Source organism: Limosilactobacillus sp. (genome assembly GCF_040772465.1).
Taxonomy (GTDB): domain Bacteria; phylum Bacillota; class Bacilli; order Lactobacillales; family Lactobacillaceae; genus Limosilactobacillus.
Window position 1 is genome coordinate 345,706 of record NZ_JAXGYB010000001.1, and the last position, 115,343, is coordinate 461,048.

The 115,343-nt window shown below is 47.6% G+C and carries 94 protein-coding genes, 1 rRNA gene, 4 pseudogenes and 1 other annotated feature (1 of these 100 running past the window's edge); of the genes and pseudogenes, 69 read left to right on the forward strand and 30 right to left on the reverse strand.

What is annotated here, in order from left to right; genetic code table 11:
- Positions 1–585, forward strand: partial view of a KxYKxGKxW signal peptide domain-containing protein gene (locus AB3114_RS01450; RefSeq protein ID WP_367341483.1) — the final stretch only. Its footprint begins 2,547 nt before the window's first position; only the last 585 of its 3,132 coding nucleotides appear in the window; its start codon lies off the left edge, out of view; the stop codon is at positions 583–585.
- A 659-nt stretch (positions 586–1,244) separates the two neighbouring features.
- Here the strand turns inward: AB3114_RS01450 and AB3114_RS01455 are convergent.
- The 5 genes from AB3114_RS01455 to AB3114_RS01475 form a co-directional block, all read right to left on the reverse strand.
- Positions 1,245–2,576 (reverse strand): MFS transporter, encoded by a 1,332-nt coding sequence (locus AB3114_RS01455; protein WP_367341484.1) that lies wholly within the window; start codon positions 2,574–2,576, stop codon positions 1,245–1,247.
- Between the two features lie 406 nt (positions 2,577–2,982).
- Positions 2,983–3,723, reverse strand: coding sequence for an SDR family oxidoreductase (locus tag AB3114_RS01460; RefSeq protein ID WP_367341485.1), 741 nt, complete (start codon positions 3,721–3,723; stop codon positions 2,983–2,985).
- Complete coding sequence (locus AB3114_RS01465) at positions 3,723–4,451, reverse strand: dihydrofolate reductase family protein (protein WP_367341486.1); 729 nt, start codon at positions 4,449–4,451, stop codon at positions 3,723–3,725. The genes AB3114_RS01460 and AB3114_RS01465 overlap by 1 nt, the downstream gene beginning before the upstream one ends.
- A 12-nt stretch (positions 4,452–4,463) precedes the next feature.
- Positions 4,464–4,811, reverse strand: a complete 348-nt coding sequence (locus tag AB3114_RS01470; RefSeq protein WP_367341487.1) for a cyclophilin-like fold protein — start codon at positions 4,809–4,811, stop codon at positions 4,464–4,466.
- A gap of 4 nt (positions 4,812–4,815) precedes the next feature.
- Positions 4,816–5,199: a DUF2255 family protein gene (locus AB3114_RS01475; protein ID WP_367341488.1), complete on the reverse strand. Its 384-nt coding sequence runs from the start codon at positions 5,197–5,199 to the stop codon at positions 4,816–4,818.
- A gap of 254 nt (positions 5,200–5,453) precedes the next feature.
- Between AB3114_RS01475 and AB3114_RS01480 the strand changes: the two genes are divergently transcribed.
- On the forward strand, positions 5,454–6,383 hold the full coding sequence (locus AB3114_RS01480; RefSeq protein WP_367341489.1) for a LysR family transcriptional regulator: 930 nt from the start codon (positions 5,454–5,456) through the stop codon (positions 6,381–6,383).
- 46 nt (positions 6,384–6,429) lie between these two features.
- Here AB3114_RS01480 and AB3114_RS01485 read toward each other — a convergent pair whose 3' ends face one another.
- Complete coding sequence (locus AB3114_RS01485) at positions 6,430–7,530, reverse strand: acyltransferase (protein WP_367341490.1); 1,101 nt, start codon at positions 7,528–7,530, stop codon at positions 6,430–6,432.
- Between the two features lie 12 nt (positions 7,531–7,542).
- The gene (locus AB3114_RS01490; protein ID WP_367341491.1) at positions 7,543–7,677 is read right to left on the reverse strand and encodes a hypothetical protein; all 135 of its coding nucleotides are present in this window, start codon (positions 7,675–7,677) and stop codon (positions 7,543–7,545) included.
- A 124-nt stretch (positions 7,678–7,801) separates the two neighbouring features.
- Here AB3114_RS01490 and cls point away from each other — a divergent pair, with 124 nt between their 5' ends.
- The 6 genes from cls (at position 7,802) to AB3114_RS01520 (ending at position 13,308) form a co-directional block, all read left to right on the forward strand.
- On the forward strand, positions 7,802–9,274 hold the full coding sequence (gene cls / locus AB3114_RS01495) for a cardiolipin synthase (protein WP_367341492.1): 1,473 nt from the start codon (positions 7,802–7,804) through the stop codon (positions 9,272–9,274).
- Between the two features lie 364 nt (positions 9,275–9,638).
- The gene (locus AB3114_RS01500; RefSeq protein WP_367341493.1) at positions 9,639–10,298 is read left to right on the forward strand and encodes an amino acid ABC transporter permease; all 660 of its coding nucleotides are present in this window, start codon (positions 9,639–9,641) and stop codon (positions 10,296–10,298) included.
- The gene (locus tag AB3114_RS01505; RefSeq protein WP_367341494.1) at positions 10,279–10,956 is read left to right on the forward strand and encodes an amino acid ABC transporter permease; all 678 of its coding nucleotides are present in this window, start codon (positions 10,279–10,281) and stop codon (positions 10,954–10,956) included. The genes AB3114_RS01500 and AB3114_RS01505 overlap by 20 nt, the downstream gene beginning before the upstream one ends.
- 14 nt (positions 10,957–10,970) lie before the next feature.
- Complete coding sequence (locus AB3114_RS01510) at positions 10,971–11,711, forward strand: amino acid ABC transporter ATP-binding protein (RefSeq protein WP_367341495.1); 741 nt, start codon at positions 10,971–10,973, stop codon at positions 11,709–11,711.
- 17 nt (positions 11,712–11,728) lie between these two features.
- Entirely contained in the window at positions 11,729–12,592 is an 864-nt protein-coding gene (locus tag AB3114_RS01515) for a transporter substrate-binding domain-containing protein (RefSeq protein WP_367341496.1), read from the forward strand.
- A gap of 152 nt (positions 12,593–12,744) precedes the next feature.
- Positions 12,745–13,308: a TMEM175 family protein gene (locus tag AB3114_RS01520; RefSeq protein WP_367341497.1), complete on the forward strand. Its 564-nt coding sequence runs from the start codon at positions 12,745–12,747 to the stop codon at positions 13,306–13,308.
- Between the two features lie 109 nt (positions 13,309–13,417).
- On the opposite strand, the gene AB3114_RS01525 is transcribed toward AB3114_RS01520, so the two are convergent.
- Positions 13,418–13,774, reverse strand: coding sequence for a carboxymuconolactone decarboxylase family protein (locus tag AB3114_RS01525; RefSeq protein WP_367341498.1), 357 nt, complete (start codon positions 13,772–13,774; stop codon positions 13,418–13,420).
- 208 nt (positions 13,775–13,982) lie between these two features.
- Between AB3114_RS01525 and AB3114_RS01530 the strand changes: the two genes are divergently transcribed.
- The 3 genes from AB3114_RS01530 to AB3114_RS01540 are packed head-to-tail and all read left to right on the forward strand — an operon-like array spanning position 13,983 to position 22,175.
- A complete protein-coding gene (locus AB3114_RS01530) occupies positions 13,983–17,732 on the forward strand; it encodes a PD-(D/E)XK nuclease family protein (protein ID WP_367341499.1) in 3,750 nt (1,249 codons plus the stop codon).
- Positions 17,719–21,705: a helicase-exonuclease AddAB subunit AddA gene (gene addA, locus AB3114_RS01535; protein ID WP_367341500.1), complete on the forward strand. Its 3,987-nt coding sequence runs from the start codon at positions 17,719–17,721 to the stop codon at positions 21,703–21,705. The genes AB3114_RS01530 and addA overlap by 14 nt, the downstream gene beginning before the upstream one ends.
- Before the next feature lie 11 nt (positions 21,706–21,716).
- Complete coding sequence (locus tag AB3114_RS01540; protein WP_367341501.1) at positions 21,717–22,175, forward strand: DUF441 domain-containing protein; 459 nt, start codon at positions 21,717–21,719, stop codon at positions 22,173–22,175.
- A gap of 98 nt (positions 22,176–22,273) precedes the next feature.
- On the opposite strand, the pseudogene AB3114_RS01545 reads toward AB3114_RS01540, so the two are convergent.
- A pseudogene (locus AB3114_RS01545) lies at positions 22,274–23,244 on the reverse strand (GMP reductase).
- Between the two features lie 205 nt (positions 23,245–23,449).
- Here AB3114_RS01545 and AB3114_RS01550 point away from each other — a divergent pair.
- The 7 genes and pseudogenes from AB3114_RS01550 to adhE all read left to right on the forward strand — a co-directional run bounded on the left by AB3114_RS01550 (position 23,450) and on the right by adhE (position 32,062).
- Complete coding sequence (locus AB3114_RS01550; protein ID WP_367341502.1) at positions 23,450–24,745, forward strand: adenylosuccinate synthase; 1,296 nt, start codon at positions 23,450–23,452, stop codon at positions 24,743–24,745.
- A gap of 121 nt (positions 24,746–24,866) precedes the next feature.
- Positions 24,867–25,814 carry a LacI family DNA-binding transcriptional regulator gene (locus AB3114_RS01555; protein ID WP_367341503.1) on the forward strand — a complete coding sequence of 316 codons (948 nt, stop codon included), beginning with the start codon at positions 24,867–24,869 and terminating at the stop codon, positions 25,812–25,814.
- Positions 25,815–26,000: 186 nt separating this feature from the next.
- The gene (gene pyrR / locus AB3114_RS01560; RefSeq protein ID WP_367341504.1) at positions 26,001–26,531 is read left to right on the forward strand and encodes a bifunctional pyr operon transcriptional regulator/uracil phosphoribosyltransferase PyrR; all 531 of its coding nucleotides are present in this window, start codon (positions 26,001–26,003) and stop codon (positions 26,529–26,531) included.
- 124 nt (positions 26,532–26,655) lie between these two features.
- On the forward strand, positions 26,656–27,579 hold the full coding sequence (locus tag AB3114_RS01565; protein ID WP_367341591.1) for a dihydroorotate dehydrogenase: 924 nt from the start codon (positions 26,656–26,658) through the stop codon (positions 27,577–27,579).
- A pseudogene (gene pyrF / locus AB3114_RS01570) lies at positions 27,561–28,313 on the forward strand (orotidine-5'-phosphate decarboxylase); the annotation flags it as partial. The gene AB3114_RS01565 and the pseudogene pyrF, both read left to right, overlap by 19 nt.
- Positions 28,314–28,340: 27 nt before the next feature.
- Positions 28,341–28,952, forward strand: coding sequence for an orotate phosphoribosyltransferase (gene pyrE / locus AB3114_RS01575; protein WP_367341592.1), 612 nt, complete (start codon positions 28,341–28,343; stop codon positions 28,950–28,952).
- A gap of 416 nt (positions 28,953–29,368) precedes the next feature.
- Positions 29,369–32,062, forward strand: a complete 2,694-nt coding sequence (gene adhE, locus AB3114_RS01580) for a bifunctional acetaldehyde-CoA/alcohol dehydrogenase (protein WP_367341505.1) — start codon at positions 29,369–29,371, stop codon at positions 32,060–32,062.
- A 163-nt stretch (positions 32,063–32,225) separates the two neighbouring features.
- Here the strand turns inward: adhE and AB3114_RS01585 are convergent, their stop codons facing one another.
- Positions 32,226–32,702, reverse strand: coding sequence for a hypothetical protein (locus AB3114_RS01585; protein ID WP_367341506.1), 477 nt, complete (start codon positions 32,700–32,702; stop codon positions 32,226–32,228).
- 196 nt (positions 32,703–32,898) lie between these two features.
- Positions 32,899–33,906 carry a D-2-hydroxyacid dehydrogenase gene (locus AB3114_RS01590; RefSeq protein ID WP_367341507.1) on the reverse strand — a complete coding sequence of 336 codons (1,008 nt, stop codon included), beginning with the start codon at positions 33,904–33,906 and terminating at the stop codon, positions 32,899–32,901.
- Between the two features lie 429 nt (positions 33,907–34,335).
- Here AB3114_RS01590 and pflB point away from each other — a divergent pair, with 429 nt between their 5' ends.
- Positions 34,336–36,618 (forward strand): formate C-acetyltransferase, encoded by a 2,283-nt coding sequence (gene pflB / locus AB3114_RS01595; RefSeq protein WP_367341508.1) that lies wholly within the window; start codon positions 34,336–34,338, stop codon positions 36,616–36,618.
- Between the two features lie 54 nt (positions 36,619–36,672).
- Entirely contained in the window at positions 36,673–37,506 is an 834-nt protein-coding gene (pflA, locus tag AB3114_RS01600) for a pyruvate formate-lyase-activating protein (RefSeq protein ID WP_367341509.1), read from the forward strand.
- 121 nt (positions 37,507–37,627) lie between these two features.
- Here pflA and AB3114_RS01605 read toward each other — a convergent pair whose 3' ends face one another.
- Both AB3114_RS01605 and rlmD read right to left on the reverse strand, forming a co-directional pair.
- Positions 37,628–38,092: a hypothetical protein gene (locus tag AB3114_RS01605; protein ID WP_367341510.1), complete on the reverse strand. Its 465-nt coding sequence runs from the start codon at positions 38,090–38,092 to the stop codon at positions 37,628–37,630.
- A 69-nt stretch (positions 38,093–38,161) separates the two neighbouring features.
- Positions 38,162–39,607, reverse strand: a complete 1,446-nt coding sequence (gene rlmD, locus AB3114_RS01610) for a 23S rRNA (uracil(1939)-C(5))-methyltransferase RlmD (protein WP_367341511.1) — start codon at positions 39,605–39,607, stop codon at positions 38,162–38,164.
- Positions 39,608–39,683: 76 nt separating this feature from the next.
- On the opposite strand from rlmD, the gene AB3114_RS01615 reads away from it, so the two are divergent.
- Positions 39,684–40,244 carry an NADPH-dependent FMN reductase gene (locus AB3114_RS01615; protein ID WP_367341512.1) on the forward strand — a complete coding sequence of 187 codons (561 nt, stop codon included), beginning with the start codon at positions 39,684–39,686 and terminating at the stop codon, positions 40,242–40,244.
- Entirely contained in the window at positions 40,237–41,601 is a 1,365-nt protein-coding gene (locus AB3114_RS01620; RefSeq protein ID WP_367341513.1) for an NAD(P)H-dependent oxidoreductase, read from the forward strand. The genes AB3114_RS01615 and AB3114_RS01620 overlap by 8 nt, the downstream gene beginning before the upstream one ends.
- Positions 41,602–41,717: 116 nt before the next feature.
- Here the strand turns inward: AB3114_RS01620 and dltD are convergent, their stop codons facing one another.
- The 5 genes from dltD to AB3114_RS01645 are packed head-to-tail and all read right to left on the reverse strand — an operon-like array spanning position 41,718 to position 46,200.
- Positions 41,718–43,010, reverse strand: a complete 1,293-nt coding sequence (dltD, locus tag AB3114_RS01625; protein WP_367341514.1) for a D-alanyl-lipoteichoic acid biosynthesis protein DltD — start codon at positions 43,008–43,010, stop codon at positions 41,718–41,720.
- A complete protein-coding gene (gene dltC, locus AB3114_RS01630; protein WP_367341515.1) occupies positions 43,003–43,242 on the reverse strand; it encodes a D-alanine--poly(phosphoribitol) ligase subunit DltC in 240 nt (79 codons plus the stop codon). The genes dltD and dltC overlap by 8 nt, the downstream gene beginning before the upstream one ends.
- A gap of 28 nt (positions 43,243–43,270) precedes the next feature.
- A complete protein-coding gene (gene dltB, locus AB3114_RS01635; protein ID WP_367341516.1) occupies positions 43,271–44,494 on the reverse strand; it encodes a D-alanyl-lipoteichoic acid biosynthesis protein DltB in 1,224 nt (407 codons plus the stop codon).
- The gene (dltA, locus tag AB3114_RS01640) at positions 44,494–46,029 is read right to left on the reverse strand and encodes a D-alanine--poly(phosphoribitol) ligase subunit DltA (protein WP_367341517.1); all 1,536 of its coding nucleotides are present in this window, start codon (positions 46,027–46,029) and stop codon (positions 44,494–44,496) included. The genes dltB and dltA overlap by 1 nt, the downstream gene beginning before the upstream one ends.
- Before the next feature lie 30 nt (positions 46,030–46,059).
- Positions 46,060–46,200, reverse strand: a complete 141-nt coding sequence (locus AB3114_RS01645; protein ID WP_367341518.1) for a teichoic acid D-Ala incorporation-associated protein DltX — start codon at positions 46,198–46,200, stop codon at positions 46,060–46,062.
- A gap of 272 nt (positions 46,201–46,472) precedes the next feature.
- Here AB3114_RS01645 and AB3114_RS01650 point away from each other — a divergent pair, with 272 nt between their 5' ends.
- From AB3114_RS01650 to trpS, 3 genes are all read left to right on the forward strand, one after another.
- Positions 46,473–47,609: an ArgE/DapE family deacylase gene (locus AB3114_RS01650; protein ID WP_367341519.1), complete on the forward strand. Its 1,137-nt coding sequence runs from the start codon at positions 46,473–46,475 to the stop codon at positions 47,607–47,609.
- 279 nt (positions 47,610–47,888) lie between these two features.
- Positions 47,889–49,199 (forward strand): serine--tRNA ligase, encoded by a 1,311-nt coding sequence (serS, locus tag AB3114_RS01655; RefSeq protein ID WP_367341520.1) that lies wholly within the window; start codon positions 47,889–47,891, stop codon positions 49,197–49,199.
- Positions 49,200–49,443: 244 nt separating this feature from the next.
- Positions 49,444–50,469, forward strand: coding sequence for a tryptophan--tRNA ligase (gene trpS / locus AB3114_RS01660; RefSeq protein ID WP_367341521.1), 1,026 nt, complete (start codon positions 49,444–49,446; stop codon positions 50,467–50,469).
- 75 nt (positions 50,470–50,544) lie between these two features.
- Here trpS and AB3114_RS01665 read toward each other — a convergent pair whose 3' ends face one another.
- Positions 50,545–51,501 carry a ketopantoate reductase family protein gene (locus tag AB3114_RS01665; RefSeq protein WP_367341522.1) on the reverse strand — a complete coding sequence of 319 codons (957 nt, stop codon included), beginning with the start codon at positions 51,499–51,501 and terminating at the stop codon, positions 50,545–50,547.
- Positions 51,502–51,574: 73 nt separating this feature from the next.
- Positions 51,575–51,813: a binding site (T-box leader), on the reverse strand.
- 215 nt (positions 51,814–52,028) lie between these two features.
- Between AB3114_RS01665 and AB3114_RS01670 the strand changes: the two genes are divergently transcribed.
- The 5 genes from AB3114_RS01670 to rpsN all read left to right on the forward strand — a co-directional run bounded on the left by AB3114_RS01670 (position 52,029) and on the right by rpsN (position 57,804).
- The gene (locus AB3114_RS01670) at positions 52,029–53,225 is read left to right on the forward strand and encodes a PLP-dependent aminotransferase family protein (RefSeq protein ID WP_367341593.1); all 1,197 of its coding nucleotides are present in this window, start codon (positions 52,029–52,031) and stop codon (positions 53,223–53,225) included.
- 226 nt (positions 53,226–53,451) lie between these two features.
- Positions 53,452–54,039 (forward strand): TetR/AcrR family transcriptional regulator, encoded by a 588-nt coding sequence (locus AB3114_RS01675; RefSeq protein ID WP_367341523.1) that lies wholly within the window; start codon positions 53,452–53,454, stop codon positions 54,037–54,039.
- 58 nt (positions 54,040–54,097) lie between these two features.
- Entirely contained in the window at positions 54,098–56,569 is a 2,472-nt protein-coding gene (locus tag AB3114_RS01680; RefSeq protein WP_367341524.1) for a YhgE/Pip family protein, read from the forward strand.
- A gap of 224 nt (positions 56,570–56,793) precedes the next feature.
- Positions 56,794–57,336, forward strand: coding sequence for an NAD(P)H-binding protein (locus AB3114_RS01685; RefSeq protein WP_367341525.1), 543 nt, complete (start codon positions 56,794–56,796; stop codon positions 57,334–57,336).
- Positions 57,337–57,534: 198 nt separating this feature from the next.
- On the forward strand, positions 57,535–57,804 hold the full coding sequence (gene rpsN, locus AB3114_RS01690) for a 30S ribosomal protein S14 (protein WP_367341526.1): 270 nt from the start codon (positions 57,535–57,537) through the stop codon (positions 57,802–57,804).
- Positions 57,805–57,878: 74 nt separating this feature from the next.
- Here rpsN and tyrS read toward each other — a convergent pair whose 3' ends face one another.
- Positions 57,879–59,135, reverse strand: a complete 1,257-nt coding sequence (gene tyrS / locus AB3114_RS01695) for a tyrosine--tRNA ligase (RefSeq protein WP_367341527.1) — start codon at positions 59,133–59,135, stop codon at positions 57,879–57,881.
- Positions 59,136–59,694: 559 nt separating this feature from the next.
- Here tyrS and AB3114_RS01700 point away from each other — a divergent pair.
- From AB3114_RS01700 to AB3114_RS01785, 18 genes are all read left to right on the forward strand, one after another.
- A complete protein-coding gene (locus tag AB3114_RS01700) occupies positions 59,695–61,050 on the forward strand; it encodes an amino acid permease (RefSeq protein ID WP_367341528.1) in 1,356 nt (451 codons plus the stop codon).
- A gap of 349 nt (positions 61,051–61,399) precedes the next feature.
- Positions 61,400–62,605, forward strand: coding sequence for a NupC/NupG family nucleoside CNT transporter (locus tag AB3114_RS01705; RefSeq protein ID WP_367341529.1), 1,206 nt, complete (start codon positions 61,400–61,402; stop codon positions 62,603–62,605).
- A gap of 92 nt (positions 62,606–62,697) precedes the next feature.
- The gene (rihC, locus tag AB3114_RS01710) at positions 62,698–63,615 is read left to right on the forward strand and encodes a ribonucleoside hydrolase RihC (protein ID WP_367341530.1); all 918 of its coding nucleotides are present in this window, start codon (positions 62,698–62,700) and stop codon (positions 63,613–63,615) included.
- A 445-nt stretch (positions 63,616–64,060) separates the two neighbouring features.
- Entirely contained in the window at positions 64,061–64,843 is a 783-nt protein-coding gene (locus tag AB3114_RS01715) for a response regulator transcription factor (protein WP_367341531.1), read from the forward strand.
- Positions 64,844–65,018: 175 nt separating this feature from the next.
- Positions 65,019–65,744, forward strand: coding sequence for a 16S rRNA (guanine(527)-N(7))-methyltransferase RsmG (rsmG, locus tag AB3114_RS01720; RefSeq protein ID WP_367341532.1), 726 nt, complete (start codon positions 65,019–65,021; stop codon positions 65,742–65,744).
- 20 nt (positions 65,745–65,764) lie between these two features.
- Entirely contained in the window at positions 65,765–66,724 is a 960-nt protein-coding gene (locus AB3114_RS01725) for a nucleoid occlusion protein (protein WP_367341533.1), read from the forward strand.
- Positions 66,725–66,728: 4 nt separating this feature from the next.
- The gene (locus tag AB3114_RS01730; protein ID WP_367341534.1) at positions 66,729–67,499 is read left to right on the forward strand and encodes a ParA family protein; all 771 of its coding nucleotides are present in this window, start codon (positions 66,729–66,731) and stop codon (positions 67,497–67,499) included.
- Complete coding sequence (locus AB3114_RS01735) at positions 67,486–68,373, forward strand: ParB/RepB/Spo0J family partition protein (protein WP_367341535.1); 888 nt, start codon at positions 67,486–67,488, stop codon at positions 68,371–68,373. Before AB3114_RS01730 ends, AB3114_RS01735 begins: the two co-directional genes overlap by 14 nt.
- A 12-nt stretch (positions 68,374–68,385) precedes the next feature.
- Entirely contained in the window at positions 68,386–68,586 is a 201-nt protein-coding gene (locus AB3114_RS01740) for a DUF951 domain-containing protein (RefSeq protein WP_367341536.1), read from the forward strand.
- 6 nt (positions 68,587–68,592) lie between these two features.
- Complete coding sequence (ychF, locus tag AB3114_RS01745) at positions 68,593–69,690, forward strand: redox-regulated ATPase YchF (protein WP_367341537.1); 1,098 nt, start codon at positions 68,593–68,595, stop codon at positions 69,688–69,690.
- A 31-nt stretch (positions 69,691–69,721) separates the two neighbouring features.
- Positions 69,722–70,516, forward strand: coding sequence for a DUF1129 family protein (locus AB3114_RS01750; protein WP_367341538.1), 795 nt, complete (start codon positions 69,722–69,724; stop codon positions 70,514–70,516).
- Positions 70,517–70,594: 78 nt separating this feature from the next.
- Positions 70,595–71,746, forward strand: coding sequence for an IMP dehydrogenase (locus AB3114_RS01755; protein WP_367341539.1), 1,152 nt, complete (start codon positions 70,595–70,597; stop codon positions 71,744–71,746).
- Between the two features lie 295 nt (positions 71,747–72,041).
- Positions 72,042–72,899: a hypothetical protein gene (locus AB3114_RS01760; protein ID WP_367341540.1), complete on the forward strand. Its 858-nt coding sequence runs from the start codon at positions 72,042–72,044 to the stop codon at positions 72,897–72,899.
- A gap of 101 nt (positions 72,900–73,000) precedes the next feature.
- Positions 73,001–73,690, forward strand: coding sequence for a response regulator transcription factor (locus AB3114_RS01765; RefSeq protein ID WP_367341541.1), 690 nt, complete (start codon positions 73,001–73,003; stop codon positions 73,688–73,690).
- Positions 73,691–73,783: 93 nt separating this feature from the next.
- Entirely contained in the window at positions 73,784–74,929 is a 1,146-nt protein-coding gene (locus AB3114_RS01770; protein WP_367341542.1) for a sensor histidine kinase, read from the forward strand.
- Positions 74,926–76,224, forward strand: coding sequence for a serine hydrolase (locus AB3114_RS01775; protein ID WP_367341543.1), 1,299 nt, complete (start codon positions 74,926–74,928; stop codon positions 76,222–76,224). Before AB3114_RS01770 ends, AB3114_RS01775 begins: the two co-directional genes overlap by 4 nt.
- A 174-nt stretch (positions 76,225–76,398) precedes the next feature.
- Positions 76,399–77,274 carry an AzlC family ABC transporter permease gene (locus AB3114_RS01780; RefSeq protein ID WP_367341594.1) on the forward strand — a complete coding sequence of 292 codons (876 nt, stop codon included), beginning with the start codon at positions 76,399–76,401 and terminating at the stop codon, positions 77,272–77,274.
- Positions 77,275–77,288: 14 nt separating this feature from the next.
- Positions 77,289–77,669 (forward strand): AzlD domain-containing protein, encoded by a 381-nt coding sequence (locus AB3114_RS01785; protein ID WP_367341544.1) that lies wholly within the window; start codon positions 77,289–77,291, stop codon positions 77,667–77,669.
- An 89-nt stretch (positions 77,670–77,758) separates the two neighbouring features.
- Here AB3114_RS01785 and AB3114_RS01790 read toward each other — a convergent pair whose 3' ends face one another.
- On the reverse strand, positions 77,759–78,934 hold the full coding sequence (locus AB3114_RS01790; RefSeq protein ID WP_367341545.1) for a class I SAM-dependent methyltransferase: 1,176 nt from the start codon (positions 78,932–78,934) through the stop codon (positions 77,759–77,761).
- A 113-nt stretch (positions 78,935–79,047) separates the two neighbouring features.
- On the opposite strand from AB3114_RS01790, the gene AB3114_RS01795 reads away from it, so the two are divergent.
- The gene (locus AB3114_RS01795; protein ID WP_367341546.1) at positions 79,048–80,097 is read left to right on the forward strand and encodes an AI-2E family transporter; all 1,050 of its coding nucleotides are present in this window, start codon (positions 79,048–79,050) and stop codon (positions 80,095–80,097) included.
- Positions 80,098–80,216: 119 nt separating this feature from the next.
- On the forward strand, positions 80,217–81,881 hold the full coding sequence (locus AB3114_RS01800) for a formate--tetrahydrofolate ligase (protein ID WP_367341547.1): 1,665 nt from the start codon (positions 80,217–80,219) through the stop codon (positions 81,879–81,881).
- Positions 81,882–82,086: 205 nt separating this feature from the next.
- Here the strand turns inward: AB3114_RS01800 and AB3114_RS01805 are convergent, their stop codons facing one another.
- From AB3114_RS01805 to hdcC, 3 genes are all read right to left on the reverse strand, one after another.
- A complete protein-coding gene (locus AB3114_RS01805) occupies positions 82,087–83,436 on the reverse strand; it encodes a transposase (protein WP_222257956.1) in 1,350 nt (449 codons plus the stop codon).
- Positions 83,437–83,621: 185 nt separating this feature from the next.
- Entirely contained in the window at positions 83,622–83,804 is a 183-nt protein-coding gene (locus AB3114_RS01810) for a hypothetical protein (protein WP_367341548.1), read from the reverse strand.
- A 72-nt stretch (positions 83,805–83,876) separates the two neighbouring features.
- Positions 83,877–85,349 carry a histidine-histamine antiporter gene (gene hdcC, locus AB3114_RS01815; protein WP_367341549.1) on the reverse strand — a complete coding sequence of 491 codons (1,473 nt, stop codon included), beginning with the start codon at positions 85,347–85,349 and terminating at the stop codon, positions 83,877–83,879.
- Positions 85,350–85,597: 248 nt separating this feature from the next.
- On the opposite strand from hdcC, the gene purE reads away from it, so the two are divergent.
- From purE to AB3114_RS01890, 15 genes are all read left to right on the forward strand, one after another.
- Entirely contained in the window at positions 85,598–86,086 is a 489-nt protein-coding gene (gene purE / locus AB3114_RS01820; protein ID WP_367341550.1) for a 5-(carboxyamino)imidazole ribonucleotide mutase, read from the forward strand.
- Positions 86,079–87,221, forward strand: a complete 1,143-nt coding sequence (purK, locus tag AB3114_RS01825) for a 5-(carboxyamino)imidazole ribonucleotide synthase (protein WP_367341551.1) — start codon at positions 86,079–86,081, stop codon at positions 87,219–87,221. The genes purE and purK overlap by 8 nt, the downstream gene beginning before the upstream one ends.
- Positions 87,218–88,513, forward strand: coding sequence for an adenylosuccinate lyase (purB, locus tag AB3114_RS01830; protein ID WP_367341552.1), 1,296 nt, complete (start codon positions 87,218–87,220; stop codon positions 88,511–88,513). The genes purK and purB overlap by 4 nt, the downstream gene beginning before the upstream one ends.
- A gap of 252 nt (positions 88,514–88,765) precedes the next feature.
- Complete coding sequence (locus AB3114_RS01835; protein ID WP_367341553.1) at positions 88,766–90,217, forward strand: 6-phospho-beta-glucosidase; 1,452 nt, start codon at positions 88,766–88,768, stop codon at positions 90,215–90,217.
- Positions 90,218–90,319: 102 nt separating this feature from the next.
- The gene (locus tag AB3114_RS01840) at positions 90,320–91,579 is read left to right on the forward strand and encodes a chloride channel protein (protein WP_367341554.1); all 1,260 of its coding nucleotides are present in this window, start codon (positions 90,320–90,322) and stop codon (positions 91,577–91,579) included.
- Positions 91,580–91,846: 267 nt separating this feature from the next.
- A complete protein-coding gene (gene purC, locus AB3114_RS01845; protein WP_367341555.1) occupies positions 91,847–92,566 on the forward strand; it encodes a phosphoribosylaminoimidazolesuccinocarboxamide synthase in 720 nt (239 codons plus the stop codon).
- Positions 92,567–92,568: 2 nt separating this feature from the next.
- Complete coding sequence (gene purS, locus AB3114_RS01850) at positions 92,569–92,820, forward strand: phosphoribosylformylglycinamidine synthase subunit PurS (protein WP_367341556.1); 252 nt, start codon at positions 92,569–92,571, stop codon at positions 92,818–92,820.
- A complete protein-coding gene (purQ, locus tag AB3114_RS01855; protein ID WP_367341557.1) occupies positions 92,820–93,500 on the forward strand; it encodes a phosphoribosylformylglycinamidine synthase subunit PurQ in 681 nt (226 codons plus the stop codon). The genes purS and purQ overlap by 1 nt, the downstream gene beginning before the upstream one ends.
- A 2-nt stretch (positions 93,501–93,502) precedes the next feature.
- Complete coding sequence (gene purL / locus AB3114_RS01860) at positions 93,503–95,734, forward strand: phosphoribosylformylglycinamidine synthase subunit PurL (protein WP_367341558.1); 2,232 nt, start codon at positions 93,503–93,505, stop codon at positions 95,732–95,734.
- Positions 95,710–97,179, forward strand: a complete 1,470-nt coding sequence (gene purF / locus AB3114_RS01865) for an amidophosphoribosyltransferase (RefSeq protein WP_367341559.1) — start codon at positions 95,710–95,712, stop codon at positions 97,177–97,179. The genes purL and purF overlap by 25 nt, the downstream gene beginning before the upstream one ends.
- Positions 97,176–98,213, forward strand: coding sequence for a phosphoribosylformylglycinamidine cyclo-ligase (gene purM, locus AB3114_RS01870; protein ID WP_367341560.1), 1,038 nt, complete (start codon positions 97,176–97,178; stop codon positions 98,211–98,213). The genes purF and purM overlap by 4 nt, the downstream gene beginning before the upstream one ends.
- A 10-nt stretch (positions 98,214–98,223) precedes the next feature.
- Positions 98,224–98,814 (forward strand): phosphoribosylglycinamide formyltransferase, encoded by a 591-nt coding sequence (gene purN / locus AB3114_RS01875; RefSeq protein WP_367341561.1) that lies wholly within the window; start codon positions 98,224–98,226, stop codon positions 98,812–98,814.
- 11 nt (positions 98,815–98,825) lie between these two features.
- Entirely contained in the window at positions 98,826–100,370 is a 1,545-nt protein-coding gene (gene purH / locus AB3114_RS01880; RefSeq protein ID WP_367341562.1) for a bifunctional phosphoribosylaminoimidazolecarboxamide formyltransferase/IMP cyclohydrolase, read from the forward strand.
- 21 nt (positions 100,371–100,391) lie between these two features.
- The gene (gene purD / locus AB3114_RS01885; RefSeq protein WP_367341563.1) at positions 100,392–101,648 is read left to right on the forward strand and encodes a phosphoribosylamine--glycine ligase; all 1,257 of its coding nucleotides are present in this window, start codon (positions 100,392–100,394) and stop codon (positions 101,646–101,648) included.
- 365 nt (positions 101,649–102,013) lie between these two features.
- Complete coding sequence (locus AB3114_RS01890) at positions 102,014–104,455, forward strand: glycoside hydrolase family 68 protein (protein WP_367341564.1); 2,442 nt, start codon at positions 102,014–102,016, stop codon at positions 104,453–104,455.
- Between the two features lie 216 nt (positions 104,456–104,671).
- Here the strand turns inward: AB3114_RS01890 and AB3114_RS01895 are convergent.
- Positions 104,672–104,953, reverse strand: a pseudogene (locus tag AB3114_RS01895) (cupin domain-containing protein); the annotation flags it as partial.
- A 300-nt stretch (positions 104,954–105,253) separates the two neighbouring features.
- Positions 105,254–106,075, reverse strand: a pseudogene (locus tag AB3114_RS01900) (SDR family NAD(P)-dependent oxidoreductase); the annotation flags it as partial.
- A 75-nt stretch (positions 106,076–106,150) separates the two neighbouring features.
- Between AB3114_RS01900 and AB3114_RS01905 the strand changes: the two are divergent.
- Both AB3114_RS01905 and AB3114_RS01910 read left to right on the forward strand, forming a co-directional pair.
- Positions 106,151–106,870, forward strand: coding sequence for a helix-turn-helix transcriptional regulator (locus AB3114_RS01905; protein WP_367341565.1), 720 nt, complete (start codon positions 106,151–106,153; stop codon positions 106,868–106,870).
- 95 nt (positions 106,871–106,965) lie between these two features.
- Complete coding sequence (locus tag AB3114_RS01910; RefSeq protein ID WP_367341566.1) at positions 106,966–107,661, forward strand: 2,3-diphosphoglycerate-dependent phosphoglycerate mutase; 696 nt, start codon at positions 106,966–106,968, stop codon at positions 107,659–107,661.
- A 411-nt stretch (positions 107,662–108,072) separates the two neighbouring features.
- Here AB3114_RS01910 and AB3114_RS01915 read toward each other — a convergent pair whose 3' ends face one another.
- The 4 genes from AB3114_RS01915 to wecB form a co-directional block, all read right to left on the reverse strand.
- On the reverse strand, positions 108,073–108,873 hold the full coding sequence (locus AB3114_RS01915) for a hypothetical protein (RefSeq protein ID WP_367341567.1): 801 nt from the start codon (positions 108,871–108,873) through the stop codon (positions 108,073–108,075).
- 26 nt (positions 108,874–108,899) lie between these two features.
- Positions 108,900–110,117 carry a glycosyltransferase family 2 protein gene (locus tag AB3114_RS01920; RefSeq protein WP_367341568.1) on the reverse strand — a complete coding sequence of 406 codons (1,218 nt, stop codon included), beginning with the start codon at positions 110,115–110,117 and terminating at the stop codon, positions 108,900–108,902.
- A gap of 86 nt (positions 110,118–110,203) precedes the next feature.
- Entirely contained in the window at positions 110,204–110,392 is a 189-nt protein-coding gene (locus tag AB3114_RS01925) for a hypothetical protein (protein ID WP_367341569.1), read from the reverse strand.
- Positions 110,392–111,507: a non-hydrolyzing UDP-N-acetylglucosamine 2-epimerase gene (gene wecB, locus AB3114_RS01930; protein ID WP_367341570.1), complete on the reverse strand. Its 1,116-nt coding sequence runs from the start codon at positions 111,505–111,507 to the stop codon at positions 110,392–110,394. Before wecB ends, AB3114_RS01925 begins: the two co-directional genes overlap by 1 nt.
- Positions 111,508–112,057: 550 nt before the next feature.
- On the opposite strand from wecB, the gene AB3114_RS01935 reads away from it, so the two are divergent.
- Both AB3114_RS01935 and AB3114_RS01940 read left to right on the forward strand, forming a co-directional pair.
- Positions 112,058–113,053 (forward strand): hypothetical protein, encoded by a 996-nt coding sequence (locus AB3114_RS01935; RefSeq protein ID WP_367341571.1) that lies wholly within the window; start codon positions 112,058–112,060, stop codon positions 113,051–113,053.
- A 579-nt stretch (positions 113,054–113,632) separates the two neighbouring features.
- A 16S ribosomal RNA gene (locus AB3114_RS01940) occupies positions 113,633–115,208 on the forward strand.
- The last annotated feature ends 135 nt before the right edge of the window (positions 115,209–115,343 follow it).

Below are 115,343 nucleotides of genomic sequence, written 5' to 3' on the forward strand. Positions count from 1 at the left end.
TGGTACTTCTTTGATACCAACAATACTTGGGCATTGACAGGCTGGCAGCGTTTGAATAACCGCTGGTATTACTTTGGCCAGAATGGTGCTGCTGAAACTGGTTGGCAGTACATTAATGGACAATGGTACTACATGGACCCAACGAACGCCTGGATGCAAACTGGCTGGCAATTAGTCGGCAACACTTGGTACTACCTGAATGGTTCCGGTGCCATGACCACTGGTTGGCAATACATTAACAACCGTTGGTATTATATGAATGGCTCTGGCGCAATGCTGACAGGTTGGCAATGGATTAATGGTCGCTGGTACTACCTGAACGGTTCCGGTGCCATGACCACTGGTTGGCAATACATCAACAACCGTTGGTATTACATGAATGGTTCTGGTGCAATGCTGACAGGCTGGCAATGGATCAACGGTTCTTGGTACTATCTCACCGGTTCTGGTGCAATGGCTACTGGCTGGATTTATCTTAATGGCCAGTGGTACTACTTAAGTGGTTCCGGTGCTATGGTGACCGGCTCACAGAATATTAATGGTCGCAACTACAACTTCGATGGTAGTGGCCATTGGATTGCTTAATGTATTGAAATGAAGAATAACTTAGAAGTTTTAAGATAGAATTTTCTATCTAGAATAACTGAGCACAACAATGGGCTCCAACATTCGGTTAATCCGAACGCTGGGGCCCTTTGAAATCTATAGAAATAATCAATTATTATCTTGAGGATGAGCATTAAACAGTTCCTTCATGGCATCATCAGTGTTATCAAACGTCTTGGCAGTGTTTGGAATGACACCCTCTTCCTCTGCGTAAGCCCGGATGATTTTTATTGAAGGTTACATGTTTTGCTTGAAAGATGTGCATATTGTCCTCCTTGTGGGTCGAGAAAAACTGTATAGCTGATACTAACACTAGCTATTTATATTTAAAATAAGGGTGGTCAATAATTATTCGATTGCGAGGTGCTTTCTTACACATGATTTCTCTAAAAGCTAAATTGGGTGATGAGTCACTAATCAATAATGACATACTTGATATATTAAGAAGATAAACTAGACTACTTAGATTCAAAAACATCCGTGACAATCACGGCAAAACCGTTTCAAAGAAAGATATTAAGAAGCAATTGAATCTAAATTAATTATAGTATAGACACCAAAAAAACGAGCCCCCATCCCTGAGGACCCGCTTTTAGATTGGTATTAATTTGAATCCGCTTACAATTATTGGCTAAAAATTAGTGGTTAATGTTAGCGTGTTCCTGAGCAGGAATCCGAGTAGCAACTGACTTGTTAGCCGTGATCGTGTTAATTGAGTTGCGAGCAGATTGGCTTACGCTTTTGAGTGCGTATAAGTGCTTGCCAAGAAAGATCAAACCAGCGATGACCAGCATCATAACACCGTAGATACGGAATGGTGCTGCCAGACCCAGACCGCTTAACTTCTGGCCTAAGATGCGGTTGAACAATTCATCAGCAGTTGGTGAGAAGAATGCACCGAAGTTGAAACCGATCAGAATGAATGAAGTTAACTTCGTTTGCAACTTCATTGGTGCCATGAATGGCAGGATGTTGAAGATCAATGGGGTCAGAACTTGCATTGGGTAACCAACGAGCAGGATACCAGCGGCGATGACTACGAAGTTGTTGCCACCGAAACCAAACAGGAAGTTAGCGATTGCCAGCAGAACCAAACCGATGTACATCGTACCAATGTAGCCGAAGTGCTTTTGCAGAATACCGTAAGTAGCACCACCGAGGGTAGCACCGATCAGCATCAGTGACAGGTAAGTACCAGTGCCGTCGAACTTAGCACCCTTGATTGCGACAGCCAGGCCAGGGAACCGGTTTTCCATACCGATGAAGTCCATCTTGATCAGCAGAACGAAGAAGAGGATACCGATAACCAGTGGACTGATCTTCGTTACAGGCTTATTAGTAATTGGTGAAATCGTTTGACTGTTAGTGTCATTGTCAGAGCTTTCTGAGTCATCATCAGAAGTACTGTGGGTGTCGTTTGGAACTCTCCATGCGAAGAATGCCATGACAGCGAATGCCAAGCCGTAAACCAGGAAGGCTGCGTGCCAGCCGGCGTAGATCAGCAGCAAACTGGAAATTGTCAACGTGCAGGCATTCCCAATTTGTTCGAAGGCTGAACGCCAACCTTGCATGCTAGTCCGCTCATGACCCTTGTACCAAACAGAAATCAGTGAAATGGCTTGTGAGTTATATAGACCATAACCGGCACCAAGGACTAACCGGGAAACTAAGATTGCCCAGTAGTTAGTGACAAATGCTGGAACCAAACCGGCAATCCCGACCAGGCAAATACCAGCCATGATGATGTGCTTGTCTGAAATGTGGAACCAGTCTTGCAACAGTGGTGATAAGACAACGAAGAACATAACGGCAAATGATGGAGTCGTTACCAGGTACTCAACTTGTGGTTGGGTAACGTTCAAAGCATTTTTGATTTGTGGTAAAGCACTTTGAATTGCGTAGGCACTCGTAACCATGAATGAGGCGGAGAGGAACGCAAGTTTAGTTGCTAATGTATTACTTTTTTCCATATGAATTGCCTCCAACTGTAAGTGGAATAATTGCTTTTCAAATATTTATTATCTCTTTACGGTGCTTATGATAACCGGTTGTCATATACTTGTAAAGCGCTTCCATTATTGATAGATCAACGCCTCACAAGCTTGTAAACCCTTGACGCGCCTGGGATTGAGCCCTTTATCAGATGGTAGCGTTTCCAAATATACCAAAAATAAATTCTTAGATTTGATTTATCTCAATCCCTTATACAAGTAAGAGTATCAACACTGACATCAAAATAGACCAATATTTTTTGCAAAAAAAAATATGTCCCTGGCGGGGAACCAGGAACATACCATGTAAATGAATTTTGAATTGGAATATAGGGGTTTGGGGATGGTGACTAAATAAAGGGAGAATTTTAGTCACTAAATATCATTAAGCTTCTTGTTCAATTGGGCGAATGTTAACTTCGCTGATGGAAACGTTAGCGGGAGTATCAATTGCCCGAACCACTTGAAGAGCGACGTCATCCGCACGCAGTGAGCGGTTTGGATTGTCATGCAGACTAGCTTCAGCAGCTTGTGCTTCCTTACCAGGAATTGTCTTGTACAGGTTAGTAGTGACAGTTCCTGGTGTGATAACCGTTGACTTGATGTGGTTAGCGGCTTCTTCTTGACGCAAGCCGTCCATAATTGCCCGGACAGCAAACTTGGTGCCACTGTAAACGGCAAAAGTTGGGAAGACCTTGTGGCCAGCAGTTGAGCTGGTAGCCAGAATATGGCCAGAGCCTTGCTGGTGCATGTAAGGCAGAACGGCGTCGATTCCGTTAAGAACGCCCATGATGTTGACGTTAACGGTCCGTTGCCAGTCGTCACGCTTGCCAGCACTCAGTGGACTCAAAGGCATGATCCCGGCGTTGTTGAATAAGACGTCGATGCGGCCAAATTGGTCGTTAGCTTGTTTGATGGCATCTTTCAGACCATCGAAGTCGGTGACGTCAACAGCTGCGGTCATAATCTGACCGTCAGCGAAGTCTGATTGAATTTGTTTTAATACTTCTTCGTGGCGTGCGATCAGCAGTAACTTAGCACCATCTTTAGCTAATTGACGGGCAGTTGCTTCGCCAATCCCACTTGAAGCACCGGTAATAACAACAACTTTATCTTTTACACTCATTATTTTTCCTCCTTTGGGGTTGGGTGAATAGGCTTGTAGCGAACCCACAGTGTGTCACCAGACATGACTTTTACATCCAATAGCTTAAAGTCGATCTGGTGGGGGTTATTACTGAATTGACTGTTGAAGAGACGGGCTGTGTCAGGGTTGCCGTCAGTGCCTGGAGCAATGACCAGGTTGATCTCGTCAATCAATCCTTGGTCGAGAAAAGTCCAGTTGAGGATTCCACCACCACCGAGCATTAAGTTCTTAAGATGGTAATTCTTACTTAATTTATCGAGCATCAGCTTAAAATCGATATTTTCTTTGCCACAGATTAGGTAAGGAATGTTTCGCCGCCGCAAGAAATCGCGGTAAGCCGGCGTTACTTGTTCGGTGATAATTTCGATGATGGAAGCAGTCTGTTTCCCGTATTTGGCTGTGTTAGTCGGCCAGCCGACATTGCCATGACGGTCGATGGAGATGTAGTAGCGCTCCTTTCCCTGGTTGATAACGTAGTCACCATCAGGAACAGTTGCGGCCTGATTGAGGTCAGGCTTTTTATTTTTAGAAAACCATGTGGCCGTATTACGTCCGTAAATCCACCCGTCAAAGTTAAAACCAACATTGGGGTCGTCACTAAATCCTAGGCTTTTGAACACTTTTTTCGACTGCTTTGTACCATATTTACCAGTGATTTGTCCGTTTGGTGAAGTGGAAATATATAAGTTAATATGTGGCCTTGACATGGCAACACGCTCCTATTCGAAGAATTCTAACTGAGTAGTACCGCTGAGAAGACTGATTTGTTCCTTGCCTTCGGTTGCCATTCCTAAGTCATACAAACCACCAGCAGGGCCAAAGTCACGATAGAAGAGGCAAACGTCGCCCCAAGGAGCGAAGTAGCCCAGCGTACCAACAACAGCGTTAGCCCGTGGGGTGTTGCCCAAATCGAGCTTCTTATCTGGGTAAAAAGTCTTTTCGTCGTTACTGTAATTTTCAATCCGCACTTGACTCGGTTTTTGCTGAACCAAATCCTTGGCTGCATTGCTGTCATTCAGTGCAATCGTTACTTGGTGTCCTGCTTGATCGGTCATTCGTAAGTTCATTTTCTTACCTCCTAGTTGATTCGCTTTTAACTAATTCCAAGGTGGCGTCAGCTGCCTTGTTGGAAACCATTAATTCCACCGGCAATTGCCAGTGATATTTGTGCAAGTACTGCTTGCTGACTTGTTCAATGGTTTCAGAATTGGTTACCGGAATGTATTTCACAGGATAATTGTGGCTATGCAATTCAATTACGCCGCCATTCTTAATCCCTTTTTGATACCACTTAGCTCCTTTTCCTTGAGCAGCGCGGATAAAGATTTTATCTGCAACTGCCACCACCCAAGTGGGTGAGTCTTCCAGAAAAGTGCTGCAATCGTTATCTAAAGGTCTGTTTTGAATGGCCTGAGCTAAATTGAATTGATCAATTTCACTATTAGTCCATGCCATTGATGTTGTCCTCCAATGAAGTACTGAGTTGTTCTTCAGATAAAATGGCTATTCATAGAAAAGTCTTAGCTTGATAATGCTGAGTTTCATGGAATAGGGATTAAGCTATGTGACTCTTCACTTTGATATAAGCCATCTCATTTGTCGATGTTTTTAGTATATGGCTGGTTCATAGCGATGTAAAATATCTATATTTAATTAAAAACGATACTCAAAATACATTAAGCGTGTATAATTAAAGTGAGGTGAAAAAGATGGAAACACGTGTCCTAAATTACTTCCTAAAAATCGCTCAACTCAACAACATGTCCAAGGCAGCGGAGCAATTGCACATTACCCAGCCGACCCTGAGCCGACAGATCAAGACACTTGAAGATTCCTTAGGGACGAAACTTTTTAACCGTGATAATAAAAAAATGACCCTGACAAACTCAGGAATCATTTTTCAGAAGAGGGCTCAGCAAATCGTCCAGCTGATCGCCAAGGCGGAGCAGGACGTCAGTGATCAGCAAGGCTTAAGCGGGGTGGTATCGATTGGCTGTGTTGAATCGACCGTCACCAACTTTCTCGGGACGATGATTGCTAGTTTCCATAGTAAGTACCCCCACGTCCGCTTTTCAATGTATGATGCCGATGGAGATGACATTCGCGAAAAGCTGGACCGGGGTACTGTTGACCTGGGGTTCTTGCTGACGCCGGTGGAATTAGCCAAGTATAATTCCGTTGATCTGCCAGTAGAGGATCGCTGGTGTCTATTAGTACCTAAAGACGATCCGATTGCCAAGCAGACCAAAATTTCGTTGGAAGCTCTTCGTAAGTTGCCACTAATCATTCCATCACGTAATATTATCCAAAGCGAGATCTTGGCTTGGGCCAAAACACCGGATTCTGAATTGCATATCGTCAGCTCACAAAACCTGCTGAGCAATTCACTGTTCCTGGTTAAGGCAGGAATTGGCTATGCCATCTGTGCGAGCGGAGCCTTCTCCAACCGACCGGATGATGATATTGTTTCAATTCCGATTGATACGACAACCGTGATCAAACACGCCATGGCATGGCGAAAGAATTACACTTTGTCACAGTCAACACAAACCTTCATTGAATTCATTAAGGATGAAATTAACAACCCCGATTCGCTGTGGCAACTTTACATCAAGGAAAAACGGGAAAAAGAAAATTAGCGAAACAAAAAGCCGTCGAGCAAAAAAGTTCGACAGCTTTGCTGTATTATCTCTTAATTAATTGAACAAGTTTTGGCCTAATGGTATGCCAGACGGCGTGGTTGCCAAAGGCAGATGCAAAGGACATCAACCAGGTTAAGAGGTAGACAATCAGAATGCCCCAGACGTGGTGTTCAGCGGTAAAGGTCTTACCGAAGGACCACCAAACGATCGCCATCCAGAAACTGCTGCTGAGAAAGGCCCGGTGAGCAAAGGTGGCGAAGAGATGAAAGAAGTGCGTCGCCGAGCTGTGACGATCGATTTGCCAGCGTGCGAAAACGAAGATCAGGCCGATGACGACCAGGTCATAGAACAGCATCATCGGTTTGTAGTAAGGCGCATTGGCAAGGACGAGGGGATGACCATAGCTGAATAGCTGGCGGTTGTTCCAGGCAAAAGTGATGATGAAGAGGATGATCAGTACCCACCAGTATTTCTTGAGGGCGCGGAAGACGTTTTCGTGATATTGCCAAGCGAGTGTCCCCAAAACACCATAGATAAGAAAACTCAGGAAAACCCGGTCCAACAAGTACCATTGTTTGGAATAGGGACCGTGAAAAACCAGGGTGTCGTACATCAATAGCCAGAGCAATTCAAACGCCAGTGTAATGGCGATGATAAACCAGGCTCGCCGGGGATGGTGATCACACCAGTGACCGATCATCCAGAAAATGGGTGTTAAGATGATGAATTGCAGCATCATGACGTTGTACCACAGGTGGGGTGCTGCGTTACCGTTGATGAATTGCCAACAAAATGTCAACGCGTTGTGATAGTGTTGAACCTGTTGCAGATTGGGCATGATGGTTAGGTAGATCAGCGCCCACCAGATACTGGGTACGAAGAGCAGCCCCCAGCAATTATGCATGTAACGGCGGTAGCCGATATTGGTGTTAATGGTCGTCCGGATCGTCGAGTAAAGAATACCAAAGATGAAGGCGGGCGCCGAAAATTTGATGGCATCGTAGGCAAAACCGATGCCGTTTTGGTAGTTGATCGATGGGGTGACGCTGATGCCCAACACCAGGACGTTTTGGAGAATCACCGTTGAAAGGGCAAAGACCTTCAGATAGTCGCCGACGTCAGCGTCTGGGTCGTAAGATTGCATAGCTGCGCCCCCTTAGCGCCGGTTTTGGTAGAGGTAGGCGGCCAGAACAATCAGAACCAGCAGGATGATGGCGGCAACGGGATTGCGGTTAAAGAGCATGTGGAAAAGACGAACTTGACCGATGCCGAGCGGTAAGAAATTGAGCATGTGAAATCATTCCTTTGCGATAATTATAGTTACATTATAACGATTTTCTGATTATCACGCTTAGTGAAAGTTAGTCACTTGCGTTAGAATTAAAGAATAATAAGTAAACATGGGGGAGGAGCAGATGGAGCTTACCTGGGAAGTAATTGAATATACTCTCTTGACAGTGATTATCGTCAATGAATTAATTGCGTTTTTCACCGTCTTCCGGGAAAAGCGGGACATTGCTGCGACGTGGGCTTGGCTGTTAGTCCTCACTTTTTTGCCCGTAATTGGTTTCATCATCTACGCCTTTCTTGGACGAAAACTGTCGCACCACAAGATGGAACGAATCCAAACCGAAACGCAGGTCGAGATGAGCGAGGCCCTGAAGGCGCAAAAGCGACGTTTCCTAGCAATGAAGCGTCCAGAAGAAGACACGATGCGGGTTTACCGGCGCACCATCATGCTCTTTCAAAATGTCGCCGACTCCTTCGTCAGTCAGCATAACCGCGTCAAGATTTATACGGATGGACATCAGCTCTTTGATCAGATGTTTGACGACATTGCTGCGGCTAAGGACAGCATTCATATCGAGTTTTACAGTATCTACAACGACCGGATTGGCAACAAACTGCGGACCTTGTTGGAACAAAAGGCAGCTGAAGGAGTCGAGGTTCGGGTGTTGTACGATTCCTGGGGTTCGATGGGCGTTAAGCCGAGCTTTTACGACCACTTGCGCGAACTGGGCGGTCAGGCGGCGCCTTTCCTGATGACGCGGAGCAACCTCTTCGACTTCCGGCTGAACTACCGTGACCACCGAAAAATCGTGACGATCGATGGGCAACAGGGTTATATCGGTGGTTTCAACATCGGTGACCAGTATCTCGGGCGAAAAGAAAAATTTGGCCCATGGCGTGACACCCATCTGAAAATCATCGGTGGAGCGGTTTATTCCCTCCAGCAGCAATTTATTCGTGATTGGAACGCATCAGCGGCCAACCGTAAGAACCGGATTGATCATTACCGGCCATACTTCCCGGAGATCACTGTACCCGATACGGAAGGGGATGCGGCTTTGCAGATCGTGGCCAGCGGGCCAGATTCTCAGCTTCAGCAGATCAAACTTGGTTACCTGCGGTTGATCAACGCGGCCCAGGATCATATTTGGATTCAGACCCCATACCTGATTCCTGACGATTCCGTGTTAGATGCGCTGCGAATTGCGGCCAAGTCCGGTATTGACGTGCGAATCATGGTACCGCACATGCCGGATCACCCCTTTGTTTACCGGGCTACCCAGTACTATGCCCACCAGCTGGCGGATGATGGAGTCACCATTTACTTCTATCAGGCTGGCTTTATGCACGCCAAGACGATTGTAGTCGACGGCAAAATGGGTTCGGTTGGTTCGGCCAACATGGACGTGCGAAGCTACAAACTGAATTTCGAGGCTAACACCTTCATCTACGATCGGGACGTCATCGACCGCTTGGAGCGGATCTTTGTCAATGACATCCGCAGCAGCCACGTCATTACCCCGGAGATGTTTGCCAATATGAACCCTTGGCTGCGCTTCAAACAGAGCGCAAGCCGCCTGCTATCACCAATTTTGTAGTCGAGATGTTCAGGAGAAGTTCCTACTATGACTGCCATACATAATGGGCAATGCAATTAATTCAGTTTAACTAACAAAAAGTTAGCAAATTTCTATTGACAAGGGATTAAAGGAATATTAGAATACAATTAATCAATCAAGGAGGGAGTACGAATAATGCTGAGTTTCACCATGGTAGCAGAACAATGTGTTACTTGTTGCAGCGACTGTAACATGTTTTTTGCTATGGCGAAAATTCAGTAATTCGTACTGGTAAATTTTTCTTGGAGGGAATCTACTTCTGAGAGGACAGGACCTGCGATTTCTGGATGAAGTCGCAGGTTTTTTGTGTTCTTTAGACCCGAAAAATAAGGAGGTTTGATCAATGAGCTGGGCCATTATCCAACAGAGTTTGCCTGAGTTTGCCAAGGGTTTCCAGTTAACACTCTGGCTCTCCCTTGTGGGTATCATCGGGGCAATTATCGTTGGCTTGATTAGCAGTTTACTGCAGTATTTCCGTGTACCAGTGATTAGTCGCATTTTTGACATTTACGTTGAAGTTGCTCGTAACACTCCATTACTAATTCAGCTATTCTTTTTATATTATGCTTTCCCGGTGATGGGAATGAAGATGTCGGCGCGAACCTGTGGGATCATCGGATTGATCTTTCTTGGTGGTGCCTACATGGCGGAAGGCTTTACTGGCGGATTCAAAGGCGTCAGCAAAAGCCAAATCGATAATGGCCAGGCGCTGGGGATGAACAATTGGCAGTTAGCACGCTACGTGATTCTGCCACAGGGATTCTCCTTGAGCATGCCGGCTCTCGCGGCTAACATCATTTTCCTGATTAAGGAAACGTCGATTTTTACCGTGATTGCAATTCCTGAATTGACCAACACCGCTCTTGATCTGATCGGGATGTACTACCGGTCCAATGAATACCTGTTTGTGTTGGTCATCGCTTACGCAATCATCTTGATTCCGTTGATTTTGATTCTGAACTGGCTAGAAAGGAAGGTGCGCTATGGGACATTCGGGGATTAACGTTCTAATCGAAGGAACTAACTTCACCCGCTTGCTGGGCGGCCTCTGGACGTCAGTTTGGATCGCCGGTTTGTCATTGATCTTCGGCCTGGCACTGGGGACGATCTTTGGGATGTTGCGAACGCTGCGTAACCGCGTAGTTCGTTTTATCCTGATGCTGTATTTGCAATTCTTCCGGATCGTCCCAACGGTCGTGCTGTTGTTCCTGTTCTACTACATCTTGCCGCGACAGTTTCACATTAACTGGCCGGCATCGTGGATGGCTGTTCTCGCCTTCACTCTCTGGGTAGCAGCGGAATTCAGCGACATCGTCCGTGGGGCACTGCAATCCGTTCCGAAACACCAGCGTGAAACCGGTGAGGCCTTGGGATTGAACAATTGGCAGTTGTTCCGCTACGTCCTGTTACCACAGGCGTTGCAGCTGGAACTGCCCGCAACCATCAACCTGGCAACCCGTGTGATTAAGACGACTTCACTGCTGCTGATGATCAGTGTCATGGATGTGATTAACATCGGTCAGCAGATTATCGAAGCAAATAACCAGAGCTACCCAACCGGCGTGTTCTGGGTTTACGGTTTGATCTTCATTCTGTACTTCATCATCGACTACCCGCTTTCGCGGTGGGCTAAACACTTGGAAGCAAGGCAGAAACAATAATTGGGAGGTGTACCATGGCGGAAGATATTTTAAAAGTTGAACATTTAAATAAGTTTTATGGCGATTGGCAAGCCCTTCACGACATTAACTTCAGCGTCAAGAAGGGTGAAGTTGTTGCTCTGCTGGGCCCATCTGGTTCCGGGAAAAGTACGCTGATCCGGACTCTCAACGGTCTGGAGCCTTACAAGAGCGGCACCATTTATTTCCATGGCAAGGCCATTGAACCGAGCCATAAATCATGGTTAGCGATTCGCCAAAAGATCGGGATGGTTTTCCAGAGTTATGATCTTTTCCCGAACTTAACGGTTCTGCAAAACATCATGTTGGCACCGACCAAGGTTCAGAAACGTAACCCGGACGATGTGAAAAAAGAAGCATTGGCATTGCTGAAGCGAGTGGAACTGGCCGACCATGCTGATTCCTACCCACGGGAATTGTCCGGTGGGCAGAAACAGCGGATTGCGATTGTTCGCTCATTGGCGATGCACCCTGAACTGATGTTATTTGACGAAGTGACGGCTTCTTTGGACCCTGAAATGGTCCGGGGAGTTCTGGAGATCATCAAGCGGCTGTCTGATGAAGAAGATATGACGATGATCATCGTTAGCCACGAAATGAACTTCGTTGAACAGATTGCTGATCGAGTTCTCTTCTTGGAGAACGGGAAGATTCTTGAGCAAACGCCAGGCAAGCAGTTCTTTAAGCAACCGCAAACCCAACGTGCTGCAGACTTTTTGAACAGTATGGATTTTTAATAAAGGAGATTGAGAATATGAAGTTTAAGATCAATTGGAAGAAGATTGTCGCTGGTGCTTTGACGGTTGCGAGTGTTGCTGCTCTGGCTGCTGGTACTAATTTCGTGAAGCCAAGTCAAGCTAACGCCGCAAGTAACACTAGTTCAGTCAGTGCCATCAAGAAGCGTGGCCAACTGCGTGTCGCTGTCTTTGGTGACCTGCCGCCATACGGCTGGGTTAACAAGAATGGTAAGCGGGTTGGTTATGACGTTACTCTGGCTCGTCGGATGGCCAAGGACCTCGGCGTTAAGCCAAAGTTCGTTCAAGTTAATGCCAACAACCGTGTTGACACTTTGAACTCTAATAAGGCTGACATCGTGCTGGCTAACTTCACGGTGACCCCACAACGGAAGCAGGTTATCAGCTTTGCTAAGCCTTACATGAAGGTTTCTGTTGGTGTTGTTTCACCAAAGAACAAGAAGGTTTCCAGTGTTGACCAACTGCGTGGTAAGAAGCTGATCGTCAACAAGGGGACCACTGCTGAAAACTACTTCACTAGCCACAGCCATGGTGCTTCCCTGATGAAGTTCGACTCCAAGACTCAACAGTTTAACGCTCTGAAGAACGGTCGTGCCGCTGCCTTGGCTGACGACAACTCTTACCTGTACGCTTGGACTAAGAAGAACCCGAAGTACACGGTTGCCATCAAGAGTGTTGGCCCTCACCAATACATCGCTCCAGCTGTTAAGAAGGGCAACTCTTCACTGCTGAACTGGTCTAACAAGGAAATCACGAAGCTGAACAAGCAGAGTTTCTTCACCAAGGACTACAACAGTCAACTGAAGCCATACTTCGGTAAGGAAGTTAAGCCGAGTGACATTGTGTTGAAGCAGGGGAATTAAATAGGAAGTGCAACACCACTCAAGTAAGAGCCCGGTGATCTAAATAAAAGCGAGAGCTGGCATGGAAATGTCGGCTCCCGCTTTTTTAGTATTTCTTTCAAAGACACGATATAATGATATAAATTATCAGCAATTATAGAAGTGAGGCCATCATGAATAAAGAAAGATTAGCAGCATTCACAGATGCAATTGTAGCTATTGCCGCTACAATCATGGTATTGGAGCTACATGTACCTAAATTCAGTACTTTTGCCAGTTTTTGGGACGAAAGAAGCACCTTTATTGCTTACATCATTAGTTTCTTCCTAATTTATACTGTTTGGTATAATCACCATAATTTATTTGAGAAAGCTAAACATATTACCCCACGAATTTTCTTGGTCAATGGTTTTTGGCTATTTATTGTCACTCTGATTCCATTTACGACTGCTTGGGTTGGTAGTGATCCTAATAGTTTTGCGCCAGAGTTTTTGTATTCCTTTGTTTTGCTGCTATGGAGTATCACGTTTCACCTGCTAGATGTCCAAATTATTCATGATAATCCGCATGCTCAGCCTGATGAATCGACAAGACTCGTTTACAGAAGCGTATTGTACGGTCTGTACATTGTCTCCATTATCTTGTCATTTATAAAACCAGTTCTCGCAATTAGTTTAATTGGTATTGGTACTGTGGTATTAACCATAGTGACGTTTACGTCGGCGGTAAAAGAATAGCTTTGACTAGATCATTAAAATAAACGCAGTGAGCGTATGATTCAATTGCTTTAGATGACAAAATCCTCGAACTTCCCGATTCGGCATGTTCGAGGATTATTTTTTGCGGCTATTTCTTAGCTTCTTCTTCCTTCAAATACTGATCTGCACAAGCCAGTGCCCGGCCACCGTAGACAGTTGAAGGGCCGCCACCCATCATGATGGCGACATCGATGGTTTCGATGATCTCTTGGCGGGTAGCGCCGGCCTTAATGGCACCCTTAGTGTGTTGAACAATGCAGCCATCACAGCGAATCGCAATGGCAATGGCCAAGGCTTCCAGCAACTTTGTCTTAGTGTCGAGGGCGCCGGCTTCGGTGGCGTGCTTGTGGACTTCGGAGAATCCCTTGCCAACGTCACCGATGCTGTGGAAAAGATTACGGTTGTTTTGGATAACTTCGCTCAGCTTTTCATCATAATCTGTCATATTGAGGAGTCCTTTCCAAATTTAAAGCAACATCCACCTCAATGATAAGCTATTGTAATCGCTTTCACAAGTAGTGATTGATATTGCTAAATGCAAAGTCCCTGAGATGTTTCACGTGAAACACAAATACTAACGTGCAGTCAGGTGGGTGCATCTCACCCCGCAAACGTATAAAATAGAATAGTATTAATTTTCCGGAGGGATCGTCATGGGAAGCCTTAATTTTATCCTTGGTGAGGCCAGCAAGGACCACCAGCGAGAGCTAGTTCGTCAGCTAGCAGAGCAGTTGCGTGCCCACCCTCACGACCGCTTTTTTTATTTAGTGCCGAACCACATTAAATTTGCCAGTGAAATCAGTGTCCTCAAACATCTGCAGGCCCAATTAGGCGGGTCAGGAATCTATGCCCAATCTCGCGTTCAAGTCTTATCTTTGACCCGGCTTGCCTGGTACTTATTGCGTGATACAGCAGCTTATCAGGCACCACGATTGAGCAATGTCGGTGCAACGATGATGATGACTAAGTTGGTGCAGTCTCGTCAGGCTCAAATGGGTATTTACGCTGGTGAAGTTAAACGCCCGGGATTCGTTGCTAATTTAACTCAGCAGGTTCAGCAGTTACAGATGGCCAACATCAATCCTGATGATTTGCGGCAAGTGGCAGATCAGTTACTCCATGGATCTGCTGATCAAAATTCGGGCGTGCACATAAATCAGGCGGCTAAACTCCAGGTGATTGCTGATGTTTATGAGCACTTCAACCAGGTGACAGGGGGTTATCTAGCTGCCAGCAACACCTACCAGCAGTTAGCGACTTACCTGGATCAACATGATTTTTCCCATACCCATTTTTACTTCGATCGTTTTGCCCAGTTCACAGCGAACGAATACTTAGTGGTTAGAAAGATGATTGTCAATGCCGCTAGTACGAGCATTGCCATGGTGTTGGACCGGCCCTACCGCAATGGTAAGCTGCCGGCAAATCATGACCTCTACTATGAAGCGGGAAACCAGTATGCACAGTTAGTTAACTTTGCTAAAGCCCAATCCGATGTCCAATTGAAGGCCGACGTTGCAGCAGTCCATCCGCGAGTAAGCCAAGATCTGCAAGATGTAGAGGCTGTGATGAAGGCTGCTGCTCACTTTGGTCGACCTGTTCAACCAATGCAGCTGCCAGCACACGTCAAGTTCTTTACTGCACCGACGCGGCTTGCTGAAGTGCAGCGGGTGGCCAACCAAATTCGTCAGCTGGTGGCGAGTGGTCAGTACCGTTTTCGTGATTTCCTGGTACTGACCCGCCATTTGGACAAATACGCTAACGTGATCGAGCCAATTTTTGCGGCAGCCGGGATTCCGGCCTTTAACGACCACGAAAAGCGGATGAACAAGTACCCGCTAGTAACGCTGATTCAGGAATTATTTGAACTTAAAGAAGCAGGCTTTCAAACCAATAATGTGATGGGCCTGCTGAAAACGGGCTTGCTCTTTCCTTATGGTCGGCAAGACTTAGATGGTAATGAACTGACGCGCACTCGCTTCATGAACATGGTTTACCAAACCGAGAACTGGTGCCTGGCTAACGGGATTGTTGCTAGTGACTGGACGAGCAACTATAACTGGTCTTATGAAGATGGCCGACCGGTCAAGGGCGTTGATTACCAGGTACCGGTGACAGAAGATGACGATCAGCTTACCCGGTTGACCAAAGAAAACAACTTTGCCATCAATACCGTCAAACGCTTTGTGACGTCCCTGTTGCGACCACTGTTTAAGGCGATGGATCAAGCTAAAGATGGCCGGTCGTTGGCACTGGTTTTGTACAATTTTTTGAATGACAAAGCCCAGGTAACGCGACAGCTCAGTCGGTGGGCCCAATTGGATCGCCAAAATGGTGACCAGGCCGCCGCTGAACAACCGCACCAGGTATGGGAAGAGCTGTGTAAGCTGCTGGATGAATACGTCGACATCATGGGCCAGGATCAGGACGTAACGGCTACTGACTTTGGTCAAATTCTGACCAACGGCCTGGCAGTGGCGGATTACTCACAGATTCCTTCGACGCTGGACCAAGTGATGGTTTCCGAAATGGGAATTACGCAAACTAATGAGCGCAAGATCACCATTATTATCGGAGCCACTGAAGATGTGATGCCGGAGGCCAAGAAGGCTACTGGTTTACTCAATGATGCAGAACGGCAACTCATCAATAAGGGCGTTGCGGAAGGCAAATACCTGCCGACCACGGGAATTTTGCGTCTGCGCAACGAACCCTTTATCGCCTACATCGCCATGCTTTCGGGAACGGAAGGGTTGATGATGACCGCACCGACAACCGATAACGCCGATGATAAGACGGGACTGGCCATATCACCTTACATGGTCGCACTGGCGCGAGCCTTCGGTTGTTGGGACGAAGAGAATCAGTCGCTAAAGAACGACCAGCCATTCGCTCCGCAACCAGCGGACGAGTCGGCAGAAGTAATGCCATTTATCGGCAGTCCGACGATGACGGCCGGGGTTGTGATGCGCGTACTGAGAACGGCCAAAGAAAATCAGCAAAGCGTGCACCAACAACGCCATTCTTCATTGGCGCAGGATCGGTTGTTACTCAGCCCGGCTTGGCAGGCAGTGGATCGGGCCTTGGCAACGACGCAGACAGCAGGCTATCAGAAAGGCGCGGCAGGCCTCTATTACCATAATGACCCGCAGTCTTTGCCGGCAGCACTGGCCCAGAAATTATACGGACGCCGTGACCGGGATGGTGTACTGCGTTTGCGGGGCTCCATTTCACAGTTAGAAACCTTCTATCGCAACCCTTACCAATACTTCCTGCAATATGGGCTGGGATTGAAGAAACGCCAGGAGATGGAAATTGCTAGCGATAATGCCGGAACCTTCTTCCACGATGGCCTGGCCCAGTTCATTCACCTGGTTCCGCAAAACCAACTAGCCAAGTTGTCTGCCGACGACGTGCACCACTACGCCCACCAAGCTAGTCGTTTCGCCATTCAACAACAGCCAGGGCTGGATAACTACCGCCAAAAACACCAGCGTGTCAACTTCCAGGTGCAGCAACTCGACGCAATGATTCAGACAATGGCCCGGGTATTGTGGCGTCAGTCACTGGGAACCAACGCCGTACCGCTGGTGACGGAACAATCATTTGGGCCGAATGCTAGCCGTGACGAAGACGAGAACCAGTCGCTGCGGCCGCTGCGAATTGATTTGGGACAGCGCGCGGAACTCTACCTCCGTGGACGGATCGACCGAATCGACCTGCTGCGTAAAGATCCAGCCAAGCAACTGACGGATGATTACCTGACCGTGGTTGACTACAAGTCTGGCAACCGTAAATTTGAATTGGCAGATGCCCTCGGCGGGATCGAGCTGCAACTGTTGGCCTACCTCAACGTGTTGAACGATCCTCGCAACGAAGCTATTTTGCTGGATGGACAAAGAGCAAAAGTTGGGGGAGCCAATTTCTTGCACTTGAGCAAGCCACGTTTTAAGTATCCCCAGCTTAAGCTCAGCAGTTTCCTAACCAAAAATTATGCCTATCACGGCATTCTCCAAGAAGCCCAACCGTTCCTGGACGAATTGAGCAGTGGCCAGGACGCCAGCGTGCCCAATCTGTTCTTTAACAGCTATAAGACAAAGAAGACACTCAAAGCCAAGAGCGGGTCAGTATTGCTGGAACCAGCACTCTTTGACCAGCTACTGAAAGAAAACGTTGCTCTAATGCGGAAAGCGGGACAGCGGATTTTGAATGGTGATGACCGCTTGGAACCATTCCGGAAGATTAGCGGCAATCAGCGGCAAACCGGCCTAGATTATTCGGACTACGGTGACGTCTTCCATTTCGATGACGTCCTGGACCAAGATTGCTACCACGACCTGCCAACGGACGAAGAAACACTGATGAATCAACTAAGGGAGGATCAGGAAAATGGCAAAGACTAACTACACGCCACGTCAGCAGAAAGTTATCGATAGCCGTGGAAAGGATATACTGGTTTCCGCCTCTGCTGGTTCAGGGAAAACGACGGTACTGGTGGAACGGGTTCTGCAATTGTTGCGTGATGATCCCGACCTCAACATCGACGATTTTTTGCTGGTGACCTTTACTCGCGATGCTGCCCAGCATATGCGCGACAAGATTCGTGACCAGCTGCAGGCCAGCTCGGAACAACGCTTGCAGCGTCAAGCAGACCGGGTTTCTTTGGCAGATATCAGCACGATCGATGCCTTTTGCCAGCAGGTCATTCGCCGTTATTACTACGTGATCAACCTCGACCCGCAATACCGTTTGGTCAACGATGACACCGAGACGACGCTCTTGCAGAACCAGGCCTGGGATGATCTTTCAGAAGAGGAGTACACCAGTGACGCCGCCCAAAAGGACCCTGCCAAGCGGCTCTTCGAACGGTTGGTGATCAATTTTGCTGGTGACCGCAATGATGATCAGCTCTACGAAGTGGTGCAAAAACTCGATCAAGAAGCTAGTGCCAAGGCTGATCCTAAAAGCTGGCTGGTTGGTCTAGCAGACAGTTACCAGCTGACGAGTCAGGAATTTACCGAGAGTGACTTCTACCAACAGCAATTGCGTCCCTATCTGCAGGAACGCCTGCAGGACATTATCCATCGCTACGACCTATTAGAAGACCAGAGTGCCGATAGTTGGCCGGCATACCATAGCTTGATTGCCCATGATGCAGCACAGGTTCAAGCGATTGCGGATCAGTTGAAGGATGATTCTTGGGATGAACTGACGGCTGCTTTTGGCAATTTGAAGTGGAAGACCTTCACTAAGAAAATTAAAGAAGATTTTGGTGACGACAAAGCCCTGCTCAAACAGATGCAGGGAGCACGTGACGAGGGCAAAAAGGCGGTCAAATCGCTGGCTAGCCACTACTTTACTTTGAATAACCAGCAGCTCGTTCACCTCTCCGGGATCGCAGCAACGTTGGTGAAGAAGTTAGCGGACGTGACATGGGAATACCGGCAGCGTTACCAGCAGATCAAAGAAAAGCGCCACCTGCTCGACTTTGGTGACCTGGAACACCTGACCTACCAGATTATGACGACTGATACGGAAGCGGGGCACCAAGCCCAGGATGAGCTGCACCACCGTTACCGGGAGATTATGGTCGATGAGTACCAGGATACTAACCAGTTGCAGGACACGATCATCGGCGGCCTGAAAACTAAGGACTACAACCACCTCTTCATGGTGGGGGATGTCAAACAATCGATCTACCGTTTCCGTCAAGCGGACCCGTCACTTTTCCTGAAGCGGGCTGACCGCTACCAACGTCAGCCTCAGGACGGGGAGTTACTGACATTGAAGGAAAATTTCCGTTCGATGAAGAACGTCACTAGTCTGACCAACGCCATCTTTGAGCAGTTGATGGACCAAGGCTTTGGCGAGATGGACTACGATGATGAAGCCCACCTGCAGTTTGCGGCCAGTTGGTACCCTGACCATGCCGCACCGACAGAGCTGATGCTCTACGATGCCAATGATGTTTCTGATTCGGATGGAGCGACCGAGCAAGCATCAGCCAACAGGCAGTCCGCCCAGCAGACAACAGAAGAAGATTCATCTGCGGATCGGTTGGCCAAGGACGCGGCCCCCGAACCCGATAAGATGACCGGTGAAGTCCGCATGGTGGGAGCCCGCATCCTCCAGATGGTCGGGCACGACAAGATTTATGATGGTCAGCTGGGCGCCGAACGTCCCGTTGGTTTTGGTGACATTGCCATCCTGTCACGCACCAAGGCGGTTAATAATGAAATCGTCAACCAATTTGGCCAGCTGGGGATTCCCGTGACCGTCAGCGACGTCCGCAATTACTTCCAGTCCAATGAAGTAAGACTGATGCTGGATTTGTTGCGGTTAATTGATAATCCATACCAGGACATTCCGTTGGCCGCCGTGCTGCGTTCACCAATCGTCAACATGACCGAGCCGGAGATGGCCTACGTACGGATCAGTCAGCGCCACGTCGACTACTATTCGGCTTTGAAGAATTTTGTTGCCACTGATGCTGATGATTTCGTCTTGTTAGCTGATGGGACGGGCTTTGATAACGTGAGTGCCGTCGCTAGTCTGCAGGATAAGGCCAAGCACTTTCTAGATCAATTGCGGCAATGGCGCGGGGTAGCGCAGCGACGGTCGATTGGCGACTTAATCTGGCAGATCTATAAGGATACGGCCCTGCTGGATTACTTCGGTGCGATGCCTGGTGGGGAGCAGCGTCTAGCAAACCTGCATGCGCTCTACCAGCGTGCCAATCAATACGAAGAGAATGGCTACCAAGGGTTGTACCAATTCATCCGTTTCATCACACAGCTACAGAAGCGCGACGAAGACATCGGCCAAGCTGTCACTAAGACGGCCCCGAACATGGTGAACGTAATGACGATCCACGGTAGTAAGGGTTTGGAATTTCCGGTAGTCTTTCTGGTCGATACTAACCATGGTTTCCGGAAAGAGACGAGTGCAACGAAGATCGATGCCTATGCCGGGATTGGCATTTCCGTGGTGGACCGCCTGCCGGGAAAGGATGATCAGGGAAATGATGATTCGGCGCCCCTCCAACTCAGCGATCCGCAAGTGCAGTACAGTCTACCTCAGCAGGAACTGATTGGTACCGAAACCTTGCGCCGTGAACGGGCTGAAGACATGCGAATCCTCTACGTTGCCTTGACGCGGGCTGAGCAACGCTTGATCATTACGGGATCAATCAACGAGACCCAGCAGCGGCCCATCAAGACTTTGTGGAGCCATTGGGCGGCAGCGGCGAGTGATAACCAGCGTGTTCTACCGGCGAGCTTGCGGTTGCAGGCTAGTTCTTTCCTCGATTGGCTGGGGATGTGCTTGGCACGTTATCAGGACTTTGATCCGCAGGCTTGGGACGGTGAACTGACAGATCGTGAGCCAGCTAGTGATCTCCAGCTCAGCCCGACCCACTTTAAGATGGTTAAGATGAACCAGGCGGACGTCGACGCTCGACTGGATGCCATGGCCAAACAAGGGGATGAGCAAGTCCAGACTAAACCGACTCCCGTAGATGCGGCCTTCCAGTCGCGCCTGCAGCAGACGATTGCCTTTCGCAACGATCCGGCTGACCAGAGCGTCAATAACTATTTGCATTCCATTGCGACGGTAACCAATGCCTACCAAGCCGTTTCTGGGATTCGGCAGATGGTTAACATTGCCGATAACGATACCGGTGAGATGGCTCCGCTGCGTTTCCAGAAACGAGAAGCACTGACTGCTGATGCGGGAACAGATCAAAAGCAGGATCTGCCCACCAACTTTGCGACACCGCAATTTGCCAAAGCCGCCACGGCAGCGCCGAGTGCAACCTTGGTCGGTACGGCGACGCACCTGGTCTTTCAGAAGTTGCCGCTGAACCGGGGCAAAATGGACAAGCAGTTAGTGCAAGAGACGATTAATCGGCTGCGAGCCCAACAGCTGATCGCGAGTGATCAGATTGCGTCGCGGATCAACGTGGACGGGATCGTTGAATTTTACCAGACGCCGGTTGGCCAGCTGGTCCTGCAGAACGCGGGTGATGTTCACCGTGAAGCGCCATTTTCCATGTTGATCAATGCCGACCAATTATTTCAGGGACTGAGTCAGGATGACGGCAACGTCCTAATTCACGGGATCATTGACGGTTACCTGACAGTGGCGGGACAGACGTACCTCTTTGATTACAAGACGGACCGGATGCACCGCGGGGAGTCTGATGAGGAATTCCAGCAACGGATGATCGACGCCTATGGTGGTCAACTGAGGCTCTATGAAGAAGCGCTGCACCAGATTACGGCTGGATCTCAGATCGGGTCCGACAAGGTCCAGGCCCAACCAATTCATAAGTTCTTGTACCTGGTTCAAACAAAGCAGCAAGTAGAAATTCAATAGTGAGGTTAATTATGCAAAGTTGGCTTTTTTTAGCTCTCGTGTTAGTGGTTGCCGCAATCGGTAAGAATATGTCACTGGTGATTGCCAGTGTCGTTGTGATGGCCCTCAAACTGATTCCTTACACCCGCCAGTGGTTTCCAGTCATTCAGGCCAAGGGAATTAACTGGGGCGTGACGATCATTTCCATCGCCATTCTGATCCCAATCGCGACTGGTCAGATCACCTTTAAGGACCTCTGGCAGGCCTTCCGGATGCCGGCGGGTTGGATCGCAGTGGCTTGTGGGATCCTGGTTGCCGTGCTGTCTAAGTATGGCGTTAACCAGCTGGCCGCGGTTCCTCAGGTGACGGTGGCCCTCGTCTTCGGAACGATTCTGGGTGTTGTCTTCCTGAAAGGGGTGGCAGCTGGCCCCGTGATCGCGTCGGGGATGACCTACGTGATTATTTCGTTGTTGGGATTGAGTTTTCATTAAAATAGCAAAAGACTTCCCGCGGCATTACTCCGTGAGAAGTCTTTTTAGTTGATTAAGTATAAATAACCGAGATCCTGAAGACTTTATTAGCTCAAATCTTAGTCGTCCCCATCCATAATGGAGTTCTTGACGATCACGTAATCAACCTTACGGATGGACATCAGGTCGCGGCCACCGGCATAGGAAATCGATGACTGGAGGTCCTGCTGCATTTCATCCAGGGTATCTTTGATCGAGCCGCGATACGGCACAAGCATTTGCTTGCCTTCGACGTTGCGGTAGGCACCCTTCTGGATTTCTGAAGCGGAGCCCCAGTATTGCTTGTAGCGCTTGCCATCAAGGGTGATGACGTTGCCTGGTGATTCCAGGTGACCAGCCAACATGGAACCGATCATGACCATTGAAGCGCCGAAGCGGACGCATTTAGCGATATCGCCATTGTGACGGACACCGCCGTCAGCGATGATCGGTTTGGAAGCAGCCTTGCTGCACAGACGAACCGCTGACAGTTGCCAGCCACCAGTCCCAAAGCCTGTCTTCAGTTTAGTGATGCAGGCCTTACCAGGACCAACCCCAACTTTGGTAGCATCTGCACCGGCGTTTTCCAGGTCACGAACAGCTTCGGGAGTAGCCACGTTACCAGCTGTCAGGAAAGCATTAGGCAGCTGCTTTTTGATATATTTGATCATCTTGATGACGTAAATGGAGTGGCCATGTGCGACATCGATGGTGATGTATTCTGGGTTTAATTGTTCGGCTTTTAGTTGATCAATGAAGTCGTATTCACTGTCTTTAATACCGACCGAAATTTAAGCAAAGAGGCCGTGCTTATGCATGTCTTTGATGAAATCTTTCCGGGTTTCGGGTTCGAAGCGATGCATCACGTAATAGTAGCCGTTCTTGGCAAGCCACATAGCTAAATCCTCGTTAATCACACTAGCCATGTTGGCCGGACGGGGATCTTGAAACGCCGTGGTCCAAACTGGACACTGGTGTCCGCTTCTTTCCGGCTCTTGATGATACATTCGTTTGGCACGAGTTGCACGTCATCGAAATCAAATGTTTGCATATTGTCCTCCTTTTCATGCTTGAACAACACCCAACATATTATGGTCAAAGATCTCTCTTTCGTCAACAAAAAATATTCGGTGGTAAAACCGTACAATAGAAAATAACACCCTAAAATTTGTTCGCCATGTATTGATTATTGTTCGTTTATTGAGTAAACTGTGAAGGTAAGTATGTGCTGCAGATAATTTAATGAGGTGAATCTAATGACAGCAGTCGTGATTGTTGGCAGTCAGTGGGGCGATGAAGGGAAAGGTAAGATGACCGATTACCTGAGTCAGAAAGCTGATGTTGTTGTCCGTTCTCAGGGTGGCAACAACGCTGGCCACTCAATCGTTTTTGAAGGTAAGAAGTATGCTTTGCGCCTGGTTCCGTCTGGGATCTTCGGTGCTCATAAGCAAGCCGTAATTGGTAACGGGGTTGTTATTAACCCGAAGGCCTTACTGCAAGAAATTCACTACTTAAGTGGCAACGGTATTGATACCACCGGATTGCGGATTTCTAACCGGGCTCACATCACGATGCCATACCACATCGCCTTGGACCAATACGAAGAAGAAGCCAAGGGTGCTAACGCCGTTGGTACCACGAAGCGGGGCATTGGTCCTACTTATATGGATAAGGCGGCGCGGATCGGTATTCGGATGTGCGATCTGCTCGAACACGATACCTTCGCTGCTAAGCTGAAGCACAACCTGGCTTTGAAGAACAAGATCATCACCAAGGTTTATGGAAAAGAACCACTTCAGTTTGACGAAATCTTCAACGAATACATCGGCTACGCCAACGAATTACGGAAATACGTTACCGACACTTCACTGTTAGTTAACAACGCACTGGACGCTGACAAGAAGGTCCTCTTTGAAGGCGCTCAAGGGACGATGCTCGACCTGGATGAAGGGACTTACCCATACGTCACTTCATCTAACCCAGCTGCCGGTGGTGCCGCTACCGGTGCCGGGGTGGGTCCTAACAAGCTGCAGACGATCGTCGGTATTTGCAAGGCCTACTGCACCCGTGTTGGTTCCGGTCCATTCCCGACTGAACTCCACGATGAAATCGGCGATAGCATTCGTGAAAAGGGTAATGAATACGGTGTTGTTACCCACCGGCCACGGCGCATCGGCTGGTTCGACTCCGTGGCAATGCGTCACGCACGCCGGGCAGACGGAATGACTTGGCTGAGTCTGAACCTGCTGGATGTCCTGTCTGGCTTCAAGACCGTCAAGATCTGCAAGGCCTACGAACTCGATGGCAAAAAGATCGACTACTACCCAGCTAGCCTGAGCGAACTGGACCGTTGCAAGCCGATCTACGAAGAGATGCCTGGTTGGGACGAAGACATCACCAAGGTTAAGAAGTTCGAAGACTTACCAAAGAACGCTCAGAACTACCTTCACCGGATTGAAGAGCTGGCCCAAACGAAGCTGGCAACTGTATCTGTTGGTCCTGACCGTGATCAGACCATCATTCTCCATGACCCATGGAAGGATGCAGAATAAGGAAATAGAAATTGAGCCCGTGATTTAGGTCACGGACTTTTTTGTTGTGCTTTTATGCAAGCGGTTGCAAAAGCCCAAATAGCTATGATAAACTGTTTTAATAGAAAGGAAGGTGGCAATTGTGACAACGATCAAAGACATTGCGAGGGAAGCGGGAGTATCGGTATCTACGGCTTCGCGAGCGATGAATGATAATCCGCGGATCTCCGTCGCTACGCGGCAACGGATTCATAAGATTGCTGCCGAATTAAAATACGTTCCTAATGATAGTGCGCGTAACCTCACGCGCGGGGAAGCCAACATGGTGGGGCTCGTGATGCCGGTAACGGGTGAAGATGCGCCGGCGGATCCCTTCCATCTCGACCTGATGCGGGGAATCAGCAAGGCACTGCGGCCACATCATTACACGATGGCGATCACGATTGCGTCACAGATGGATCAACTGCTGGTTCAGGTCAAGTCGTTGGCGGAGCAATCACGAGTGAAAAACTTCCTGATCTTCTACGCAATTGAAAATGGCCCGGTGACTGACTACCTGCGTCAGCAGGGCCTGAACTACGTTGTCATCGGCCACCCGCGTGCAGAAGGCCGTGACCGCTTTGTCGATAGTGACAACGTTGCGGCGGGGATGGCGGCTACTGAACGCCTGCTAAAAACGGGGATTCAGCACCCCCTGTTCATTCGCTCCGACAATGATTATCCATTTGAACAGCGGCGTGAAGCCGGTTATCGCCAGGTGATGAAAGAGCATGGACTGACACCCCAGGTCTTTAGCCAGTGGGGGAATAGTGATAAAGTGCAAAGTATGATGACAGCTGATCCAGCCATTGACGGTCTGATCGGGGCGGATGATGTTTTGCTGGTCCGCTTCATCAGTGCTAGCCAGCGCCTCCACTGTTTCCGGCCAATGCCGATGCTGTGCTTTAATAATTCGCGGCTAATTGGGATGGTTTTGCCGGATGTGATCAAGGTGGACCTGCTACCACGTCAGATGGGTGCCCAGGCAGTTGACCTGCTCTTTGATCGGCAAAAACAAAAGGACTTGGTTGATTACCGAATTATCGGATAAGTTGGAAAAGTTCGGCTATTGCCGTTATCCCAGTATTGACTTAGCAATTCGAGACGTTTAAACTAAGTCTAAAGACCTTTAAGTTAGTCCAGTGAGGCTGAGAAGGAAACGGATACAAGTAGTAACACACCTTCGACCGCCAGGGCTTGAGGTGTGTTTTGTTTTACAAACTAAGGAGTGAATGGCATGGCTCATGAAATTGTAGACGGATCTAGTATGCAGCGGGCGTTGACACGGATTACCTACGAAATTATTGAACAAAATAAGGGTGTTGAAAACCTGGTGTTCGTTGGCATCAAGACGCGTGGTGTTTACTTAGCTAAACGTCTTGCTAAGCGGATGAAGCAGTTGGAAAACGTCGATGTGCCGGTTGCTTCGCTGGACATCACCCTTTACCGTGATGACCGCCACGTTCCTGACCGCCAACGCGATCCCGAAGTTAAGACGACGGACCTGGGCGTCGACATTTCCGACAAGCACGTCATCCTGGTCGATGATGTTCTCTTTACCGGTCGGACCGTCCGGGCTGCCCTCGATGCATTGATGGATCTCGGCCGTCCAAAGCGGATCTCACTGGCTGTCCTGGTTGACCGGGGCCACCGTGAGCTGCCAATTCGTCCAGACTTTGTTGGTAAAAACATTCCAACCTCTACTAATGAAACGGTTCATGTTGCCGTCGAAGAATACGATGGCCACGAAGGCATTTCAATCGATTAATCTTGTCGCCATTTAAATCGCTCCTGTGAGGGCATAACGGTGCACATTGCAATTTGATATTTGCAATCAAAAGCATTAGTTTGCCCAAATGAGCGAACTAGTGCTTTTTTTAGAAGGGAAGTTCATCATGGAAAACAATCGTTTGGCAGTGGAATTGCCAGGATTGAAGCTGAAAAACCCAGTGATCCCGTCGAGTGGGTGCTGCTGGTACGGTCAGGAAATTGCCAAAAACTACAATCTCAATCTTTTAGGTTCACTGGTCATCAAATCGACGACGCTACATGCCCGCGCTGGCAACCCGAAGCCACGGACCTGCAACACGACCGCTGGGTGGCTGAACGCTAACGGGCTCAACAACACCGGGGTTGACGACGTGGTTGCTACTAAGTTGCCTTGGTTGGGCAAGCATTACCCGAATCTGCCGGTCATCGGTAGTGCCGCTGGTTTCTCCGAAGAAGAATACGTTGAAGTCGTCAAGCGGATGTCTGCTTCCCCTTACGTCAGCGCAATTGAATTGAACGTGTCGTGCCCGAACGTCAAACACGGTGGTCTGGCAATGGGGACTGATCCTGAAGTCGTCGAACGCTTGACTAAGGAATGTGTTGCTGTCTCCAAGGTGCCGCTTTACGTCAAGCTGACGCCAAATATCACTAACATTGTGCCGATCGCCCAGGCTGCTGAACGCGGTGGTGCTAGCGGTTTGACGATGATCAACACGCTGACGGGATTGGCCATTAACCTGCGGACCCGCAAGCCAATGCTGAGTAACGTCACTGGTGGTCTTTCTGGTCACGCCATTAAGCCAATCGCTCTGCGGATGATCCACCAGGTACGCTCGGTATCACACATTCCAATTATCGGTGTCGGTGGTGTTGAGTCTGCCGAAGACGTGCTTGAAATGATGATGGCTGGTGCTAATGCCGTGGAAGTCGGCTCCGCTAGCTTCCACGATCCGCTGGCTATTCCGAAGATCATCGCTAACTTGCCGGCAGTAATGGATTATTATGGTGTGAAGAAGCTCACAGACTTATGGGAGGTACGATTCTAATGCGTTTTGAACCGATTGTTGCGATTGATGTCGCTACGAAAGACGAGGCTTTGCAACTGTTTGACGAACTGGCTGCTGATAAATCAACTCAGCCGATCGTTAAGATTGGGATGGAGCTTTACTACAGTTTTGGCCCATCAATTGTTGAAGAAGCAAAGAAACGCGGCTTCAAGATCTTCCTCGATCTGAAGGCACACGATATTCCGAACACGGTGATGCGGGCAATGCACGCCATTGGTAAGATGGGTGTTGAATTTACTACTATTCAGGCAGCTGGTGGCAGTGCCATGTTGAAGGCCGGCCTCAAAGGATTGACTGAGGGTGCTAAAGAAGCTGGCCAGCCAACCCCTAAGTTGCTGGCAATTACCCAGTTGACATCAATCGACGAAAACGTCCTGCACAATGAACAGCACGTTGACCTTCCATTGATTAAATCTGTGCAGAACTACGCCCACTTGGCTGAAATCTGTGGGCTGCCTGGCGTCATTTGCTCGGCCCAGGAAGTTCGGGCAATTCGCCAAGTGACCGGCCCTGATTTCCTTTGCATCACGCCGGGAATTCGTCCCAACCCGGCACAGACTAATGATGACCAAAAGCGGGTTGTGACACCAGCTCAGGCCCATGACCTCGGCAGCAACGGTATTGTCGTTGGCCGGCCGATTACCCGGGCAGATAATCCGGTTGCCGCTTACCAGGAAATCCGCGACGCCTTTCTCAACGGTGATCATGGCAAAGCAGCTGCCAAGCAGGTTGCTCATGACTTGTTAAACATCAAGGCGGTTTCGTTGCAACCAAGCAAGCCTTTTACCTGGGCTAGTGGCCTGCATTCACCAATCTATACTGACAACCGGTTGACCATCTCTTATCCAGATGTGCGGGGACACATCCATCAGGGGATGAGTGCTTTAATCAAGCATTTCTACCCCGAAGCCGAAGCAGTTGCGGGGGTGGCAACCGCCGGAATTCCACACGCAGCTTGGGTTGCTGAAGACCTGCATCTGCCGATGCTTTACGTTCGTTCGAAACCGAAGGACCACGGCCGTGGCAAGCAAATCGAAGGTGTCTTCAAGAAAGGTCAGAAAGTTGTTGTTATCGACGACTTGCTCTCCACTGGTGGCAGTGTGCTGAAGGCTGTCAAGGCTGTCCGCAAAGAGGGCGGCGATGTCATCGGCGTGATTTCCGTCTTCACTTACCAGTTGCCGATCGCTGACCAGAACTTCAAAGATGCTGGTCTGACATACCACTCAGTTACTAACTACACTACTTTGATTGAAACGGCTGAAGACCACAACCTGGTCAACCATGATGAATTGCAGTCGCTTCACGAATGGCGCAAGGATCCGCAAGCATGGTCTGACGCTCATGCCAACTAAGTAACACAATTCAATTAATCCCGTTCCTGACTTGAATGCTCAGGAGCGGGATTTTCTATATTCTTCACATAATGTGCATATGTTCGCTTATTGATTAAGACATTCAGAGTATTTTGTCCCATTGTGGCATGTTATCCAGTTAACAAAGTGGCTGATTGCTATAATTTTACACAATATTATTTATAAAATGACTGTGAACGAGTGCATTATATTAGCCTAAATGGGTAATTGACAGATAAACAATTTTCTTATGGAAACCGCTTACTTACGCTTAAATAAAAGATTTTCAAATGGACATAAAACGCAAATAATTTTGTGAAAAAGTTCATTTATCTATTGTAATTATCGAGATACGGTCTATAATGAGAATTGGTTCACGAAGTAAAGGTCGTTTGTTGATAGGAGGACATTAGCAGATGGATAAGAATAGTAAGACCGCTAAAGCACGGCCAACACAAGCAGAAAAGGATGCAGAAGAAAAAGCTGCTCGCGAATATATTGACGGATTAGTTAAGCGTTCACTTGCAGCTGAAGCTAAATTTGCTACTTATTCACAAGCTCAGGTTGACAAGATCGTTCAAGCTGTTGCTACTGCTGGGTGTGAAGCTTCACTTCGTCTGGCACACGCAGCTGTTGACGAAACCCAACGTGGGGTTGTTGAAGATAAGGATACGAAGAACCGGTTCGCTAGTGAAAACTGTTACCATTCCATTAAGGATGACAAGACGGTTGGCGTTATCGGCGAAGACCCTGTTTTAGGTCAAATTAAGATTGCCGCTCCACTGGGTGTATTAGCTGGTGTTGTTCCAGTTACTAACCCAACCTCAACGACGATGTTCAAGATTCTGATTTCTTTGAAGACTCGGAACACGATTATCTTCGGGTTCCACCCGCAAGCACAGAAATGTTCTGTTGAAGCTGCTCAGATTTGCTACGATGCAGCTATTAAGGCTGGTGCCCCAAAGGACTGTGTTCTTTGGATTGAAAAGCCATCACTGGCTAAGACCACTGCTCTGATGCGCAACCCTAAGATTGCCGCTATCCTGGCTACTGGTGGTCCAAGCATGGTTCACGCCGCATTGACTTCAGGTAACCCATCAATGGGTGTTGGTCCTGGTAACGGTGCTGAATTCGTTGACCACACGGCTAAGATCGACCGTGCCGTTGAAGATATGCTTCTGTCCAAGCGTTTCGACAACAGTTTGATTTGTGCTACTGAAAACTCAGCCGTTGTTGAAGCTCCGGTTTACGATGAATGGATGAAGAAGATGCAGGAACACGGTGCCTACCTTGTTCCAAAGAGTGAATACAAGAAGTACGAAGACTTCGTATTCAATGACAAGCACGGTGTTAACGGCCCAGTTGCCGGGAAGCCTGCTCGTTGGATTGCTGAACACGCTGGCGCAAAGCTGCCAGAAGGAAAGGACGTTCTGCTGTTCGAACTTGATCCAAAGAACATTGGTGAAAAACTTTCATCCGAAAAGCTTTCTCCACTGCTTTCTGTTTACAAGGCTTCAGACCGTGAAGACGGTTGCCGTATCATTGAAAAACTGTTGCACTACCAAGGTGCCGGCCACAACGCCGCTATCCAAATTGGCTCTATGAATGACCCATTCGTTAAGGAATACGCCGAGAAGGTTGACGCAGCACGTGTACTGGTCAACCAGCCTGACAGTATTGGTGGCATTGGTGACGTTTACACCGACGCTCTTCGCTCTAGTTTGACGCTTGGAACCGGATCATGGGGGAAGAATTCATTGTCACACAACTTATCAACTCAGGACTTACTGAATGTCAAGACCGTTGCAAAGCGGCGTAACCGGCCTCAATGGATCCGGCTGCCACAACGGATTTACTACGAAAAGAATGCTATTTCATACCTGCGGGACAGCTACGAAGAAATGCACCGTGTATTCATTGTTGCTGACCCAGGGATGGTTGAATTTGGCTTTGTTAAGAAGCTGGAGGATCAACTGGACGCACGTACTACACCGGTTAACTACCGGGTATACGGTGACATCAAGCCTAACCCGCCTCTGAGTCAAGGTATGGAAATCGCCCAGAAGATTGCCGCATTCAAGCCTGACACCATTATCGCTATCGGTGGTGGTTCTGCCCTTGATGCTGCTAAGATTTCTCGTTACATGTACGAATACTCACTTAACCAAGAACCAGGCTTCTTGGAAGACCACGACAAGATCAGTGACCTCTTCCTTCGTCTGCAACAGAAGTTCTTGGATATCCGTAAGCGTACCGTTAAGTTCCAGAAGCCAAAGGCAACTAAGCTGATTTGTATCCCATCAACTTCTGGTACTGGTTCAGAAGTAACGCCTTACTCAGTTATCACTGATGACAAGACTGACGTTAAGTACCCACTTACTGACTACGAACTGACTCCAGATGTAGCTATTGTTGACCCAGAATTCGTTATGACTGTTCCAAAGCGGACGCTGTCATGGACTGGTCTGGACGTTCTGAGTCACGCCATGGAATCATACGTATCAGTTATGGCTTCCGAATTCACTCGTCCATGGTCACTGCAGGCTGCTAAGTTAGTCTTCAAGTACCTGAAGGATTCATATGACTACGATCCAAAGCACCCAACTGAAAAGGGTGAAAAGGCTCGTGAGAAGATGCACTACGCTGCTACCCTGGCTGGGATGGCATTCGCTAACGCCTTCTTAGGTATGAACCACTCACTGGCCCACAAGACTGGTGGTGCCTTCGGTCTGCCACACGGTTTGGCAATTTCTATCGCTATGACTCACGTTGTACGCTTCAACGCTAAGACGGGTGCCGTAAAGCGTAACCCATTCCCACGTTACGAAGTATACCGTGGCCAACACGACTACGCACAGATCGCTAAGGCTGTTGGTTGCAAGGGCAACACTGATGCTGAACTGGTTGAAGCCCTTTGTGACAAGATCGATCAGCTGATGGCTTCTGTCAATGTTGTACCGAAGCTTTCTGCTAACGGTGTTACTAAGAAGGAATTCGATGCAGCACTGCCAACTATGATTGACAACGTCTACAACGACCAATGCACGCCTGTCAACCCACGGCAACCATCACTGGCTGAAATTCGTCAGCTGTTGATTGATGAATTCTAAGCTGTAGAACCAGCAGTTTAGGATTAAACATTCCTGTTCTTCCTAGTAAGGAAACGACTAAAACCGGACTGGATTCGTCCAGCCCGGTTTTAGTGTGTCTATATATGACAAAAAGCGGATAGGGAATCATGATTCCCTATCCGCTTTTTAGTTTGATTTAAGTTTAGATTTCCGGCAGCAGCTCCAGGTCGATCTTTTCCTTGTTCATGATGACCTTGTAGGCGTTGTCGATCGCATCAGTCATGTTATTCAGTTGCTTGAATGTTTCATCGATGATTTGGTCAGCCATGTCATCGTATGATTCGACGAAGTCACCGGTGATGTTCAGCAATTCGTAATCGTAAATTTCTTCAACACGACGCTTAGTATTCTTCAGATAAGTACTGTTTGCCTTGTAGACGTAGTTGATAAAACGGCTTTCTTGGCGAATGTAAGTTAAGTCCATGTCGCCAAATACTTGATCTTTCATAAGCTTATCAATTTCGGTAATCCGATCGTGATAGTGTTTGTTGAAAAGGTCGAAGACTTCTTTGATTTGGCGTTCACTGATATTTGACTTAATGGAATCGTGCTTTTCACTAAGGTGTTCTAACTGGTGGCGCATGTGGTCAACTGAATAGTAATCTAGATCATATCTCATCATAAAGCCCTCCCTTTTTGATTATGACAAAGAATATACAACCAAAAGAGCTTGATGTAAAGAACTTTTTTAAAATAATTGAAGATTTTTCTAATTGTTTTCTAATGAACAAGATTGAGGTACTGAAAGCAAACCCCCATAGCTGGGTAAAAAGCCAACTATGGGGGTATCACTAAATTAATTAACTTATTATGATTTAGCCAACCTTAACAGGTGTGTCGGCTTTCTTACCGTCAATCAGTTCTTCGTTGTTGTCAAAGGCCTTGATAACCATGTTGCGTACGGCATGGGTAGTGTAGAAGGCGGTGTGTGGAGTTACAAGAACGTTTGAACGGTGAATCAGATCCCAGAGACGATCGTCAGGGAACTTCTTGTTACGCCAGTCTGCGTTGAAGATACCAACTTCGTCTTCGTAAGTGTCCATGACGAAGCCAAAGATCTTGCCGCTGTCCAAGCCCTTGATAACGGCGTCAGTGTCAACCAAAGCACCACGTGAGCAGTTAACCAGAACAACGTTGTCTTTCATTTCAGCGATGGTCTTGTCATTGATCATGTGGACGTTTTCCTTCATTGCTGGAACGTGAAGTGAAATAACGTCGGCCTTCTTGTACAGATCGTCAACGGTCTTTTCGTAGTAGCCTTGCTTCTTCAGCTCTGGGTTTTCAAATGGGTCGTAAGCGATGACCTTAGCACCAAAGCCTTCCATAATCTTCATGTAAACACGGCCAATGTGACCAGTACCAACAACACCGACAACTTGGTCACGAACTTCACGGCCAATGGTTGGTGCCCAACGCAGGTCACCCTTAGCAACCTTGTCATCCATTACCTTAGTTTGACGGAGAATCCGTGCGGTCTGGATGGCAGCGTGTTCAGCAATAGCATCTGGTGAGTAAACAGGAACGTTAGTAATTTGGAAACCAAGTTCCTTTGCTTTATCCATGTCGATGTTATCAACACCAACGTTACGCAGTGACATCTTAGTAATGCCTAAGTCTGCCAAGGCCTGCAGGGTGTCAGCCTTGTAATCTAGTTGTTGGTAAACAACAACACCGTCAGCTCCCTTAGCCTTAGCGGCGGTTTCAGGAGTCAACAGTTCGTTAGTGTATTCGACATCAATGTCAGGATGGCTTTCGTCCCATTCTTTAACGTATGGTTCTTCATCCTTACGAATACTAAAAGCAAAAATCTTCTTATTGGCCATGCTACATACCTCGTTTCTTGCAGAAAACATATAAACACTAATAAGTAAGAATAAGCTGCAAATATATTGCAAAAATATTCACAATTTCATTATATAACCCGTTATAAATATAGTAAAGCGTTATCAAATTACAATGGTCTAATAATGGCACAGAATCAACATAGTGTTTAAAAAATATTATCATTAAAAGAACAGGAAAAATTAATTTTTCGTTTTGAAAGCGCATAACAACGGGACTTTGAGGGCCTAATCTCTATAATTTAGAATCGTTTTACGCAAAAGCGCTTACATTTTGTCGCAATTTGGTGTAGTATACAGGTGTAGGCTAATTAAATGAATTCATTACTCAGCCCAGTTGTATTTCACTTAAGAGATGTTTCACAAGTATCTTTTTAAGTTGTTATGGCATTAAGCCAAGGAGGCTACATTATGGCTACTGAAACAAAAGTAGATCCTATTACCAAGGAAGACATTAGTGATGCTTGGGCAGGCTTTAAAGGCTCACGTTGGAAGAATGAAATTAACATTCGTGAATTCATCCAAGACAACTTCACCCAATACAATGGTGACCAATCATTCCTGGAAGGCCCAACGGACGCTACTACTAAACTGAACGACAAACTGATGGACCTGAAGCTGAAGGAACGTAAGCACGGTGGCCCACTGGACGCTGATACTAAGAGAGTTTCTACTATTACTTCACTCAAACCTGGCTATCTGGACAAGCCACTGGAAAAGATTGTTGGTTTGCAAACTGACAAGCCACTGAAGCGTGCTCTGATGCCATTTGGTGGTATTCGGATGGCAAAGCAAGCTCTGGAAGAAAACGGCTTCGAAATTGACCCAACAACGGACTACGTTTTCGAACATCTTTGCAAGACCCACAACCAAGGTGTCTTTGACGCATATACTCACGAACTTCGTCTGGCACGTCACAACAAGGTTATCACTGGTCTTCCAGACGCATATGCACGTGGCCGGATCATTGCCGACTTCCCACGTGTTGCCCTTTACGGTATTGACCGTCTGATTGCTGAAAAACAAAATGACCTCAACAACTATGGCGACCGTGAAATGACTGAAGATGTTATCGCAATGCGTGAACACCTGTCAGACCAAATTCGTGCCCTCAAGGACATGAAGATCATGGCAAAGCAATACGGCTACGACATTTCCAAGCCAGCTACTAACGCTCATGACGCTATTCAATGGCTGTACTTCGGTTACCTGGCTGCTATCAAGCAACAAAACGGTGCCGCAATGTCAATTGGTCGTATCGACACATTCATCGATATCTTCATTGAACGTGACCTTAAGAACGGCGTCCTGACTGAAAAGGAAGCTCAGGAACTGATCGACCAATTCACGATGAAACTGCGGATGGTTTGCTTCATGCGGACTAACACTTACGACCAGCTGTTCTCTGGTAACCCAATTTGGGCAACCCTGTCACTCGGTGGCATGGGCTTGGACGGCCGTCACCACATTACTAAGACGGCTTACCGGTTCCTGAACACTCTGCACAACATGGGCCCAGCTCCAGAACCAAACATCACGCTGCTCTGGAGTGATCGTCTCCCAGAAAGTTGGAAGAAGTACGCTGCTAGTGTATCTGTTGAAAGTTCAACTATTCAATACGAAAACGACGACCTGATGGTTAAGACCTGGGGCACTGACTACTATGGCATTGCTTGCTGTGTATCTGCACAACCAATTGCTACTGGTTCTCAATACTTCGGTGCACGTGCTAACTTGGCTAAGGCTGTTCTTTACGCCATCAACGGTGGTAAGGATGAACGGACTGGCATGCAAGTAGGTCCTAAGTTCAAGCCAATTACTTCAGAATACATCGACTACGACGAATTCATGGACAAGTTCACGGACATGATGGACTGGCTGGCTGATGTTTACGTAAACGCTCTGAACGTTATTCACTTCATGCACGACAAGTACTACTACGAATCAGCTCAGATGGCTCTGAAGAACACTGATTTGCAATACAGTTTCGCTACTGGTATTGCCGGTCTGTCACACGCTGCGGACTCCATCTCAGCTATCAAGTATGGCCATGTTAAGGTTATTCGGAACGAAGACGGCATTGCCGTTGACTTCAAGGCTGACAAGGACTTCCCTCGTTACGGGAACAACGATGACCGTGTAGACTCAATTGCCGTATGGCTTGTAAAGCAACTCTACACTGACATGAAGAAGCACCACCTTTACGGCGGAGCTAAGTCTCGTCTTACTACTTCTGTTCTTACTATTACCTCTAACGTTGTTTATGGTAAGAACACTGGTACTACTCCTGACGGCCGGAAGGCTGGTAAGCCATTTGCACCTGGTGCTAACCCATCATACGGTGCCGATGAAAGTGGTGCCCTTGCATCACTGCTTTCAGTTGCTAAGTTGCCATACCAATACGCAACTGACGGTATTTCCAACACCTTCCACTTGACTCCACAGTCAATTGGTCATGACATGGACGCTAAGTGCGACACGCTGGTACACATGATTGACGGTTACATGGACAACATGGGTCACCACCTGAACATCAATGTCATCAACCGTGACACTCTGATTGATGCTCAGAAGCACCCAGAGAACTACCCATCACTGACCATCCGTGTATCTGGTTACTGTGTATACTTCGCCGACTTGACCAAAGAGCAACAAGACGACGTTATTGCTCGTACTTACCACACTCGTATGTAGTTTAATTGGTAATCAACGAGTGACAAGAGAATTAATTAGGAAGCAGGTGGCAGAATGAGTGAACCATTAGCAGGCGTCCCGACCACAAAGGACGGAACAGTCGAGGGTTTCATCCACTCGACAGATAGTTTTGGGGCTGTCGATGGCCCTGGTATCCGGTTTGTTGTGTTCGTCCAGGGATGCAATATGAGATGTAAGTATTGTCAGAACCCGGACACTTGGAAGATCGGTGTTGGTGAGAAGAAGACCGCCAAGGAGATTGTCGATCAAGCCTTACCTTACCGGAAATTCTGGGGTGACCAAGGTGGGATTACCTGCTCTGGTGGTGAAATTCTTCTGCAAGTTGATTTCGCGATTGACTTATTTAAGCAATGCAAGAAATTAGGTATCAGTACGTGTTTGGATACTTGTGGACATCCATTTACTCGTGAAGAACCTTGGTTCAGTAAATTTAAGGAATTGATGGACGTTACTGATATCCTCCTGGTTGATATCAAACATATCAATTCAGAAGAACACCGCAAACTTACTGGTTGGCCAAATGAGAACATTTTGGACATGTGCCAGTATCTCTCAGATATTGGTAAGCCAGTCTGGATTCGCCACGTATTGGTTCCAGGAATTACGGACAATGACGAGTACTTGAAACAAACTGGTGCATGGGTAAAAGAACACCTGCGCAACGTTGAGAAGTTTGAAGTGCTGCCTTACCACACTCTAGGGGTTCCAAAGTATCACAAGCTTGGCATTCCATATCGCTTGGAAGGTGTCGAAACACCAACCGAAGATCGTGTTGAGAATGCAAACAAGCTTCTGCACACGGCGGACTACCAGGGTTATAAGACTTGGCGTCCAGGAATGAGTACGTTGAATCACCCTGTTTCCTAACCTTGTGTATAAGCGTTTAGCTTAATACCAAAAACCGTCTTAGGTGAAAACCCAAGGCGGTTTTTGTGTTGCAAAAGGGCTCTTAAGGTATCAATTGCTGACGCCTTAAGAGCCTTTTGAGTTAGAAGAAATTATTGTTGTTATTGTCATCGTCATCTGAATAGCGTCGTTTGTAACTGCGTGGCAGGTAGTTAGCGCGTGCTAGCAATTGTTCTGAACGACTATCGGAGGCAAAGAAACCCTTGCTACCGAGAAGGTGACGGAAGTACATCATATTGTAGATAAATGTGAAAACAGCTGATGGCCACGGGAATGATAGCATCCAGCTGAGGTTAAACAGCCGGGCTGCCATCACATAAATTGCATCCCACACCAGCATTAAAAAGAAGTTATACCAGTCACCACGAAAGGCTGCTGGCAGCGGGCCAAAGAGAAAAGTGGTCCATGAAATACCAACTTTGGCGATTCTGATTTCACCATTTTGGTTTTGAATCTTGGCATAATTGGGTGGAACTGGCAATTGATTGAAGAGGTTATTGGGGTCATTGCCATTTTGACCGTTCATATTGTTAAACGGATTTTGCATTGGGATGCGGCACCTCCTAATAGTTTACAACTATCAATTTTAACATAATTGGGGCCGCTACCATAATGATCAGCGCTCACGCAGCGAAAGTTTAACGACGGCTTCGCAACGTGGCGTCTGTGGCATCATGTCCACGGGTTGAATGTAATCGACACGGTAAGCTCGACCGAGGCGAACCAGGTTGCGTGCAAGGGTGGCCATGTCACAAGAAACATATGCCAATTTAGCTGGTCGTGCTTTAAGAATGGCATCGATCAAGGAATTGTCGAGGCCTGTCCGTGGGGGATCAACTACGAGGGCGTTGAATTGCCGGTCGTTGGCTTGCCACTGGGGTAAGAGATCTTCGGCTTTACCGGTCTCGTAGCTAGCGTTGTCGATTTCGTTTAACTTCGCATTAGCGTTAGCATCCTTGACCGCTGCGTCGATGGTTTCCATCCCGTAGACCTGCTTAACCCGACTGGCGAGGGAAAGGCCAATGGTGCCGACACCGGCATAAGCATCAACTAGCACGTCGTCACGAGATAGTTGGAGGGCTTTGGCAGCTTCTTCATAGAGGCGTTCGGTTTGGTAGGGATTCAACTGTAAAAACGACCGGGCAGAGAGCTGAAAATCCAGTCCCATCAATGATTCAGTAAGGTAGGTGTCTCCTGCTAGATGAATCATCTGGTCACCCCAAATTAAAGGTGTATCACCTGGATTGACGTTTTGCATGACGGACGTCACTTCTGGCAGCTGATCCGCAATCTCCGTCAGCAACTGGTGCTTGTGGATCAGCTTTGGCGTGTTGGTGATAATGGTCAGTTGGCAATTCTGGTTGGTCATCGATTCTCGTACGACGAGGGTTTTGATGATGCCGCTGTTATTGGACTCGTCAAAGACGGGGATACCCAGCTGTTCAATTAACTGCACGAGCGTCCGCATGACGTGCATCGTGCCTGGCATTTGCACTTCACAGGTAGGCATATCAACCAGGTCGTGGCTGTTAGCCTTGTAGAGACCAGCAGCGACGTGGCCAGCGACCATTCGAACTTGGAACTGGGCCTTATTGCGGTAACCATACTGTGGATCTGCTGCGATGGTTGGGCGCACGTCGAAGTTACGGTAGCCGCGTGGCCGGAATTTAGTCAGGGCGTCGAGGACAACCTGCCGTTTGAACTTGAGCTGTTCGGGGTAGGCAAGGTCTTCCAGCTCAAAGCCCCCGGCTACGTTGGCATAGGCATCATGTGGCTGAACCCGGTGTGAGCTACGGCGGCGGATACGGTGTAAAGTGGCTTCCATGTAATGTGGATGAATGCGCGCTACTTGGGCTACCACAACTTCACCAGGCAAGGCTCCGGGGACAAAGCACACCTTGTGTTTAAAGTAGCCGATCCCTTGACCGTTGACCCCGAGTTTACGGATAGTCAACGGAATCCTGTCGCCAACTGCAGCGACGGCTGGTGCTGGTTGCCGATCAGCTGACCGACTGTGATGATATTTATGATAATGACGTTCCATAATCATTTCTCCGTTCATACAATGGTGACACTATTCTAGCACAACCCGTGTATAATTAGCTTAGTGTGTTTTGTATAAACGGAGGATGATGAGCGTGAAAATTGTTGCAATTGCGGGTTCCAGTTCCCCACATTCATATAACAAACGCCTGTTAGAATTCATCAAGAAGCATTTTACGGATGATGAAATTGAAGTTATTAGCACGCGTGGTTTGCCGATGTTTTGCGAAGATGATGAATTACCGGATAGCATCAACCAAATCAACCAAGATATCGCGGATGCCGATGCAGTCATCATTGCGGCAGCGGAGTATAACCACTCACTGACTTCTTCCTTAAAGAGCCTCTTGGAATGGCTATCGAGTGCTGCTCACCCCTTTACGGGCAAGCCGGTCTTCCTAATCGGCGCTTCATTACATGCTCAGGGCGGGGCACGTGCCCAAATTCATTTACGGGATGTCTTATTGTCGCCCGGTGTTCAGGCTGAAGTTTTCCAGGATGAAGAGTTCTTCCTTGGCGACGCCAGGAACGCTTTTGATGACGATGGTAATATCAAGGATGAGGGCACCGTCAAGTTTTTGGAAAAGTGCTACCACGAATTTATTGATTTTGCCAAACTAGTTGACCAGGTGAAGGGAGGTCAGGCTGATGCTTAAACTCGTTGCGGTTGTCGGGACGAACGCCAAGCTGTCTTATAACCGGAAGCTCTTGTACTTTATGAAGCACCACTTCCGTTATGCGGCTGATATCGACATCGTTGAAATCAAAAACCTGCCACCTTTTGCGATCGACGCTGAAGAGACCAATGAAGTTTGGCAACTGAAGCAGAAGATCCAGGCGGCTGATGGGGTCGTCTTTTCCACACCAGAATACGATCATGCCATTCCGTCGGCGTTGAAGAACGCCATCGAGTGGCTGACCTATCATTGCCAAGTGCTGGATCATAAACCATCGATGATCGTTGGGGTTTCATATGGCAAGCAGGCTTCATCACGGGCCCAGGTCCAGATGCGGCAAACCCTGATGGCACCTGATTGCAACGCTTGTGTTCTGCCGGGCAATGAAGTGCTGATCGGTGGTGCAATGCAGGTCTTTGACCAGCAGGGGCGGTTGACTGACCAGGATGCCGTTGAAAACCTGGAACACTGCTTCATGGAATTTATTAATTACGCAACAATGATCGTTAAGAGAACGAAGGAGGATCTAGCTATGTCTAGTCAAAAACCATTTGTTGATACGGCATACGTCAATTTCCCGACTGGACGGATGTCCCTGAGTGAAGTCCAGCAGGTATTCGAAGCGTTGCCGTTCGACCTCAACTTGGTGGATGCTGATGACACCTTTGTCTGGTACAACCATGAGGGCCACCAAGTGAACGCCCGCAACGTCAACCAATTGAACCACCCCGTTAGCGAATGCCACCCGCCAATGGCACGGGAACGGGCCATGCAGGTGATCGACAGCCTGCGTGACGGAACAGAGGACTTTGTTCCACGGGCTTTCGTGAAGAATGGCCATAAGATTTACAATCTTTACGTAGCCGTTCGTGACGTTGACGGTCACTATCTTGGTACGCTGGAAGTTACTCAGAATGTCGATGCGATCATCGACCTCTATAACCGTGGTACCTGGGGCCAGCCAACGGGGATGATTTCCTCACCAGCACTGGCTGGCTCGGCAGATGCTGCTACTGGTGCTTCCGATAGTAGTACCGGCGCCTCTGACTCATCTACGGGTGCTTCTGAAGGGACTAGCGATTCCTCAACTGGCGCATCCGAAGGGGATAGTGATGAAGACAATACCGACGATGCTTCGACGGGGGCTTCTGATTCCTCAACTGGCGCTTCTGAAGGTGGTGCCGATGGCGACACTGGCGCTAGTGAAAGTGATGGTGATACGGGCGCCTCTGAAGGTGGCTACGTTGCCGACGAAGATGATGACGAAGATACAAGTGATGACGCAAATGATGATGACGGAGCTGACACGACGCCGTCCAGTGATGAAGATAAGTAATACTAACTAAAGCAACTCCCTTGACAAAACAGCCGACAAACGGCCGTGTCAGGGGAGTTTTTTTACACCAAAAAACGCTTGGTGCTTTCATCAGCATCAAGCGTTGAGCTAGATCATTACTTGTTCAAATCATCCTGGGTGAACTGACGCAGGTTCTTTTGCGTTGGCTTCAGATTACGCCACTTCTTGGACAAGAAGGCGGTGTTCATCCGGTATTGCGGGCTTGGTTGCTTGTGTTCGATGAACGGGGCCACTGAGTGGTCGAAGTCAACCCAGCCTTTCCAACCGATGTGAATCGTGTCTTGCATGAATCCTGGTTCATCGCCACGGTGCGAGTAGTCCAAGATGTTGTTAAAGCCTTGTGACCGTAACTGGTACTTAATCTTGTCAGCCGTGTGGTAGTACATCGGCATTGAAAGGCCGGTGTACTTTTCCCACCAGGCATTGACTGGCGTAATCATGAAGATTGCGTTGGTATGCGTCTTAGCCAGTTGATTCAGTACGACTTCTAGGTCCCCGTATTCTGGTGAACGCAGGTATGAGAAGTGCTTCTGCGAATTACGTAAGCCCTTAGCACGACGAATCCGGGAGTTGTAGAACCGGTTCAGCACGTGGAAGTTGTTGTTAGTCGTTTGCCGACGGGCATCACGTGCAGCTCCAGCCTGCAAATCAGCGTAGTTGTAGAACTTTGGCAATTGGTGAATCCGTGGTTGGATCCGGTGCTGGTAGTTGCCATTGATGGCAAGACCAGAGAAGAGGTTATCTTCGTTGCGTAGAATGCCAATCTTGAAGTTGATCCAATTGCGGTCCCAACCCGTCAGAGATTTGCCAGCAGCGATCCGTTGGCAATAACTGCCGACAGAACCGTTGTCACCCAGCAATTTTACCAAACGGCGTGCCGTGTAGCGATCGTACTTCGACTTGGGGTTGGCCTGGCGCAGCCACATCAGGTTAGCGTAGGTCCCGTTGTAGTACTTGAAGGCGTCTGGTTCAACTCCTTGTTTGACGAACCACTGGGGACTGATGATGAAGACCACTTTTTTGTTCTTCATCTGTGACTGCATCATGTTCATGTTGAACAGTTGTGGCAGTGATTGGGTCCCCCGGGCACCAAACAAGAACGGCCGGTAATTATGGTAACGAGCGGCCATCACTGATGGGTGGAAACGGTCCATCCGGTTCAATTCACTGGAACCAAAGAATGGAACATACTTTACTTTTTTATCAGACATTGCCTGGACCTTGATGGAACGGTTTTTAAAAATCGTCGGGCTGATAGATACCGCCGCGCGCTGCAAGGTGCGTTGGGAGTGGTGGCTATGCCATGGAATGACAAGGACCAGCACCACCAGCAGGCAGGCAACAATGACTGGGCCAAAGATGCGCCACAGTCGTTGACGATTAGTCATTTTGGAGCTCCTTTACCCGCTCAACAATCTTGTCAACAGTGCTCCACTGGCTCCGGTCAAATTCAGAAACAGGAACCTGGATGTCGTATTCGTCCTGCAGTGAGAGCAGGAAAGAAACAGTTGCCATTGAGTCAATCAGACCATTAGCAAAGAGGTCTTCGCTGGTGTCTGAGAAGTCACTTGCGTCGCGACCAGTTGCATCTGCTAAAAGTTGTTCAATTTTTTCTTCCATGATTAATTCCTCCAAATAGTGTTAATTTCTAGTGGCCACTAAAGAACAAAGTGTTTAGGAAGCCAGAGAAGATTAAGAATGAAAAGACAACGAAGTTAAAGGTGATAAAGCGGGCAACGTTCCGTGTCAGAGCAGTGCTCTTCAAACCCTTTAAGTTCTTGCGCTTGTAGCGGAGCCAGGCGTCGTCGATAACCAGTGCTAGCCCGTGCAAGCAACCATATAGGATATAGTACCACGTAACACCGTGCCAGAACCCCATGGTGATCATGTTAATCATGTAGGCAATCGATGACAGGACGTTACGGTTCTTGAACCAGTGCTTCTTGGTGGCCGTGAAGACAAAACGCATGAAGATGTAATCACGGAACCAGAAGGACAGGCTCATGTGCCAACGGTTCCAGAACTCTTTGATGTTCTTGGAAATGAACGGCAAATTGAAGTTCATTGGGGTCTCGACACCCATGAAGTAACTGATTGCGACGGCAAAGAGTGAGTAGCCGGCAAAGTCAAAGTAGAGGTCACAGGAGTAGAGATAAGCGACTGCGACAACCCACCAGGAGAGGTGGTGTCCCTGGGACAGAGCCATCCGTTCAGCGAATGGCAACCACCGTTGGGCGAAGAAGTAGTCGATGATGAACTTGTACAAGAAACCGATGAAGAGGTAACCGATCCCCTTTTCAACCAGTTGCAAGTACTTTTCGCGACTTGGCACTTTCTTGTAGTCTTTTGAAAAACGCCGGTAGCGGTCGATTGGCCCGGAAGTGATGGTCGGCATGAAGACCATGAAGCGGATAAATTTCCACCAGTTGATGTCTTTAACGGCGCCATCACGTGTTTCAATAATTGTCCCCGCAGCCCGGAAGGTCAGGTAGGAAATACCCAAGAAACCAAGCAGGGAGTTATGGCCAACCATCGCTGGCGTGAACTTGACGATAACAATTGGCAACAGCGATAAGAAGACGAGCAGGTAGAAGACTCCGCTGGCGTTCTTATGCTGGCGGTAGTGGTAGTACCACATGACCAGGCAGGTCTGATAGATAATGTAGACGATCAAAGACAACATCTGTGGGGTGTTGCTGCCGTCAAACATCAGAAACAGGAAGACTAGGCTGATCAGTGCTTCGTACCAGCTAAACCGTTTGCCGTAATACAGCCCAATTCCCAGCGGCACGATGGCAATCAACAGGTAGATGAAGTACGTTGGTGTACCGTATGCCGACATGTTGGGCAACGATGAAATCCAATTAACCATTATTTATTAGCCTCCGCAATCAGTTGCTTGACCGCAATCTTGCCGTTAGCGGAAGTTGGGAAGGAATCCACGTAAACGAACTGGGTTGGCATCATGTAGTCCATGATTTTATCCTTTAAGCTTTCCCGGATTGCCTGGGTCAGTTCGTGTTCATCCTTGAAGTCATTTGGCTGAGCGATCACGTAAGCAATCAAGTGGGTTGCTTGGTGGTTCTTGTTGTACTTTGGCACAGCTACGGCTTGTTTGATGTACTGACTCATTTCCAGACTCGAGCGAACTTCGTCAAGTTCAACCCGGAAACCGTGCAGCTTGATCTGGAAGTCCATCCGGCCGATGATGTGACGCATGCCGTCTTTGGTGATGAAACCTGCGTCACCGGTCCGGTAAGCCTGGACACCATTGAGCTTGAAGAAGTTCTTGGCTGTCTTAGCAGGGTTATGGAGGTAGCCATGTGGGGCTACGCTGTCGCCAGCAATGATGATTTCACCATGTTCACCAGGAGTCGTAATTTCTTTGCCATCCTTCCAGATGGAAGTGGTGACACCCGGCTTATCGTAACCGATCGGCAGACGCTTCAGGTTCTTAGCCATATCCTTGGTGATTTCACAACTGGTGATCGCTACGGCTGCTTCCGTTGGCCCGTAAGTGTTGAAAATGTGGGCATCAGGGAAGCGTTGGAACAGACGCTTGACGGTGGACGGCGTTAATTCTTCCCCACAGAAGAGGAAGTACTTCAGGTCTGGCATCTTTTGCGCGTTGAAGTCAGGACTCAACAGAAGCATTTCACCGAATGATGGTGTACCGACGAAGACGTTGATTCCCAGGCTCGGCAAAACTTTAAACAGTTGGCCAAAGTTTTGAACGACCTTCACGGGGATGGCCTTGATGGTTCCGCCTGAAACAACGGCGTTCAGCCAGTACATGTGAGACACGTCAAATGAGAACGGTGTTTGCCCTAAATAAACCTGCTCTGCAGGAATCTTGAAGTCGTCGCCACGCATCCAGTTAGCAAAGCTGCAGATGTTGGTGTGACTGATTGGCACACCCTTTGGCGAACCGGTCGTCCCTGAAGTGAACAGGATGTAGAATGGGTCGTCACCCAGCACTTCATGGCTTGGGGTGTATGGACTCTTTTTAGCAAAGATCTGTTGCAGTTCAAACTTGTTAATCACCGCACCGTCGTAGTCCAGCTTTTCCACTGGAAAGTCATCGATGGCGATCACGAGCCGAGGATTGGCCGTGTTAATAATCGATTGCATCCGCGGCAATGCCGATCCGGTTTCGACCGGAATATAAGCATGGCCTGATTTGACTGCGCCGATAAAGCCGGTGACCATTTCAAATTGGTGGTCACCATAAAACATGATCGGTCCCTTTTCTGGAACGATTCTCTTATCGTCCAGCCAAGCTGCTAAGGAGTTGGAACAATCTAACAATTCTTGGTAGGTATGTGTTTCGCCCATTTCATCGAAGAATACCTTGTCAAGATGTGCCTGCGCTTGCGCGTCGATGGTCTTCACAATATCTTTAATCACTATTTATATCCTCCATATACATCGATGAAATTAGAATTCGTTATAGATGAATGGTGCTTGACCCGCGCCAAAGTAACCATACATGTAAACAACTAACATTAAAATGACGAAGTACAGCAGGGTAGTCAGCCAAAACTTGGCTGTCGGGTGCTCTTTCAATTTAGAAAACATCCCGTCAACTCCTCCCTTTCTGCTAATATTCTTCCTTAGTATACAGCAACTACTCCTTACTATCCCTTAAGAAAAGGTAATTATGCTTTAGGAAAGCGTAAGGATTACTGTCCTAAGATGAAACAAAAGAATTATACACCATTTGCCCATAGGTCGCACTATAGTGGCTTAACAGTAAAGCGGTTACTATAAAATAAGATTTGAAACTGGTATTTTCTCTTAGAAAGTCTAGAATGAAAAATAGATAATAAAATAATGAGGAGAAAATAAAAATGGATCAGCAAAGTAAAATTGAAATTCTCAAAGATCTTATTCGTATCGATACTGCTAATGATCACGAAGCAGTAGCGGCACAGTACTTACAACGCTTGTTTAAACAGTACGGGATCGATAGTCAGTTGGTGAAATACGCCGACGGTCGTTCTAATATTGTGGCCGAATTAAAGGCCGATCAGCCGGGCCCCGTTCTCATTTTAGCTGGCCACTTGGACACGGTGGCTTTTGATAAAGATAATTGGGATCACGATCCTCTCGGTGCCGAAGAAGTTGACGGTAAGATTTATGGCCGTGGCTCAGCCGACATGAAATCTGGTTTAGCAGGCATGGCAATCGCTTTGATTGAGATGAAGGAAGCAGGATTCCCGAAGAAAGGAACCTTACGCTTCTTCGGCACTGTCGGTGAAGAATTAGGGGCAATGGGTTCGCTGCAACTGACCAAGCAGGGGCTGGTCCACGATGCCGATGCAATTCTAGTCGGCGAACCGACGGGCGGTAACATCGTCTATGCCAATAATGGTTCGATTGGTTACACGGTCAAGTCATACGGGAAGAGCGTTCACAGTTCAATGCCAGCCAAAGGCATTAATGCTGTAGCCAACTTAGCGCGCTTCTTTGCGGCGGAGCAGCACGCCTTTGATGACGCTAAGGAAAGTCCGGTTCTTGGCCCTGTAGTGCACAGTGTCAATGTTTTCCAGGGTGGCAGTCAACTCAACATTATTCCTGACTATGCTGAAGTGCAGGGCAATATTCGTCCCATTCCGGAATGCGACAACGATGAATGCATCGCCCGAATTCAGAAGGTAGTCGATAAATTAAATGAAGAAAAAGGGATGAAGCTGAAGCTAGAAGTTCAGTTCAGTTTCCGGCCGGTCGCTAATGATCCACAAGGTGATTTCACCAAACTGGTAGCTCAGGCGCGGCAAGATGCCTTCGGAAAGCAACCTGATCTGATGGTGATTCACGGGGCCAGTGATGCTTCCAACTACATCCTCGATGTTCAGTGCCCAATGCTCTTACTGGGTGCTGGTGAATGGAACATGGCCCACCAGGTCAACGAATACGTTTCCGTAGACAATTACTTGAAGGTGAACCAGACCTACGAGAATGTTGTTAAAAACTTCCTCAATTAGGCGATTGATTCCCGAAACAAAATGAGCTAGAATGATGGAGAAATCGAAAACACGTGACGTTTCAAGTAGGTGTTAAGAGACCCAGCGGTTGGTGCGAGCTGGGCACCGAAACTCCGGCGTCAGTAAATGTGGGCGGGTAATGCCGCACGGTGATGGCCGTTATCCATTCTTAAAGGGTGTCGTCTTTCACGACAAACTTGGGTGGTACCGCGGAACCAGAGCCATTTCGTCCCAAAATTTTGAGGATGAAATGGCTCTTTTATTATGGAGGTAGTATTCATGCTGGATATTAAGAAAATTCGTCGTGACCCTGACTTCTTTAAGCAAAAGCTTGGCACCCGTGGTATTAAGCCCGAAGAAATTGATGAGGTGCTGGAATTAGATAAGAAGCGCCGTGATCTCTTACAGAAGGCTGAAACACTGAAGGCTGAACGGAACGCCGCTTCAAAGAAGATCGGTGAAGCCAAGCGTAACGGCAAGTCCGCTGACGACGCCATCGCTGAAATGAGGAAAGTCGGCGAAGAAATTAATAAGCTGGATGAAGAAACCGAAGAAAACGACAAGGTCTTCCAAGACAAGATGCTGCGTCTGCCAAACGTTCCTCGTGACGGTGTTCCGGTTGGCCCAGACGACTCATACAACCGTGAAGAATACAAGGTTGGTAAGATTCCGGAATATGACTTTGAACCACTCAACCACTGGGATGTTGGTGAAAACCTGGGGATCTTGGACTTTGACCGGGCCCGCAAGGTATCTGGTGCCCGCTTCGTTTACTACCTGGGCTTAGGTGCTCAGCTGGAACGTGCCGTTTACAACTTCATGTTGGATGAACACATGAAGGAAGGCTACACCGAAGTTCTGCCACCATACATCGTTAAGGCTGCTTCAATGTACGGGACTGGTCAATTCCCAAAGTTCAAGAAGGGTGTTTACCAGGTTAACGGCGAAGACATGACGCTGATTCCAACGGCTGAAGTTCCGTTGACCAACTATTACCGTGGTGAAATTATTCCGGAAGAAAAGCTGCCGGTTTACGTCACTGCCCTGACCCCTTGCTTCCGTTCTGAAGCTGGTGCTGCTGGTCGTGACACCCGTGGCTTGATTCGGATGCACCAATTCAACAAGGTTGAAATGGTGAAGTACGTTAAGCCTGAAACTTCATGGGATGAACTGGAAAAGCTGACTAAGGACGGAGAAGACATTCTGCAAAAGCTGGGTCTGTCATACCACGTCATCACCTTGTCAACTGGTGATGCTAGTTTCACCTCAGCCGAAACTCACGATATCGAAGTTTGGTTCCCAGCTCAACACAAGTACCGTGAAATTTCATCTTGTTCTAACTGCCTGGACTTCCAAGCACGCCGGATGCACACCACATACCGTGATGAGAACGGCAAGCTGCAATACGTGCACACCCTGAATGGTTCTGGCCTGGCTGTTGGTCGTTGTGTTGCCGCTATTCTGGAAAATTACCAGAATGCTGACGGCAGTGTTACGATTCCTGATGTTCTGGTACCATACATGCACGGTATTAAGAAGATTACCAAGGAAAATGCTGTACCGATGAACAACAAGGGTCAAAAAGACTAAGATTTATTTGCAAAATTGCCGCGATGGAATAAAATGGAGATATTAACGATGCATTAGTAGCGAAGCAATGACAGAGAAGGTGCATGCGCTGAGAGTACCTACTGCAGAGCGAATTGGAATCGTCAAGCTGATTGAAATAAAACCATTAAGTGACAGGCTTGCCTGTAACGTAGGTGGCACCGCGGTGAAATCGTCCTACTTTCTTCGGAAAGTAGGGCTTTTTTATTAGAAAGGAAGAATTATTATGACAAAAAAAGTTGCCTTAACTGGTGATCGTCCAACTGGAAAGTTACACATCGGCCACTACATCGGTTCGTTGAAGGAACGGGTAAAGATGCAGAACAGTGGTGATTACGACCTGTATGTCATGATCGCTGACCAGCAAGCATTGACTGACAATGCACACGACCCTGAGAAGATCCAAAATAGTCTGGCCCAAGTGGCCCTCGATTACCTGGCTGTTGGTTTGGACCCCAAGAAGTGCACGATTTATGTCCAATCACAGATTCCAGCACTGTCGGAACTGAACATGTACTTCCTGAACCTGGTTACGGTTGCGCGTCTGGAACGGAACCCAACCGTTAAAGCTGAAATCCAGCAAAAGAAGTTTGGCCGCTCCATTCCTGCTGGTTTCTTCACTTATCCAGTCAGCCAAACTGCTGACATCACTGCTTTCAAGGCTAACGTGGTGCCGGTTGGGGATGACCAGGAACCAATGTTGGAACAAGCCCGTGAGTTGGTTCGTAGTTTTAACTCTACCTATAATTGTGACGTGTTGGTTGAACCCGAAGGCGTCTTCCCGCCAAAGGGGCAGGGTCGTCTGCCAGGTCTAGACGGGAACGCCAAGATGAGCAAGTCACTGGGCAACACCATTTACCTCAGTGATGACGAAGATACCCTCCGTAAGAAGGTTATGTCGATCTACACCGACCCGAACCACATTCACGTAGACGATCCTGGTAAGGTTGAGGGCAACATCGTCTTTACCTACCTCGACATCTTTGATCCTGACAAGGATAAGGTTCAAGAACTGAAGGACCATTACCGTCGTGGTGGTCTGGGCGACGTTAAGATCAAGAAGTACTTGTTCGAAGTTCTGAACAAGGAATTGGCACCGATTCGGGAACGCCGTGCAGAATACGCTAAGGACATGCCGGCTGTTTACCGGATGCTGCAAGAAGGTAGTCAACGGGCTAACGAAGTTGCCAACCAGACCCTGAAAGAGGTCAAGGCAGCGATGGGCCTGAACTACTTTGATAATCTGAAATAAGATGAGCTAAAAACGCCCCTGAGAACGTGAATTCTCAGGAGCGTTTAGTTGTATGAAAGGATTTAAATGACTTGCTTAGGCCGTTACCCGCGCCTGACGAGCCTTTTCGGCTAAGTGCACCAGATTAGTGACCATGTTGTGAGTGGTGGCTTCGTAGTTGTACTTCCGCCCCAGACGGACGAAGTAACCATTGATGTAGTCAACTTCGACTGGCCGGTTGTGACTCATGTCCTGGTACATCGATGGGTAGTGGTGAGGGTTGCTGACGAGGGAAACGTGGTTAACGCTGGCGAGTTCTTCTTCCCGACTGTTGACCAATTGAACGCCGGCACGTTCGCAAACGTCGTAGGCCTCGTCAATTAATTGCCGGGACATCTCGTTGGCCTTTTCGAATGATGCGTATTCACCCATTGTGATTTCAAACATCGTGCAGAGGGTGTTGACGACGGAATTGAAGACTACTTTAGCCATCAGGGTTCCCATGAAGTTGGTCTTCAAGGATGGATTGAAGTTGGCTTTTTTCAGTTCATGCATTAACTGCTTAGTCTTTTCATCTGGCTTTTCCGTGTAGTTAGCCCAGTTGGTAGTGCCCGCACCAGGTGCGCCGACAAATTCGACTTCGCCGGGACCGGTCAGGATAGTAGCGACCAGGGCGGTACCGGCAACGACCTTTTCCTTCGGGAAGTACTTCAGCAATTTGTCGACGTGGCCCATGCCATTCATTGCCGTTAGGCAGTACTGGTCTTTGAAGAAATGCTGACACCGTTTTAACATATCATCCAGTTGCATCTGTTTCAGTTCAAAGAATACAAAATCAGCGTCGGTATCCGTATATTCTTCTGGAGTGTAGACATTGACGGGGACTAAGTGCTTATTCTTGTGTTCACGGGTGACGTAAACACCACCCTGTTCCTTCATCTTGTCGTAATGTGGTTTCCAATCTTCCACAAAATCAACTTGGTTCCCAGCTTCTTGCAGTAATACGCCAAAACGTAATCCCATTGCACCTGCACCAACAACTGTAAACTTCATATGAATCCACTCCTTCATTGTTTTTGATTATAAAAAGAGTTGAAAAAAGCGTCCCCCAGCCGATTAAGATCAGCTGAGGGACGCTTTTGCGTGGTACCACCCTGTCATTCACCAGCGATTCACATCACTGGCCTTCAATGTTCAGCCGGTTAGACTAAACACGGCAGCTATAATGGGCTGCTCCCACCGGGGATTACTAATTTCATCCTGGTACTCAAAGTGATTTTCGCGAATGGATACTTGCCTCTTCTCACCAGCCAGGGGCTCTCTGAAAGCAACACACCCGTTACTCTTCTTTTTCAACGTATTTTTATAATGTTTTTCTAATTGCAATATAATTTACGCCGGGCAATTGAAAAAGTCAACCACAATTTTTGGGATGATTTTTTCTTTATCACGGCCTTATAAGGAAACAATGTTAATTTAACAAGGCAAAATAAAATTAAAACTTCACAATCTTAAATTAATGTTGTATGCTAGCACCATCGATAAACATTAAATTTTACTAAGAAAACCACGAAGGAGTGATCATGATGGTTCAATTTTCAAAACGAGTTCCAGCAGATGGCACGGATGCGGTGGGCGCTATCCTGAAAGCGGCAGCTGATCCGAAGATCATTTCCTTTGCTGGTGGCCTGCCGGCGCCGGAACTCTTCCCGGTTAAGGAAATGAAAGCAGCTGTTGATGCCGCTTTTGACGAACACGGCCGTGAATTAATGCAATACGGTGCTGCTAAGGGTGTCACTGCCCTCCGGGAACTGATCTTGAAGCACGTTAAGGAAAAGGAAAACGTGACTGGTGAACTGGATAATGTCCTGGTAACGACTGGTTCCGAACAAGTCCTGGACTTAGTTGGGAAAGCTTTAATCGATCCAGGTGACGTCGTTTTAGTTGAACAGCCAACCTACTTGTGTGCACTTGATGTCTTCAAGTCTTATGGTGGTCGCTTCGTTTCAGTGGCGATGGACGAAGACGGTATGCGGATGGATGCATTGGAAGATGCCCTCAAGGCTAACCCGACAGCCAAATTGCTCTACACTGTGCCAAACTTCCAGAATCCAACGGGCCGGACAATGCCGGTAGAACGGCGGAAGAAGTTAGCTGAACTGGCATCTAAGTATGACATCACTGTCTTGGAAGACAACCCTTATGGTGAAATTCGTTTTGCCGGCAAGCATGTGCCTGCTGTTAAGTCATTCGACAAGGATGGCCATGTCTTTTACATGAGTACTTTCTCTAAGACACTGGCACCCGGCTTCCGTTTAGGCTGGGTCGTTGCGCCAAAAGAAGTAGTCGACAAGTTGACCGTGTTAAAGCAATCTGCCGACCTTCATTCTGACAACCTGGCTCAATACGGGGTCGTCGAATTCTTCAAACACAACGACGTTGATGCCCACGTTAAGGAAATCAGCGACCTCTATGGTAAGCGCAAGCAATTGATGATCGAGGGGATGAAGAAGTACTTCCCATCATCAGTTAAATACACGAACCCAGAAGGTGGGATGTTCCTTTGGGTTGAAGTGCCAGGTGTCGATGATACCGTGGCTGTCTTTAAGGAATGCTTGAAGAACAACGTTGCCTTTGTTCCTGGCGACCCATTCTTTGCTGGCAAACCACAGCCTGGTGCCTTCCGTCTGAACTACTCAAACATGAAGGAAGACAAGATCGAAGAGGGATTGAAGCGTCTGGGTGACACCCTGAAGAAGGTTGTTGGAGAGAAATAAAGCGTGATATTTCCTGGGAAATATATAAACTAATTGATACATACTTACTAAATAATGAGCGGCGTTAGGTGAAATCTTTTGATTCCACTTAGCGCCGCTTTTTTATTGAGACATTAATTTAGTTATGTCTCAAACGAAGAGAATATTCTACAATTTGTAGATTGAAACTAAAGGTACAAAATTATAAACTACAATTGTAAGCTACGATTATAAAGGAAGTGAGACGGTGACAATTTCACGAACGCTTAATCGCGAAAAGGTGGTCAAGGCTGCTACTGAGATTGCGCATAATCAAGGCCTTCCGGCACTGACAATGTCTTCTTTGGCCCGAAAGCTAAATATTCGCACCCAGTCGCTTTACCACTACGTTAGCAATTGGGAGGAGCTAATCGCGTTAGTGGGGGCCTACGTTTTAAAAACGATGCGCCACCACATTGTTGAGAAGGTAGTGGGTTTGTCAGGAAAACAGGCCCTAGTTGTGGCGAGCGAATGTGTTCGCCTGGATATTAAGCAAGAAACATTTATGAGCAATGTTTTTTATATTATCCAAAAAGCGCCAAAAGAGCATGAAGTTCATGATGAACTCGATAAGTTTATGTTGGTGATCCAACGCATCATCGATGCTGACCCGCAGTTAAAGGATACGCTGGATGCGGAAATGTTTGTCGGTAGCGTATTTGGCTTACTGATTGTCGAATCGCTGCCAGAAAGCAACTTTATTGAAAGGAGGAGTGAGGAGGAACGCCGGTCACTATTTCATAAGATGGTCCTGCGTTTTATCTCGCCGAGTCCAGAAGAGCTCAATGCTAAATAGAATCTGGAATTAGGTTTTGCTATTATTCAAAAATTCAAAACGAGAGGAATTATTTATTATGTGGAACATGATTAAGGCGGAATTTAAAAATATCCGGCATAATCGGCTCTTATTAATTTCCACGACGGTAATCTGCATCATCCCATTGCTGTACAGTATCTTCTTCCTGAAGTCTGTCTGGGACCCATACGGGAGTACTGAGAATTTGCCAGTCGCGGTAGTTAATAAGGATATTCCAGTCGAATATCGCGGCCAAAAGATGGATGTTGGTCATCAGATGACCAAGGAACTAAAAAAGAACAAGCAGTTAAAATGGGAAATTGTTTCAGCTAAGAAAGCACGGTACGGCCTGTCACATCGCCAGTACTACACGGTTGTTACTATTCCAAAGAACTTTTCTCAAAATGCTACAACGGTTTTGGATAAGCATCCGCAACAGATGAAGTTGAAATACGAAACCAACGGCTCACTTAACTACATTGGGGAAGTTATCAGCCAGCTGGGGATGACGAAACTGAAGGAAAGGATACGGGCCCAGGTGACGCGAGCCTACGCAACAGCTATGTTCCAAGCCCTCCATAAAGTTGGTAAGGGGATGAAGACGGCTGCTAGTGGTTCAAAGCAGTTGAGTGACGGCCTGATTACCCTTCAGAGTGGGGCTAATCAGTATGTCGCGGGGGTTTCACAAGTCAATGACGGTGTGCAGACGCTGCGGGTCAGCGTCACGCCTTTGGCCAGTGGGGCACAGCAATTAGCTACCGGGAGTCAGACATTGACGAATGGGATCGGTCAATACACTGGTGGTGTCGGTCAATTAGCTAGTGGACTAGCGACCCTGAATAACAATTCGGGACAGTTGCAGAGCGGTTCGCAGCAACTAGCCACTGGTGCTGGACAACTGAATAGCGCTGTGAATAGCTCATTAGGCAGCATCGATTTCCAAGGTATTCTCGCAACGATGAACCAAGCCGATAGTTTGAAACAAAACCTCGCACAGTTGCAGAGTGGATTGAGCCAAGCTCAGTCCGCTTTGGGTGGAGTATCAGACAGCGCTAAAAAGCTTCAACAAGCTTCGGGTTCTTTGAGTGGACTAGCTAGTGCAGGCTCTGCACTGCGTGGTGTGGCGCAAAATGACGCTTCCATTGCCCAGATTGCCGGTCAAGTGGCCCAGAAGGATGGCGTCAGCGATGACGTCAAATCACAGATGCAGCAGATTGCCAGCAAAGCACAGAGCAATGCATCGACAATCCAAAAACTTTCAGGGACCTTAGGCCAATTAAATTCCCTACAGAGCAGCTTGCAAGGAATGCAGAGCCAATTAAACCAGCTGTCATCAATGTCAAGCGTCTTAAATAGTGCCGGGACCACCATTCAACAAGCTAATGGCCTGCTCAACCAACTGGATGGCTATAAGTCAACATTATCGGCAATGCCCGCTTCAGTGAACCAACTGAAGAACGCTACTGGTCAAATTGCTGCGGGCTCCGCTTCACTGAATTCCGGTATCAACCAATATACCGCTGGCGTGGCGCAAGCTGGTGCCGGAGCTAACCAGTTGACAGCTAACTCTGGCCAGCTTAATAGTGGGGCTGGGCAGTTATCTGGTGCCCTGGGTCAACTCAATGCCCAGGTACCAGCCTTAGTTGCTGGCGTTGACCAGTTAGCTGATGGCACCCAACAGTTAGTTGACAATTCGCCAACACTCATCGGCGGGGTCATCCGACTTCAATCTGGTGCTGGTCGCTTAGCACGGGCACTCACCCGGGGCGCGATGACCGTTAACGGGATTAAGACCTCGCCACGGACTGCTAAGATGATCGCTGAACCTGCTAATACCAAACACAAGAACTACAGTTACGTGCCAAACTATGGTCATGCCTTGGCACCTTACGTTCTGTCAGTTGCCCTGTACGTTGGTATCCTGGTCTTTAACTTCGTTTACCCGATTCGCCGGGTTGCCGATCGCAATGGTTCGGGGACGGCTTGGTGGATGAGTAAGGTCGTCGTCGGTGGTTTAGCCGCCATTGCCATGGCTGTTGTCGAATGTACGATTATGATGCTCTGTGGCTTAACGATTGACCACGTTCCATCGTTCTATTTGACGACCGCTCTCTTTGGGCTAGCTTCAATGGCTATCGTGATGTTCTTATCGATGACCTTTGATAACCCGGGTCGTTTCATCGCCATGGTCTTGCTGATGCTGCAACTTGGTGGTTCTGGCGGTACCTTCCCGATGCAAGTAACGATGAAGTTCTATAACATCATTCACTGGTACCTGCCGATGACCTACTCCATTCTTGGTTTACGTCAAGGGATCAGTAGTGGTTTGGGTACTCACTATGCAATGTTCTGCAACCTAGTTCTGCTGGGCATTGCGGTCGTCTTTAACCTGCTGCTTCTTTGGAGTATGAAGGGGATTGCCTCCCACAGTTTCCATGCGCCAAGCGTGGCAAGCATGAAGATGAATGCCCATGGTCCAATGGGTCCTGGTGATGAGTACAATTCTGATGATCATCAGAATAAGAATTAGGAAATTTCCTGGGAAATATTCAGGTGTCTGGCTAAGGCTGGACACCTGATTTTTTGTAGTAAATATATAACTTACTACAAGAAACAAGCTTCAAATGCGATAAACCAAATTTAGCCTACTATGCCTAAAGCATATTGCTATTGAAAAATAATAGGCATTTCACATATATACCCACTTAGTTTATATTATTGATATCAATCAGTACATGAAAGGGATGAATGACAATGAGAATCTTAATTTTAGCCGCAACTGGCCGTGTTTCCAGCTACTTAATTCCAGACCTGTTGAACAGCACTGATGCAGACTTAGTTCTGTTCGGCCACAACGTCGACAAGCGTTTGCAGAAGTACCAGGGAAATAATCGAGTCACTTTAGTGAATGGCGATTTAGGAAATATTGACGAGATTAAAGCTGCTGCTCAAGGCGTTGACTTTGCTGTTTTGAACTTAATGACGGGCAATCCAGTAACTTCTAATGCTGTTGAAGCTTTGGAAGACTCATCTTGTGATCGCTTGGTTGTTACTGGTGGCCACTGTGAACCAAACGATGCCATTGGTGAACGGAGTGTTAATAACAGTAAGCTCAACACGACTTACATCCATGCTCCTTGGTACACCGATGGTGACGAGGTTAACTACCGGGTGACCCATGAAGACAATGATGGTTCACACCACGTTAGTCGGGCCAGCGTTGCTGACTTCATCACTAAGTTAACCCAAGATCCAAGTAAGTACTCTAACGATGACCTGACTTTATACATGGACTAGGGGAGCCATCCTAGAAGGTTGAAAACATTAACTAAAATCAGGAATGGGATAGAATTCGACGGTTAGTTGACACCCATTCCTTTTTTAGGCCTTTTTAGTTTACAATTGTAAATATACTTGGTACAATCACGAAGAATTGACTTGCAGATGGTAATTATTGGAGATTGTCGCATTTGAACTACTAAAGAGGTATTATGAATGGCCAAGAAATCCAAGATTGCTAAACTTGCACATCAACGTGCTCTGGTGGCACGTTACGCAGATAAACGTCGGCAGTTGAAAAAAGCGGGTGATTACGTCGCTTTAAGTAAATTGCCACGTAATTCCAGCCCAGTGAGGTTGCATAACCGCGACCAATATGATGGCCGGCCCCATGCTTACATGCGGAAATTTGGTATGTCGCGTCTGACTTTCCGTCGACTGGCTCATAAAGGTCAGTTGCCAGGTGTACGCAAGGCTAGCTGGTAGAAAAAAGGCTCTAACGTTCGGAATTTCCGAATGCTAGAGCCTTTATTAGTATATGTTATCAGCTTTGCTCAGTCTTACTTTGTGACCCGTGCCAGGAAGTAGTGCTTCTTACCTTTCCGGACAACGACGAACTTGCCATCGAAGTGGCTGGCTGGGTCGATTTCTGCATCGACATCGGTGACTTTTTCACCGTTGATGCGAATGGCACCGTTGGTAATGTCTTGACGGGCTTGACGACGGGAAGGTTCAAACTTCGTGTCATCGACCAGCCAGAGGACGATGTTCTTCTTTTCGCCACTGACTTCGGCAGATGGCATGTTCTTCATTCCCTGTTCGATTTCGTCGGCAGTCAGGTCGGCAATGTCGCCAGAGAAAAGGCTCTTGGTGATGCGTTGAGCTTCTTTCAAGCCTTCTTCACCGTGAACGAATTTGGTTACTTCTTCAGCTAAGCGGCGTTGGGCTTCACGCTTCCAAGGTTCTTTCTTGACCTTTTCTGCCAGGTCATCGATTTCTTCGTGGCTGAGGAAGGTGAAGTACTTCAGGTACTTGATGACGTCGCGGTCATCCTGGTTAATCCAGAATTGGTAGAATTCGTAAGGGGATGTCTTCTTAGGGTCAAGCCAAACGGCACCACCGGCAGTTTTACCGAACTTGGTACCGTCGGCTTTTAACATCAACGGAATGGTGAGACCGTAGGCTTGGGCTTTTGCGCCTTCGACCTTGTGGATTAAGTCGATCCCGTCAGTGATGTTGCCCCACTGGTCAGCACCACCGATTTGCAGCTGGACGTTTTCGTGCTGGTAGAGGTGCAGGAAGTCGATTGATTGCAGGATTTGGTAAGTAAATTCGGTAAATGAAATCCCCACTTCGAGCCGGCTAGCGACGATTTCCTTGTGGATCATCGTGTTGACGTTAAAGAGCTTCCCGTAATCACGCAGGAAGTCTAGCAGGCTTAACTTACCCAACCAGTCACGGTTGTTGACAATGGTGAAGTTGTCAGTGCCGAATAACTTAGTCATCTGGTCAGTCAGGCACTTTTCGTTGTGCTTGACCTGGTCCATCGTTTGCAGGACACGTTCGGATTTCTTGCCGGAAGGGTCACCGATCGCGCCGGTACCACCACCGATGACGATAACCGGATGGTGACCAGCTAACTGGAACCTCTTCAGCAGCATGAATGGGATCAGGTGTCCGATGTGGAGACTATCACCAGTGGGGTCAACCCCGCAGTAGAGACCAATCTTCTTGTCATGAATTAGCTTTTCTAAGCCTTCCTGATCAGTTGCTTGATTAATTGCGCCACGCCACTTTAAATCTTCGATAATGTCCATTCCTATATCCTCCTAACAGTTCAAATAACGAAAAAGTCCCGGGGCTGATCACTCAGCCCTGGGACGAAATTTCGCGGTACCACCCAGCTTCGTATGCTTCCGCATACCTCTTACGAGATGCAGCTTATAAACGAGGGTGTAATTTAGCACGGTGCTTCGTATTGGTTTCCAGCCTGCCAACTCTCTGTGAACGGGGAACACGTGCCTACTAGGGACCTCAGCCACATCAATTATTAATCTGGCACCATTTTGTCACCCTCCTGGTCCTTTGTCAACAGGCTAGGGTGATTATTGCTAAAGACGAACTTTCTGAATAAAAAACTAATTAAAGTTTGACAATAAGACAAAAGTGGGTATAATTGAAATCAATCTCAAGGGATTCATCAGCGAGACTGATTAAGGTGAGAGGCAGTCGGATCCTGCATGGCATTCGTGAAATGGGTGGTTCCATTATCAACCGGCGAGGTAGTCTATGACTACGAAGATGGGTGGAACCGCGTTAGATAACGTCCCTGGTAAATTACCAGGGGCGTTTTTATTTTGATAAGGAGGCCTCAATATGGCAGATCAACAGCAAAAGTTATCACGTTCGTTAAAGAGCCGGCACATCACGATGATCGCCATTGGTGGTGCGATCGGGACCGGGCTCTTTCTTGGATCCGGTAGTGCGATTCACAAAGCCGGACCATCTATTATTCTTTCGTATTTAATTGTGGGAATTTTTTGTTTCTTTATGATGCGTGCGCTTGGTGAACTGATTATGTCAGATACCAGCAAGCATTCGTTTATCGACTTTGTCAAACAATACCTGGGTGACCGGATGGAATTCATCACGGGGTGGACTTACTGGTCATGCTGGCTGAGTCTAGCAATGGCCGATCTAACGGCTACCGGGATTTATTTGCGTTACTGGTTTCCGCACCTGCCCCAATGGGTTGGGCCGCTGATCATCATTATCCTGCTGATGCTGGTGAACATGATCAACGTTGGACTCTTTGGTGAATTCGAAAGTGCCTTTTCGATGATTAAGGTCTTAGCTATCATTGCCTTGATCGTGATCGGTTTGATTATGGTATTGCTCCACATGCACGTCGAGGGTGGGAGCCATGCCACTTTCGCTAACCTAGTTAACCATGGTGGTTTCTTCCCGACTGGCCCGATGGGATTCTTGATGTCCTTCCAGATGGTGGTCTTCGCCTTTGTTGGAATCGAAATGGTTGGGTTAACCGCCGGGGAAACCAAGAACCCACAACACGACATTCCTAAAGCCATCAACGCTTTGCCGATTCGAATTGGATTATTCTACATCGGTTCGATGATCGCAATCATGTCGGTTTATCCGTGGAACCACATCGTCACTTCCTCAAGTCCTTTCGTCCAAGTCTTCAAGGCTATCGGCATTGCCGGAGCTGCTGGGATTTTGAACTTCGTTGTCTTGACGGCTGCCTTATCCGCCACAAACAGTTCAATCTTCAGTACTAGTCGTTCCCTGTATTCCTTGGCAACTGGGGGCAATGCTCCGAAGCGTTTCACTAAGTTGAGCAACAAGGCCGTTCCTAACGGTGCCCTGCAGTTCTCTTCAGCCATCCTCTTCGTCATCGTCATCTTGAACTACGTGATGCCAGCAGGAATCTTCAACATTGTCTCGGGGGTTTCAACGATTAACTTCATCTTTGTTTGGCTAATCATTCTTTGGTGTCACATCCAGTACCGCCGCCAACACCCTCAAGGCCTGTCGAGCTTTAAGATGCCTGGTTATCCGGTGACAAGTTGGTTGACGCTAATCTTCTTCTGTGCCGTCCTGGTCATCTTATTCTTTGATGCCTCGACGCGGACGTCCTTGATGATCTCAATTGTTTGGTTTATCGCTCTGTTTATCGGCTACCAGTTATTGCAACGCTCACGAAACAAGTAAATAATCTGCAGCCCAGTTAGGTGATTGACCTGGCTGGGCTTATTTATATGAATTGGTCTAGTTGTCCATAGACGGACGCTGATGGGAAATAATCAGTATGATTTATAACTTAATTATTATTCTCGGCCGTGATGGTGATGATGTTGGGATTTAAGGCTAGCCAAAAAATTACATGAAAACTTCCATATTAATTTTTTCTAAAGCCAATTCTTGTAAAAGGGTTTACAAAGCGATAACGACGCAGTATATTTAAATTGTAAATTGTTAAGTTCACAGAGGTAATGATGCAATTATTCACCAATTTATCTTGCCAAAGGAACAGCATATTTTATAGAAAGGTGTTAAGATCATGTATCTTTTAATCAATATAATTGGTCTGATTGTCTTTCTGGCAATCGGGGTCCTATTTTCAAAGGACCGCAAGCATATTCATTGGAAAGCGGTTGGGATTATGATTGTCCTCAACCTCTTGCTTGCATGGTTCTTGACTTCATCACCAGCTGGACGTGCTGGGGTTAAGGCCGCTGCTGATGGTTTTACCTGGATCGTTGCCGTTTCTGCTAAGGGGACTGTGTTTGCCCTGGGCAAATGGTATGACCCAAAGAACCTGAACTTTATTTGTTCCGCTCTGATGCCAATCCTGATGATCGTTCCGCTGTTCGACATCTTGACTTACATTGGCTTCCTGCCATGGATTATCAAGTGGATCGGACGTGGACTTTCATTCATCACTGGTCAGCCAAAGTTCGAATCATTCTTTGCTGTTGAAATGATGTTCTTAGGCAACACTGAAGTTCTGGCCGTTTCTGGGATGCAACTTCGTAAGATGACTAAGGAACGTGACTTGACTCTGGCTATGATGTCGATGTCTTGTGTTACCGCTTCTATTCTGGGGTCATATATCCAGATGATGCCTGCACGATTCATTCTGACGGCTGTTCCGATTAACATCGTTAACTCTTTGATCGCAACTAGTTTGCTGAACCCTGTAACGGTTACGCCTGAAGAAGACACGATCGAAAAGGTTGGTAACCAGGGCGACAGTGGCAAGAAGGAACCATTCTTCAGCTTCTTGGGCGACTCCATTTTGGGTGCCGGCCGGCTGATCTTGATCATCATTGCAAACGTTGTTGCCTTCGTTGCATTGGCTGCTTTGATCGACAAGATTCTGGGACTCTTCTGGAAGCCATTATCTCTGGAAAGCATCCTGGGTGTCGTCATGTTCCCATTCTCCTGGCTGCTGGGTCTGCCTGTTCACCAGGCATGGTTCCTGTCACAACAAATGGGGATGAAGCTGGTTACTAACGAATTCGTTGTCATGGGTGCTGTCTCAGGCAAGATTGCTTCAATGAGCCCACACCTGGTTGCTGTTTTGACTACTTTTGTTACCTCATTCGCCAACTTCGGTACTCTTGGGATGATTATCGGTGCTTTCAAGGGCCTGGTTGGTAAGGAACACAACGACTACATTTCTAAGAACGTCGGCTACCTGCTGCTGTCAGGGATCCTGGTATCTCTGCTGTCAGCTGCCTTCGTCGGGATCTTTGTTTGGTAAATATACAATAAGGGGGCTGATAGGCATCTGCCCAGTCAGCCCTTTTTCTTAACAAACTTTTTAAAGCGATTACATTCATAGGAGGAATTGCAATGGCAACAAAAATTATCATGGATACTGATCCAGGCATTGATGACGCAGCTGCTTTGACGATGGCCATCAATGACCCAAACATCGATTTGAAATTGGTAACGACGGTGGCTGGGAACGTCACGGTCGACAAAACGACGATTAACGCCTTAAAGATTGTTCACTTCTTCGGCAAGGGCGATCAGATTCCGGTTGCGGCTGGTGCAGAGCAACCATTGATCAAGCCGTTTGAAGATGCTGCTCGGATTCATGGCGAATCGGGGATGCCTGGTTATGACTTCGGTGATGATTATGGCAAGCCGATTGATAAGCCTGCTGTTGAAGCATTGCATGATGCCATCATGGCGGAAGACCAGATTACATTAGTACCTACTGGTTCTTACACTAATATTGCCTTACTCTTCAGTGAGTACCCAGAAGTAAAATCACACATTAAACAGATCGTAGCGATGGGTGGTTCACTGTCTGGTGGCAACATGACCAGTACATCTGAATTCAATGTCTTCACGGACCCGGATGCTGCTAAGATTATGTACAATTCTGGTATTCCGATCGTTACCGTCGGCTTGGACATTACGCTTAAGGCTCTGCTGACTGCCGACACGATTGAAAAACTGGGGCAGATGAACGAAGCAGGTAAGATGCTGCATGGCCTCATCACCCACTACAATGACGGCAGTAACACTGGCCGTCCAATGCACGACGTTAATACGATCTTCTATCTCTTACATCCAGAAGCTATTAAGACTAAGGATATGTGGGTAGATGTTCAAACTGATGGTCCGGCCATTGGTGCTTTGGTTGGTGACATCCGTGGTGCCTACCATGATGGCAAGACCAACGCAAAGGTTTGTGTTGATATTGATGCCGATTACTTCAACAAGTGGTTCTTGGATGAAGTCAGCAAGATCAAGATGTAGAGATTAAAATTTTTCTATCAAGAGACTGGCATGTAGTGTGCCAGTCTCTTTTGGCCTTATAGCGAACAATTCTAATTCATAATCGCTGAATTCTTCGTCCTTCAAATTTGGTTAGAACTAAAATTGAGAATTTTGTCAAATTTTTTCGCAAAATATTGGGCCAAAGACAATTGAGTATGTGTTATCATTATTGAGTACAGGGATAACTACTGAAGTACTTCTTACCAAAAACTGGGGAGAAAAGTTAGTGGCCGTAAGGCTATGGGACTTTGCTAATTAGTAAAAAGTACTACTACATATTTGAATTAACTACTGTTAACTACTGTTTAAGTAGTGGTAAAACTACTTATAACAGTATATAATAGGCGTTGATAGGTAGCTGTTTTCTGTAATAACAGTTTGGTGCGTAGTAGCTACAGCTACTATTTAAAGAGGGATGTTTATAATGGTAGACTACGAAAAAATAGACCGGTTCGTACTTAATTGTGGTGTGATTGCCGATCCCGAACAATTAGCTCGGTTTGTTTTGAACAATTTGATTCGTCTGTTGAACTTTGATACTGGCATGGTGATGTTTTTGCACCCGGATGGCAATATCAAATGGATTGACGAATGGGGCGAAGGCGCTCGTGTTGGTAACAAGCTGAGTGACCACTACGTGTGGGAAGGACTAGGCGATCCTAAATCTATCCAGGAAGCTGGCAATATCGTCTACAAGAAGCTTTCTGCTCGTCAGCGAATGATGATGAGTCCTGATGATATGCGGAAGATGCACTTGGACGGGCTAGCTAAGGCCACTGAATTGCGGGGGATTAAGTGGTCGATGGGTTTCGGTCTATGGGATGATTCCGGAACGCTGATGGCGATTTACGCGATCAGTCGTATCCATGGCCAAAAGTACACGGATGATGAAATGGAAACTGCTGACTTGGTGTTTAAACACATCAATAACCTCTTCCGCAATTTCTACGTCAATGTGACTGGCGATACTAGCGAGAGCGAGTCGGTTAAAACTGAAAAGGAAATTTTAACGCCGCGTGAATGGGAAGTTGCAGGATTGTTATTGCGTGGTCTAACTAATGAAGGCATTGCACGTGAGTTGGACATTAGTAAATATACTGTCAACAAACACGTCGAAAACATGCATACAAAACTCAAAGTTAATAACCACAGTGCGTTGATTTCGCGGCTTTACAAACTGTCCCAAGCACGGAACAATAAAGCATAGCTGATAGCACTGGTAAAATCAGGCCCCTGATGTTTTAACACAAACACTAGGGGCTTTTCTTGTGGGATTATTAGCCCACAAAGAGGGCTTACTAAGTTGAATTCAAGCCCTATTTAAGGTAAAGTATAACTGACGTGAAACAATAGAAATGTTTCACATAGAGAGGCGGTTAGACATGAATCCGGAACAATTTCGGGACATCTTAGCTCAACATGGGATTGACCTCAGTGAGCGCCAATTACAGCAATTTGCAGATTATTACCAGGCACTGGTTACTACTAATAAGCACGTCAATTTGACGGCCATTACCGAAAAACCAGCTGTATATCTCAAACACTTTTATGACTCGCTGACTGGAGCTTTGGCTTACCCGCAGCTGCAAAGTCAAGCTTTAACAATTTGTGATATCGGGGCTGGTGCGGGCTTTCCTTCGCTGCCTCTAAAAATTGCCTTTCCTCAATTAAAGGTAACAATTGTGGATTCATTGCAAAAGCGGATCAACTTTTTGGATGACTTAGTTAGTCAATTGGGCCTAACTGATGTCTATCTGGTCCACGACCGTGCCGAAACTTTTGCTGATAAGAAGAGCAAAAACCGTGAAGCTTTTGATCTTGTGACGGCCCGGGCGGTAGCAAGGATGAGCGTCTTGAGTGAGTTATGTTTGCCTGCCACTAAGGTTGGCGGTGTTTTCCTGGCTTATAAAGGGTCAGCTGGAGAAGATGAACTCCAAACGGCTGAACCTGCCATCCACAAACTCGGTGGGCAGGTAAACCAGGTGGCAAAATTAAAGCTGCCAGTTGACGATGAACCACGACAAATCATCGTGGTTGATAAAGTCGTCAAGACACCGCTAAAGTATCCGCGGCGTCCGGGGCTTCCGGCCAAAAAACCGTTATCGTAGAGAAAAAGGGAGGACGTTTGATGGCATTTTCTTTATTTGGCTTTAACAGGCACCATGAGGAAAAGAATGTAAAAAATCAAGTTGTATCAGTACCGCTTGATCAGATCGAACCCAACCGCTACCAACCACGCAAGGTGTTCAATCCAGAAGAAATTCAGGAATTAGCCCAGACAATCGATGAACACGGCCTGTTACAGCCGATTGTGTTGCGTGAGTACGAACCGAGCAAGTATGAGATTATCGCCGGTGAACGGCGCTTTCGGGCAATGAAGCTTTTGAAGTGGGAAACGGCACCAGCTATTGTTGAAAAGATGAGCGACAAAGAGAGTGCCTCCCTTGCCTTGGTCGAAAATTTGCAGCGTGCTGATCTCAGCCCGGTAGAAGAAGCCCAGGCTTACCGGCGTTTGATGAAAATGAACGGTTTGACCCAAAAAGATTTGGCTAAGGGGATGGGCAAGAGCCAGTCCACTATCGCTAATAAGTTGCGGCTGCTCAAACTGATTCCGCCAGTTCAAAATGCTATTTTGGATCATCGGATCAGTGAACGTCACGGGCGAGCTTTACTGGGCCTTGATGAAAAGCAACAACGTGACCTGCTGATGGACATTGTCAATGATCATTGGACGGTGCGGCAAACTGAAGATTACGTTGACGTTTTACTAGGCAAGACAACTGTCCCGTCTCCTGACGGAACAGTAAATGGTGCAGGAGAAGATCAGCCAACCGCTCAGTCTGATCAAGAACAGAGCAAATCAAAACCTGCTAAGAAAACGGGTGGAAGCCAAAATAAAAAGAAACCTCGCAAGCGGCGTCGTCGTTTAAAGAAAACTAACCGTACAACCGACCCGCAGATTGCTTTAAATACCATTCGCCAGTCTATTCGGATGGTCAACCAGAGTGGCGTTAAGATTCAAGCAACTGAACAAAACGACAGCGATGCCTACAAGTTCATTATCACGATTCCAAAAAAGGAGGAGTAGGTAGATGGCAAATATAATTGCGCTGGCTAACCAAAAGGGCGGCGTCGGCAAGACAACGACGAGCATCAACCTTGGGGCCTGTTTGGCAGACCTGCACCAGCGGGTTCTGTTAATCGACTTGGATCCCCAAGGCAACGCCACTAGTGGTTTGGGCATCGATAAACGCAAGATTGACCAAAACGTTTATGACGTTTTAATCAATGATGTTCCACTAAAGGACGTCATCATGAAGAGCAGTCATCCGGGCTTGGATGTTGCCCCGACGACGATCGCCTTATCAGGCGCTGAAGTGGAACTGACCTCTTTAATGGCACGTGAAACACGCCTGAAAGATGCCTTTGGCGACGTTGGTGATAAGTATGATTTCATCTTAATCGACTGCCCACCTTCGTTGGGACTTCTGACAATCAACGCCTTTACAGCGGCTGATTCGATCCTTATTCCGGTACAGAGTGAGTACTACGCACTGGAAGGACTTAGCCAGCTGATGAACACCATTCAGTTAGTGCGGAAGCACTTCAACAAGCAACTGAAGATTGAGGGCGTTTTGCTTACCATGTATGATCGGCGGACTAAGCTGGGTCAGCAGGTCAACGCCGAAGTGCAAAAATACTTTGGCTCGCAGGTTTACAAGACCATTATTCCGCGAAACGTGCGCCTTTCAGAGGCTCCTAGTCATGGCGAAGCAATTGTGGATTATGATCGCCGTTCTACGGGGGCTAAGGTGTACCGTCAACTAGCAAAGGAAGTGTTGGCTGATCATGGCAAAGAATGAAAAAACTGGCTTGGGACGCGGTATCGAAGCGCTCTTTGCGGAAAATGACGTTGAGGATAATAGCGACGAAACGGTTCAAGATATTGAACTGACAAAGATTCGCCCTAATCCTTACCAACCGCGGCGAGACTTTGATAAAAAGGCCCTAGACGAACTGGCTAGTTCCATCAAGAAATCAGGTGTTTTCCAGCCGGTTATCTTGCGCCAACCGAATCCGCAGTTAGAGCGCTATGAGCTGATTGCGGGTGAACGGCGTTTCCGGGCATCGAAGATTGCTGGGAAGACCACGATTCCCGCCATCATCCGGCAGATGACCGACGAACAGATGATGGAAGTTGCGGTTTTGGAAAACCTGCAACGGGAAGATCTAACGCCGTTAGAAGAAGCTCAAGCTTATGCAACTTTGATGGATAAGCTGAATTTAACGCAGGCCGAAGTAGCTAAACGTTTGGGCAAGAGCCGGCCATATATCGCTAACTACTTGCGTTTGCTTAGCCTGCCGGATGAGATCAAGAAGTTGGTCGATAACCGGCAGCTTTCGATGGGGCAGGCACGGACATTACTGGGCTTGAAGGACAAGTCGCAACTGGTGGCTGTTGCTCAGCAAGTCGTCAAAAACAACTTAACGGTGCGTCAACTGGAAGACGTGGTGAACCGCAAAAACGGTAGTGCCAAGGAAAAGCCAAAACGACGGGCACCTAAGAAATCAGTTTTCTTACGGGACGCTGAAAACCAGCTTCAGGATCGTTTTGGTGCTCGGGTGACCGTGTCCCCATCGCGAAAGCGTGGTCGTGGTAAAATTGAAATTCCTTATACTAGCAATTCTGACTTAACACGGGTCCTTGATTTGCTGGGAATTAAATATGATGATTAACGGGGGTGCCAAATGGCTGATTACAAACTCAACGATATCGTAATGATGAAGAAGCCACACCCGTGTGGCACGAATCGGTGGCAGATCATCCGGGTTGGTGCGGATATCAAAATTCAGTGCACCGGCTGTGGGCACATCGTGATGATGACCCGTCACAACTTTGACAAACGAATGAAGAAAGTCCTAAAACGGGCTGACAATGAGGAGGACTAATTAACAATGGCTTTAACTGCAGGTATTGTCGGTTTACCAAACGTCGGTAAATCCACGTTATTTAACGCAATCACGAAGGCGGGCGCCGAAATGGCCAATTACCCGTTCGCAACGATCGACCCTAACGTCGGGATGGTTGAAGTGCCAGACAAGCGCTTGGACCGGATTCAGGAACTGATTCCAGCCAAGAAGATTGTGCACACGACCTTTGAATTTACTGATATTGCCGGGATCGTTAAGGGCGCTAGCAAGGGTGAAGGCCTTGGTAACAAGTTCCTGGAAAACATTCGTCAGACTGATGCCATTATTCACGTGGTTCGGGCATTTGATGACGACGACATCACTAGTGTTACCGGCAAAGTGGACCCAGTTGATGATATCGACACGATCAACCTGGAGCTGATCATGGCTGACCTGGATGCCGTTAATAACCGTCTGGGCAAGGTTAAGCGGGCAGCTAAGGGTCGTTCTAAGGAAGCATTGGCTGAACTGGCAGTGCTGGAAAAGATTAAGCCAGTTCTTGAAGCAGGTAAGTCAGCTCGTTCTATCGACTTTACTGATGATGAAAAGCCAATTGTGAAGGGACTCTTCCTCTTGACTACTAAGCCGGTACTTTACGTTGCCAACATCGCTGAAGACGACATGGCCGACCCAGACAATGCCAAGTACATGGATAAGATTCGTGAGCATGTCAAGGGAGACGGTGAAGTGATTGGTGTTGCCGCCGCTGCTGAAGAGCAGATTGCCGAAATGGACGATGCGGACAAGGCCGACTTCCTTGAAATGGAAGGTGTCAAGGAACCAGGTTTGAACCGTTTGATTCGTGCTGCCTACAAGCTCTTAGGACTTGAAACCTTCTTTACTGCTGGTGGTCCTGAAACCCGTGCTTGGACCTTTAAGCGTGGTACCAAGGCTCCCCAAGCTGCTGGGATCATTCACTCTGACTTCGAGCGTGGCTTCATTGCTGCCCAGATCATGAAGTATGAGGATTTGGATAAGCTGGGCTCCGAACAGGCAGTTAAGGATGCTGGGAAATTGCACCTTGAAGGGAAAGACTATGTCATGCAAGATGGTGACATTGTTGAATTCCGCTTCAACGTCTAATTATTAAGGCATCAGAGAGGAGAATTCTGCCATGAGCGAGGATTTGCAGAAAAAGAATGCCGACGCCAAGCAACGCCAGGCACAAAAGATCAAGCAGGCTAATCAGGCCGCTGCCAACGAGCTGACACAGTACCACCTGACACGGAAAAACGAGGACTTTGTTTACCAGCTGCAAAAGCAGTTAAAGGAACAGGGCGCCAAGACTGACGCCATTCCGGGGATGATTCAAGAGACGGTTAAATCGCTGCAAGAAGGCCAAAAGAGTGGTAAGACGGCAAAAGGAATGTACGGGACACCAACTCATTATGCCCACGAACTGATTCATCCAAATGCAGAAAAGAAGCAGGAAAACCTGAAGACATCATCATTCCCGCAATTAGCACTGGATAACACCATCATGCTGTTTGCCATCTTTACGATCATGTACGGGATCATGGGTTCTCTGCCGAATAACAGTATCGGTAAGCTCAAGGTCAACGGGGCTGCCGGAATTACGGCAATCGTCATTATTTCCGTCGTCGGTGGTCTGTCATTTGGCTACATTACTAAGCTGATGGAGCCCGTTAAGGACGAAGCTACGGGACGTGTTAAGAGGCGCCCAGTTGGGATGCGCATTGGTCTGACTATCGCAGCGTTTATCGTTTGGCTTGCTGCTTACATGTTAGTCAACTTGCTGCCAAATATCATTAACCCAATCCTGAATAACTGGATCAACCTGGTTATCGGTGTGATTGCCATCATTGGTGACATTTATTACCGTCGTCGTTACCACATTGTCGGCAGTGCATTTAGCACCCGTCAACCGAATAACAGGCGTAAGAGATAAATTAAGTTCTCTGTATTGACCATTGGGAGCATTAATAGTAAGGTAGTAGCTAATCTTAACAAGGGAGTGTCTTCAAACATGTCGAATTGGGATACAAAGTTTGCCAAAAAAGGTTTAACTTTTGATGATGTTTTGCTTATTCCAGCTGAAAGCCACGTACTTCCGAACCAGGTTGATTTAAGTACCAAGCTGGCACCAAATATCAAGTTGAACGTGCCGTTCATCAGTGCCGGAATGGACACCGTCACGGAAAGCTCAATGGCAATTGCAATGGCGCTGCAAGGTGGGATGGGTGTTATTCACAAGAACATGTCCATCCAAGCCCAAGCAGGAGAAGTTTCTACGGTCAAGGGCGTTGATTTGCCAGCATCATTTGGTAAGGCCGCTGTTGATGACAAGAAACGTTTGCTGGTTGCCGCTGCCGTTGGTGTTACCAGCGACACGTTTGAACGTGCAGAAGCCTTACTGAAGGCTGGTGCTGACGCTATCGTTATCGATACTGCTCACGGTCACTCTGCCGGTGTTCTGCGCAAGATCGCCGAAATTCGTGATCACTTCCCAGATGTTACCCTGATTGCCGGGAACGTTGCTACCGCTGAAGGTACTAAGGCCCTCTACGACGCCGGTGTTGACATTGTTAAAGTCGGGATTGGCCCTGGCTCTATTTGCACGACCCGTGTCGTTGCTGGTGTCGGTGTTCCTCAAATCACTGCCGTTTACGATGCAGCTTCTGTTGCTCGTGAATATGGCAAGACCATCATTGCCGATGGTGGTATCAAGTACTCTGGCGATATCGTCAAAGCACTGGCTGCCGGTGGTAACGCCGTTATGATGGGTGAAATGCTCTCTGGTACTACTGAAGCACCTGGTCAATTGTTCGAAGAAAACGGTAAGAAGTACAAGATGTACCGTGGGATGGGTTCCGTTGCTGCAATGGCTCAATCACATGGCTCTTCTGACCGTTACTTCCAAGGCGGTGTCAACGAAGCTAACAAGCTGGTTCCAGAAGGTATCGAAGGCCGTGAAGAGTACAAGGGTGACGTCGCTGACGTTATCTTCCAAATGGTCGGTGGATTACGTTCCGGCATGGGTTACGTTGGTGCACCTGATATTCCAACTCTGATTGACAAGGCCCAATTTGTTCAAATCACAAACGCTGGCCTGCGTGAATCACACCCACACGACGTTCAAATCACTAAGAAAGCGCCAAATTACAAGCGTGAATTCTAATTAAACAAGATCAAATAATGATAAGAGGGAGACTGAAGTCGTTTACGGCTTCGTAGTCGCGCCCCCACACGCAACAATAGGCCTCTAGCGTTCGGATTTTCCGGACGTTAGAGGCCATTGCTGTACTGTGCTATTCTCTTTTTATCCATGTGGAAGAGATTATGCTACAACCCTTCTTTTATTTCCCGGGGAATATCCTGGTTCTCCACTTACTTATCATTTTTCAGTTGTGCAGAATGCTTTATCAATGCTAAACTAGTAAAGAGTATTGTAAAAAATCGTGGAGGAAAGAACAGTGCAAACCATTTTATGGATATTACTGGTTGCTTCTGCAGTGATTTTTATTGTAAAGTTACTGTTCCAAATGGGACGCATCCGGCATGGCAGCAATATGAACCCAGGCAAGTTTGGGGTCCTGTTTAACTGGGTTTTAATTATTGTTTTCGTTGGTAGTTTAGGCGGCTTGATCTACGGCTTTGTTAATCCAGCTGCATATCAGAGCCACAGCAAGTCTGCGCAGGCTGTGAGTTCTTCAAGTTCTAGCTCATCTTCATCATCGTCTACTGTGACTGATACTGAATCAGATCGCGTTAAATGGACACCCAAACGGGCTAGGTTGAATGATAACGGTGAAGCAAGAGTCCGCTTTACCATTCCGGCTGGTTATAAAGTTCAAATCGTCGGTCACAAGTATGGTAGCAAGTACAAGACCTTCAAGCGTGTCAACCATGAACGGACGGCACGTTACACCTTTAGCAATGCCGGCGAGTACGATATTATTTGTATAGCTAAGAATGGTGACAAGAAGACCTATCATTTAAGAATTCATGATACTAGCAGTTCATCGAGCTCTAGCAGCACTTCTTCTAGTGCTTCCAGTTCAAGCAGCTCTAGTTCAAGTAGTTCGTCTTCATCTAGCAGCCACAGTGATTCCAATAGTAATGGCAGCAACAGCAGTAACGGTGGCAGTAGCAATGGTGGCGGCAGCAGTAGCAGCCGTTCCTCTAATACTGGCACATCTGGTGGCGGTGAATCGACGAGTTCTTACCGTGCTCCACAGCGTTCAACTGGCGGCGGGAGCAGTTATACCCCAAGGCAATCGGCACCACAAGCCCCAGCACAAAATGGTGGCCCAGTTGGTCCTGGTTACTAATAGTTGTGCACTTGCATAGTAACATTAGGAAATACGGCTAGAGGCTGAGGAAAACATGGTTTCCCCAGCCTCCTTTCTTAATTATGAACGGAGGCTCTAAAATGAAAATATTAATTGTTGACGACGATAAGGAAATCGTCCAATTGCTAGAAATCTATGTCCGCAATGAGGGCTATGAGCCTGTAACTGCCTACAATGGCAAGGAAGCAATGACGAAGCTGAATACTAATCCCGATATTGCTTTGATTATTCTAGATATCATGATGCCTGAAATGGACGGAATGGCCGTTATTAAGCAAGTTCGGAAGGATTCTGGGATTCCAATTTTAGTTCTATCAGCTAAGACTGCTGACATGGATAAAATTCAGGGGCTTGTGACGGGAGCGGATGATTACGTAACTAAGCCGTTTAATCCCTTGGAAGTTATGGCCCGCGTTAAGTCTCTGCTGCGGCGGAGTAAGGGCGACGTCACTAACGACCAACCTGATGTACTTGAAGTCGGCCCGCTGACAATTAATAAGGATTCACATGAAGTGAAAACAATTAATGGCAACACTATCCAGCTAACTGCACTAGAGTTCGGGATTCTGTATCTCTTGGCCAGTCACCCGAACCGTGTGTTTAGCGCTGATGATATCTTTGAACGGGTTTGGCAGCAAGAATCTGTCGTCTCTGCCAAAACTGTGATGGTCCACGTTTCGCACTTACGGGACAAAATTGAGGCTGCTACCGGCGGCGAAAAGGTTATTGAAACTGTTTGGGGCGTCGGTTACAAGGTCGAGGCACATTAAATTAAGAGGGGAGGTTAGCTTTTGCTGACCTCCCTTTTCTGTTTTTGCCTTGAATGTTAAAATGAATAAGATTGCGGGAAGGGAGGCTGCGACTTGAAACTAACAACCCGTGAGAAAACTTCATTGTTTTTTGAAGCTGTTATTACAATTATTCTCTTGGCCATGTTAGACCTCGCAGTGATTACCATCCTGCAGAGTGTTGTTCGTGCTAATCCTGGTGTGGCTGTGGGCATTTACATCATCAAGAAATCCTTGGTCTTTAGCCCAACGCATATCCGCATCTGGAGTTATCAAAGTTGGGTTATCGGTATTTTAGTAGTCCTTGATTTGATTGTTCTATGGTGGCGCCTCATCCGCCGTTATCATCAGTACCAGATGCACCACATCATTAATGAACTGCATTACATTGCTAATGGCCACTTGGATCACAGGATTCCGTTCAAATTACGCGGGGATGCTCAACACGTGATTGTAAGTGTCAACGCGTTGGTCGATAGCACCGTTCGTTCGATGAACGATGAGCGGAAAATGGAAAAATCAAAGGACGAGCTCATCACTAACGTTAGTCATGACTTGCGAACACCGTTGACGTCTATCATCGGCTACTTGGGGTTAGTCGAAGATCATCAGTACCGTAGTGAAGAAGACATCTTAAAATATACCCATACTGCTTATGAAAAGGCTAAGCAGATGAAGAATTTGGTTGAAGATCTTTTTGAATACACCAAAGTTCAGCAGAGCGGGGCACCGGTTTCAATGATGCGTCTTGATTTGGGACAGTTGCTTGAGCAGGTAGCTGCTAGCTTTGAATTGGAAGGACGCAAGCGGGGAATTGATATTAACGTTGAAGTCGTTCCTTCGCCTCTTAAAATTGAGGCTGATCCTGAAAAGCTAGGTCGGGTCTTTAGCAACCTCGTGTCGAATGCACTTAAGTATGGTAATGGAGCGAGTTACATCCATTTAAGCGCTCGCGAGCACGGCTCGACCGTTCAAATTAAGGTATCTAATGATGGTGAACGGATTCCGGCTGAATCCGTCTCCCACCTTTTTGAGCGTTTTTATCGAGTCGAAGAATCGCGTTCCAAAAAGACAGGTGGTACCGGCTTAGGATTGGCGATCGTTAAAAGCATTGTGGACTTACATCATGGGACGGTAGTAGCCCGTTCCAATGATGATGAAACGAGTTTCATTGTTAATTTGCCAATGAAGCAAAATGCAAATACGGAGGAGAAAGCATGAGAAAAGGTTTGAGAAAATGCTGGATAGTTGCTATGGCTGTCCTGATGGCAATCGCTGGGATTAGTTTTGGGGGAGTTACAACTGCTAGTGCCGCTAGCACGGACACCCAGGTCAATGCGAAAGCTGCGATTGCGGTTGATCGATCTACTGGTCAGATTATTTACCAAAAAAATGCTAATCAGCGCCGGGCAGTGGCTTCGATGAGCAAATTGCTGACTGTGGCAGTGATTGAGCAAGAGATTCACGATGGCAAGCTTAAATGGGATACCAAAGTGAAGATCTCAAAGCCAGTAGCTAAGCTGTCACAAAAGAAGGACTTTAGTAACGTTCCCTTAGTTGCCAGTCACAAATACACGGTTAAACAACTAACTCATGCCGCCCTGATTCAATCGGCTAACGGTGCCGCTCTGGCTCTGTCACATGCTAAAGGCGAGTCAACTAAGCAGTTCAACAATAAGATGCAAAAGACTGCTCGTCGGATGGGCGTCAAGGATGCCAAAATTTATAACGCTTGTGGTTTAACCAATGGTCAGGTTGGTTCATTGGGATTGAAGGGGCAAAAGAAATCCCGTGAAAATGAGATGTCAGCTAAAGACGTCGCTAAGGTAGCAAACTGGCTGGTCCAAAAATATCCATCAGTTATCAAGATCACGAAGACCACTAGTGAAAAATTCCCAACGTCTAGTAAAAAGACAACGACAATGAAAACTTTCAACAAGATGCTGCCAGGTCAATCTGATGCTCCAAAGAGTGTCCATATCACTGGACTGAAGACGGGAACATCTGATAAAGCTGGGGCATGCTTTGTCAGCACCGGTAATTACAATGGCCACCAGTTGATTACTGTGGTGATGCATGCCAATGGTGGCGGTGATCAACGGTTTACCCAGACGGCTAACCTATACAAGAACGTCTTTACCAACTACAAACCGGTTATCCTTACCAAAGTATCGACTTTGCCGACGAGTGTTGCCTCTGTCGTTGTTCCTGATGGTAAGCAACAAACAACGACGAACCTGGCTGTCTCTAAACCAACGACCATCTGGATGAAGAACAGTCAACAGATCAGTCAGTGGACGACTTCATTAACTTTGCAGTCTAGCAAACGGACAAAACACGGTGGCCTGATTGCCCCTGTTAAGAAGGGCGAAACAGTGGGTACTGTTAATTACAGTATGAATGGCTTTAAGTGTCTGAATGGTAGCTCTTCAGTCAAAGTGCCGGTAGCAGCTCAAACCAGTGTTTCACGTGCTAACTGGTTTGTTCGGACTTGGCGGGCAATCCACCGTCGCTAAAGCTTTGTGGACTTAGGTGGTATCGTCCATTTCGTAAATGTGGTAGACTAATTATCAGAAAAACGTTAAAAATTGTAACTAATCTCGTGATCCATGGAGGTACCTTGATTGGGTAAAGAAGCGAAAGAAAGAGCAAGGGAAGAACCGGATTGGTTGTACGTGCTCGGTATTGCGATGCCGCTATGTCTGAGCTATATTCCGATTGGATTAGCGTGTGGGATTTTACTGCATGCTGCCGGATTTAACTTCGTTTTGGCATTTTTTGTGTCAGTTGTTGTCTTTTCCGGCGGGGCCCAATTCCTGATAGCTTCGATGCTAACCATTAACGCACCATTGTTTCAAATCTTGACAATGCTGTTTTTCCTGGAATTACGTTATGCCTTACTAGGTTCCAGTTTGTCAAAGTATTTGAGTCGTGAAAATCAACACTTCGTTTTGCTATTCGCGATCTCAATGAATGATGAAAACTACGCGATTAACTATCTGAAGTTCGCTACTGATAAAAAGTGGCGGCCAAAGCAGGCACTGCTCGTTGAACATTACTCGTTGCTGTTCTGGTCTGTTTCTAACATGGTTGGGGCGCTGATCGGCAGTGCTTTATCTATCAATTTGGAAATCGTTGATTTCGCGTTGACGGCACTGTTCCTGTACATGATTGTGATGCAGGTGCGTAACCACTTAACGCTAATTATTTGCTTGTTATCGGCAGTTTTGTCGGTCGTATTCTTAACTCTGTTGAAGAGCACGATTGGGATTGTGGTGGCAACGTTACTGGCTTCATTTGCTGGTTTCTTGATCGAAAACCAAGTCCGCAAGCATGCCAAGCATCCAAATCATACCTGGATTTTAGGACGGATGATGTGTCCTGAAAATACGCGTGACACTGTCGAAGATAGCGAAGCCAAGAAGGAATTTGCGGCTGAGGAAGCAGAAGGGCCAACGGATGATGTGTCAACAGGTGAACGCTTAGTCGTTAAGGCCGATAGTTCTGCTGCAAAAGACAGTGGTGCTGATAAATCGAAGCCGTCGTCCAGTCAGGACAAAAAGTAACGGGAGGTACGATGATGGCAAACATACTTACGACTTTACCGTTACTGACCGCTGTCACTAATGACAAGGGAATTGGTTATCATGTGCTGCTTATTATCCTGGGTGGAATCGCGGCCTTTATTCCCCGTTATTTCCCGATGCGGATTTTTACTAAGCGTAAGATTCCCGAATGGTTTAATGAATGGATGAAGTACGTGCCAGTCAGCTTGTTTACTTCGCTGGTTATTAAGGGTATCTTTATTACCAACCAAGGCTACCACTTTGTTCCACTTGGTCACGTCTCACAGATTATCGCGGCGGTCTTTGTTATCGTTGCGGCTTACTTTACCCGGTCGATGTCGATTTCCGTGATTACTGGCTTGATCATGGTCTTCCTGGTATCACTGGTACTATAAAATTTGCAAACAAAAAGCGATCTGCCATTACGACAGGTCGCTTTTTGTATATCAGGAATCCGACGTTAGAGCGGAACCTTCTGCATTATTTACTTAACCATGTAGTCACGTGTCATCGGCAGGTGGCGACCAGATGGACCCTTAGTCAGCAGGTACTGTACAACGTCGATGTTACCTGATTCGAATGAACCAGCACATGCCTGCAGGTAGAGGTCCCACATCCGGGTGAAGCGTTCACCCATCATGTCGGTGATTTCATCGCGGTTGTTGTTGAAGTTGCTGTCCCAGATTTCCAGGGTGCGTTGGTAGTGACGACGCAGCATTTCAACGTCACAGATTTGCAAATTGTTTTCGGTAATGCGGCCGATGATTTCAGCCAGTCCGGGAACGTAGCCACCTGGAAAGATGTACTTGTTGATCCAGCCGTTAGTGGCACCACCTTGTTGACGAGTGATTCCGTGAATCAATGCCACACCGTCGTCCTTCAGGTAACGGGCAACATCTTTGAAGTAGAGACCGAGGTTTTCTTTGCCGACGTGTTCGAACATTCCGACTGAGGTGATGTAGTCCCATTGGCGGTCACCCAGTTCACGGTAGTCGACCAGCTTAACTTCGGCAACATCCGATAAGCCTTCGTTCTTGATCCGGTCAGCAACGAACTGGTACTGTTCTTCACTCAGGGTGACACCGGTAACCTTCAGGTGGTATTTCTTGGCAGCCGTTAGCATCAGCGTGCCCCAGCCACAACCGATATCGAGCAAGGTCCGGTCAGGTTGTGGGTCGAGCTTTTGTAAAATGTGGTCGACCTTAGCTTTTTGGGCCTTGGTTAAATCAGAACGGTTGCCATCGGTGAAGTAAGCACAAGAGTAAGTGAGGGTGTCATCCAGCCATAACTTGTAGAAGTCGTTACCGACGTCGTAGTGACTTTGGATGTCTTCCTGGCTTTCCTTTTCGGAGTGGCCTTGCTTTGGCAAGATGCGGCGCAACTTGGAGTTACGCATGAAGCTGCCAGCGTTTTCGTAGGCTGAAGTGATCAGCTTTTGCAGGCTGCCGTCCACTTCGATTCGCTTGTCCATGTAAGCTTCACCAAGGGCAATGGATGCGTTTTTGGTGATGTCCCTGATCGAGATCTTTTCGTTAAAGCGAATGGTGACTTCTGGCTGTCCTTCGCCGTAATCTACGCTGCTGCCATCCCAGAAGACAACCCGTACGGGGATGTTAAAGGAGTGCTTCAGGATGGACTTTAAGAACGTTTTTTCGAGCATCGTAATTCTCCTTTTTAGTCATAATACGTAGTTATTATACACCTGTGGTCAGGATCGGTCATAGCAGACGCGGTGTATAATATTGAGCGAATCTTTTAATAGGAAGTGGTTTCGTGAATAACGCCTGGGAACGCTTTAAAGCCAACAAGTTTTTGCGGAGAATGGTCGTTTTGCTGGCTATCATTTTCATTTTGTACTGTTTGCGGCCGATGATGAACATGATCCTCTTTACTTTCATCTTTACTTTCTTGGTCGTCAAATGGGTGCGATTGGTCCAGCGCTGGTTGCCTAAAGTGCCATCGTGGATCATTGTTCTGATCACCTACGTGGTTTTGATCATTTTGGTGTATTTCGCCATCACCAGGTACCTGCCCGTACTGGTCAACCAGATCACCAAAATCGTCAACAGCATGATCAAGTATTATCAGAATAACGGTGGAACTATTTTGAAATACGTGCATCACTACGTTAGCAACGCGACGATCGTCAGTCAGACGCGGCATTGGATGGGCATCCTGGTGAAGACGCTGACAAACGTAGGGGCACTGACAATCACTTTCTTCATGTCGTTGATCCTCAGTTTCTTCTACACGATCGAATTAGAGCAGATGAACCGCTTCTCCCGGCTTTTTTTGCAGAGTAAAGTGGCTTGGCTCTTTCAAGACATCCATTACTTTGGAAAAATCTTCGTCAACACCTTTGGGGTAGTCATCGAAGCCCAGTTTTTTATTGCCCTGTGTAATACGGCCATCACTACTGTCTGCTTGATCTTTATGAAGATGCCGCAGATCTTTGCCCTCAGCATCATGGTTTTCTTCCTCAGTTTGATCCCGGTAGCGGGGGTCATCATTTCGCTCTTCCCATTATCGATGGTGGCCTTTACCGTCGGCGGTTGGCGGGATGTCATCTACATTCTGATTATGATTACGTGCATCCACATGTTGGAGTCATATGTGCTGAACCCTAAATTTATGTCGAGCCGAACCGAACTGCCAATCTTCTACACCTTCGTAATCCTGGTATTTAGTGAACACCTCTTTGGTGGTTGGGGTTTAATCGTCGGTGTGCCGGTCTTTACCTTCTTCTTGGATGTACTCGGAGTACAACGTAATAAAGTTCAAAAACAGCCCGTCAAAGAAAATTTGGATAAGAAAGCGGATTAGTTCGGAAACCACCTTTACTTTTGCCCGCATTAGCTATATCTTATTAGTAAGTTCTTGTTTTGCTGATATTTATTCAGTCTAATATCATTAATGTTCGTATTTTGGAAAGGATGGGTCCCATGACCACTGATATTGAAATTGCTGACGCTGCTAAGATGCTGCCAATCGAACAGGTAGCAGAGAAGTTAGGCCTCAAGGATGATGAAATTGAGCAATACGGGAAGTACAAAGCTAAGATTGACTTGCCACTTGCTGAAGCTCCAGCCAAAAAGCATAAGCTGGTCCTCGTTACTGCAATGAACCCGACTCCTGCTGGTGAAGGCAAGTCCACCGTCATGATCGGCCTCGGTGACGCCATGAACCAGCTTGGTCACCAAACGACGATTGCAATGCGTGAACCATCGATGGGACCTGTCTTCGGGATTAAGGGGGGCGCCGCTGGTGGTGGCTACTCCCAAGTTGTCCCAATGGAAGATATCAACCTGCACTTCACCGGTGACCTTCACGCTTTAACTAGCGCTAACAACACCCTGGCTGCTTTGATCGACAACTACGTCATGCGGGATAACGAACTGCAGCTTGACCCAGAACGGATTATCTGGCGTCGGGTTGAGGACGTCAACGACCGGGTACTGCGGAACGTCGTTACTGGTCTCGGTGGTCGCTCACAAGGAATTACCCGTCAAACGGGCTTTGACATCACTGCTGCTTCTGAATTGATGGCAATTCTCTGCCTGTCAGCTGACTTTGCTGACTTGAAGAAACGGATCGGTCGGATTGTCGTTGGCTACACTTACGATAAGAAGCCGGTGACCGTGAAGGAATTAGGTTTCACTGACGCCATCGCAATTCTGCTGAAGGATGCCATCAAGCCAAACCTTGTTCAGACCTTGGATCACACCCCAACGATTATTCACGGGGGCCCATTCGCTAACATTGCCCACGGTTGCAACTCCGTTCTGGCTACCAAGACCGCCATTCAGTTATCTGACTACACCGTCACGGAAGCCGGATTCGGTGCCGACCTCGGTGCTGAAAAGTTCTTGGATATCAAGCGTCGTGTGCTTGGTCAGGCACCAGATGCCGTTGTCATCGTTGCCACCATTCGTTCCCTGAAGTACAACGGTGGGGTTGCCCGTGCTGACCTGACTAAGGAAAACGTCCCAGCTCTGAAGAAGGGTTTGGCTAACCTGGAACGTCACATCAAGAACATTCAGGGTTACGGCCTGCCACTGGTTGTCGCTATCAACCACTTCGTTTCCGATTCTGATGAAGAAATCAAGACGGTTGAAGATACTTGCAAGCAACATGGTGTCAACGTTGCCTTAGTTGATGCCTGGGCTAAGGGTGGCCAAGGTACTCAAAACCTGGCCAAGGAAGTTGTTAAGCTGGCTGACCAGGATCATGAATTCAAGCCGCTCTACGACTACAACGCAACGATCGAAGACAAGATCACGACCATCGCTACTAAGTACTACGGTGCTAAGCGGGTCATCTTCTCCAAGAAGGCTCAGCGTCAGATGAAACGTTACCAGGATCTCGGTTGGGGCAACTTGCCAGTCTGCATCGCCAAGACGCAATACAGCTTCACCGATGACCAACACGTACTTGGGGCACCGACGGACTTCGACTTCCACATTCGTGGCTTGGTACCAAAGATGGGTGCCGGCTTCATTGTCGCTCTGTCTGGCTCCATGATGACGATGCCTGGTCTGGCTAAACATCCAGCTGCTGTCGACATGACGATCAGCGACGACGGCAAGACGATTACGGGATTGTTCTAGAGGAGCTGATAAGCCAACTTAAATGAGCCCCGGCGGGATAGCCTAGGACGGGCGTTGACACGGAACGGGTCGACGTTCGTCTGTAGCTATCCTCGAGGGGCTCTGTTGGCTTCGATTGAAATCTGTATTAATAACTGAAACTTGAAAGCACGAAAACTAGCCGGAGCTGCGTCAGCTTCGGCTTTTCTCAGCCTAAATTAGACTTTTAGATGCCAGTATTCAATGCTTTTTGGATCGTTATTGGCAACTGAGCTATGAATCGATTAATGATGTCATCAATGTGATCAGTTAGGCTGAGCTCAGCTCGACCCAGTTCATGAAATAAGTAGACCAATGCGTCCATAAAACGAATATCTGGCAGTGCTTGATTCATAATGTAAAAGAGTCCACCAATTGTGCGATCATCAGTATTAAGTCGTTCTTGCCAAGCCAATAAGTCATAAGTAATCATGGTGACGGCAATATAACCACATTGACCGTCGTAACTTTGAATTTGTGATCGATTAAGAGCTAAATACTGCTTAGCAGCTTTGAAATAGGTCTCAATTTGCCAGCGGCGTCCGTACAATTGAATGATTTCTTCTGGCCGCATAGCTAAGTTAGTGGTCGCTAAAACTAGGTAGTCCTGACGGTGCCCCTTTTTGGATACAAAAACCACTTTTAGCGGAAACTGATGGCCATGATATTGGGCTTGAATGACACTGCTGTAAAGATAGTGATGCCGACAATTCATTTTAGAAGCTGCTAAACGTTGATAAAGACCCTTAATGCTATAGTGACGACCACGATATCGATAATAGACTTTTGCGCTGCGTTTGAGCATACCCACACCAAAAAGCTGAAGCTGAGCGAGTTGCCAAAACATCTTCGGCGAACTGTACCAAGAATCAAAAAGGACGTATTTAGCTGACACGCCTAGTGTTTGCGCTTGTCTAATCAATTCTAGAGCCACTTGGTTCATTGGGCGTTGAGCTTGAGCCCTTCTTTGACCGGCAATTTGACGTTGGTCAGTAATCTGCGCTAAGCATCCAATCAGATTAGCAGGCTGGTGAGTTGACATTAAAGCAAAATTAATAGGCAAAAAAGTATTACCATCACTCCAACCGAGAGTTAAGCCACGGTAACCATTTACATACTCGTGCTTATCGTGGTCATAGGTCTTGGCTAATAATTCAGTCTTTTGGGACCAACGACGTGCTAACAGAGTATCATCAAGCACTAATGCCAAACGACGTCGACCATCAATAAACGGGGTTAAGATGCGAATTAATTGAATCGCTACTAAACAGACTAATTTCTGCCAGTTAATACGGCCATCATTCAAAACATTCCGTGCCGTTCTTGGGGTAAAATGGCAATCTGGATGAGCACGATTGATCGAAAGACGCTCAAAATGAGCTGTCATTAACCAAGCTACGATCATTTTCAATGAACATAATGAGTGACGCTTAAAATTCACCCTGTGAGTTAGCTTAGCTAGACCAATTAGGCTTAAGAAGTGAGAAATAATGTTTTGAGAATCGTTTTCAGTACTGAAATGGTTTATAATTTGCATAGCGCAAGACTCTTTTCTACTTTGATTTTGACACTTAAAGTATAGCGTAAGAGTTCTTGCGTTTTTTATTTTTTTCGTCCAAAAGCCCTGAACCACAATGATTTCATTGCAATTCAGGGCTTTCAAGTTTCAGTTAATAAACAAAACCCGGCTACTTACCATAGAGGTAGGCAGCCGGGTTGTTTTTAGTAATTGTTTAAACCATATACGAATATCCCGCCGATCAGAACTATCGCTGGAATAATGAGGGCTTTGACAAAGAAAGCCGCCAGCGCGATGACGATCAGCCAAAAGAGAATGACAATCGACAGCTTCAATAATTTCCAAAGCAGCCAGATTACTGCTAAAGCAACTAACAAGCTGATCACATTCCTCACCATCCTTTGAGCAACAGAATACTCTAACACCATAAGGAAGGCAAGAGATAAGGATTAACTTTATCACAAGTTAATAAATGGCTGCTTGATCAATCCAAATAGCAGGTCGACCCCGTAGATAGCAACCGCAATGATAATAATTAAGATCACTTTTTCCAGTCGGCTCCGGTATGCCGGTTGGTGGTGCTGATGGCGAGCGTAGTGATAGATTGGGAGGCCACAGGCGTAAACGATGAATTCCGCGGCCGTGTATTTGAGACCAGCAGACATGCCCATGATGAAAGTGTAGGCAAAAGCAAGAATGCCGATAATGACGCCCTTGCGCGGATCGTGCCGGCTGTGGAAGGGGTATTTACGCTGCCAGGCAATTTTGATTAGGAAGGCTTCAGCCACGAGGTAAGGCGGGATGGTCATTGCACTGCTAATGACCAGCAATTTTTGGTAGGCCTGACTGTCGTAGTGGGAAATTAAAATAATTGCTTGAATTGTGATAGTCGCCAGCAGCATCGCGAAAAGTGGCTCCCCACTCTTACTGGTTTGGGCAAAGATATTCGGAAATGTTCCATCTTGTTCTGCCGCGTGGCGGGGTAATTCACAGATCATTTCAAGCCAGGAGATCCAGCTTGCCAGAACGGTTAGGATTAATGTCACACCGATAACATTACGACCCCAGCTACTGCCCCAGAGACTAGTCAAAATGTGCGCGGTAGCTGGAGATTCCATCTTGGCTAGCTGGCCGTAGGAAAAGACCCCAAGAGAAAACAAGCTGACGAGGACGTCGATGATTAAGCAGATGCAAAATCCTACTAGGGTGGCCGTCCGTACTTGATGACGGTCACGAGCTTCGGCGGCTAGGTCGACAGCTCCCTCCACACCGCTGAACATCCAGAGGGTGATCATCATGGTTGCCAGGGTCTGTTTAGGAATACTGCCGAGATTTTTGTCATGGATGGCAGTGATGTGCCGATTAGCCTGCATGTTGGTGGTAAACAGGTGCCAATTGAAATTATGCAGTGTCGTAATGATGAAAACTATGATTACGACTAGCATCAAGAAGATGGCAGCTCTTTGAAAACGGCTGGATGATTGTTGTCCCTTTAAAGTCAGAGCAGTGATGGACCATGTCAGAACCGATGCGCCGATCACGGCTGGCCAGCTATTGCCCCCGGTGAAGGTGCCCGGGAAGAAGTAATTCAAAGTGTTCATCACTAACACCGCAAAAGCAGCATTAGTCGCACAATTAGCGACAAAATAACCCCATGACGTGAGGAAACCCATCAGGGGCCCAAAACCGGTGATGCCGTAATCATAGACGCCACCTGTCAGTTGTGGTTGCACCTCGCTGAGAATCATGAAGGTTTCTGCAATCATCCACATACCGAGGCCCGTAGTAATCCAGGCAATTATTTGGGCGTCGAGGCCGGCTACCGAAGCCATGTTTTTTGGCAGATCAAAAATGGCTGAACCGATCATCGCACTGATGCAGATGGTCAGCAGTCCTAGAAAGCCAAATTGGTTGTTCTTGCTAGGTTGCATTGGTAATTGCTCCATTGATTTATTTATCTTCAGCTTAGCAGATATTCTGCTATGAACAAGAAACAAATAGTTGGATTTGTTAACATTGGCTGATTTCGTATCTAAAACCGGGAAAAATTATGAAAATACACCACTAAATTAAGCTAAAAGCGAACATTAGAATAAAATAAATTGACAAAGTTCCGGAATTCCATTGAAACCCGACCCAAAATTTGGTATCTTGATACTGAATTCAAGGAGGGATTTTCATGAGTGTAGAAATTGCTGTCATCATGGGAAGTAAGTCCGATTGGCCGACGATGAAGGGCGCCTGCCAAATCCTGGACGAGTTCGGTGTCGAATACGAAAAGCACGTTATTTCTGCTCACCGGATGCCAAATGAAATGTTCGACTTTGCTAAGAAAGCTAAGGACCGTGGCCTGAAAGTGATCATCGCGGGTGCGGGCATGGCTGCTCACTTGCCAGGGATGACTGCTGCTAATACTGTGTTGCCAGTTATCGGAGTGCCAGGTCAAACCAAGGCACTGGGTGGTTTAGATTCACTCTTTTCTATCGTTCAGATGCCAACGGGCATTCCTGTTGCTACGACGGCTATTGGCAATGCCGGTGCGAAGAACGCGGCTCTGTTGGCTCTCGAAATTCTGGGAACGAGTGATTCAGCACTTCAGGATAAGCTTGAAAAGTACCGTCAGCAGATGCACGACGATTCAGTAGAAAGCAGTGCTGACCTTGACTAAGCAATACATTGAACAGGGTAAGACGATTGGCATCATCGGTGGCGGTCAGCTCGGCCAGATGATGGCCCTTTCCGCTAAGTACGGTGGGATGAAGGTTATCGTTCTCGACCCAACGCCACATTGTCCTGCCGGCCAGGTGGCTGACGACCAGATCGTGGCACCTTATGCTGATGTTAAGGCAATTGAAGAGTTGGCTCGCCGTTCGGACGTCCTGACCTACGAATTTGAAAACGTTGATCTCAAGGCGCTGGAAGACGTTGCTGACAAGGTTAGTGTTCCACAAGGGACGAATCTCTTGTACACGACCAAAAACCGGATTCGTGAGAAGACCTTCTTGCGTGATAAGGCGGGGATGAAGACGGCACCATTCCGGGCAGTTAAGAGCCAAGCCGACTTGGATGCTGCCATCAAGGACCTGGGCTATCCGTGTGTTCTGAAGACCTGCGAGGGTGGTTATGACGGTCACGGCCAGTTGGTTTTGCACAGTGCTGAGGACCTGAAGAATCCAGAAGTCGCCAAGATCATTGAATTTGGCGATGACATCCTTGAAGGCTGGGTCAACTTCAAACTGGAATGCTCAGTGATGGTTGCTCGCAATGCGGATGGCCAGGTCGCCGTCTTCCCGGTCAGCGAAAATATCCACTGGAATGAAATTCTGCACGAAAGCATCGTTCCGGCCCGGATTTCCGACAAGACGGCTCAACTGGCAAAGGATGATGCTGTCAAGATCGCTCATGCCATCAACTTACGTGGTATTCTGGGCGTTGAGATGTTTGTTACTGAAGATGGTGACATTTACATCAACGAACTGGCACCGCGTCCGCACAACTCCGGCCACTACTCGATTGAAGCTTGCAACTTCAGCCAATTTGACGTCCACGACCGGGCCATTTGCAACTGGCCATTGCCGAAGATTAAGTTGCTGAGCCCAGTCGTCATGGTCAACGTCCTCGGCCAACACGTGGCTGGTGCTCGCAAGCTGACTCAGGAAAAGCCAAACTGGCACTTCCATGATTATGGCAAGGCAGAAATTCGTCATAACCGGAAGATGGGCCATATAACCATCCTGACTGATGACGTAAACAAAACACTCAAAGAAATTGATGACACCAATGTATGGAGGGATAAACATTGATTGATCGTTACAGCCGCCCCGAAATGAGCAAGATTTGGTCCTTGGAAAACCAGTACCAGAGCTGGCTCAAAGTTGAAATTGCTGCCGATGAAGCTTGGTGCAAGTTAGGCAAGATTCCGGCAGAAGACGTTGAAAAGATTCGCAAGAACGCCAAGTTTGACGTTGACGAAATTGCCCGGATCGAAGCAGTAACTCACCACGATATCATCGCCTTCACGCGTTGTGTGTCCGAATCCTTAGGACCCGAAAAGAAGTGGGTTCACTACGGCCTGACCAGTACCGACGTCGTTGATACGGCCCAGGGTTACCGCCTGAAGCAGGCCAACAAGATTTTGCTGAAGGATATCGACGACTTCATGAAGATCGTGGCCGACAAGGCACGCAAGTACAAGTACACGGTTGAAATGGGCCGGACCCACGGTGTTCACGCTGAACCAACTACTTTTGGTCTGAAGTTGGCTCGCTGGTACTCCGAAATGAAGCGGAATCGCGAACGTTTCATCCACGCTGCTAAGGGCGTTGAAGCCGGTAAGATCTCTGGCGCTGTTGGGACCTTTGCCCAAGTTGATCCCCGTGTTGAAAAGCTGGTTTGCCAGTCTCTCGGCATTCGTGCCCAGGAAATCTCCAGCCAAGTGCTGCCGCGTGACCTTCACGCCGAATATATTGCCATGCTCGGTTTGATTGCGACGAGTTTGGAAGAATTTGCTACCGAAATTCGGAGCCTGCAGCGGACCGAAATCCACGAAGTCGAAGAACACTTTGCTAAGGGTCAAAAGGGATCCTCAGCTATGCCACACAAGAAGAACCCGATTGGTTCTGAAAACATTTGTGGCTGTGCCCGGGTAATGCGTGGCCACATCGTGACGGCTTACGAAAACATCTCCCTCTGGCACGAACGTGACATCTCACACTCCAGTGCCGAACGGATTATCTTGCCAGATTCCACTATTTTGCTGGACTACATGCTGCACCGTTTTGGCAACATCGTGAAGAACCTCGACGTCTTCCCAGAACGGATGATTCAAAACATGAACTTGACTCATGGCCTGATTTACTCTGGCCGTGTCCTGAACAAGCTGGTTGCTAGTGGCCTGAGTCGTGAAAAGGCTTATGATACCATCCAACCACTGACTGCTAAGTGCTGGGCTGAACACGTTCCGTTCCGTCCACTGCTGGAAGCCGACCCAGTGATCTCCAAGCAATTGAGCAAGGAAGACATCGACGATGCCTTTGACTACCACTGGCACCTTCGTCGGGTTGACTACATTTTCAAGCGGGTTGGTCTGGACTAGAAAAATAGTTAGTTTGGCTTGACAATTAACTTAAGAAAGCGCAATCATAGAAGAAGCTGGTAATCAGCCTTCTCGGAGCTCCGGTGAGATAGTTTAGGACGTGCGTTGTCACGGAACGGGGCGACGTTCGTCCATAACTATCTTCTAGGGGCTCGGCTGATTATCGCGATTGGAAAGTAACATTAAAATACAGTAAGAGGCTGAGAAAAACTTTGTTTTTTCAGCCTCTTTTCATTTCTGGAGCGTGATTACATGTTTGAACAAAAAATGCCGAAAGGATTTCTGTGGGGCGGTGCCGTCGCTGCCCACCAGCTGGAAGGTGCCTGGAATGTCGACGGTAAGGGTCCATCCGTCGCTGATGTGATGACAGTCGGTAGTGCGGACAAGCCACGTCAAATTACGGAGACCGTTGAGAAGGGTAAGATTTACCCGAACCACGACGCTATCGACTTCTACCACCATTATCCAGAAGACATCAAGATGATGGCTGAGATGGGCTTCAAGTGTTTCCGGACTTCGATTGCCTGGACGCGGATTTTCCCACAAGGGGATGAAGATCAGCCAAACGAAAAGGGGCTTGAATTCTATGACAAGCTCTTTGACTGTTGCCACCAGTACGGGATTGAGCCGGTCATTACTTTGTCACACTTTGAAATTCCACTGCACTTAGTTCATAAATATGGTGGCTGGCGTTCCAGGAAGATGATCGGTTTCTTCACTAAGTTTGCTAAGGTTTGCTTCAAACGTTACCGCGATAAAGTCAAGTACTGGATGACTTTCAACGAAATCGATAACCAGAGCGACTTTGATAACCCATTTTTGATGGCAACTAACTCCGGCCTTCTTTTCCGCGAAGGCGAGAACCGGGAGGCTGCCATGTATCAAGCAGCCCACTATGAAGTGGTAGCTAGCGCTTTGGCAGTGGAGATCGGTCACCAGATCAATCCCGACTTTCAAATCGGTTGCATGATCAACTACATGCCGATTTATCCGGCAACGGCTAAACCAGAAGATCAACTGCTGGCTCAGGAAGCCGCCCAGCGTCGCTACTGGTTCAGTGATGTTCAGGCTAATGGCGAGTACCCACGGGAAGTGGAGACTTACCTTCGGCGCAAGGGCTACCGGAAAGACATAACGACGGCTGACCGGATGATCCTCAAGCAGGGGACAGTTGATTACGTTGGTTTCTCTTACTATAGTTCGATGACGGTGTCGGCTGACAAGGTGGCAGTTGACGACTTGACCAACTTGTATAAAGCCGTTGTGAAAAACGATAACCTGCCACGCACTGATTGGCACTGGGAGGTTGACCCCCAAGGATTGCGCTACGGACTGAATTGGCTAACTGATCGTTATCACAAGCCACTCTTCATCGTTGAAAACGGGATGGGGGCCTACGATAAGGTTGAAGCCGATGGCAGCATCCACGATGATTACCGGATTGACTACCTGCGTCAGCACATCAGCGAGATGGAAAAGGCGGTCGTACTCGATGGTGTTGACCTGATGGGTTACACGCCATGGGGTTGCATTGACCTTGTTTCTGCTGGGACTGGGCAGATGGACAAGCGTTATGGCTTCATCTACGTTGATAAGAATGATAAGGGCGAAGGGACGTTAAAGCGTTCGCGGAAAGATTCATTTTACTGGTTCCAGCACGTGATCGCCAGCAACGGGGCTGACCTTGATTATGGGATCAAATAAGATAGAATAAAAAAGAAGCTCGATTGCAAAATTAAATTTGAAATAACAGGGGCTGAGAGAAAACAAGAGTTTTCTCCAGTCCCTTTTTAAGTGGGGTTCCTTATGGATAAGAGAGACAATACATTAGGATTGATCATTGCCACACCAGTGATGGGAGTGGTCGTCGGCCTCAGCTCCGGTTTGCTGAGCAAGTGGCTGGACCTGACCGAGTCGCTGTTTCTTCATTTTCGGGAAAATGATCTGATGCCGGTGGCAACCAATACATCGGGGCTGCGGCGCCTGTTGGCAGTTCTGATCGGTGCCATCCTGGCCAGCTTAGTCTGGTATTGGATGCAGCGACGCTATCAGCCAGTCAAATTGAAAAAAGCAGTGGCTGGTGAGACCATGCCATTCTGGCGGACGATTATCCACGTGATGACGCAGATCTTCTACGTCGGTACCGGCGGTTCAATTGGTCGGGAACTGGCACCACGGGAAGCCGGTGCCATGTTTGCTCAACACTGGGAAAGGCTGGTCGACCGACACCCGCGTTGGCGCTTGAGCGGGGATGACCGGCGCCTCTTGGTGGCCGCCGCGGCTGGTGCAGGTTTTGCTGGGGTTTATATCGCGCCGATTACGGGGGCAATGTTTTGTCTGGAGATCCTCTATCAGCAAGTGTCAAAACGTGCCGTGGCGGTTAGTTTCACCATGTCGGCCATTGCGACCCTCGTCGGCGGCTGTTTCAAGGGCTGGCAGCCGTATTACTACGTCAGTGCTGGCGCCAAGTCCTTTCCCCACAGCCTTTTACCCCTGTTAATTCTGCTGGCACCGGTGATGGGCCTTTGCGGAGCCCTGTTTCGTAAAGCACTGCAGAAAGCAAGCGACCGCCGTGCTAGCGATTGGCGGGTTATGGTTCAATTGCCCTTAGTCGGATTGGTGACGGGGCTGGTCGCGACTTTCTTTCCCCAGATTGCCGGCAACGGACGTGGTGTTGCCCAACTGGCGATGAATACTCACAGTATCTCAGAAATGACGATTGCCCTGATGTTCTTCGGCTTCTTCGCCAAAATGGTCGTGACTTTACTGACCATTAAAGGCGGGGCCTATGGTGGTGTTCTGACGCCATCGATTGCCTTGGGCAGCACGGCAGGAGTTTTGCTGGGAATGCTGTATGGCCTATTGGTACCTGGAGTCAGCCTGACCCAGTGTGCCCTTGTCGGGGCAGTTGCTTTCCTGACTTCGTCACAGCAAGCACCACTGATGGCGCTCTTCATGCTCTTTGAGGTTTGCCACCTGAACTTCTCGGCATTATTACCGCTATGTGTTGCTGCCGGTTTATCGATTGCGACGAGCCGCTGGTTTTTGCACCGCATTGACCATTAATACGATTTGAATATTACCTTAGCCGGAGAGTGATCTCCGGCTTTTTTAGTAGGGACGTTTGTGCCAAACACGAACGATCCACTTGTTTTAACGGTTTACTAGCTAATAATTAGCAAAAACAGATTAAAAAATCAAAAATAGGGCAGATAGTTCGGAATTTAATGTTGAAAAAGCGGGGGCAAGCTGTTATCCTAAAAATGTAAATTTACGAACTTAGAAGACTATTATCCTTATTAAAGTTCGGATTATACTAAAAGGAGTTTCATCATGGACAAGTTACTTTACACTGGCAAGGCAAAAAAGATGTATCAAACCGACGATCCGCAAGTACTGAAGGTTGTTTATACCAACCAGGCAACTGCGCTGAACGGTAAGAAGCACGATCAGATCAAGGACAAGGGTGAACTCAACAACGAAATTTCTACGCTGATCTTCCAGTACTTGATGAAGAAGGGCATTCCAACTCACTTCATTAAGAAACTGAACGACACTGAAGAACTCGTCAAGAAGTGCGACATGTTCCCGCTGGAAGTTGTTACCCGCAACGTTTGTGCCGGTCACTTTGCTTCTCGCTATGGCCTTAAGGAAGGCGCACCAATTGCCCAACCAGTTGAAGAAATGTTCTACAAGTCTGATGAACTGGGGGACCCAATGATCAATACTTCTGACATCCTGGCTCTTTCCATCGCCAGCCAAGACGAAATCGACAAGATTTGGGATTTGACCCGTAAGGTTAACGAACTGCTGAAGCCACTCTTTGCTGACGCTGGGATGCGTCTGGTCGACTTCAAGCTGGAATTCGGTAAGCTGGCTGATGGTTCCATCGTTCTGGCTGACGAATTCAGTCCTGACAACTGCCGTCTCTGGGACATCAAGACTAACGCCCACATGGACAAGGATGTTTACCGTCGTGGCCTAGGCAGCCTGACTGATACCTACGAAAAAGTACTGGCTCGTGTCAAAGAAGCACTGGCAGAGGAGGACTAATTATGAAGACCGTTCGCATCTACGTGACCTACAAACCATCAGTTTTTGATCCCCAGGGTGCATCCATTCAAGATGCGATCCACACACTGGGCCATGATGAAGTTAACAAAGTGACTGTCGGTAAGTTCTTCGACGTCACCTTTGACGACAAAACTGCTTCACTCGACGATGCAGTCAAAGACATTGCCGAAAAATTGCTGGTCAACTTTAATATGGAAACCTACAAGTACGAAGTGCTGGAGGCTGAAAAATAATGAAGATTGCGGTAATTGTTTTTCCTGGTTCCAACTGTGACGTGGACATTTACGAAGCGTTGCACTCGGTCTGTGGTGCGGACGTCGAATACGTCAGTCACAAGGCCACTAGCCTGGATGGTTTTGACGCCGTGATGCTGCCAGGTGGTTTCTCTTATGGTGACTACCTTCGTTGTGGCGCGATTGCTCGTTTTGCCAACATCATTCCGGCTATCAAGAAGATGGCTGATGAAGGCAAATTGGTTTTCGGAACCTGCAACGGATTCCAAATTCTTACGGAAATGGGTCTTTTACCAGGTGCTCTCAAGCAAAACGACAGTATGCAGTTTGTCTGCAAGCCAATCGATTTGACGGTTGAAAATAACCGGACACCATTTACCAGTCGTTACCAACAAGACCAGCACATCGTCCTGCCGATTGCCCATGGTGACGGTAGCTTTTATGCTGACCCATCAACGATTGACCAATTGGAACAAAATCGCCAGGTTGTCTTTCGCTACGCCCACGAAAACCCGAACGGCAGTCTGAACGACATCGCCGGTATCTGCAACAAGCGCGGCAACGTGCTCGGCATGATGCCACACCCTGAACGGGCAGTGGAAGAAATTCTCGGCGGCACGGACGGTTTGCCGCTCTTTAAGTCACTCTTGGACCACGGCACGGTAAAAGCGGAGGCATAAGCATGAAGCAAGCAATGACACCAGAAGAAATTAAGGAAAAGAAGCCCTACATCGACTGGAGCCTGACGGAACACGAATACAACTACATCGCTGACAAGCTCCTGCACCGGTTGCCTAACTACACCGAAACGGGCTTGTTCTCAGCTATGTGGAGTGAGCACTGTTCTTACAAGAAATCTAAGCCTGTGCTGCGTCTGTTCCCGAACAAGGGCAAGCGGATCCTGCAGGGACCAGGTGAAGGCGCCGGGGTTGTAGACATTGACGACGGTCAGGCCGTTGTCTTCAAGGCAGAAAGCCATAACCACCCGACAACCGTTGAACCTTACCAGGGTGCTGCTACCGGTGTTGGTGGGATTCTCCGGGATATCTTCTCCATGGGTGCCCGCCCGATCGCCTCACTTGATTCCCTTCACTTCGGTGAAATCGACCATGACGCGACGATGCGTTATAAAGCAGAACAAACCGTCAAGGGTGTCGGTGACTACGGTAACTGCATGGGGATTCCAACGATCGGTGGTGAAACCACCTTTGACCCTTGCTACCAAGGCAACATCTTGCTGAACGCCTTTAACCTCGGAATCATGGACCAGAAGAATATGGAACGGGGCAAGGCCACTGGTGTTGGCAACGCCGTGATGTACGTTGGCGCTAAGACTGGCCGTGACGGCATCCACGGGGCAACCTTTGCTTCCAAGGACTTCAGCACGGAACACGCTACCCAGCGGTCAGCCGTCCAAGTCGGTGACCCATTCATGGAAAAGCTGTTGATGGAAGCTTGCCTGGAAATTATCGAAAAGCACCCTGAATGGTTAGTTGGTATCCAAGACATGGGTGCTGCCGGAATCGTTTCATCCAGTGCCGAAATGGCTTCTGAAGGGAAGTCCGGGATGGACCTCAACCTCGACCTGGTTCCGCAGCGTGAACCAAACATGTCCGCTTACGAAATTATGTTGTCCGAATCCCAAGAACGGATGCTGCTGTGCATCAAGAAGGGTCATGAAGACGACGTTAAGAAGGTATTTGATTACTACGACCTCGAAGTTGTGACGATCGGTCGGATCACTGATGATGGCATGTACGTTCTTCACCATGACGGTCAGGTTGTCTGCAACATTCCAGTTCACACTTTGGTTGACGACGTGCTGGAAGAACCGAGTGATGAAAAGGAACCTGCTCGTCTGCAAGAAGCTAAAAAGCAAGCTGCCTGGGTTCCTGAAGTTGTTAACGCCGGGACAATGCTGAAGCGGATGCTGAAGCAACCGACGATCGCTTCCGACCGTTACTTCACCCAACAGTACGACTCCCAAGTGCGGACTAGTACGGTTGTTGGCCCCGGTTCTGATGCTGGTGTACTGCGGGTCCGCGGTACTAAGAAGGGTATCGCCATGGTTAACGATGGCAATGGCCGTTTCGTCTACCTTGACCCTTACGTTGGCGGTGCTCGTGCCATGGCTGAAGCTGCGGCTAATATCGTCGCTTGCGGTGCCGAACCACTGGCTATTACCGACTGCCTGAACTACGGTGACCCGAACGATCCAGAAATCTTCTACGAATTGCACCACTCAGTCATGGGAATGGCTGATGCTTGCAAGGAATTTGAAACACCAGTTGTTTCCGGGAACGTTTCCCTTTACAACGAAAACGACGGCAAGGCCATTCACCCAACGCCGATGGTTGGGATGGTCGGCCTCGTCCACGATATCAACCGCGTCATTCCAATGCGGGCACAACAAGCCGGTGACGTTGTCTTCCTGCTTGGTAAGACGGGGAACGACTTTGCTGGTTCTGAATTACAAAAGATGCTGCAGGGTGACATCAGCGGTGCATTGTCACCAATTGATCTGAAGGCTGTTCACCAACACCTGCAGAAGCTACTGAAGCTGGAACAAGCTGGCCTGATCCAAAGCACTCACGACCTGAGTGAAGGTGGGCTGGGTGTCAGTCTTTCCGAAGTTCTCTTCCACACGGAATTGGGAATGAAACTTGACCTGTCTTCAATGACTGCTGCTCAACTCTTCAGTGAAACTCCAGACCGCTTCGTGATCACGGTCAAGGCGGAAGACGCCGTTGAAGTGCAAAAAGCACTTGGCGATTATGCTCACCAGGTCGGCGAAGTTACCACTGACCACCGCCTGCAATTACAGTTGAAGGGCCAATACCTAAACGAAAATGTCGCAACGCTGGAAAAAGTCTATGAGGAGGCTTTGCCATGCCTTATGAAGTCAAAAGCTTAAACGAAGAATGTGGGGTCTTCGGAGTTTTCGGCAGTGAACATGCTAGCCAGTTGGTTTACCTGGGCCTGCACAACTTGCAGCACCGGGGCCAAGAAGGAGCAGGAATCGTTTCTTCTGACGGCAAACACATGTACCAACACCGGGACCGGGGCCTTTTGTCCAAGGCCTTCGCTAATCCGGAAGACCTGCAGAAATTGGTCGGTGATTACGCCATCGGCCACGTCCGTTACAGTACGACGGGCCAGAATTCCATTCAGAACGTTCAACCTTTTCTCTTCCATTTTTATGATGGTGATATTGCATTAGCCCACAACGGAAACTTAGTTAACGGGACGACTTTGCGGAAGCGGCTCGAAAAGAACGGGGCCGTTTTTCAAAGCACAACCGATACCGAAGTCCTGATTCACTTGATTCGAGAAAAAATTCAGAAGGGCTTCATGACAGCACTGAAGGAGTCACTGAATGAAGTTCACGGTGGCTTTGCCTTCTTGATGCTGCAAAAGGACCGGATGATCGCGGCCCTTGATCCGAACGGGATTCGTCCGCTGTGCATCGGCCAGTTGGATAACGGGGCTTACGTCATCTCCAGTGAGACCTGTGCCCTCGATATTATCCACGCCAAGTTCGTCCGTGATGTTCAACCAGGGGAGCTGATCATCGTCGATCGCGATGGCTTGCACATCGACCACTACACGACCCACACCCAACTGGCAATCTGCTCGATGGAGTACATTTACTTTGCTCGTCCTGATTCAATTATCCACGGGGTTACGGTTCACAACGCCCGTAAGCGGATGGGTCGTCTGCTTGCCCGGGAACAACCGGCTGACGTTGACATGGTCGTGCCGGTTCCTAATTCTGCATTGTCTGCTGCTTCGGGTTATGCCGAAGAGCTGGGCGTACCAAACGAAATGGGACTGGTGAAGAACCAGTACGTTGCCCGGACCTTTATCCAACCAAACCAAGCACTGCGGGTCGAAGGCGTACGCCGGAAACTCTCGGCTGTGCGGGGCGTCGTTGCCGGCAAGCGGGTAGCCGTCGTCGATGACTCCATCGTTCGTGGAACGACGTCAAAACAGATCATCAAGATGCTTTATGATGCTGGGGCAAAGGAAGTCCACATGCGGATTGCTAGCCCAGCCTTCCGCTTCCCGTGCTTCTACGGAATTGATGTTTCAACACGGCATGAGCTGATCGCCGCCCACTATTCCGTCAGTGCGATGCGGGAAATTCTCGGCTGCAATAGCCTGGGATTCCTGAGTGTCGATGGCCTGATCAAGGCTATCAACGTCCCTGATGCTGGTGACGCTCCATTTGGTGGCCTGACGGTGGCTTACTTCAATGGCCAATATCCAACGCCACTGGAAGATTACGAAGCTGGTTACATGGCTTCACTGAATGAACAGGAAAAGATTGCGCGAAAGGAACGGTTGAAAAAACAATGAATCGTTACGCAGAAGCGGGCGTTGACGTCAACGCTGGTTACAAACTTGTTCACAAAATTAAAAAAGATGTTGCTTCTACCAAGCGCAAAGGCGTGATGGGTGGTATCGGCAGCTTCGGCGGTATGTTTGATCTGGGAATGTTACACGTGAAACACCCCATCCTCGTGTCTGGCACTGACGGTGTCGGCACTAAGCTGCTGATTGCGCAAAAGATGGCTAAGCACGATACTGTCGGCATCGACTGCGTGGCTATGTGTGTCAACGATTTGCTGGCACAAGGTGCTGAACCGCTCTTCTTCCTCGACTACATTGCCTGTGGGCACAACGACCCAACTCGTTTAGCCAGTGTAGTCCATGGCGTGGCCGATGGCTGCAAGCAGGCAGGCGCTGCCCTGATCGGTGGTGAAACTGCGGAAATGCCAGACATGTATGGCAAAGAGGAGTACGACTTAGCTGGTTACGCAACCGGTGTGGTTGAAAAAGACGAGGTGCTGACTGCCAAATTGCCACAAGATGGTGACGTCTTGATTGGCCTGCCATCCAGTGGGATTCACTCGAATGGTTTCACCCTGGTTCGGCAGATTCTTTTCAAGGACCACGACATCAAGCTGACGGATAAGCCAGCAGAGCTACAAGGCAAGACGGTTGGTGAAGCCATTTTGGAACCAACGCGGATTTACATCAAAGCGGTTCTGCCACTGGTTCAAGCCAAGTTGCTGCACGGCATCAGTCACATCACTGGCGGGGGCTTGATTGAAAACCTGCCACGGATGTTTGGCGATGATCTACAGGCTGTCGTTAACTCCAGTGCTTGGCCAACCCTGCCAATCTTTGACTACTTGATCAAGTTAGGCCAACTGAAACCGGCTGATTACTGGGGCACCTTTAACATGGGCCTGGGGATGATCATTGCGGTTGATCCAGCCAAAGTCTCAGATGTTAAAAAGCGTCTGCAGGATGCTGGTGAAAAGTTCTACGAAGTTGGTCACCTGCAAAAGCGGCCAGAGAATGCTGAAAAAATTGTGATTAAGTGAGGTCAAAAAGATGAGAGTGGCAATTCTTGCCTCAGGAAACGGGACAAATTTTGAAGCTTTAACCAAACACTTTCAATCAGGGGATATTCCTGGTGACGAAGTCTTGCTGTTTTGTAACCATCCGGACGCACCCGTAATGAAACGGGCCGAACGCCTCGGCGTGCCGCACGAATCCTTTACAGTTAAGGAATGCGGTGGCAAGGAAAAGTATGAGCAACGTCTGCTGAAGCTGTTAAAACAGTACAAAGTCGACATCATCGCCCTGGCTGGCTACCTCCGGGTGGTTGGACCGACGATCTTAAACGAATACCCAGATTCCATTCTGAATCTGCACCCGGCTTTGTTGCCGTCTTACCCCGGCTTGAATTCAATTCAACGGGCCTTCGATGATTACAAGAAGGGCAAGATTAAGGAAACTGGTGTGACGGTCCACTTCATCGACGCACATTTGGACCACGGCCCGATCATCGCTCAGAAGGCAGTGCCGATTAAAGCAGATGATACTGAAGCCAGCCTTGAAAGTCGTGTCCACGATACAGAACATGTTCTTTTCCCGGCGGCATTGAAAAAAGTAATTTTGGAACGCATGAATAAGCAATAGGAGGATCATTCATGAAGCGTGCAATTGTTAGCGTTAGTGATAAGAGTAACCTGGTTCCTTTCGTCAAGGGCTTGGTAGATGCAGGGTACGAAATTGTTTCAACTGGTGGTACCAAGAAGGTCTTGGATGATGCTGGTATCAAGACGATCGGGATCGAAGAAGTGACCCACTTCCCAGAAATTCTTGACGGCCGGGTTAAGACCCTGAACCCATATGTTCACGGTGGTTTGCTGGCACGGCGTGATAACCCAGAACACATGGCAACCCTGAAGGAACACCACATCACTCCAATCGACCTGGTATGTGTCAACCTGTACCCATTCAAGCAGACTATTTCCAAGCCAGACGTTAAGCTGGACGATGCCATTGAAAACATCGATATCGGTGGCTCAAGCATGCTGCGGGCTGCTGCCAAGAACTACCAGGACGTCACGGTGGTAACAGACCAAGCCGACTACCAAAAGGTATTGGATGAAATTAAGGCTAACAACGGTTCAACCACCCTGGAAACCCGCGCTAAGCTGGCTGCTAAGGTCTTCCGGACCACTGCCGCTTATGATGCACTGATCAGCCAATACTTGACCAAGCAGGTTGGCAACGAAGATCCAGAAAAGCTGACGCTGACTTACGATCTGAAGGAAACGATGCGTTACGGTGAAAACCCTCACCAAAAGGCATGGTTATACGAAGACGCAATGCCAAAGAGCTTCTCAATCCTTGAAGCTGAGCAACTGCACGGCAAGAAGTTGTCATACAACAACATCAAGGATGCTGATGAAGCTATCCGTTGTGTCCGTGAATTCCAAGATGAACCAACTGTCGTTGCTATGAAGCACATGAACCCGTGTGGCATTGGCCGCGGTGACACCCTGGAAGAAGCTTGGGACCGGGCTTACAAGGCCGACTCTGTTTCCATCTTCGGTGGGGTCATTGCCCTGAACCGGAAGGTCGACCTGGCTACTGCCCAGAAGATGCACAAGATCTTCCTGGAAATTGTGATTGCTCCTGGCTATGACGATGACGCCTACGAAGTTCTCGCCAAGAAGAAGAACATTCGCTTGCTGCAACTTGACTTCAGCAAGGAAAACGAACCAACCCGGCGCGAAGTTGTCTCCGTCATGGGCGGGATGCTGACTCAGGAACAGGATACGCTCCAAGAAGACTACCACGACTGGAAGTGCGTCACGGACGCCAAGCCAACGGAACAACAACTGAAGTCCCTGATGTTTGCCTGGAAGGCCGTTAAGCACACCAAGTCCAACGCAATCGTCGTTGCCAATGACGAACGGACACTGGGTGTCGGCGCCGGCCAACCAAACCGGATTGACTCCCTGAAGATCGCCGTTAAGCACGCCGGTGATGCTCTGGATGACAAGTCAGTGATGGCTTCTGACGCCTTCTTCCCATTTGGCGACAGCCTGGAATTTGCTGGTAAGCACGGTATCAAGGCCGTCGTTGAACCAGGTGGTTCTATTCGTGATAAGGAAACGATCGATATGGCTAACAAGTACGGCGTGGCCGTCGTCTTTACTGGTCACCGTCACTTCCGTCACTAATTTTGAGAGGAAGAGTAAGTGATGAAGGATAATTTAACGTTACTGGTAGTTGGCGAAGGTGGTCGTGAATTCGCCATTGCCAAAAAATTAAAGCAGAGTCCGCACGTTGCTAACGTCTACTGTGCACCAGGTAACGTGGGAATGCTGACAGCTGGTGTAACCCCGGTGAACATCGCTGAAATGGACCTGAATGGTTTGCTGCAATTTGCTGTTGAACACCACGTCGACTGGACCTTTGTTGGCCCCGAAAACGTTCTCTGTGCGGGCATCGTCGACAAGTTCCAGGCAGCGGGTCAGAAGATCATCGGTCCTAATAAGCGAGCTGCTCAACTGGAAGGCTCCAAGGATTATGCGCTGCGTTTTATGAACAAGTACCATATCCCGACAGCTAAGCACGAAACCTTTACCGACGTGGACAGTGCCATCAAGGGGCTGGATGACTTTGACTATCCAGTTGTCCTAAAGGAAAACGGTCTGGCCGGTGGGAAGGGTGTTTCGATCGTGCCTGATAAGGACACTGCCGTTGATACTCTTCATGAAATGTTTGCTGGCCCCCAGACTGCTGTGGTGCTGGAAGAATGCCTGATTGGCCCAGAATACTCGATGTTCTGTGTAATTGCGGATGGTCAGTACCGCATCTTACCAATGGCTCAGGACCACAAACGTGCCTACGATGGTGACAAGGGTCCTAACACCGGTGGGATGGGATCATACTGCCCACTGCCACAGTTGAGCCAAGAAGATCGCCAATCAATGATCAAGGAAATCGTTGAACCGACCGTTAAGGGCCTGGTTGATGGTGGCTACCATTACCACGGCATCCTTTACATTGGCCTGATGATGACCGCCGACGGTCCAAAGGTGATCGAATACAATGTGCGTTTTGGGGATCCTGAAACGCAGGTCATTTTACCGCGTCTTGCCACTGACTTTGCCGAACTGATGCAGGCCGTCGTGGATGATCAGCCGATGCCAGAAATCAAAGAAAACGACAAAGCTATCCTCGGTGTTGTCCTCGCTGCTAAGGGTTACCCAACTCACCCGGCTTACTACCCGTCACTGGGTAAATTCCCTGATGCCGATGGGATTACCATCGATTACGCTAACGTCACTGGTCGTCTCGATGACCTTTATGGTGCTGGTGGCCGACTGGCAATGATCATTGCTGAAGCTGACGACTTAAAGACTGCTAAACAACGGGTTTACGACTACTTAGGCCAGTTGCATGAGCCGGATTGCTTCTACCGCCATGATATTGGTGCAAAAGCCGGAGTTTAGTCGCGACAACTGGTTGAAACATTAAATAAATTGAACCCTCCTAGGTTGGGATTGATGTCCAAATTAGGAGGGTTCTATTTTGTTGTTTTTTATTATATTGGTGCTTCATTTATATTTTTTATGAAAATTTTAACAAAATTTATGTTAAACGTTTACCAATTAATCGGCTGATATATGACCACTGTCGTAATATATCAGTTCATAAAACCTTTTCATAAATGTCAAACGATTAACACAAAGCTTAAAAGGCCTTTGAATTTTTTAGTGTTCCATAAATACAGGCTGCGCGTTATGATGTCAACATATAAATTTACAAAAAATTCATATTTAATTCACAAATTGATTTAAATTTCAAGGAGTCTGTTATGAAGGATACAGTTAGTCGTAAGAAACTTTACAAATCTGGTAAGTTATGGGTGGCAGCACTTGTTAGTACTGTAGCTGTTGCCGGTAGTAGTGTAGCTATGGCTGATTCACAACAGGTTGAGGGCAACCAATCAGTTAACGCTGTTCAAACGTCAAAGGTTACTGCCCAATCTACTTCATCAACCACTTCTGACACTTCTAATGGTGCAAATGAAAATACGCAGACACAAACCCAAACTCAAACCAGCCAAAGCGAAAGCAAAACAGCTGGTGTGCAAAATACCCAACAAAATCAAAGTCAATTAAATGATTTTGCTCAAAAGTTTGTTAATGAAGCCAACGCAGAGGGTGCCAACGTTGACCCTAAGAATTTCAACCAAAAACAAATCGATGCGCTGAACAAGTTGGAATATTACTCCACCACAAAACGCAATTCGAACACTACGCAATATACTTATTACCAATTCCAGCAGGATGCCGATAAATTGGCAGAGGTAGACCCTCAATTTGCTATTCCTTATTTCAAGGCAGACCAAATTAAGAACCTAGTAGCGGCTACTAGTAAGGATGGTCAGACGGGTAAGATCGCTAATATGGATATTTGGGATTCCTGGCCGGTTCAAGATCCAACTACCGGGCAATTAGTCGACTGGAATGGCAAACAATTAGTCATTGCGATGATGGGAACTCCTGAAGCTAATAGTAATCACCTTTACCTGCTCTACAATAACTACGGCAGTGATGATTTCAATGGCTGGAAGAATGCTGGCGACATTTTTGCTGGTTACCGTGGCGATAAGAAGACTGGCCTTGAACTGCCAGACGATCAAGAATGGTCCGGTTCCGCTTATCAATTAGGCGATGGTTCCATTGAATTGTTCTATACCCACAATAAATTTGATCGCAAGTCTATCAATCCACAAAACCACCAACGTTTGGCAGCCGCTAATTTGAAGTTGCGTTTGAATGCGGATGGCACTATTTCTATTGCCAGTGTTGATAATGATCACACCATTTTTAATGGGAAGGATAATGGTTCACAAGAGGGTACTCACTACCAGACTTACGAAAAGTGGGCACACAATGTCACCTACTTTGATGGTCACAAGGAAGACTTTGGTGGCTATGACAACTTCGCCATGCGAGACCCTCATATTGTCAAGGATGCCCAGGGCAACCGCTATTTGATTTTTGAAGCCAGCACCGGGGATGACAATTACCAAAGTGAAAATCAAATTTATGACTTGCGGAACTATGGTGGCAATGCCAAGTTCCAACTGGAAAGTCTATTTAATTTGATTAACGATGATTACAGTGTCAAAGATAAAGCCAGCGGTCAAATGGTAAAGATTGGCCGTGACATGCGTGTTCGTGCTTCCCAAGCTAACGCTGCTATCGGCATTGTTAAATTGACTGGTCCAGAAAACAACCCAACTGTTGAGACCGTTTATGATCCACTGGTTTCTGCATTGATGGTCAGCGACGAAATTGAACGTCCAGATGTAGTTAAAATCGGTGATACTTACTACTTATTCGCTGCTTCACGGCTGAACCGTGGTAGTAATGACGCTGCCTGGCGAAAAGACAACGATGCCGTTGGTGACAACGTTGTCATGCTCGGCTGGTACTCAAAGGATCTGACCAAGGGCTTTAAACCATTAAACGGTACAGCATTGGTATTAACATCAACCGTTCCAGCTAACTGGCGGACAGCCACTTACTCATACTATGCGGTTCCTACGCGGAGTGATGACCCACGCTTTAAGAATACGGTACTGATCACGGCTTACATGACCAACCGTAGTCACGTTGCTGATTATCGGAACGTGAATGGCAAAGCGGTTCTTCCAGCAAATTATGTAGCTGAAAATGGTGGCGAACATAACTCAACATGGGCACCATCATTCTTGCTGAAATTAAATGAAGATGGAACAACTAAGGTTTTGCCATACGCAACTAATCAGGGTGTATGGGACTTCAACAATGCCACAAAGTTAAATGACAACATCATGACTAGTAAGGTTGATGAAGCCTACTTGCCATGGGAAAAGGGAGTGCCGTTTGATTGGGGATCCATCTTGGCTAGTGGCATGAACTGGAAAGACAATATTCCTACTCCAGATCCAGTAACACCAAGCACGCCAAGTACACCAAGTACCCCAAGCACGCCAAGTACCCCAAGCACGCCAAGTACTCCAAGTACCCCAAGCACGCCAAGTACTCCAAGCACGCCAAGTACTCCAAGTACCCCAAGCACGCCAAGTACTCCAAGTACCCCAAGTACACCAAGTACCCCAAGCACGCCAAGCACACCAAGTACGCCAAGTACACCTAAGAAACTGCCGCAAACTGGTAATAATTCATCCGTTGCAGCCGCATTATTAGGAATGTTAGGCTTAAGTGCCTTAGCAGGTTTTGGTTTAGAAAAGCGTCGCTTCTAAATTGAATGAAGTTAGGGCAAATGATAGGCATTGTTTATAACTTTATAGGCATGCCTTCATCGAGCTCTATTTGATTAACAACCCCCCTAAAAAAAATAAATTGGTCCCTAGCGTTCGGATTACCGAATGTTAGGGACCTTTGCTATTTAAAGGTAATTAAAGGTAAATTTCCATTGTTCTTCTTAGGCTTAGTAAGCGCCTTTTAGGACTTTCAATCTATTTCAACTGGTCATACTCTTGGACCGGGCCAGCATCCTCAGTTGGCTTGTCCGCATTGAGAATCATACCAATGCAAGTGAACCAGTGTTGGTGATCAGCACCGTGCCAGTGTTTGACGCCAGGTTTGACCTCAACCACGTCACCGGCAGATAATGGTTGAACTGGTTGTCCTTCTTCTTGGTAGTAACCGTGACCACCCGTTACCAGCAGGAGTTGGTAGCCGAAGTGGCGGTGCCAATTACTGTGGGTTCCCGGTGCCATCGTGACGTTGCCAACAGAACACTTGCTAGGGTGTTGGGGACCCATAAACAGGTTGACGTAGTCGGGACCCTCACCCGCAAATCCTTGGATTTCTTTGCCACGGCCGAAGATGACGCCATTCTGCAAACCCTTGTCAGCACCCTGGTTGTTGTTCCAGTTGTCACGTTCGGCAAGCGGTAAGTAGTGGGGTAGCAGTTGTTGCGGAATTGCTTTTTGCAACTCATCGATGGTCCACGGTGCATCATCCTTTTGAATCTTATTGCTGATCTGACTTTCGCTAAAGTAGCCAATCTCGCCACTGGTAGTAACGCTGAAGACGTCGCCAGAGTAATGGTGACCTTCTGGTGTGCAGAGATAAGCCAGGAAAGGTGCTAGTCGTTGCGGATCGCCGTGGGCTTTATTGATTTGGGCCATCTTTTTTTTGCTTGGCTGGGCAGCGGCCCCAAATTGTTTTTTCAAGCTGTCGATGGTCTTGTTGAATTCCCGGAGGTGACCAGGTGACATTGCTTGGGGGCAATATGCGTTGACGGTGATGCCAGTTTTAGCCAGTTCCTTGGCACTAGCCTTGCTGAGCCCGACCAAACCAGCGTTAGCTGCACTGTAGGCAGCGAGGTTGGCGATACCCGTCCAGGCATTGGAAGCACTATTGAGAATCGTTCCGGCACCTTGTTGTTGCATAATCGGAATTGCTTCGTGCATGGTGTTAAAAGCACCTGTCATCTTGGATTGGGTGAGCCGGTCCCAATCAGCTTTCTTGGTATTGGCGACGGTGCCCTGACCAAGGGTGGCGGCATTGTTAACAAGGATGTCAATGCGGCCAAAGTGGTTGATGGCACACTGAATGAGCTTTTTAGCAGCTGCTGGGTCGGTGACGTCGGCGTAGCATGGCACGGCTTCACCACCATTGGACTGTATTTCCTTGGCTGTTCCTTCCGCGTCGCCCATCATCGATAAGTATTTTTTGTTTTCTGCGGCACTGAGGTGCGAGTCAGCCTTGTCATGGTGGTGGGGATGACGGTTATTGGTAACGACTTTAACTCCACACTTGGCAAAGTACAGGGCAATGCCGCGCCCGATGCCTTCTCCTGAACCAGTAATGATGGCAACTTTACCAGCTAGTACTTGTTTCAAAATGATCACTCCTTCAATTTCATTAAAAGCTAACCATTCGAAGATTGGTATACTTAAATTTGGGTATTGATAGGAGGAACGATGATGATTCCATGGAAGAAAATTAGTGACTTCACCTTTGTGGCGGAGAAATGTCAAGATGCGGATACCCTAGCTAAATATGTTTTTGATCACCTGAACCAGTTGATTCAATTCGACGGGGCGGTCTTGCTAATATTAGATTCAGACGGGGCTTGCCAGCATTTTTACCAAACTGGACGTCATCACCGAATGGAAACGACAAAAAATTGCTTCCAGAAAAACTTGGTGCAAGAAATAAGCAGGGAGTATCGTCACCACTATCCTTCGTTAGCGGAGTGTGTGCTGGACAGCCGACGGGTTGTTGACCCGTCACTAAAGAAATACATGGAACGGTTAGGAGTTCGAGAAGTCTTTGGCCTTGGCTTGTGGGATGGTGACGGCCGTTTGCGTTGTATCTTTAGCCTGGAACGGCAGAGTAAGTTAGCTTTTAGCCATGAGGATAAGCAAGTGGTGGACATTATTTTCCACCATTTGAATAACCTCTACCAAAATCTTGCAAAAGAAGATAGCCAGGAGAATTTGAAGCAGCTTCCCTTGACTAAGCGGGAAAGGGAGATTGGGCGTTTACTGATGCGGGGGATGAATAATGATCAGGTAGCAGATCAACTAGGCATCAGTCCGGCGACGGTAGCCAAGCACATCGCCAATATGCACCATAAATTAGGCGTGCAAACGCAGCAGGAACTGCTGGTGAAACTCTTCAACTCAAACGGTAATGTTTGAAACAATCTTGCTGATTCTATTGGAATTTGCACTTACATGAATTAAAATAAAAAGGTATATGACAAGTAATTATTAAGAAGAAAGAGGTCAGATTAATGGCAAAACTTGTACTGATTCGTCACGGTCAAAGTGAATGGAACCTGTCCAACCAATTTACTGGCTGGGTTGACGTTGATCTTAGTGAAAAGGGTGTTGCCCAAGCTAAGGCTGCCGGCAAGGCTATTAAGGAACACGGTCTGCAATTCGACTACGCTTACACTTCTGTTCTGAAGCGTGCTATCAAGACCCTGCACTACGCACTGGATGAATGTGACCAACTTTGGATTCCTGAATTCAAGACTTGGCGTCTTAACGAACGTCACTATGGTGCTCTTCAAGGTCTCAACAAGAAGAAGACTGCTGAAAAGTACGGGGACGAACAAGTCCATATTTGGCGTCGTTCATACGATGTTCTGCCGCCACTGCTGAAGGCTACTGACGAAGGCTCAGCTGCTAAGGACCGTCGTTATGCTAACTTGGACCCACGCACTATTCCTGGTGGTGAAAACCTCAAGGTTACTCTGCAACGGGTTATTCCTCTGTGGCAGGACAGCATTGCTCCAAAGCTGCTGGATGGCAAGAACGTTATTATTGCTGCCCATGGTAACTCACTGCGTGCTTTGAGCAAGTACATCGAACAGATTTCTGACGATGACATCATGAACCTGGAAATGGCTACTGGTCAACCAGTTGTTTACGACTTCGATGACAAGCTCAATGTCCTGAAGAAGGAAAAGTACGATATCGATTAATTGAAGCTGCAAAAAAACTTCTGGAGGGTCCGGAGGTATATCCTAGAACAGTGCCTGGCGCGGAACGCGTCGGGCATTGTTCTAGGATATACACAAGGGCCCTCTTTTTTTTGCGCGATTACGTTTGTGAATAAATATGATTGAAGAGCCCCGGGAGATAGCCTAAGACGAGTGTTGACACGGAACGGGTCGGCACTCGTCTGTAGCTATCTTTGAGGGCCCTCGTTTTTTACCACGATTGCATTTGTTCGTAGATATACATAAGGGCCCTCGTTTTTTTATTGAATGATACGAAGACGCGACGGGCTCAAAAAAGGAATAAATAAAAAAACCAGCGCTGGTGAGGATGACCCTCATCGGCGCTGTAACATTGTCAGAACATATATTTAATTGAAATTGAATCGGCGCTAATTAGTAGAATACCCAGTAACTAACGACAGTTAATACAGGTACGTAGTAGCTAACTGAGTAAACACCACAATAGGTGTAGTAGTAATCAGTGTATTCAACGTATGATACAGTGGTGTATTCAACGTAGAAGTAACCGTGGTTGCTGCAGCTTGGAGCAGTTGGAGCAGTCGGTGCTGTAGGAGCGGTTGGTGCCGTCGGAGCAGTTGGAGCTGTCGGTGCCGTAGGAGCGGTTGGGGCCGTAGCGGCAGTTCCAGCGGTGCCGGCCGTCGGAGCAGTAGCGGCAGTTCCAGCGGTGCCAGCGGTTGGAGCAGTAGCGGCAGTTCCAGCGGTGCCGGCCGTAGGAGCAGTAGCGGCAGTCCCCGCGGTGCCGGCCGTCGGAGCGGTAGCAGCAGTCCCCGCGGTGCCAGCCGTCGGAGCAGTAGCGGCGGTCCCAGCGGTGCCGGCCGTCGGAGCAGTAGCAGCAGTTCCAGCGGTGCCGGCCGTAGGAGCGGTAGCAGCAGTCCCAGCGGTGCCAGCCGTCGGAGCAGTAGCAGCAGTTCCAGCGGTGCCGGCCGTAGGAGCAGTAGCGGCAGTTCCAGCGGTGCCAGCTGTAGGAGCGGTAGCGGCAGTTCCAGCGGTACCGGCCGTCGGAGCAGTAGCGGCAGTTCCAGCGGTACCAGCTGTAGGAGCAGTTACAGTAACTTGAGCTGTAGGAGCAGTAGCGGCGTTAGCTTGTGTGTCAGCGTGGATTGTGGTGGCACTAAATGTAAGCCCTAAGGCTACGGCAGCAGCGATGCTGACTGCCTTTTTAAAATTAACCATAATCAGATTTTCCTTTCCATATCAACTTATGCGATATCCTTATTGCCGTGAACAGTTTTGGCCCAGCCATGCTGACCGCGGATTTTTTTATAGAATGCAATAACGATTGCAGGATAAAGCAAGTAGTTGTAAATACCAAGAAACAGAATACTGAGCAAACTGACAAACCAGTTGAGGTTAGCCGTTTTGCGATAGTCAGCGATGATAATGTTATTGATAATACAGTTGAGAAGAACCAAGCTGATTACGACAGGATAGCACGTCATGATATGAGCAATTACATAGACAAGAACATAGAGACCAGCCAGACCAGAAATTAGCGTAATAAAAGGAATAAACATATAAAATGTCATTTCCATTTTAGATAATAGATTAATTTGCGAGCTTCTGAGAATCCGGGGCCAGTAACTGAATAAACAATCCAGCCCACCCTGGGTCCACCGAGCACGTTGTCGGATGAATGGCAAGATATGGTCAATTGCTTCTTGGTACACGACGATGTTGCTAGCGTAGTAAGTATGCTTGCCGCGAAGCAGAAAACGTGTACTGAATTCGAAATCTTCTAGTAAGGCATTACCCCATGGGTTATCAGAACGAATACTTGAAACCCGGATAAATTGGCCGTTGCCAGATGCGGCTGCATTGTGAATCAGGTTGCGTGTATTTTGAATCCAGTCATTGATGACGCGAAATTCAATATCCTGAAATAGTTGCAGCCAGTTGTGAATAGTGATCATGCCAACGCGGGTTTGCAACAGGTCAATTTGTGGGTGATTGGCAAAGTTGGCTAATACCTGCTCATAACCTTGTTCGGTCATGTAGGCATCGGCGTCTAAGACACCGACGACAGTCCGTGCCAGATCATCCGGCTTCATCTGTCTGGGATCTACTAGCCGATGGTAGGCCCAGTTGAGGGCGCTACCCTTGCCTTGCTGAGCATTAGGCTTAGTGCGTGTTAAAACCTGAACTCGGTTTTGACAGTTAAATTGAGCAATTACCCGTTTAGCCACCAACTCAGTTCCGTCATCCGAACCATCATTAATGATGGCCATCGAAATATTCGGCAGATCGGCAGTGCTCTTCATGAAGCGAACAATTGTTTTGCCAATTACGCCAGCCTCGTTCATTGCTGGGATCACGATAATAAGGCGCAAGTTATCGCTAAAATGATAATCTTCGTCGCTGCTCGTGCTCTTTTGCCCGAACAATAGCAAGCAAATGACCCAAAAAGTGTAAATCAGCATTCCTACTAACGATACGTTGAAATCAACTTGATTGATTTTTCACACCTCCTTTTGCTGAGAGAAATAGCCAATTGAAGTTTGAAACTTTAAGGCTGTTTCACATTCAACTGGGGGTGTTGTAAAAAGAATTGTTGCGAAGCCCGTTTGACTTGACCGACAATACGGACGGTTTTATTTGGGTTAAGTGATGATCGGAATCGATCGATGCTGATCCCTCCCGTCAATGTAAGGGCAAGGAAAGCAACGATGATGACTACTTGTAAAATATGTTTCATTAATGATCCCTCCCGTCTAAGTATTGGTGCAGTGCAGTGACGATGCGCTCGGAGGCGTGACCGTCGCCGTATGGGTTCTTGGCATCTGCCATCTGCTTATACTTTTGGGGATCATTGAGCAATTCGGTTAAGGCTTGCTTGATCATTGTTGGATCAGTGCCGACTAGTTTTAGGGTACCAGCGGTGACGCCTTCTGGTCGTTCCGTCGTGTCACGTAAAACCAGAACGGGTTTTTGTAATGACGGGGCTTCTTCCTGGACACCGCCTGAGTCCGTCAAAATAAGGTAGCTGCGGGCAGCCAGGTTATGAAAATCGATCACGTCCAACGGTTTTGTGAGGTGTGCCTGGGCTACTCCATCGAAAACCTCATGGGCAATATTTTGAACACGCTGACTCAAGTGAACAGGGAATATCATTTCCAAATCGTCGCGTGACAACAGCATATCTTTGATGGCCTGCAGTGCTTGACGCATCGGTTCACCTTGGTTTTCCCGACGGTGCATAGTAACTAGCAGTAATTTTTTTTGCGGATCAATTTTATCTAATACGTCGCTGTGGTAGTCGGCACTCACCGTGTGTTCAAGGGCGTCGATAGCGGTGTTGCCGGTCACAAAGACGTGGCTAGCATCATGATGTTCTTGCAATAAGTTCTGTTCGGCTTTTTTAGTTGGGGCAAAGTAGAGGCTACTGATGGCGTCAGTAACTTGCCGGTTAATTTCTTCTGGATAAGGGTCGTAGCGAGAATATGTACGGAGCCCAGCTTCCACGTGGCCTACCGGAATTTTTTGGTAAAAAGCAGCGAGAGTAGCGCCGAGAGTGGTAGTAGTGTCACCGTGTACTAAAATGATTGCTGGCTTGGTCTTAGCGATGATTGGTTCAAGCTTCGTAAGAGCGCCAACTGTAATGCTGGTTAGTGTTTGATTTTTCTTCATTAAATGCAGATTATGATCTGGCTTAATGTGAAAAGCATTAAGGGCAGAATCTAACATTTCTTTGTGTTGCCCTGTTACCACCGTTACGGGAGAGAAGGTGGGGTCTTTTTCGAGGGCTTTTATTACCGGGGCCATTTTGATTGCTTCGGGTCTGGTCCCAAAAATCGTCATAATCCGTTGCATGATGAATTCCTTTCTATTCTGCAACTGTAATTAATAGATCTTTAGCACCATTCGTTGATCTGAGTGTGTGTGCAGTAAGTTATCAAATTACCCCATAATTCGCGTCTAAATAAATATTAATGACTATTGAAAGATCGCCTAATAGGACGAATGTATTTTGGCCTACTCTGGTTAATTGATCAATAGATGAAGCAAATACGAATAATCTACCAAAAGACATTTCTTTAATAGAAAATTATTTTTTAGCGTTTGCTAATATAAAAATAGTATTAATCAAGTATAGCCACTAATATATATTGATTACTAAAAACAGTATAATAGTACTGATTTACAAATGCAACGTCTCACAAGCAATCTTACGGAGAAAAAGCTGCAGTTCCTTAGTCCGACAATTAAGCAACCGATTTCATAGAAAAATCATTAGGAATATTATGCAAATTGTGAATAATGTATGAAGAAATGCCGAGAAGACGGCTTTAATTTGTGGTTTTCTACAATTATGCTATGATAACGATATGTAATTTATCCTATATAGAAAGTTGGCATGTTGATGGAGAAAAAAGAACACTTGTCTGTCAAACAATTCTTTAACGACCTGAAAGGCAACTTGAAGAGCCAATACAAGAGTTCTGTGTGGCCAGTGGCCGGTGGATTCTTGCTGATGGCGGCTCTTGGGGTTCTGTTCTTCTTGGGCTTATCTCGTTTGGCGATGACGATGATGATGAGCTTTCAAATGATGATGTATGGAATGGCTTCACCTTTAGCTATTCTGATGACTCTATTAGAAGTTATCATTTTAGCTGTTTTGCTGGTTGCACTGTCATTCTTCGTTAGTTTCTTTGCTACAAGCAGCAGTTATGCATATTTGGATGCGTTGCGTCACCCGGGAATGAAGGTTAACGCTAGCGCGATTTGGACATACTTCAAGCACGTGCGGAAGAACCAACTGTGGCGTTTAGTTTTGTATAACGCTCTGTTCCTTTTCTTGTGGCAGTTACCTCTATCTATCGTCGGTCGCTTTACTGGCCGCTGGCGTTGGCTTTCCATTATCATTTTGATTGTTAACGATTTGATCCAAATTTGGAAGACTATTGAATATAGTCAGTCAGCCTTTCTTTACCGTGACCGTCAGACAACTTTCCTCGGTCAGTCAATGCGTCATGCTTTAACGGCTAGTCGCCGCTACATGGGTGGCCGGAAAGCTAACTACATTGAAGTAATGGTAACGATGGTTGTTATTCCACTGTTAGTTATTGATGCTATTTTTGGTGGTATTGCCTTCTACGGCAACTATATCGGTACTTACTGGATTATGTGGGTTGGTATCGTCTTAGGCATTATTGCTGTGCTAGCCTTCTTGCCAGTAGTATTGATGGTTGTAGCTCAGTTCTATGATCAAACTTACGTTGATAGTGAGCTTGATATTGATTTTAGTGGTACTTTTAAGCCAGTTGAAAAACTCAACGGTGCTGCTTTTATCAATGATTGGCAAGCTACGAGTGATGTTAAGACGTCAAGCAAAGATAAAGAAGATACTAATAAGTAAACTATCTATAATAGATGGAGTGCGACAGAAGTCGTTTGCGACTTTACAGGTACACTCCATTTGTAGCGATAGCCTCTAGCGTTCGAATTGTCCGAATGTTAGAGGCTATTGCTATTTTCAGCTATAATTTGAGGGACTATGCACTGCTCATTCTGGTTGCGATTAGGGGATGATAGTGTTTAGGTGGACCAAAATAATTTAGCGATGGAAGATGCTACCAAAAAACTTCAAAAAAATCAGAATTTAGTGTTGACTTTCTATAGTGATCCCGGTATAGTTAATAAACGTTGACGCCGCTAAGGCTTGTCACTACAGACAAACAGAGAGGTGCCAATTCTTGATCAATTAAATCAATTCAAAATTAATAAAAATAGTTCTTGACATTGATTGCTGATCTTGATATTATATTAAGTGTTGTCGCTAAGCGATGACATCAAGGCAGACCTTTGAAAACTGAACAAAGTTTCGACAAACACAAATGTGCAGGGTCCTTGATCACAGATCAAGGCAAAAACATTTGCGAAGTCAATTCGCTTAATACTTTTAAAAATTAGAGCTATTTCAAAAGCTCATATTACATAATATGAGAGTTTGATCCTGGCTCAGGATGAACGCCGGCGGTGTGCCTAATACATGCAAGTCGAACGCACTGGCCCAACTGATATGACGTGCTTGCACTGATTTGACGATGGATTACCAGTGAGTGGCGGACGGGTGAGTAACACGTGGGCAACCTGCCCCAAAGCGGGGGATAACATTTGGAAACAAGTGCTAATACCGCATAACAATCATGACCACATGGTCATGATTTCAAAGGTGGTTTCGGCCATCACTTTGGGATGGGCCCGCGGTGCATTAGCTAGTTGGTAAGGTAACGGCTTACCAAGGCGATGATGCATAGCCGAGTTGAGAGACTGATCGGCCACAATGGAACTGAGACACGGTCCATACTCCTACGGGAGGCAGCAGTAGGGAATCTTCCACAATGGGCGCAAGCCTGATGGAGCAACACCGCGTGAGTGAAGAAGGGTTTCGGCTCGTAAAACTCTGTTGTTGAAGAAGAACGTGCGTGAGAGTAACTGTTCATGCAGTGACGGTATTCAACCAGAAAGTCACGGCTAACTACGTGCCAGCAGCCGCGGTAATACGTAGGTGGCAAGCGTTGTCCGGATTTATTGGGCGTAAAGCGAGCGCAGGCGGTTTCTTAAGTCTGATGTGAAAGCCTTCGGCTTAACCGGAGAAGTGCATCGGAAACTGGGAGACTTGAGTGCAGAAGAGGACAGTGGAACTCCATGTGTAGCGGTGGAATGCGTAGATATATGGAAGAACACCAGTGGCGAAGGCGGCTGTCTGGTCTGCAACTGACGCTGAGGCTCGAAAGCATGGGTAGCGAACAGGATTAGATACCCTGGTAGTCCATGCCGTAAACGATGAGTGCTAGGTGTTGGAGGGTTTCCGCCCTTCAGTGCCGCAGCTAACGCATTAAGCACTCCGCCTGGGGAGTACGACCGCAAGGTTGAAACTCAAAGGAATTGACGGGGGCCCGCACAAGCGGTGGAGCATGTGGTTTAATTCGAAGCTACGCGAAGAACCTTACCAGGTCTTGACATCTTGCGCTAACCTAAGAGATTAGGCGTTCCCTTCGGGGACGCAATGACAGGTGGTGCATGGTCGTCGTCAGCTCGTGTCGTGAGATGTTGGGTTAAGTCCCGCAACGAGCGCAACCCTTGTTACTAGTTGCCAGCATTCAGTTGGGCACTCTAGTGAGACTGCCGGTGACAAACCGGAGGAAGGTGGGGACGACGTCAGATCATCATGCCCCTTATGACCTGGGCTACACACGTGCTACAATGGCCGGTACAACGAGCAGCTAACCCGCGAGGGTGTGCAAATCTCTTAAAGCCGGTCTCAGTTCGGACTGCAGTCTGCAACTCGACTGCACGAAGTCGGAATCGCTAGTAATCGCGGATCAGCATGCCGCGGTGAATACGTTCCCGGGCCTTGTACACACCGCCCGTCACACCATGGAAGTTTGCAATGCCCAAAGTCAGTGGCCTAACCATTTTGGAGGGAGCTGCCTAAGGCAGGGCAGATGACTGGGGTGAAGTCGTAACAAGGTAGCCGTAGGAGAACCTGCGGCTGGATCACCTCCTTTCTAAGGAATAAAACGGAACCTACACATTAGTTGAAACTTTGTTTAGTTTTGAGGGGTTTACCCTCAGAGCTTGTACTTTGAAAACTAAATAATATCTAATTTCTTTATTAATCAAAACAATAAACCGAGAACACC

Excerpts from the sequence above, each read along its gene's own strand:
- tyrS (WP_367341527.1), bottom strand. The coding sequence starts at position 59,135 with ATGGACATTATCGAAGATTTAAAGTGGCGTGGCGCAATTAATCAAGCA.
- adhE (WP_367341505.1), top strand. The coding sequence starts at position 29,369 with ATGGATAAGAATAGTAAGACCGCTAAAGCACGGCCAACACAAGCAGAA.
- AB3114_RS01605 (WP_367341510.1), bottom strand. The coding sequence starts at position 38,092 with ATGCAAAATCCGTTTAACAATATGAACGGTCAAAATGGCAATGACCCC.
- AB3114_RS01790 (WP_367341545.1), bottom strand. The coding sequence starts at position 78,934 with ATGCTCGAAAAAACGTTCTTAAAGTCCATCCTGAAGCACTCCTTTAAC.
- AB3114_RS01505 (WP_367341494.1), top strand. The coding sequence starts at position 10,279 with ATGGGACATTCGGGGATTAACGTTCTAATCGAAGGAACTAACTTCACC.
- trpS (WP_367341521.1), top strand. The coding sequence starts at position 49,444 with ATGACAAAAAAAGTTGCCTTAACTGGTGATCGTCCAACTGGAAAGTTA.
- AB3114_RS01765 (WP_367341541.1), top strand. The coding sequence starts at position 73,001 with ATGAAAATATTAATTGTTGACGACGATAAGGAAATCGTCCAATTGCTA.
- AB3114_RS01680 (WP_367341524.1), top strand. The coding sequence starts at position 54,098 with ATGTGGAACATGATTAAGGCGGAATTTAAAAATATCCGGCATAATCGG.
- AB3114_RS01460 (WP_367341485.1), bottom strand. The coding sequence starts at position 3,723 with ATGAGTGTAAAAGATAAAGTTGTTGTTATTACCGGTGCTTCAAGTGGG.
- hdcC (WP_367341549.1), bottom strand. The coding sequence starts at position 85,349 with ATGCAACCTAGCAAGAACAACCAATTTGGCTTTCTAGGACTGCTGACC.
- AB3114_RS01935 (WP_367341571.1), top strand. The coding sequence starts at position 112,058 with ATGGAGAAAAAAGAACACTTGTCTGTCAAACAATTCTTTAACGACCTG.
- rpsN (WP_367341526.1), top strand. The coding sequence starts at position 57,535 with ATGGCCAAGAAATCCAAGATTGCTAAACTTGCACATCAACGTGCTCTG.
- AB3114_RS01905 (WP_367341565.1), top strand. The coding sequence starts at position 106,151 with ATGATTCCATGGAAGAAAATTAGTGACTTCACCTTTGTGGCGGAGAAA.
- AB3114_RS01685 (WP_367341525.1), top strand. The coding sequence starts at position 56,794 with ATGAGAATCTTAATTTTAGCCGCAACTGGCCGTGTTTCCAGCTACTTA.
- AB3114_RS01465 (WP_367341486.1), bottom strand. The coding sequence starts at position 4,451 with ATGTCAAGGCCACATATTAACTTATATATTTCCACTTCACCAAACGGA.
- AB3114_RS01800 (WP_367341547.1), top strand. The coding sequence starts at position 80,217 with ATGACCACTGATATTGAAATTGCTGACGCTGCTAAGATGCTGCCAATC.
- pflA (WP_367341509.1), top strand. The coding sequence starts at position 36,673 with ATGAGTGAACCATTAGCAGGCGTCCCGACCACAAAGGACGGAACAGTC.
- AB3114_RS01735 (WP_367341535.1), top strand. The coding sequence starts at position 67,486 with ATGGCAAAGAATGAAAAAACTGGCTTGGGACGCGGTATCGAAGCGCTC.
- purF (WP_367341559.1), top strand. The coding sequence starts at position 95,710 with ATGCCTTATGAAGTCAAAAGCTTAAACGAAGAATGTGGGGTCTTCGGA.
- AB3114_RS01755 (WP_367341539.1), top strand. The coding sequence starts at position 70,595 with ATGTCGAATTGGGATACAAAGTTTGCCAAAAAAGGTTTAACTTTTGAT.
- rlmD (WP_367341511.1), bottom strand. The coding sequence starts at position 39,607 with ATGAACGGAGAAATGATTATGGAACGTCATTATCATAAATATCATCAC.
- AB3114_RS01750 (WP_367341538.1), top strand. The coding sequence starts at position 69,722 with ATGAGCGAGGATTTGCAGAAAAAGAATGCCGACGCCAAGCAACGCCAG.
- AB3114_RS01840 (WP_367341554.1), top strand. The coding sequence starts at position 90,320 with ATGGATAAGAGAGACAATACATTAGGATTGATCATTGCCACACCAGTG.
- purE (WP_367341550.1), top strand. The coding sequence starts at position 85,598 with ATGAGTGTAGAAATTGCTGTCATCATGGGAAGTAAGTCCGATTGGCCG.
- AB3114_RS01775 (WP_367341543.1), top strand. The coding sequence starts at position 74,926 with ATGAGAAAAGGTTTGAGAAAATGCTGGATAGTTGCTATGGCTGTCCTG.
- AB3114_RS01835 (WP_367341553.1), top strand. The coding sequence starts at position 88,766 with ATGTTTGAACAAAAAATGCCGAAAGGATTTCTGTGGGGCGGTGCCGTC.
- AB3114_RS01520 (WP_367341497.1), top strand. The coding sequence starts at position 12,745 with ATGAATAAAGAAAGATTAGCAGCATTCACAGATGCAATTGTAGCTATT.
- purS (WP_367341556.1), top strand. The coding sequence starts at position 92,569 with ATGAAGACCGTTCGCATCTACGTGACCTACAAACCATCAGTTTTTGAT.
- AB3114_RS01665 (WP_367341522.1), bottom strand. The coding sequence starts at position 51,501 with ATGAAGTTTACAGTTGTTGGTGCAGGTGCAATGGGATTACGTTTTGGC.
- dltC (WP_367341515.1), bottom strand. The coding sequence starts at position 43,242 with ATGGAAGAAAAAATTGAACAACTTTTAGCAGATGCAACTGGTCGCGAC.
- AB3114_RS01585 (WP_367341506.1), bottom strand. The coding sequence starts at position 32,702 with ATGAGATATGATCTAGATTACTATTCAGTTGACCACATGCGCCACCAG.
- dltB (WP_367341516.1), bottom strand. The coding sequence starts at position 44,494 with ATGGTTAATTGGATTTCATCGTTGCCCAACATGTCGGCATACGGTACA.
- AB3114_RS01645 (WP_367341518.1), bottom strand. The coding sequence starts at position 46,200 with ATGTTTTCTAAATTGAAAGAGCACCCGACAGCCAAGTTTTGGCTGACT.
- AB3114_RS01475 (WP_367341488.1), bottom strand. The coding sequence starts at position 5,199 with ATGGCATGGACTAATAGTGAAATTGATCAATTCAATTTAGCTCAGGCC.
- AB3114_RS01700 (WP_367341528.1), top strand. The coding sequence starts at position 59,695 with ATGGCAGATCAACAGCAAAAGTTATCACGTTCGTTAAAGAGCCGGCAC.
- AB3114_RS01890 (WP_367341564.1), top strand. The coding sequence starts at position 102,014 with ATGAAGGATACAGTTAGTCGTAAGAAACTTTACAAATCTGGTAAGTTA.
- AB3114_RS01740 (WP_367341536.1), top strand. The coding sequence starts at position 68,386 with ATGGCTGATTACAAACTCAACGATATCGTAATGATGAAGAAGCCACAC.
- AB3114_RS01785 (WP_367341544.1), top strand. The coding sequence starts at position 77,289 with ATGGCAAACATACTTACGACTTTACCGTTACTGACCGCTGTCACTAAT.
- AB3114_RS01515 (WP_367341496.1), top strand. The coding sequence starts at position 11,729 with ATGAAGTTTAAGATCAATTGGAAGAAGATTGTCGCTGGTGCTTTGACG.
- AB3114_RS01525 (WP_367341498.1), bottom strand. The coding sequence starts at position 13,774 with ATGACAGATTATGATGAAAAGCTGAGCGAAGTTATCCAAAACAACCGT.
- AB3114_RS01510 (WP_367341495.1), top strand. The coding sequence starts at position 10,971 with ATGGCGGAAGATATTTTAAAAGTTGAACATTTAAATAAGTTTTATGGC.
- AB3114_RS01470 (WP_367341487.1), bottom strand. The coding sequence starts at position 4,811 with ATGAACTTACGAATGACCGATCAAGCAGGACACCAAGTAACGATTGCA.
- AB3114_RS01805 (WP_222257956.1), bottom strand. The coding sequence starts at position 83,436 with ATGCAAATTATAAACCATTTCAGTACTGAAAACGATTCTCAAAACATT.
- AB3114_RS01590 (WP_367341507.1), bottom strand. The coding sequence starts at position 33,906 with ATGGCCAATAAGAAGATTTTTGCTTTTAGTATTCGTAAGGATGAAGAA.
- pflB (WP_367341508.1), top strand. The coding sequence starts at position 34,336 with ATGGCTACTGAAACAAAAGTAGATCCTATTACCAAGGAAGACATTAGT.
- purD (WP_367341563.1), top strand. The coding sequence starts at position 100,392 with ATGAAGGATAATTTAACGTTACTGGTAGTTGGCGAAGGTGGTCGTGAA.
- purN (WP_367341561.1), top strand. The coding sequence starts at position 98,224 with ATGAGAGTGGCAATTCTTGCCTCAGGAAACGGGACAAATTTTGAAGCT.
- purL (WP_367341558.1), top strand. The coding sequence starts at position 93,503 with ATGAAGCAAGCAATGACACCAGAAGAAATTAAGGAAAAGAAGCCCTAC.
- addA (WP_367341500.1), top strand. The coding sequence starts at position 17,719 with ATGGCAAAGACTAACTACACGCCACGTCAGCAGAAAGTTATCGATAGC.
- AB3114_RS01920 (WP_367341568.1), bottom strand. The coding sequence starts at position 110,117 with ATGCTGATTTACACTTTTTGGGTCATTTGCTTGCTATTGTTCGGGCAA.
- purC (WP_367341555.1), top strand. The coding sequence starts at position 91,847 with ATGGACAAGTTACTTTACACTGGCAAGGCAAAAAAGATGTATCAAACC.
- AB3114_RS01910 (WP_367341566.1), top strand. The coding sequence starts at position 106,966 with ATGGCAAAACTTGTACTGATTCGTCACGGTCAAAGTGAATGGAACCTG.
- AB3114_RS01480 (WP_367341489.1), top strand. The coding sequence starts at position 5,454 with ATGGAAACACGTGTCCTAAATTACTTCCTAAAAATCGCTCAACTCAAC.
- AB3114_RS01530 (WP_367341499.1), top strand. The coding sequence starts at position 13,983 with ATGGGAAGCCTTAATTTTATCCTTGGTGAGGCCAGCAAGGACCACCAG.
- AB3114_RS01540 (WP_367341501.1), top strand. The coding sequence starts at position 21,717 with ATGCAAAGTTGGCTTTTTTTAGCTCTCGTGTTAGTGGTTGCCGCAATC.
- purM (WP_367341560.1), top strand. The coding sequence starts at position 97,176 with ATGAATCGTTACGCAGAAGCGGGCGTTGACGTCAACGCTGGTTACAAA.
- purQ (WP_367341557.1), top strand. The coding sequence starts at position 92,820 with ATGAAGATTGCGGTAATTGTTTTTCCTGGTTCCAACTGTGACGTGGAC.
- AB3114_RS01650 (WP_367341519.1), top strand. The coding sequence starts at position 46,473 with ATGGATCAGCAAAGTAAAATTGAAATTCTCAAAGATCTTATTCGTATC.
- wecB (WP_367341570.1), bottom strand. The coding sequence starts at position 111,507 with ATGCAACGGATTATGACGATTTTTGGGACCAGACCCGAAGCAATCAAA.
- AB3114_RS01500 (WP_367341493.1), top strand. The coding sequence starts at position 9,639 with ATGAGCTGGGCCATTATCCAACAGAGTTTGCCTGAGTTTGCCAAGGGT.
- pyrR (WP_367341504.1), top strand. The coding sequence starts at position 26,001 with ATGGCTCATGAAATTGTAGACGGATCTAGTATGCAGCGGGCGTTGACA.
- ychF (WP_367341537.1), top strand. The coding sequence starts at position 68,593 with ATGGCTTTAACTGCAGGTATTGTCGGTTTACCAAACGTCGGTAAATCC.
- AB3114_RS01550 (WP_367341502.1), top strand. The coding sequence starts at position 23,450 with ATGACAGCAGTCGTGATTGTTGGCAGTCAGTGGGGCGATGAAGGGAAA.
- dltD (WP_367341514.1), bottom strand. The coding sequence starts at position 43,010 with ATGACTAATCGTCAACGACTGTGGCGCATCTTTGGCCCAGTCATTGTT.
- rihC (WP_367341530.1), top strand. The coding sequence starts at position 62,698 with ATGGCAACAAAAATTATCATGGATACTGATCCAGGCATTGATGACGCA.
- serS (WP_367341520.1), top strand. The coding sequence starts at position 47,889 with ATGCTGGATATTAAGAAAATTCGTCGTGACCCTGACTTCTTTAAGCAA.
- AB3114_RS01730 (WP_367341534.1), top strand. The coding sequence starts at position 66,729 with ATGGCAAATATAATTGCGCTGGCTAACCAAAAGGGCGGCGTCGGCAAG.
- AB3114_RS01490 (WP_367341491.1), bottom strand. The coding sequence starts at position 7,677 with ATGCTCAATTTCTTACCGCTCGGCATCGGTCAAGTTCGTCTTTTCCAC.
- AB3114_RS01915 (WP_367341567.1), bottom strand. The coding sequence starts at position 108,873 with ATGGTTAATTTTAAAAAGGCAGTCAGCATCGCTGCTGCCGTAGCCTTA.
- AB3114_RS01455 (WP_367341484.1), bottom strand. The coding sequence starts at position 2,576 with ATGGAAAAAAGTAATACATTAGCAACTAAACTTGCGTTCCTCTCCGCC.
- AB3114_RS01780 (WP_367341594.1), top strand. The coding sequence starts at position 76,399 with ATGCCGCTATGTCTGAGCTATATTCCGATTGGATTAGCGTGTGGGATT.
- AB3114_RS01620 (WP_367341513.1), top strand. The coding sequence starts at position 40,237 with ATGCTTAAACTCGTTGCGGTTGTCGGGACGAACGCCAAGCTGTCTTAT.
- purH (WP_367341562.1), top strand. The coding sequence starts at position 98,826 with ATGAAGCGTGCAATTGTTAGCGTTAGTGATAAGAGTAACCTGGTTCCT.
- AB3114_RS01705 (WP_367341529.1), top strand. The coding sequence starts at position 61,400 with ATGTATCTTTTAATCAATATAATTGGTCTGATTGTCTTTCTGGCAATC.
- AB3114_RS01725 (WP_367341533.1), top strand. The coding sequence starts at position 65,765 with ATGGCATTTTCTTTATTTGGCTTTAACAGGCACCATGAGGAAAAGAAT.
- AB3114_RS01715 (WP_367341531.1), top strand. The coding sequence starts at position 64,061 with ATGGTAGACTACGAAAAAATAGACCGGTTCGTACTTAATTGTGGTGTG.
- cls (WP_367341492.1), top strand. The coding sequence starts at position 7,802 with ATGGAGCTTACCTGGGAAGTAATTGAATATACTCTCTTGACAGTGATT.
- AB3114_RS01485 (WP_367341490.1), bottom strand. The coding sequence starts at position 7,530 with ATGCAATCTTACGACCCAGACGCTGACGTCGGCGACTATCTGAAGGTC.
- rsmG (WP_367341532.1), top strand. The coding sequence starts at position 65,019 with ATGAATCCGGAACAATTTCGGGACATCTTAGCTCAACATGGGATTGAC.
- AB3114_RS01925 (WP_367341569.1), bottom strand. The coding sequence starts at position 110,392 with ATGAAACATATTTTACAAGTAGTCATCATCGTTGCTTTCCTTGCCCTT.